This is a genomic window from Cupriavidus sp. SW-Y-13 (assembly GCF_009793345.1).
Lineage (GTDB): Bacteria > Pseudomonadota > Gammaproteobacteria > Burkholderiales > Burkholderiaceae > Cupriavidus.
The window spans coordinates 512644-627517 of the sequence record NZ_WHLX01000001.1 but is presented as its reverse complement, the minus strand read 5'-3'; the positions used below and the strand labels follow the sequence as shown (position 1 = coordinate 627517).

General features: G+C 64.8%; 104 protein-coding genes and 1 tRNA gene (2 of these 105 running past the window's edge). 58 read left to right on the top strand and 47 right to left on the bottom strand.

Annotation, left to right across the window (positions count from 1 at the left end):
- Window positions 1-588 carry the 3' portion of a 3-hydroxybutyrate dehydrogenase gene (locus GA566_RS02905; protein WP_137926835.1) on the top strand. 195 nt of this gene lie to the left of the window's left edge, so 588 of the gene's 783 nt are visible here — the last part of the coding sequence; its start codon lies beyond the left edge, outside the window; the stop codon is at window positions 586-588.
- A gap of 73 nt (window positions 589-661) precedes the next feature.
- Window positions 662-1861: a patatin-like phospholipase family protein gene (locus GA566_RS02900; RefSeq protein ID WP_160471568.1), complete on the top strand. Its 1200-nt coding sequence runs from the start codon at window positions 662-664 to the stop codon at window positions 1859-1861.
- 12 nt (window positions 1862-1873) lie between these two features.
- Here GA566_RS02900 and GA566_RS02895 read toward each other — a convergent pair whose 3' ends face one another.
- From GA566_RS02895 to GA566_RS02865, 7 genes are all read right to left on the bottom strand, one after another.
- Window positions 1874-2611 carry a response regulator gene (locus GA566_RS02895; RefSeq protein ID WP_346809968.1) on the bottom strand — a complete coding sequence of 246 codons (738 nt, stop codon included), beginning with the start codon at window positions 2609-2611 and terminating at the stop codon, window positions 1874-1876.
- Window positions 2612-2874: 263 nt separating this feature from the next.
- The gene (locus GA566_RS02890) at window positions 2875-4083 is read right to left on the bottom strand and encodes an NAD(P)/FAD-dependent oxidoreductase (RefSeq protein WP_160471566.1); all 1209 of its coding nucleotides are present in this window, start codon (window positions 4081-4083) and stop codon (window positions 2875-2877) included.
- 154 nt (window positions 4084-4237) lie between these two features.
- Window positions 4238-4645, bottom strand: a complete 408-nt coding sequence (locus tag GA566_RS02885; RefSeq protein WP_137926832.1) for a cupin domain-containing protein — start codon at window positions 4643-4645, stop codon at window positions 4238-4240.
- 4 nt (window positions 4646-4649) lie between these two features.
- The gene (locus GA566_RS02880) at window positions 4650-5129 is read right to left on the bottom strand and encodes a carboxymuconolactone decarboxylase family protein (RefSeq protein ID WP_137926831.1); all 480 of its coding nucleotides are present in this window, start codon (window positions 5127-5129) and stop codon (window positions 4650-4652) included.
- A gap of 157 nt (window positions 5130-5286) precedes the next feature.
- Complete coding sequence (locus tag GA566_RS02875) at window positions 5287-5790, bottom strand: Ohr family peroxiredoxin (RefSeq protein WP_137926830.1); 504 nt, start codon at window positions 5788-5790, stop codon at window positions 5287-5289.
- A 22-nt stretch (window positions 5791-5812) separates the two neighbouring features.
- A complete protein-coding gene (locus GA566_RS02870) occupies window positions 5813-6565 on the bottom strand; it encodes an SDR family oxidoreductase (protein WP_160471565.1) in 753 nt (250 codons plus the stop codon).
- Between the two features lie 154 nt (window positions 6566-6719).
- A complete protein-coding gene (locus GA566_RS02865; RefSeq protein ID WP_237380029.1) occupies window positions 6720-7691 on the bottom strand; it encodes a GlxA family transcriptional regulator in 972 nt (323 codons plus the stop codon).
- 521 nt (window positions 7692-8212) lie between these two features.
- On the opposite strand from GA566_RS02865, the gene GA566_RS02860 reads away from it, so the two are divergent.
- Window positions 8213-8980 (top strand): sensor histidine kinase, encoded by a 768-nt coding sequence (locus tag GA566_RS02860; protein WP_160471561.1) that lies wholly within the window; start codon window positions 8213-8215, stop codon window positions 8978-8980.
- Here the strand turns inward: GA566_RS02860 and GA566_RS02855 are convergent.
- A complete protein-coding gene (locus GA566_RS02855; protein ID WP_160471560.1) occupies window positions 8965-10689 on the bottom strand; it encodes a cyclic nucleotide-binding domain-containing thioredoxin-disulfide reductase in 1725 nt (574 codons plus the stop codon). The two genes, GA566_RS02860 and GA566_RS02855, sit on opposite strands and share 16 nt — an antisense overlap.
- A gap of 134 nt (window positions 10690-10823) precedes the next feature.
- On the opposite strand from GA566_RS02855, the gene GA566_RS02850 reads away from it, so the two are divergent.
- Window positions 10824-11891 carry a LysR family transcriptional regulator gene (locus tag GA566_RS02850; protein WP_160471558.1) on the top strand — a complete coding sequence of 356 codons (1068 nt, stop codon included), beginning with the start codon at window positions 10824-10826 and terminating at the stop codon, window positions 11889-11891.
- Window positions 11892-11978: 87 nt separating this feature from the next.
- Here the strand turns inward: GA566_RS02850 and sodB are convergent, their stop codons facing one another.
- Together sodB and xseA are read right to left on the bottom strand one after the other, a co-directional pair.
- A complete protein-coding gene (gene sodB / locus GA566_RS02845; RefSeq protein WP_137927714.1) occupies window positions 11979-12557 on the bottom strand; it encodes a superoxide dismutase [Fe] in 579 nt (192 codons plus the stop codon).
- Window positions 12558-12707: 150 nt separating this feature from the next.
- On the bottom strand, window positions 12708-14093 hold the full coding sequence (gene xseA / locus GA566_RS02840) for an exodeoxyribonuclease VII large subunit (protein WP_160471556.1): 1386 nt from the start codon (window positions 14091-14093) through the stop codon (window positions 12708-12710).
- Window positions 14094-15092: 999 nt separating this feature from the next.
- On the opposite strand from xseA, the gene GA566_RS02835 reads away from it, so the two are divergent.
- The 7 genes from GA566_RS02835 (at window position 15093) to GA566_RS02805 (ending at window position 20523) form a co-directional block, all read left to right on the top strand.
- Entirely contained in the window at window positions 15093-15713 is a 621-nt protein-coding gene (locus tag GA566_RS02835; RefSeq protein ID WP_137927712.1) for a MotA/TolQ/ExbB proton channel family protein, read from the top strand.
- A gap of 18 nt (window positions 15714-15731) precedes the next feature.
- Window positions 15732-16163, top strand: coding sequence for a biopolymer transporter ExbD (locus tag GA566_RS02830; protein ID WP_160471554.1), 432 nt, complete (start codon window positions 15732-15734; stop codon window positions 16161-16163).
- Between the two features lie 137 nt (window positions 16164-16300).
- Complete coding sequence (gene lpxK / locus GA566_RS02825; protein ID WP_160471552.1) at window positions 16301-17416, top strand: tetraacyldisaccharide 4'-kinase; 1116 nt, start codon at window positions 16301-16303, stop codon at window positions 17414-17416.
- Complete coding sequence (locus tag GA566_RS02820) at window positions 17397-17591, top strand: Trm112 family protein (protein WP_137927709.1); 195 nt, start codon at window positions 17397-17399, stop codon at window positions 17589-17591. Before lpxK ends, GA566_RS02820 begins: the two co-directional genes overlap by 20 nt.
- Window positions 17592-17608: 17 nt before the next feature.
- Window positions 17609-18418 (top strand): 3-deoxy-manno-octulosonate cytidylyltransferase, encoded by an 810-nt coding sequence (kdsB, locus tag GA566_RS02815; RefSeq protein ID WP_160471550.1) that lies wholly within the window; start codon window positions 17609-17611, stop codon window positions 18416-18418.
- Window positions 18419-18782: 364 nt separating this feature from the next.
- The gene (gene adk, locus GA566_RS02810; RefSeq protein ID WP_137927707.1) at window positions 18783-19448 is read left to right on the top strand and encodes an adenylate kinase; all 666 of its coding nucleotides are present in this window, start codon (window positions 18783-18785) and stop codon (window positions 19446-19448) included.
- Window positions 19449-19764: 316 nt separating this feature from the next.
- The gene (locus GA566_RS02805; protein ID WP_160471549.1) at window positions 19765-20523 is read left to right on the top strand and encodes a 3-hydroxyacyl-CoA dehydrogenase; all 759 of its coding nucleotides are present in this window, start codon (window positions 19765-19767) and stop codon (window positions 20521-20523) included.
- 10 nt (window positions 20524-20533) lie between these two features.
- Here GA566_RS02805 and GA566_RS02800 read toward each other — a convergent pair whose 3' ends face one another.
- Entirely contained in the window at window positions 20534-21349 is an 816-nt protein-coding gene (locus tag GA566_RS02800; RefSeq protein ID WP_160471547.1) for a helix-turn-helix transcriptional regulator, read from the bottom strand.
- A 127-nt stretch (window positions 21350-21476) separates the two neighbouring features.
- Here GA566_RS02800 and GA566_RS02795 point away from each other — a divergent pair, with 127 nt between their 5' ends.
- Entirely contained in the window at window positions 21477-22244 is a 768-nt protein-coding gene (locus GA566_RS02795; protein WP_160471545.1) for a class I SAM-dependent methyltransferase, read from the top strand.
- Between the two features lie 9 nt (window positions 22245-22253).
- Here the strand turns inward: GA566_RS02795 and GA566_RS02790 are convergent, their stop codons facing one another.
- The gene (locus GA566_RS02790) at window positions 22254-23159 is read right to left on the bottom strand and encodes a LysR family transcriptional regulator (protein WP_160471543.1); all 906 of its coding nucleotides are present in this window, start codon (window positions 23157-23159) and stop codon (window positions 22254-22256) included.
- Window positions 23160-23253: 94 nt separating this feature from the next.
- Here GA566_RS02790 and GA566_RS02785 point away from each other — a divergent pair, with 94 nt between their 5' ends.
- On the top strand, window positions 23254-24276 hold the full coding sequence (locus GA566_RS02785) for a bile acid:sodium symporter family protein (RefSeq protein WP_137927702.1): 1023 nt from the start codon (window positions 23254-23256) through the stop codon (window positions 24274-24276).
- A 225-nt stretch (window positions 24277-24501) separates the two neighbouring features.
- Here the strand turns inward: GA566_RS02785 and GA566_RS02780 are convergent, their stop codons facing one another.
- Both GA566_RS02780 and tsaE read right to left on the bottom strand, forming a co-directional pair.
- Window positions 24502-26001, bottom strand: coding sequence for an N-acetylmuramoyl-L-alanine amidase (locus GA566_RS02780; protein ID WP_160471541.1), 1500 nt, complete (start codon window positions 25999-26001; stop codon window positions 24502-24504).
- Window positions 25995-26549, bottom strand: a complete 555-nt coding sequence (tsaE, locus tag GA566_RS02775; protein WP_160471539.1) for a tRNA (adenosine(37)-N6)-threonylcarbamoyltransferase complex ATPase subunit type 1 TsaE — start codon at window positions 26547-26549, stop codon at window positions 25995-25997. The genes GA566_RS02780 and tsaE overlap by 7 nt, the downstream gene beginning before the upstream one ends.
- A gap of 16 nt (window positions 26550-26565) precedes the next feature.
- Between tsaE and queG the strand changes: the two genes are divergently transcribed.
- On the top strand, window positions 26566-27804 hold the full coding sequence (gene queG / locus GA566_RS02770) for a tRNA epoxyqueuosine(34) reductase QueG (RefSeq protein ID WP_160471537.1): 1239 nt from the start codon (window positions 26566-26568) through the stop codon (window positions 27802-27804).
- 115 nt (window positions 27805-27919) lie between these two features.
- On the opposite strand, the gene GA566_RS02765 is transcribed toward queG, so the two are convergent.
- Window positions 27920-28813: an AEC family transporter gene (locus tag GA566_RS02765; protein WP_137927698.1), complete on the bottom strand. Its 894-nt coding sequence runs from the start codon at window positions 28811-28813 to the stop codon at window positions 27920-27922.
- A 185-nt stretch (window positions 28814-28998) separates the two neighbouring features.
- Here GA566_RS02765 and GA566_RS02760 point away from each other — a divergent pair, with 185 nt between their 5' ends.
- From GA566_RS02760 to plsY, 6 genes are all read left to right on the top strand, one after another.
- On the top strand, window positions 28999-29616 hold the full coding sequence (locus GA566_RS02760; protein WP_137927718.1) for a chalcone isomerase family protein: 618 nt from the start codon (window positions 28999-29001) through the stop codon (window positions 29614-29616).
- A gap of 103 nt (window positions 29617-29719) precedes the next feature.
- The gene (locus GA566_RS02755; RefSeq protein ID WP_137927697.1) at window positions 29720-30700 is read left to right on the top strand and encodes a tripartite tricarboxylate transporter substrate binding protein BugE; all 981 of its coding nucleotides are present in this window, start codon (window positions 29720-29722) and stop codon (window positions 30698-30700) included.
- 314 nt (window positions 30701-31014) lie between these two features.
- A complete protein-coding gene (locus GA566_RS02750) occupies window positions 31015-31494 on the top strand; it encodes a methylated-DNA--[protein]-cysteine S-methyltransferase (RefSeq protein ID WP_137927696.1) in 480 nt (159 codons plus the stop codon).
- On the top strand, window positions 31491-32399 hold the full coding sequence (xerD, locus tag GA566_RS02745; protein ID WP_137927695.1) for a site-specific tyrosine recombinase XerD: 909 nt from the start codon (window positions 31491-31493) through the stop codon (window positions 32397-32399). The genes GA566_RS02750 and xerD overlap by 4 nt, the downstream gene beginning before the upstream one ends.
- A gap of 18 nt (window positions 32400-32417) precedes the next feature.
- Window positions 32418-32909 carry a Cys-tRNA(Pro) deacylase gene (gene ybaK, locus GA566_RS02740; protein WP_137927694.1) on the top strand — a complete coding sequence of 164 codons (492 nt, stop codon included), beginning with the start codon at window positions 32418-32420 and terminating at the stop codon, window positions 32907-32909.
- 73 nt (window positions 32910-32982) lie between these two features.
- Complete coding sequence (plsY, locus tag GA566_RS02735) at window positions 32983-33603, top strand: glycerol-3-phosphate 1-O-acyltransferase PlsY (RefSeq protein WP_137927693.1); 621 nt, start codon at window positions 32983-32985, stop codon at window positions 33601-33603.
- Window positions 33604-33782: 179 nt separating this feature from the next.
- On the opposite strand, the gene GA566_RS02730 is transcribed toward plsY, so the two are convergent.
- The gene (locus tag GA566_RS02730; protein ID WP_137927692.1) at window positions 33783-35066 is read right to left on the bottom strand and encodes an ATP-binding protein; all 1284 of its coding nucleotides are present in this window, start codon (window positions 35064-35066) and stop codon (window positions 33783-33785) included.
- Complete coding sequence (locus GA566_RS02725) at window positions 35063-35797, bottom strand: response regulator (RefSeq protein WP_137927691.1); 735 nt, start codon at window positions 35795-35797, stop codon at window positions 35063-35065. Before GA566_RS02725 ends, GA566_RS02730 begins: the two co-directional genes overlap by 4 nt.
- Before the next feature lie 317 nt (window positions 35798-36114).
- Between GA566_RS02725 and GA566_RS02720 the strand changes: the two genes are divergently transcribed.
- The 4 genes from GA566_RS02720 to GA566_RS02705 are packed head-to-tail and all read left to right on the top strand — an operon-like array spanning window position 36115 to window position 45580.
- The gene (locus GA566_RS02720; protein ID WP_160471535.1) at window positions 36115-37614 is read left to right on the top strand and encodes an MdtA/MuxA family multidrug efflux RND transporter periplasmic adaptor subunit; all 1500 of its coding nucleotides are present in this window, start codon (window positions 36115-36117) and stop codon (window positions 37612-37614) included.
- Window positions 37615-37641: 27 nt separating this feature from the next.
- On the top strand, window positions 37642-40800 hold the full coding sequence (locus GA566_RS02715; protein WP_160471533.1) for an MdtB/MuxB family multidrug efflux RND transporter permease subunit: 3159 nt from the start codon (window positions 37642-37644) through the stop codon (window positions 40798-40800).
- Window positions 40800-44105 (top strand): efflux RND transporter permease subunit, encoded by a 3306-nt coding sequence (locus tag GA566_RS02710; protein ID WP_137925012.1) that lies wholly within the window; start codon window positions 40800-40802, stop codon window positions 44103-44105. The genes GA566_RS02715 and GA566_RS02710 overlap by 1 nt, the downstream gene beginning before the upstream one ends.
- A complete protein-coding gene (locus GA566_RS02705; protein WP_160471532.1) occupies window positions 44105-45580 on the top strand; it encodes an efflux transporter outer membrane subunit in 1476 nt (491 codons plus the stop codon). The genes GA566_RS02710 and GA566_RS02705 overlap by 1 nt, the downstream gene beginning before the upstream one ends.
- Before the next feature lie 5 nt (window positions 45581-45585).
- On the opposite strand, the gene GA566_RS02700 is transcribed toward GA566_RS02705, so the two are convergent.
- The 4 genes from GA566_RS02700 to GA566_RS02685 all read right to left on the bottom strand — a co-directional run bounded on the left by GA566_RS02700 (window position 45586) and on the right by GA566_RS02685 (window position 48756).
- On the bottom strand, window positions 45586-46014 hold the full coding sequence (locus GA566_RS02700) for a hypothetical protein (protein WP_160471530.1): 429 nt from the start codon (window positions 46012-46014) through the stop codon (window positions 45586-45588).
- Between the two features lie 12 nt (window positions 46015-46026).
- Window positions 46027-46470: a hypothetical protein gene (locus tag GA566_RS02695; RefSeq protein ID WP_160471528.1), complete on the bottom strand. Its 444-nt coding sequence runs from the start codon at window positions 46468-46470 to the stop codon at window positions 46027-46029.
- Complete coding sequence (locus GA566_RS02690) at window positions 46464-47741, bottom strand: DUF6402 family protein (RefSeq protein WP_160471526.1); 1278 nt, start codon at window positions 47739-47741, stop codon at window positions 46464-46466. Before GA566_RS02690 ends, GA566_RS02695 begins: the two co-directional genes overlap by 7 nt.
- A 118-nt stretch (window positions 47742-47859) precedes the next feature.
- Window positions 47860-48756 (bottom strand): LysR family transcriptional regulator, encoded by an 897-nt coding sequence (locus GA566_RS02685; protein WP_137925010.1) that lies wholly within the window; start codon window positions 48754-48756, stop codon window positions 47860-47862.
- Window positions 48757-48895: 139 nt separating this feature from the next.
- On the opposite strand from GA566_RS02685, the gene GA566_RS02680 reads away from it, so the two are divergent.
- Together GA566_RS02680 and dacB are read left to right on the top strand one after the other, a co-directional pair.
- Window positions 48896-49357 (top strand): PACE efflux transporter, encoded by a 462-nt coding sequence (locus tag GA566_RS02680; protein WP_137925009.1) that lies wholly within the window; start codon window positions 48896-48898, stop codon window positions 49355-49357.
- 99 nt (window positions 49358-49456) lie between these two features.
- Window positions 49457-51085, top strand: coding sequence for a D-alanyl-D-alanine carboxypeptidase/D-alanyl-D-alanine-endopeptidase (dacB, locus tag GA566_RS02675; RefSeq protein WP_370459260.1), 1629 nt, complete (start codon window positions 49457-49459; stop codon window positions 51083-51085).
- A 161-nt stretch (window positions 51086-51246) separates the two neighbouring features.
- Here dacB and GA566_RS02670 read toward each other — a convergent pair whose 3' ends face one another.
- From GA566_RS02670 to GA566_RS02640, 7 genes are all read right to left on the bottom strand, one after another.
- Window positions 51247-52239 (bottom strand): L-threonylcarbamoyladenylate synthase, encoded by a 993-nt coding sequence (locus GA566_RS02670; RefSeq protein ID WP_160471522.1) that lies wholly within the window; start codon window positions 52237-52239, stop codon window positions 51247-51249.
- A gap of 10 nt (window positions 52240-52249) precedes the next feature.
- A complete protein-coding gene (locus GA566_RS02665; protein ID WP_160471521.1) occupies window positions 52250-53494 on the bottom strand; it encodes a 5-(carboxyamino)imidazole ribonucleotide synthase in 1245 nt (414 codons plus the stop codon).
- 61 nt (window positions 53495-53555) lie between these two features.
- Window positions 53556-54053 (bottom strand): 5-(carboxyamino)imidazole ribonucleotide mutase, encoded by a 498-nt coding sequence (gene purE / locus GA566_RS02660; protein ID WP_160471519.1) that lies wholly within the window; start codon window positions 54051-54053, stop codon window positions 53556-53558.
- Between the two features lie 21 nt (window positions 54054-54074).
- Window positions 54075-54983: a phosphoribosylaminoimidazolesuccinocarboxamide synthase gene (locus GA566_RS02655; RefSeq protein ID WP_160471517.1), complete on the bottom strand. Its 909-nt coding sequence runs from the start codon at window positions 54981-54983 to the stop codon at window positions 54075-54077.
- A gap of 125 nt (window positions 54984-55108) precedes the next feature.
- Entirely contained in the window at window positions 55109-56173 is a 1065-nt protein-coding gene (gene fba / locus GA566_RS02650; RefSeq protein ID WP_137925003.1) for a class II fructose-bisphosphate aldolase, read from the bottom strand.
- Window positions 56174-56285: 112 nt separating this feature from the next.
- Complete coding sequence (gene pyk / locus GA566_RS02645) at window positions 56286-57725, bottom strand: pyruvate kinase (RefSeq protein ID WP_137925002.1); 1440 nt, start codon at window positions 57723-57725, stop codon at window positions 56286-56288.
- A gap of 100 nt (window positions 57726-57825) precedes the next feature.
- Complete coding sequence (locus GA566_RS02640) at window positions 57826-59022, bottom strand: phosphoglycerate kinase (protein WP_137925001.1); 1197 nt, start codon at window positions 59020-59022, stop codon at window positions 57826-57828.
- A 365-nt stretch (window positions 59023-59387) separates the two neighbouring features.
- Between GA566_RS02640 and GA566_RS02635 the strand changes: the two genes are divergently transcribed.
- Together GA566_RS02635 and GA566_RS02630 are read left to right on the top strand one after the other, a co-directional pair.
- Window positions 59388-60494: a helix-turn-helix transcriptional regulator gene (locus tag GA566_RS02635; protein WP_160471515.1), complete on the top strand. Its 1107-nt coding sequence runs from the start codon at window positions 59388-59390 to the stop codon at window positions 60492-60494.
- Window positions 60495-60645: 151 nt separating this feature from the next.
- Entirely contained in the window at window positions 60646-61824 is a 1179-nt protein-coding gene (locus GA566_RS02630; RefSeq protein WP_237380025.1) for a helix-turn-helix transcriptional regulator, read from the top strand.
- Window positions 61825-61834: 10 nt separating this feature from the next.
- Here GA566_RS02630 and GA566_RS02625 read toward each other — a convergent pair whose 3' ends face one another.
- The 5 genes from GA566_RS02625 to GA566_RS02605 all read right to left on the bottom strand — a co-directional run bounded on the left by GA566_RS02625 (window position 61835) and on the right by GA566_RS02605 (window position 69227).
- Complete coding sequence (locus tag GA566_RS02625) at window positions 61835-62158, bottom strand: AzlD domain-containing protein (RefSeq protein ID WP_160471511.1); 324 nt, start codon at window positions 62156-62158, stop codon at window positions 61835-61837.
- Complete coding sequence (locus GA566_RS02620) at window positions 62155-62967, bottom strand: AzlC family ABC transporter permease (RefSeq protein WP_160471509.1); 813 nt, start codon at window positions 62965-62967, stop codon at window positions 62155-62157. The genes GA566_RS02625 and GA566_RS02620 overlap by 4 nt, the downstream gene beginning before the upstream one ends.
- Before the next feature lie 207 nt (window positions 62968-63174).
- Window positions 63175-64491 carry an MFS transporter gene (locus tag GA566_RS02615; protein WP_160471507.1) on the bottom strand — a complete coding sequence of 439 codons (1317 nt, stop codon included), beginning with the start codon at window positions 64489-64491 and terminating at the stop codon, window positions 63175-63177.
- Window positions 64492-64545: 54 nt separating this feature from the next.
- Window positions 64546-66042, bottom strand: a complete 1497-nt coding sequence (locus tag GA566_RS02610) for an amidase (protein ID WP_160471505.1) — start codon at window positions 66040-66042, stop codon at window positions 64546-64548.
- 236 nt (window positions 66043-66278) lie between these two features.
- Complete coding sequence (locus tag GA566_RS02605; RefSeq protein WP_160473202.1) at window positions 66279-69227, bottom strand: DEAD/DEAH box helicase; 2949 nt, start codon at window positions 69225-69227, stop codon at window positions 66279-66281.
- Window positions 69228-69352: 125 nt separating this feature from the next.
- Between GA566_RS02605 and GA566_RS02600 the strand changes: the two genes are divergently transcribed.
- The 6 genes from GA566_RS02600 (at window position 69353) to GA566_RS02575 (ending at window position 73761) form a co-directional block, all read left to right on the top strand.
- Window positions 69353-70273 carry a branched-chain amino acid transaminase gene (locus tag GA566_RS02600; protein ID WP_137924994.1) on the top strand — a complete coding sequence of 307 codons (921 nt, stop codon included), beginning with the start codon at window positions 69353-69355 and terminating at the stop codon, window positions 70271-70273.
- 63 nt (window positions 70274-70336) lie between these two features.
- On the top strand, window positions 70337-70531 hold the full coding sequence (locus GA566_RS02595) for a zinc-finger domain-containing protein (protein ID WP_061954896.1): 195 nt from the start codon (window positions 70337-70339) through the stop codon (window positions 70529-70531).
- A 115-nt stretch (window positions 70532-70646) separates the two neighbouring features.
- On the top strand, window positions 70647-71669 hold the full coding sequence (gene waaF / locus GA566_RS02590; protein ID WP_137924993.1) for a lipopolysaccharide heptosyltransferase II: 1023 nt from the start codon (window positions 70647-70649) through the stop codon (window positions 71667-71669).
- Between the two features lie 10 nt (window positions 71670-71679).
- A complete protein-coding gene (locus GA566_RS02585; protein ID WP_137924992.1) occupies window positions 71680-72120 on the top strand; it encodes a nuclear transport factor 2 family protein in 441 nt (146 codons plus the stop codon).
- Between the two features lie 11 nt (window positions 72121-72131).
- A complete protein-coding gene (locus GA566_RS02580) occupies window positions 72132-73148 on the top strand; it encodes a YheT family hydrolase (RefSeq protein ID WP_137924991.1) in 1017 nt (338 codons plus the stop codon).
- Between the two features lie 16 nt (window positions 73149-73164).
- Window positions 73165-73761, top strand: coding sequence for a DUF2946 family protein (locus GA566_RS02575; RefSeq protein WP_160471503.1), 597 nt, complete (start codon window positions 73165-73167; stop codon window positions 73759-73761).
- A 100-nt stretch (window positions 73762-73861) separates the two neighbouring features.
- Here GA566_RS02575 and GA566_RS02570 read toward each other — a convergent pair whose 3' ends face one another.
- Window positions 73862-75688, bottom strand: coding sequence for a M48 family metalloprotease (locus GA566_RS02570; protein ID WP_370459259.1), 1827 nt, complete (start codon window positions 75686-75688; stop codon window positions 73862-73864).
- 97 nt (window positions 75689-75785) lie between these two features.
- On the opposite strand from GA566_RS02570, the gene moaC reads away from it, so the two are divergent.
- From moaC to GA566_RS02555, 3 genes are all read left to right on the top strand, one after another.
- Window positions 75786-76271, top strand: coding sequence for a cyclic pyranopterin monophosphate synthase MoaC (moaC, locus tag GA566_RS02565; RefSeq protein WP_137924988.1), 486 nt, complete (start codon window positions 75786-75788; stop codon window positions 76269-76271).
- Between the two features lie 181 nt (window positions 76272-76452).
- Window positions 76453-76953, top strand: a complete 501-nt coding sequence (locus GA566_RS02560; protein ID WP_160471500.1) for a hypothetical protein — start codon at window positions 76453-76455, stop codon at window positions 76951-76953.
- Window positions 76950-77474: a hypothetical protein gene (locus GA566_RS02555; protein WP_160471498.1), complete on the top strand. Its 525-nt coding sequence runs from the start codon at window positions 76950-76952 to the stop codon at window positions 77472-77474. Before GA566_RS02560 ends, GA566_RS02555 begins: the two co-directional genes overlap by 4 nt.
- Window positions 77475-77495: 21 nt before the next feature.
- Here the strand turns inward: GA566_RS02555 and GA566_RS02550 are convergent, their stop codons facing one another.
- The 8 genes from GA566_RS02550 to recA all read right to left on the bottom strand — a co-directional run bounded on the left by GA566_RS02550 (window position 77496) and on the right by recA (window position 86441).
- Entirely contained in the window at window positions 77496-79298 is a 1803-nt protein-coding gene (locus tag GA566_RS02550; RefSeq protein ID WP_160471496.1) for a PglL family O-oligosaccharyltransferase, read from the bottom strand.
- Window positions 79299-79430: 132 nt separating this feature from the next.
- Window positions 79431-80042 (bottom strand): pilin, encoded by a 612-nt coding sequence (locus GA566_RS02545; RefSeq protein WP_304523577.1) that lies wholly within the window; start codon window positions 80040-80042, stop codon window positions 79431-79433.
- 461 nt (window positions 80043-80503) lie between these two features.
- Entirely contained in the window at window positions 80504-81199 is a 696-nt protein-coding gene (locus tag GA566_RS02540) for a TerC family protein (protein WP_137924983.1), read from the bottom strand.
- A 346-nt stretch (window positions 81200-81545) separates the two neighbouring features.
- Window positions 81546-82427, bottom strand: coding sequence for a succinate--CoA ligase subunit alpha (gene sucD, locus GA566_RS02535; protein ID WP_130391006.1), 882 nt, complete (start codon window positions 82425-82427; stop codon window positions 81546-81548).
- A 68-nt stretch (window positions 82428-82495) separates the two neighbouring features.
- A complete protein-coding gene (gene sucC / locus GA566_RS02530; RefSeq protein WP_130391007.1) occupies window positions 82496-83662 on the bottom strand; it encodes an ADP-forming succinate--CoA ligase subunit beta in 1167 nt (388 codons plus the stop codon).
- Between the two features lie 86 nt (window positions 83663-83748).
- Window positions 83749-84429: a DUF2889 domain-containing protein gene (locus GA566_RS02525; protein ID WP_137924982.1), complete on the bottom strand. Its 681-nt coding sequence runs from the start codon at window positions 84427-84429 to the stop codon at window positions 83749-83751.
- 365 nt (window positions 84430-84794) lie between these two features.
- On the bottom strand, window positions 84795-85274 hold the full coding sequence (gene recX / locus GA566_RS02520) for a recombination regulator RecX (protein ID WP_202126650.1): 480 nt from the start codon (window positions 85272-85274) through the stop codon (window positions 84795-84797).
- Window positions 85275-85382: 108 nt separating this feature from the next.
- Window positions 85383-86441: a recombinase RecA gene (recA, locus tag GA566_RS02515; protein ID WP_137924980.1), complete on the bottom strand. Its 1059-nt coding sequence runs from the start codon at window positions 86439-86441 to the stop codon at window positions 85383-85385.
- A 269-nt stretch (window positions 86442-86710) separates the two neighbouring features.
- On the opposite strand from recA, the gene GA566_RS02510 reads away from it, so the two are divergent.
- The 5 genes from GA566_RS02510 (at window position 86711) to GA566_RS02490 (ending at window position 91654) form a co-directional block, all read left to right on the top strand.
- Complete coding sequence (locus tag GA566_RS02510; protein ID WP_137924979.1) at window positions 86711-87400, top strand: response regulator transcription factor; 690 nt, start codon at window positions 86711-86713, stop codon at window positions 87398-87400.
- A gap of 39 nt (window positions 87401-87439) precedes the next feature.
- A complete protein-coding gene (locus GA566_RS02505; protein ID WP_137925015.1) occupies window positions 87440-89014 on the top strand; it encodes a sensor histidine kinase in 1575 nt (524 codons plus the stop codon).
- Complete coding sequence (locus GA566_RS02500) at window positions 89011-89376, top strand: DUF4212 domain-containing protein (RefSeq protein ID WP_137924978.1); 366 nt, start codon at window positions 89011-89013, stop codon at window positions 89374-89376. Before GA566_RS02505 ends, GA566_RS02500 begins: the two co-directional genes overlap by 4 nt.
- A gap of 300 nt (window positions 89377-89676) precedes the next feature.
- On the top strand, window positions 89677-91368 hold the full coding sequence (locus GA566_RS02495; RefSeq protein ID WP_137924977.1) for an MFS transporter: 1692 nt from the start codon (window positions 89677-89679) through the stop codon (window positions 91366-91368).
- A 209-nt stretch (window positions 91369-91577) separates the two neighbouring features.
- Window positions 91578-91654 (top strand) — tRNA-Met (locus GA566_RS02490).
- A 124-nt stretch (window positions 91655-91778) separates the two neighbouring features.
- On the opposite strand, the gene panP is transcribed toward GA566_RS02490, so the two are convergent.
- Window positions 91779-93455: a pyridoxal-dependent aspartate 1-decarboxylase PanP gene (gene panP, locus GA566_RS02485; protein WP_237380023.1), complete on the bottom strand. Its 1677-nt coding sequence runs from the start codon at window positions 93453-93455 to the stop codon at window positions 91779-91781.
- A 133-nt stretch (window positions 93456-93588) separates the two neighbouring features.
- Window positions 93589-94206: a response regulator transcription factor gene (locus GA566_RS02480; RefSeq protein ID WP_137924975.1), complete on the bottom strand. Its 618-nt coding sequence runs from the start codon at window positions 94204-94206 to the stop codon at window positions 93589-93591.
- 322 nt (window positions 94207-94528) lie between these two features.
- Here GA566_RS02480 and GA566_RS02475 point away from each other — a divergent pair, with 322 nt between their 5' ends.
- Window positions 94529-94969: a universal stress protein gene (locus GA566_RS02475; RefSeq protein ID WP_137924974.1), complete on the top strand. Its 441-nt coding sequence runs from the start codon at window positions 94529-94531 to the stop codon at window positions 94967-94969.
- 9 nt (window positions 94970-94978) lie between these two features.
- Here GA566_RS02475 and GA566_RS02470 read toward each other — a convergent pair whose 3' ends face one another.
- Together GA566_RS02470 and GA566_RS02465 are read right to left on the bottom strand one after the other, a co-directional pair.
- Complete coding sequence (locus tag GA566_RS02470) at window positions 94979-96031, bottom strand: serine/threonine protein kinase (RefSeq protein WP_160471492.1); 1053 nt, start codon at window positions 96029-96031, stop codon at window positions 94979-94981.
- A 9-nt stretch (window positions 96032-96040) separates the two neighbouring features.
- On the bottom strand, window positions 96041-97708 hold the full coding sequence (locus tag GA566_RS02465; protein WP_160471491.1) for a DEAD/DEAH box helicase: 1668 nt from the start codon (window positions 97706-97708) through the stop codon (window positions 96041-96043).
- A gap of 244 nt (window positions 97709-97952) precedes the next feature.
- On the opposite strand from GA566_RS02465, the gene GA566_RS02460 reads away from it, so the two are divergent.
- From GA566_RS02460 to GA566_RS02390, 15 genes are all read left to right on the top strand, one after another.
- Window positions 97953-99647, top strand: a complete 1695-nt coding sequence (locus GA566_RS02460) for a ClcB-like voltage-gated chloride channel protein (protein WP_160471489.1) — start codon at window positions 97953-97955, stop codon at window positions 99645-99647.
- Window positions 99648-99837: 190 nt separating this feature from the next.
- Window positions 99838-100278 (top strand): hypothetical protein, encoded by a 441-nt coding sequence (locus tag GA566_RS02455; RefSeq protein ID WP_160471487.1) that lies wholly within the window; start codon window positions 99838-99840, stop codon window positions 100276-100278.
- A 70-nt stretch (window positions 100279-100348) separates the two neighbouring features.
- Window positions 100349-101701, top strand: a complete 1353-nt coding sequence (gene miaB, locus GA566_RS02450) for a tRNA (N6-isopentenyl adenosine(37)-C2)-methylthiotransferase MiaB (RefSeq protein ID WP_137924969.1) — start codon at window positions 100349-100351, stop codon at window positions 101699-101701.
- Between the two features lie 29 nt (window positions 101702-101730).
- Entirely contained in the window at window positions 101731-102726 is a 996-nt protein-coding gene (locus GA566_RS02445; RefSeq protein WP_160471485.1) for a PhoH family protein, read from the top strand.
- A 2-nt stretch (window positions 102727-102728) separates the two neighbouring features.
- Window positions 102729-103490: an rRNA maturation RNase YbeY gene (ybeY, locus tag GA566_RS02440; RefSeq protein ID WP_137924967.1), complete on the top strand. Its 762-nt coding sequence runs from the start codon at window positions 102729-102731 to the stop codon at window positions 103488-103490.
- Window positions 103491-103746: 256 nt separating this feature from the next.
- Window positions 103747-104634, top strand: coding sequence for an HlyC/CorC family transporter (locus tag GA566_RS02435; protein WP_137924966.1), 888 nt, complete (start codon window positions 103747-103749; stop codon window positions 104632-104634).
- The gene (lnt, locus tag GA566_RS02430; RefSeq protein WP_160471483.1) at window positions 104631-106283 is read left to right on the top strand and encodes an apolipoprotein N-acyltransferase; all 1653 of its coding nucleotides are present in this window, start codon (window positions 104631-104633) and stop codon (window positions 106281-106283) included. The genes GA566_RS02435 and lnt overlap by 4 nt, the downstream gene beginning before the upstream one ends.
- Window positions 106284-106780: 497 nt before the next feature.
- Window positions 106781-107734 carry a glycine--tRNA ligase subunit alpha gene (glyQ, locus tag GA566_RS02425; protein WP_160471482.1) on the top strand — a complete coding sequence of 318 codons (954 nt, stop codon included), beginning with the start codon at window positions 106781-106783 and terminating at the stop codon, window positions 107732-107734.
- A complete protein-coding gene (locus GA566_RS02420; protein WP_160471480.1) occupies window positions 107731-108363 on the top strand; it encodes a hypothetical protein in 633 nt (210 codons plus the stop codon). The genes glyQ and GA566_RS02420 overlap by 4 nt, the downstream gene beginning before the upstream one ends.
- A gap of 34 nt (window positions 108364-108397) precedes the next feature.
- Window positions 108398-110521 (top strand): glycine--tRNA ligase subunit beta, encoded by a 2124-nt coding sequence (glyS, locus tag GA566_RS02415; RefSeq protein ID WP_160471479.1) that lies wholly within the window; start codon window positions 108398-108400, stop codon window positions 110519-110521.
- Between the two features lie 18 nt (window positions 110522-110539).
- Window positions 110540-111133: a D-glycero-beta-D-manno-heptose 1,7-bisphosphate 7-phosphatase gene (gmhB, locus tag GA566_RS02410; protein WP_137924961.1), complete on the top strand. Its 594-nt coding sequence runs from the start codon at window positions 110540-110542 to the stop codon at window positions 111131-111133.
- A 17-nt stretch (window positions 111134-111150) separates the two neighbouring features.
- Window positions 111151-111912, top strand: a complete 762-nt coding sequence (locus tag GA566_RS02405; RefSeq protein ID WP_137924960.1) for a 1-acyl-sn-glycerol-3-phosphate acyltransferase — start codon at window positions 111151-111153, stop codon at window positions 111910-111912.
- Window positions 111909-112790, top strand: coding sequence for a M48 family metallopeptidase (locus tag GA566_RS02400; protein ID WP_160471477.1), 882 nt, complete (start codon window positions 111909-111911; stop codon window positions 112788-112790). Before GA566_RS02405 ends, GA566_RS02400 begins: the two co-directional genes overlap by 4 nt.
- 78 nt (window positions 112791-112868) lie before the next feature.
- The gene (gloA, locus tag GA566_RS02395; RefSeq protein WP_137924958.1) at window positions 112869-113276 is read left to right on the top strand and encodes a lactoylglutathione lyase; all 408 of its coding nucleotides are present in this window, start codon (window positions 112869-112871) and stop codon (window positions 113274-113276) included.
- A 12-nt stretch (window positions 113277-113288) separates the two neighbouring features.
- A complete protein-coding gene (locus tag GA566_RS02390; protein ID WP_160471475.1) occupies window positions 113289-114194 on the top strand; it encodes a DMT family transporter in 906 nt (301 codons plus the stop codon).
- 157 nt (window positions 114195-114351) lie between these two features.
- Here the strand turns inward: GA566_RS02390 and trpS are convergent, their stop codons facing one another.
- Window positions 114352-114874, bottom strand: partial view of a tryptophan--tRNA ligase gene (gene trpS / locus GA566_RS02385; RefSeq protein WP_160471473.1) — the 3' portion only. It continues 506 nt past the right edge of the window; only the last 523 of its 1029 coding nucleotides appear in the window; its start codon lies beyond the right edge, outside the window — the gene reads right to left on this strand; the stop codon is at window positions 114352-114354.

Sequence of the window (114874 nt, the reverse complement as noted above, 5' to 3'; positions counted from 1 at the left end):
GAGGAAGCCGTCGACCGTGCCACCGACCTGGTGGCCGAACAATTCGGCGGTGTCGATATCCTCGTGTCCAATGCCGGCATCCAAATCGTCAACCCGGTGCACGAATACAACTTCGACGACTGGAAGCGCATGCTGTCCATCCATGTGGATGGCGCCTTCCTGACCACGCGCGCCGCGCTGCGCCACATGTACCGCGACAATCGTGGCGGCACGGTGATCTACATGGGTTCGGTCCACTCGCACGAAGCATCCCCGCTCAAGTGCGCCTACGTGACCGCCAAGCACGGCCTGCTGGGTCTGGCGCGCGTGGTGGCCAAGGAAGGCGGCGCGCACAACGTGCGCTCGCACGTGATCTGCCCCGGCTTCGTGCGCACGCCGCTTGTGGACAAGCAGATTCCCGAGCAGGCGCGCGAGCTTGGCATCAGCGAGGAAGAAGTGGTGCGCCGCGTGATGCTGGGCGGCACCGTCGATGGCGTCTTCACCACTGTCGATGACGTGGCGCAGACCGCCCTCTTCCTGTCAGCTTTCCCATCCAACGCGCTGACCGGCCAGTCCTTCGTGGTCAGCCACGGCTGGTACATGCAGTAAGCCGACTGCGCCCCGCTGTCATGAATCATGAAGCGAGAGCGGGGCAAATGACCCATGGCTCAAGGAATCGAACATGTTCCACGAAAAGCAGGACCTGCAGGGGTCTTCCGGCACAGCCACCGCGCGCCTGGAAATCGACCGGGGATATGCCGTCAAGGCGCTCGTGCTGCAAGGTGGCGGCGCGCTGGGCGCCTATCAGGCAGGCGTCTATGAGGGCCTGGCCGAAGCGGGCATCGAACCGAACTGGGTGGCGGGCATCTCGATTGGTGCGCTGAACGCAGCCATCATCGCGGGCAATGCACCGGGGCAGCGCGTGGCCCGGCTACGCGAATTCTGGGCGCATATCTGCCGGCAGCCGTGGCTGCCCAGCCTGTTTCCCTACGAGATGATGGCCGACAGCGCGCAGCACTGGCCCGATCCGCTGCGCATCTGGTTCGACGGCATCGAGGCGGCCCGGGCGCTCGTGGAAGGCCAGCGCGGCTTCTTCTCGCCGCGCGTCTGGCCCACCGGTTTCGCGCAACCTTCGGCGATCAACAGTGCGAGTTACTACGACACCACGCCGTTGAAAACCACACTGGAGCGCTTTGCCGATTTCGATCGCATCAATCGTCACGAAGAGATGCGCGTGTCGGTGGGTGCGGTCAATGTGCGCAACGGCAACTTTGTCTACTTCGACAATACGCAGATGCGCCTGCGCGCCGAACACTTCATGGCTTCCGGCGCGCTGCCGCCCGGCTTTCCGGCCGTGGAAATCGATGGCGAGCACTACTGGGATGGCGGACTCGTCTCCAACACCCCGCTCTCCGTGATCCTGAAATCGCAGCCGCGCCGCAACGCGCTGATCTTCCAGGTGGACCTGTGGAGCGCGCAAGGCGCCCTGCCGCATACGCTCGCGGATGTGGCCACGCGGCAGAAGGACATTCAGTATTCCAGCCGCACACGCTTCATCACCGACTACATGAGCGAGCAGCAGAATTTCCGTCGCCTGCTTGCCGATGTGCTGGCACTGGTACCGCCGCAACGCCGCGAAACCGACGCCTACCGTCAGGCGGCGGCAAGCGCGTGCGATGCGCGCCACAACGTGATTCAGTTGATCTATCGCGACAAGTCGTTCGAAGGCAGCGCGAAGGATTTTCAGTTCGGACCACTGACGATGGCCGAGCACTGGAAGAGCGGGCGCGAGGATATCCGCGGGACCCTGCTGCATCCGGAATGGCTGGCCATGCCGACGCACGACAATCCGTTCGTCTCGCACGACATCCACCGCCAATAGCCTCCGCCTGATTCAGTAGCCCGGCGCCCACTGCGGCGCCGTTCCCGATTCCGCTCCCATGTGGCGGCGCTGCGCCGTTGTTGCAGGCTCGCGCATCATGGGCAGTTCAAGCTCCAGTTCCAGCGCCATCTTCACCAGATCCGCGAATGTGCGGGCCGCCATCTTGCGCATGGCACGGCTGCGGTGGATCTTGATGGTCACCTCGCTGATGCCGATGGTGGCCGCGATCTGCTTGTTCATGAGTCCGGACGCGGCCAGCGTCATGACTTCGCGCTCCCGGTCACTGAGCGTGGCCAGCCGCGAGCGCAGATCGTCGCTGCATTGCAGGACGTGCCGCTTCTTGCGGTCAGCGGAAATGCCTTCCGCCACGGCGTCGAGCAAGTCCTGGTCCCGGAACGGCTTGGGCAGGAAATCCACCGCGCCAGCCTTCATCGCCCGCACCGACATCTCGATATCGCCATGGCCCGTGATGAACACCACGGGCAGGCACATGCCGCGCCGCTCCATCTCGCGCTGTACCTCCAGTCCATTGGTGCCGCGCAGCCGCACGTCCATGACCACACATCCTGGCGCCGTATCGATGGTGGTCGTCAGGAACGCCTCGGCCGAGAGAAACGCGCGCGTGCGCAGGCCCACGGACCGAAGCAGGTCCTGCAAGGCGTCATTCATGCCCACATCGTCATCGACGATGTAGACCACAGGTTCACAGGCCGCGCGGCCACCAGCAGGATTCGAGGGCGATGCTTTCACGATGCAACTCCGGATTTCGGAAGGGCTTGAGACTTATGTGCGCATCGGTCAGATGAAACCGGGAAGATATGTTGCATCCGCCATGCGCCTTATATAGGGCAAGTCTATGCAGCGCTGCAGGGCGTCACAAGCCACGCTGGGGGGAAGCGGCGTTTCCGATTGCGCACCAATCGTGCGGTGCGCGCAAACACGAAAAGATGGACGAAAAAAAACCGGCGCCCCCGGAGGTGGAAGGCGCCGGCCAACGGGATGAAGACGGTGCTTCAGGCGTAGCTGATCTCGGGGTCTCCAGCGGCCAGCGCCTGCTCGCGATCGGCGGCGGGTGGGTAGATCCACTGCGTGTTGATCATGATCTTGCGTTCCTTGCCCTCGGCGCGTACGAGCTTGACCTGTCGATCCCAGCCTTCGGTGTAGACCGCGCCCCAGCTACCAAGATCGAGACAGGTGGCGTAGAACGCCTGGCGATACGCCTTCGTCGGCAGGCCCAGCAGATCCGCTGCGACGTTGTAGCCGGCAAAGCGCCCCATGAACAGCGCGTGCTGGCACGACATCAGCGAGTAGTGGCCGTCGTCATCGGTCAGCGCACGCACCACGTCACCGGCGCCGAAGACATCCTTTGCACCGGTCACGCGGAGATCCTCGGTCACTTCCAGGCGACCCTGTCGATCGACGGTCGGCACCACCTGCGTGGTGAGCGCGCTGGCCACCATGCCGCCCGTCCAGATCACGGTGGCGGCATCGATGCGCTCGCCCGTGGCAGTCACCACGCCATTTGCATCGAACGACACCACGCCGCCGCCAATACGGGTCTCGATATTCAGTTGCTCCAGCGCCTCCACAATCTGCGGGCGCGGACCGGGGCCGAGATCGGGACCGATGGCATCGGCGCGTTCGACGATGACGATGCGCGGACGCATGGTGTCGCCAAAGATCTTGCGCAGCCGCTCCGGCAATTCCGTTGCCACTTCCAGACCGGTAAAGCCACCGCCCACGACGACGAACGTGTTGCGCGCCGCGGTGTCGGGCTTTGATGCAAGACCCTCCAGGTGCTCGCGCAGCTTCACGGCCTCGTCGAGCTGATCCACGGCGAACGCGTGTTCGGCCAGGCCCGGCAGCGGCGGACGGAACAGGCGGCTGCCGCTGGTCAGCACCATGCGGTCATAGGGGAACGCTAGCGTCTGGCCCGTGGCCGTCTGGATGTCGACGATGCGATCCGACGGATGGATACGCTCCACCGTGCCCTCGATGAACTTCACGTTGATGGCATTCAGGATCGGCAGGAACGGTACGGCCATCTGCTCGGGATGCGTCTCGTGCAGACGCGGCCGCACATGGAGTTCGGCACGCGGCGACACCAGCGTGATTTCCACGTCGTCAGCCTTGTCGCCTTGCTGGTCGACAACGCGCGCGGCACCGAGTGCCGTCCACAGTCCGGCAAAGCCGCCGCCAATGATCAGGATCTTTCGTGTCATGGTTGTCCTCTCGTATTCAGTACTCGGGTAATCGGGTGGAAATGCAAGGCAAACGTCTCCCCTTTCCGGGACGCCATCGCGCCGGTCAATGAGAAGACAGGAGGGGGAAAGCGACGGGCACGGCCAGACGCAGCCGTGCCTGTGGGACAGCGGGCTACTTTTCCAGTGTCAGGATCGGCGCGCCCTGCTTCTTGAGGAGGAAGACGACGAACTTCGCCTTCTTGGTCTTGCTGGCATTGCGGCCCACCGTGTGGACATCATCGGGGCCTTCGTAGAAGGTGTCGCCGGGTTTCAGCGTCACCTCCTTGCCGCCCTTCACACCCATCACGATGCTGCCTTCGAGCACGTAGATGAAACCGTGCGCGTCGTGGCGATGCACGGGATCGGCACCGCCTGGCCCGTATTCCACGACGATCATCTGCACTTCCTTGCCGGGGTAGTCAGCCAGCGGCTTCACGAGCAGGTCCTTCACCTGCACATCGTCCGTCGCGGCGTGTGCGGCCGGGGCCGCCATCAGCACCGACAGCGCCACCGCCGCCGTCATGGATAGAAGCGCTTTCATGGCATTACTCCAGGTTGGCCTTGTCAAGGCCGAACGCCTTGTCCGACGATCCCGGCACGATGCGGAATGCTACGTTCAGGCGGTTCCATGCGTTGATCGAACCGACCAGGAACGTCAGGTCCGACAATTCCTTCTCGCTGAACTGCGTCAGCACGCGCTCGTAGATGTCGTCAGGCACACCCTGGGCGCCCAGATGCGTCACGGCCTCGGCCCACGCCAACGCGGCACGCTCGCGCGGCGCGAACAGCGTGGACTCGCGCCAGATAGCCACGTGGTAGAGGCGCAGCTCGCGCTCACCGTGAATCTTGGCCATCTTGGTGTGCATGTCCACGCAGAATGCGCAACCGTTGAGCTGGGACGCGCGGATCTCCACCAGTTCGCGGATATGCGGCTCGATCGTGGTCTTCTGGAACAGTGCGCCGAGCTCCATGAGCTTGCGGGACAGTTCCGGCGATTGTTCGAAGAAGTTAATACGTTGCGTCATGATTCCTCCTGGTGGACTGATGGGAGCGATGACATCCTGCATCGCACGAGATGCATCGTAGGTGTTGGCGGCGCGACGCGGTAGTGCCGCCGAGGAGCCCACTCTGTTGCCGGCCGCGCACCAATCACAACGGCTGCGCACCTGTGCCGCGAGCCGCTCAGACCAGCACCGTGATCACGCTGTGCATGCCCTCGCGCGCCAGCTTTGCATAGGGGCACATGCGCTCGGTGTTGCGTACCAGTTCCTCGGCCACCGCCTTCTCCACGCCCGGCAGCCGAACGCAAATCTCGGCCGTCAGCGCATAGCCGCCATCGACCGGGTCGCGCCCGAACGCAACCTGCACGACCACCGTGATGCCTTGCACCTCGATACGTTCGCGTCGCGCAATCAGGCTGAGTGCCCCGTGAAAGCAGGCGGCAAAGCCCGCCGCAAAGAGTTGCTCGGGATTGGTGCCACCGCCCGGGCCACCCAGCGCCGCGGGCAGGCGCAGGTCGAGAACAAGGTTGCCATCGTCGGACCGGGCCACGCCCGATGCACGGCCATGCGCCGCTTCGCCGCCGGATACCGTCACCGTCGTCGAGTAAAGCGGCGTAAAACCTTCACCGTGGTATCGGTCGAGCAACGTCAGCGGTGGGGGTTGAAGGTGTGCTTCCTTTTCCATGAAGTCTCCTCCGGCGCCGGGTTTATTTTTTCTGGGACGTCCGCATCCATTCCTCGAAACCGATGCGGCCCAGGCGTGCCTGGCCTTCCGGTACGAGCGTGCCTTCCTGCAGGTCGGCGCCGAAGTAGCGCGCTGCAGGATCGGGGGCAACGGTGCGCTTGTCGCCGATGGCCGTGAGATAGCGCTGCACAAGGTCGCTCATCTTGAATCGCTCGGGGCCGGCGATCTCGACGATGCCGTTGACGGGTGCAGCCAGCGCGGCGTCGGCCACGGCTTCCGCCACATCGTCGGAAGAAATCGGCTGGATCAGCGCAGTGGTGATCGGAACGGCGTCTCCCTCACCCGCCGACTGCGCGATGGCGCCGAGGAATTCGAGGAATTGCGTCGCACGCACGATCGTGAACGGTATTCCCGCGCGGCGGATCAGTGCTTCCTGCGCATTCTTGGCGCGGAAGTAGCCGCTCTGTTCGAGCTTGTGGGTGCCCACCACCGAAAGCGCCACATGGTGCGCCACGCCAGCGGCCTTCTCCGCCTCAGCCAGGTTGCGGCCCGAGGTCTCGAAGAAGTTCAGCACGGCCGTGTCTTCAAAGGACGGCGAGTTGGCCACATCGACCACGACCTTTGCCCCGGCCAGCGCCTGTGCCAGCCCTTCGCCGGTCAGCGCGTTGACACCATTCTTCGGCGAGGCAGCCACCACCTCATGGCCCTGCGCCACCAGCCGCGCCACCACTTTCGTACCAATCAGTCCCGTACCGCCAATCACAACGATCTTCATGATGCTCCTCCGTCTGCGAAAAATGGAATGACTCCATGCTCATGCTAGGCATTGGTCCTGGCACGCACCAGACCGACGCATGGCGCACGGTGTTTCCCATTTCGCACCAATCAAGGATCGAGGATCGTGGTGCGGAAGCGGTTGCAAGAGGCGCCTAGCGATTCACCTTGAGCCGGTATTCGCTCGGCGACAACCCGAAGTGCCGCTGGAAGGCCACGCGCATGCGCTCCTCGCTGCCGAAGCCGCAATCGCGCGCGATCAGGTCGATGGGACGGGTCGGGTCCTGAAGCAGCCGGCGCGCCGCTTCCATGCGGAAATGCTCCACGCCCTTGGCCGGGGTGCGCCCCGTCTTTTCCTTGTAGACGCGCGCAAAGTTGCGCGGACTCATGCCCACATGCTCGGCCAGTTGCTCCACGCCGAGCGCTTCGCAAGACAGGTTCTGCACGATCCACAAATGCAGCGATTCGAAGACCGGCACCTGCCGGCTTTGCGAGATCAGGATCTCGCTCAACTGCGGCTGGCCGCCCGGCCGCTTCATGTACACGGCCAGTTCCTTGGCAGAGTTGAGCGCCACCTCGTGGCCGTAGTCGGCCTCCACCATCGCCAGCGCCAGGTCGATGCCGGTGGTCACGCCAGCCGAGGTCCACAGGTTCTGCTGTTGCACGAAGATCGCGTCGGGATCGAGGTCGACCGTGGGAAACAGTTCGCGAAAGCGGTCGAGCATGGCCCAGTGCGTGGTGGCGCGCTTGCCGTCGAGCAGCCCGGCATAGGCCAGCAGGAACGCCCCGCTGCACACCGACGCCACGCGCCGCACCGTGCCCGATGCCGAATGCAGCCAGGCGATCAGCGGCGCGGAGTTGCGCGCCACCTGGAGGATGTCCGGCGAGCCCGGCACGATCACCGTATCGATCACGCGCGGATCGTAGGTGCCGATCGCCTCGGTCTGCATCACCGTGCCTTCCACCGATGCCATCACCCCGCCGTCAAAGCTCGCGGTCAGGCAACGGTAGCCCGCCATGCCGCGCGCACGGGCGTAGTTGCTGGCAGCCCAGAACACGGTCTGAGGGCCGGCAAGGTCGAGAAGGCTCACATCGGGGTATGCCACAAACAGAATGTTGCGTGGCATGTCGTCAGCGGTCCCTGAAACGGGGGGCAGGTTGGAATCCATGGGGGGCGGGGCGGAGGGCAATCGAAGGTAGTGCAACCGGACGGTTTCCGGCTATGCGCATGATACGCAACTTGCGCACCTGTGCCACCGGCCGCCTCATGGGCACACGGAACATGTCTAACTCCATCCTCGAATCGGGAAATGCCAGGACACTGCGAGGCGGCGATTCTGAGGCCGCGGCCGGTCCGTCACAAGGCACGAGGACGGGAGCCACTGTTTCCAATTTTTCACCAATCGGGATTTCGGACTGCCAAGGGTGCACCGCGCGGCAGAATTACTGGCAGAAAAACAGGGAACGCTGTCATTTACGGCAAACGCACGCGAAATTACCATCTTTTTGCCGCTTCGCGGTCAGGGTGTGTACGGAGGAGGTTTTTCCGGCACCCGCTGAAACAGAGAGATTCCGAAATGAATGCAGTACGTGTGGCGGTGATGTTTTTTTGCAATGCGAGGCCGCGCTCGCTGCCTGACTCCGCCCCATGCCCGCCATGCAGCCTGAACACGTAAACCGCCTGGGCATCCTCGGCCGATCCGTGGCGATGATCGTCCACGAGGCCATGCAGCCGATGGCGTCGGTCGTCACGCGCGGGCAGGCAGCCCTTCGATGGATGCGGCAGGACACGCCGGACACCGCGGCAGCCATCGCCTCGCTGGAGCGCATGGTCAGCGATGCACAGCGCGCAGCGGCAGTGCTTGCCGAACTGCGCTCGCTGGCGTCTCCTCCCTCGGTCGCCGCGCGCCCACGCGAGCGGTTGCCGCTCAATGGGCTGCTGCGCGATACCGTGCGATGGTTCGACGAGGAGTTGCGCCGTCAGCAGGTGCGTCTGCAGGTGGACCTGCCGCCCGACGATGTGTGCGTGACCGCCGACCGCACCGCGTTGCGCCAGGTATTCCTGAACCTGCTGCTCAATGCACTGGAAGCGATGGCGGACTGCCCGGCGGACGCGCGGGCGGTGTCGGTGACGCTCGCCGTCATGGACGGATCCGCCGAGGTGGCGATCGTCGACGCGGGCTGCGGCATCGCGCCGGACGCCGCCGATACGCTATTCCGCGCCTTCTACACCACCAAGCGCGATGGCATGGGCATGGGCCTGGCGATCTGCCATCGCATCGTCACGACGCACGGCGGCAGCATCCACGCAGAGAGCCAGCCGGGAGGCGGCGCGCGCTTCGTGGTGCGCCTGCCGCTGGCCAGTACGCCCTCCGATCCGCATCACGATCCAGACGCGCCTCAGGCTGCTTCCTGAGCCGCGGCGAGATACCCGTGGATCTGCGAAACCACCGCGGCCCCTTCGCCCACGGCGGTGGCCACGCGCTTGGTCGATCCGGACCGCACGTCGCCGATGGCGAACACGCCGGGCACGCAGGTCTCGAGCGTATGCGTGGGCAGTCCGGCATGCGTGCCGGTCAGCACGAAACCCTTTTCATCCACCTTCACCCGGCAACCGCCGAGCCATCCCGTATTGGGCTCGGCGCCCGTGAACAGGAAGACATGTTGTACGGCCTTTGTTTCCCGCACGCCCGTATCGCGATGCCGCAGCACGGCACCCGTGAGCTTGCCCTCCCCGAGCAGATCCGCCACCTCGGTGCGCGTATGCACGGTGATATTGGGCTGCGCTGCAATGCGGTCGATCAGGTAGCGCGACATGCTCTGCTCCAGGCTGTCCGCCCGGATCACCACATGCACATGCGCGGTATGCGTGCCGAGAAACACCGCCGCCTGTCCGGCCGAGTTGCCGCCGCCCACCAGCACCACCTCCTGCTGCGCGCAGAGCCGCGCTTCCACGGGCGATGCCCAGTAATAGATGCCATGTCCTTCGAAATCCGCGCGATGCGGAATCGGCGGACGGCGATAGGCCGCGCCCGAGGCGATGATGACCGTGCGCGCCTGGATCACGTCTCCGGTCCTGGTCAGCAAGCGATGGATCGATCCGCATTCGAGCCGCTCCACTTCCACCGGACTGGCAATGTGGGCCCCGAACTTCTGGGCCTGGGCATGGGCATTGGTCGTCAGCGCCTGACCGGAAATGCCGGCCGGAAAGCCCAGGTAATTCTCGATGCGCGCGCTGGCACCGGCCTGGCCGCCCGGCGACAGCGCGTCGAGCACGATCACGCGCAGGCCCTCGGATGCCGCATAGACTGCAGACGCCAGCCCCGCCGGACCCGCGCCGATGATGGCGACGTCGTAGACCAGTGTGGCATCGATCTCCGGCAGCAGTCCCAGGCAGCCGAGCACCTGCTTGATGTCGGGGCGGCGCAGCACGCTGCCGTTGGGACAGATGACGAGTGGCAGATCGGACGGCGACGCTTCGAACTTGCCAAGCGTGGCGGCAGCGCCCGCATCCACATCGATATCGAGCAACGAGTACGGATAGTTCTGGCGACGCAGGAAGGCCTGCAGGTCGAGCAGCGCGGGATCGCTGCCGTGCCCGATCAGCGTCGGACCCCGGCCGCGCTGGATCAGCCCCGCGCGACGCAGCAGCAGTGCCTGCATGATCATCTCGCCGAGCATGGCTTCGGCCACCATCAATGCGCGCAGGCAGGCCGGGCGCACGACGATGGCACGCACATCCTCCACCGCAACGGCGTCCACCATTTCCGGCATGCCCGAGAGGTGGCCGATATCGGCCGAGAAATTGCCGGGACCATGTTCGGTGACCAGCGCGCTGTCGCCAATGCCATCGGGCTGCATGATGCGCACGCGCCCTTCGAGCACCAGCAGCATCCCGATGGCCGGATCGCCGGGACGCACCACGGTCTCACCAGCACGCCACGTGCGCTCGCTGCCATAGGGCGTGATACGCGCGATATCGGCATCCGACAAGTGCGGATGCATCTGCTGGCGATTATTGAGGGCGTGATTGATTGGGGCGTTGGCGGATTCCATGGCGGCACGCTCTGCGGTGAAGTTGTCCTTGCAAGCAGCGTAGCAGCGCGCGTCGTCCACCTCACTCATGCACTCGGACGCACCAGTAGTACTTACGTATGCGTGCCTGCCATGCACGGATTCTCCGCCTGCCTCCCAAGCCAGTCCCAGCCTGGGATTCCAGCGCCCACCCCATGCATTGTCCATTTTCGGAAACGCCAGTGATGCCAGACAAGAACCAATCCCCGCCGTCACCCGACGCGGCATCGGGCCCGACATCGGACACACTCGACCGCGCGTTCCGCATCAGCCTGCCCAACCGCGCCGATGCGCTATCCACCAGTTTCGCTGCCAGCTATGCCGGCATCATGGCGTTCATGGCGGTAGCCAGCGAAGGCAGCTTTGCACGCGCCGGCGAGCGGCTCGGCATTGGACGCTCGGCAGTCAGCCGCAACGTGCAGAAGCTGGAGACACAGCTCAGCACACGGCTGTTCCTGCGCACTACGCGCACGACGCAACTCACGCGCGAAGGCCAGCGCTTCTACGAGAACTGCAGCCAGGGCGTGACGCATATCGTCGAGGCGATGAACGACATGCTCGAACTGCGCGAAGGCCCGCCGCGCGGCCTGATCCGCATCAGTTCGACGGTTGGCTTCGGCCGCAAGATCGTGGCACCGCTGCTCGACAAGTTCATGACCGCGTACCCCGACATCGCCGTGGACCTGCTGCTCGACGACCGCCCCACGGACTTCGCCGCCGACCAGATCGACATCGCCTTCCGCAACGGCCGCATCGAAGACTCGAGCATCATCGCCCGGCAACTGATCCCGATGCAGATGGCGCTGTGCGCGGCGCCTTCCTATGTGCGCACGCACGGGCTGCCGCAGACGCTGGAAGATCTACGCCACCACCACTGCATCAATTTCCGCTTTGCCAGCGGGAGAATCTTCGAATGGGAGTTCAAAGTGGATGGCCGCGTGCGCAAGTACATGCCCACAGCGCGCCTCACCTTCAACGACGCAGACCTCGTGCTCGACAGCGTACTGCGCGGCTGGGGCATCGCGCAGGTCGCCGGCTACCAGATCTGCGACCACCTGGCCGCCGGCGAACTCGTGGTGGCGCTAGGCGCCCACATGCCCGACGATCGCGGCCACTACATCTGCTACCTGAGCCGCCAGCACCTGCCCACCCGCATCCGCGTGTTCATCGACTTCATGATCGAGCACATCCGCGCACTGCAGTTGAACTGCCTGACGCATTTCAATGCGGAGGACGGACCGATGGCGGCGTGAAGGACTGGCAGGTACGAATGAACTGCACTTAATAAAAAACCCCGGGAGACCCGGGGTTCTTCATGGACTGGCTGAGTAACTTGCCGATCAGGCGAAGTTCTTTGCAGCGAAGTCCCAGTTCACAACGTTCCAGAATGCCTCGACGTACTTCGGACGGGCGTTGCGGTAGTCGATGTAGTAGGCGTGTTCCCACACGTCGCAGGTCAGCAGTGCCTTGGCATCGGTGGTCAGCGGCGTGGCGGCGTTCGAGGTGGACACCAGGTCCAGCGAGCCGTCGGCCTTCTTGACCAGCCAGGCCCAGCCCGAACCGAAGGTGCCGACGGCAGTCTTCGTGAACTCTTCCTTGAACTTGTCGAACGAGCCCCACTTGGCGTTGATCGCGTCGGCCAGGGCGCCGGTCGGTTGACCACCGCCGTTCGGCTTCATCGATTCCCAGTAGAACGTGTGGTTCCACACCTGGGCTGCGTTGTTGAACACGCCACCCGACGACTTCTTGACGATCTCTTCGAGCGATGCGTTCTCGAAGTCCGTACCCTTGATCAGGTTGTTCAGGTTCGTGACGTACGTCTGGTGATGCTTGTCATGGTGGAACTCCAGCGTCTCCTTCGAGACGTGCGGAGCCAGGGCATCATGGGCGTAGGGAAGCGGGGGGAGCTTGTGTTCCATTGTTCTGTCTCTAGGTTTTGGTGGGGAGAATTGCCGATTGTAGGTGACTTGCCAGACCCGCGCAAACGACGCCGGAAAGCCCCCTGGGGTCATGTTAGTTTCGCCCGCATCGATTGAGAATCAGTCGCAGTGTGACTGCATCGGCCGCATTCAGAACGTGCCGAGCTTGGTTTGCACACCAGCGATTTCCAGGTCTGCAGTACCTTCGGCGAGATGGGCCTCGACGATACTTCCGGCACGCAACGCATGAGGCGAACGCAGCGCGTGACCACGGCTATCGAGCAGTACCGCGTAGCCACGCTCCAATGTGCGCTGAGGCGCGAGCAGTTCCAGCGCCCCGGATACGCGAGCCAGGCGTTGCGCCTCGCGTTCGTGGCGGCGCTCGGCTGCCGCGTCGAGCCGGTTGGCCAGCCGGTCCACGGTGGCCTGGGCCGCAACGGTGTCCGGCTTGCACGCACGCCAGCGCATGGCTAGCACATCATGGCGATGGCGCTGCGCGGACACCGTATCGCGCAAAGCCGCGCGCAGATGCCGCGAGAGGTTGTCCACGTGCGCGCGTCGCTCCTGCAGTTGCGCCTGCGGGCTGCGCAGCCTGCGGCCCAGCCACTCCAGGTGCTGGGCGCGGCGTTCCATCTGCCGGTCCATGCTCTGCGCCAGCGCGTCACGTGCGCGGCGTGCCGCCTGCAGCAGGTGCGCGCGATCCGGGCTGACCAGTTCGGCCGCACCAGTGGGCGTGGGTGCGCGCACGTCGGCAACGAAATCGGCAATCGTGAAATCGGTTTCGTGGCCGACGCCCGACACCACCGGCAACCGGCTGCGCGCCACGGCATGGGCCACCACTTCCTCGTTGAACGACCAGAGATCCTCGATGCTGCCGCCGCCCCGGCACAGGATCAGCACGTCGCACTCGTCACGCGCGTTGGCCGCGTCGAGCATGGCAGCGATCTTCTCGGCGGACCCCGCACCCTGCACCGGCGCGGGGTATACGATCACCGGCACATGCGGGGCACGTCGCTGCAGCGTGGTCAGCACATCGCGCATGGCTGCTGCCTGCAGGGAAGTCACCACACCAATCGCACGAGGGTGCGCAGGAATCGCGCGCTTGCGTTCGGCATCAAACAGACCGGCCTGCGCGAGTTTCTCCTTGAGCCGCAGAAAGGCTTCGTAGAGATTGCCCAGCCCCGCGCGGCGCATGGCTTCCACGCCGAGCTGCAGTTCGCCGCGCGCCTCGTACATCGACACCACGGCGCGCACTTCCACCGCCTCCCCCTCGCGCGGCGTGAAGTCCACGTGCTGGTTGCGGCCTCGAAACATCACGCAGCGGATTTGCGCCCGCGCATCCTTTAGCGAGAAATACCAGTGCCCGCTGGCGGCGCGTGTGAAGTTGGAGATCTCTCCCCTGACCCAGGACAACGGAAAGCTGCGCTCGAGCACGCCGGCAATCGCGTGATTCAGTTCACTGACGGGAATCACCTCGCGTGTCCGCATGGGCGGCTGAGACGGCGCAAAACGCGAAAGGTTCTCGTTCTCTGGCATGGTGAACAGCCGCTCAGGCGGCGTGCGATGGACATGTCCACAGCATAACGGGTATGTCAAGAGGCATGGGTCATGTCGCACGTGGTTCCGTGCAGCCCGCATGGCAAGGCACAAGCCATTGATTCTTATGAATTTTCCGGCGAAGCTAAAAAACAGGCAATGTAAGAGAAAACCTTACGCGTCAACCACTTACCCAAATCGCAGGCGGCTTGTTCACAAAGTTATCCACAGCAACTTTGGATAAATGATTTGTCAAGAGCCCCAGCTGTGGACAACGTATACGCCGGCATCAAATCCACTCCCTGGCAACACGCTTTGCGAAGCAGACGGAACGTGCTCGGAATCGACCCAGCTCCCGCAGGTTTGCGCAATTTTTAGGCAATCCGGCACGGCTCCATAGCAATCAAGGGTTTACGTCGCTTCTCCCGCGCTTATCCACAGCCCTTCCACAAACCTCCACGGCGCGAATGTGGAAATCGGCCTGGCCGAGGCCAACCCTGGCGCACTGCGCCGTGGAGGCCGTCTGCACAATATTTACGCAGCCGCGCAATTCTCTTTATCAATCAATGAGTTGCGACGGTTCTCCGAAAGCTTTCCACAGCCGGTCCACAGCACTATCCCTTCCGATTGTGGATAGCCGTCCCGAGAGATGGGCGAGCACACCCGAAACGCATTCGGAACAAGCAGAATACGGCATCTGCACAAAAAATAGGCAGGACCCATCACTTCCTTTGCATTCAATGGCTTAGGAAGCTTTTCCGTCGCCTGTCCACAGCCGGTCCACATAACTGTCCAGCTTTGGTGTGGAAAGCCGCAGACAGCACGCGCCGGAGTGGCTTGCCGCTGTCCCGTGCGCGGGGTAGAGTGGCGCCTGAAATTTTTTCGAGCATTGCCGCTGCGCAGCCTGAACTGGCGCGCATCAAAGGCTGCCGCGTAGTCCGGTTCATCCAGGCGTTTTATTTCGGGTCTGTCGTTCGTCCGTAGATTTCGGGGGTCCACGTGTTTTCCATCATTCAAGCGGCCGGCTGGCCGATCTGGCCATTGCTGCTCGCCTCGGTCATCGCACTGGCGCTGATCGTCGAACGTTTCATTTCCCTCAAGCGCGGCAAGATCCTGCCGCCGCGGATCTATGACGAGGCGCTGTCCGCTGCCCAGCAGCGCAAGGCCACGCCCGAGGTCGTCAACAACATCGAGAAGAATTCCCCGCTGGGCCGCGTGCTGGCCGCCGGCCTGCGCCACGTGGTACTGCAGCCGCAGACCTCGCGCGACGCCGCCAAGGACGTGGTCGAGGAAGCCGGCCGCGCCGTGGCCCATGACCTGGAGCGCTACCTGAACGCGCTCGGTACGATCGCTTCAGTGGCACCGCTGATGGGCCTGCTGGGCACCGTCATCGGCATGATCGAGATCTTCGGCAGCCAGGGCGGCACGGGGGCCAATCCCGAGCAACTGGCCCATGGCATTTCCGTGGCGCTGTACAACACCGCCTTCGGCCTGATCGTGGCGATTCCCGCCCTGGTCTTTTGGCGCTACTTCCGTCGCCTGGTCGATGACTACGTGGCCGAACTGGAATTCCGCGCCACCGCATTCCTCGACGCCATCCTGCCCCAGCGGCGGGCCTGACGCGCACCGGATACCGTCATGCGCTTCCGTTCCCGCCAGCGGCGCGAGGAGCCGGAGATCAACCTGATCCCGCTCATCGACGTGCTGCTCGTGATCCTGATCTTCCTGATGATCACGACCACGTACTCGCGCTACACCGAACTGCAGATCCAGTTGCCCACCGCCGATGCCGAGCAGGCGCAGCAGCGCCCGTCCGAGATCGTGGTATCGATTTCGGCACGCGGCGTCTACTCCATCAACAAGCACGTCATGGAGCAGAAGGACGTCACGAGCCTGGCCGATCAACTGCGCAACGCCGCAGGCCCGACCGGCAACGGCCCGCCGCCCGTGGTAATCGTCAACGCCGACGCCCAGGCCACGCACCAGGCCGTGATCAATGTGATGGAAGCCGCCCGCGTAGCCGGGTTGTCGCGGCTGACTTTCGCCACGCAGGCGTCGCAGTCGCGTTGACACGCTGACGCAGCAGGCCCCGCGCCGCGCGCCGATGGACGGCAAACTTGCCGCATGCGCTGCGCAGTGCCCATAATGTCTGCATTCGACTGATGCCACCCTCGCGGTGGCATCGTCCTTCTCCATCGATCCCCTTCATGCCCGCTCCCCGACACACCCTTGCCGAGTTCGTCACCGCCCAGTGGCAACGCCGCGGCTGGTTTGCCTGGCTGATGTGGCCGCTCTCGCTGCTGTTCGGGCTGATCGCGCGCATCCGGCGCCATGGCTACCGGCAGGGCTGGTTCAAGTCCACGCGCCTGCCGATGCCGGTCATCGTGGTGGGCAATGTCACCGTGGGCGGCACCGGCAAGACCCCGGCCGTGATTGCGCTGGCCCATGCGCTGGCCGATGCGGGACTGCGCCCCGGCGTGGTCTCGCGCGGCTACGGGGTGACGCTGAAGCATCCGCGCCGCGTCAAACCCACATCGCAGGCCAAGGACGTCGGCGACGAGCCGCTGCTGATCGCGCGCGCCACCGATGTGCCGGTCTGGGTCTTCCCGGACCGCGCGCTGTGCGCACAGACGATGCTGGTCTCGCACCCGGGCGTGAACGTGCTGCTGCTCGACGATGGCCTGCAACACTACCGCCTGCAGCGCGACTTCGAAATCGTCATGTTCGATGGCCGCATGGGTGGCAACGGCATGCTGCTGCCGGCCGGCCCACTGCGCGAGCCGCTCTCCCGGCCGCGCGATGCCACGCTGATCAACGACCCGAACTTCAAGGCCATGCCGGACAAGCCCGATGTCTACGGCATGCGCCTGGAACTGGGCGAGGCGTGGCAACTGGCGGATCCCACGATGGTCCGCCCGCTGTCGCAGTTCGCCGGCCGGCGCGTGCTGGCTGCGGCGGGCATTGGCAACCCGGAACGCTTCTTCGCCAGCCTGCGCGGCGCGGGGGTCTCGCTGGCCACCACGCTGCCGCTGCCGGACCACTATGACTTCGCCGATGACCCGTTCGTCGGCAACGATGATGCGCTTGCTGCAGAGGTGATCCTGATCACAGAGAAGGATGCCGTAAAATGCGAGCGCTTCGACGACCCGAGGATCTGGGTCGTACCCACCACGCCCGTGATTGATGCGGGCCTGATCGACAAAATCCGCCGCGCCGTGATGGCGCGCAACCCGGCCGTCGCCACACCCGTTACCACGGGGCAATCCACAGGCGCGGCCAACGGTATCGACAAGGAACACCAGGATGGACAACCGGCTGCTTGAAATCCTCGTCTGCCCGCTTTGCAAGGGCAAGCTGGAATACGACCGCGCCGCCCAGGAACTGATCTGCCACGCCGACAAGCTGGCCTATCCGATTCGCGACGGCATTCCGGTCATGCTGGCCGACGAGGCCCGCCAGTCGGTGCCCGGCCGCGTGGTGGAACCCTCGGGCAACTGACCGGCCCGTATCGCATCATGAGCCTTCCCGTTTTTACCGTCGTGATTCCGGCCCGGCTGGCCTCCACGCGGTTGCCGAACAAGCCGCTGGCCGATATCGGCGGACATCCGATGATCGTGCGCGTGGCCGAACGTGCGCATGCCTCATCGGCACAACGCACCGTGGTGGCCACGGATTCGCCCGAAGTGGCCGCTGCCTGCGCCGCCCATGGCGTGGAAGCCGTGATCACGCGTGCCGATCATCCGTCGGGCACCGACCGCCTGTCTGAAGTAGCCTCCCTGCTCGGCCTGCCCGACGACGCCATCGTCGTGAACGTGCAGGGCGACGAGCCGCTGATCGAGCCGACGCTGATCGACGAAGTGGCGCTCCACCTGGCTGCCCATCCCGATTGCGCGATTGCCACGGCAGCGCATGCGCTGTCCGATATCGCCGAAGTGTTCAATCCGAACGTGGTCAAGGTGGTGTGCGACCAGGCCGGTCGTGCGCTGTACTTCTCGCGTGCGCCGATTCCGTGGGCACGCGATGCGTGGTCCGGCGTGCCGGCCCAGCCAGCCGCCACCGCCGAGGTGCCGCTGCCGGACATGCCGGTGCTGCGCCATATCGGGATTTACGCCTACCGCGCCGGCTTCCTGCGCCGCTTTCCGACGCTCGCCATCTCGCCGATCGAGCAGGTCGAGGCCCTGGAACAGTTGCGCGCGATGTGGCACGGCGAGCGGATTGGCGTGATGGTAACGGCCGCTGCGCCCGCGCCGGGTGTGGATACGCCGGTTGACCTGGAACGTGTGCGTGCATTGTGGGCGCAGGGCATGGCCCAGGACGGACCCTGACCGGGCAGGCGCCCGTTGACCATGGTTGTCCGCCGAAGTTCATACTGCTGCAACCTGCATGCAGGCCGAATCACGGCGGCCCATGGCATAATGCCTGCCGATACAGAGCCTCTGGCCGCGCCCGCGTGGCCGCAAAGGCTCGGTGGGGAGATAGAGAGCGAGCCAGCCCGGTGCGCACCGCTGACCAACGTCCAGAGGACGAGGCAGCCGCTGCAGCGCTTCGGGCCCCGCACCTGAGCGGACGCCAGCATATGCCTCGGCCATCACGTCGAGGCACTGCCGCGCGTAAGTCCTGCGTCAAGTTGCGGCGTTACCCTCCGTCCATCCCCGCCAGACCGAATTCAAATACCTTGAGGACCCGTAAATGCGTTTGATCCTGTTGGGCGCGCCTGGCGCCGGCAAAGGCACGCAAGCCAAGTTCATCTGCGAGAAGTTCGGCATTCCGCAAATCTCCACGGGCGACATGCTGCGCGCCGCGGTGAAGGCCGGTACGCCGCTGGGCATCGAAGCCAAGAAGGTGATGGACGCAGGCGGACTGGTGTCGGATGACATCATTATCGGCCTGGTGAAGGACCGTCTTAAGCAGCCCGATTGCGAGAAGGGCTACCTGTTCGACGGTTTCCCGCGCACGATTCCCCAGGCCGAGGCCATGAAGGAAGCCGGCGTGGCCATCGACTACGTGCTGGAAATCGACGTGCCGTTCGACGCCATCATCGAACGCATGAGCGGCCGCCGCGTCCACGTGGCGTCGGGCCGTACCTATCACGTCCGCTTCAACCCGCCGAAGACCGCCAACGTTGACGACGAGACCGGCGAGCCGCTGATCCAGCGCGACGACGACAAGGAAGAAACGGTGCGCAAGCGCCTGGACGTCTACTCGCAGCAAACGCGTCCGCTGGTCGATTACTACTCGGACTGGGCCGCCAAGGGCGACGCCTCGGCCAAGGTCGCCCCGCCGAAGTACCGCAAGATCGCCGGTGTGGGCGACGTGGACAAGATCACGGCCAGCGTGTTCGAAGCGCTGAAGTAATCTGGTGCTTGGTTGGTGGTGGTGAAAAAAGCTCAGCTTCGGCTGGGCTTTTTTGTTTTTGGGCTTCTCTACCCGCCTGTTTTGCTCCCCTCTCCCGCTAGGCGGGAGAGGGGCTGGGGGAGAGGGCAGGCGTTTCGCCCGTGACAAGCGTGGTTAGGACTTGATGCGCTGGCCCTCTCCCCCGCCCCTCTCCCAAAGGGAGAGGGGAGCAAACCAAGCGCGGGAGAAACTGCTTAGTGGTCGTGCGGGTTTCCTGAGCCCACAATTTACGTTAACGTAAACGGCACTCAAACCTACACCACAAGGAGACAGGCGGATGGATATCCAGGGCAACGTTTTCATCGTTACGGGCGGCGCGTCGGGGTTGGGCGCGGGTACGGCGCGGATGCTGGCGGCGGCGGGCGGCAAGGTGGTAATCGCCGATCTCAACGAGGCCGCCGGTACGGCGCTGGCGCAGGAACTGGGCGGGCAGTTCGTCAAATGCGATGTCAGTTCGGAAGCCGATGGCCAGGCTGCTGTGGATGCTGCGCAGAAGCTTGGCAGGCTGGCAGGGCTGGTGAACTGCGCGGGCATCGCGGTGGCGTCCAAGACGGTGGGCAAGAACGGTCCGCATCCGCTCGATGCCTTCGAGAAGACCATCCGCGTGAACCTGATCGGCACCTTCAACATGACGCGCCTGGCTGCAGCGGCGATGGTGCAAAACACGCCGGACGCCGAAGGCGAGCGTGGCGTGATCATCAATACCGCCTCGGTGGCGGCGTTCGATGGCCAGATCGGGCAAGCTGCCTATGCGGCGTCGAAGGGTGGCGTGGTCGGCATGACGCTGGCCATTGCGCGTGATCTCGCGCGTGACGGCGTGCGCTGCATGACCATCGCCCCGGGCCTGTTCGAGACACCGATGCTGATGAGCATGCCGCAGGAAGTACAGGATGCACTCGGCAAGATGGTGCCGTTCCCACCGCGTCTGGGCCGCCCCACCGAGTACGCCAAGCTGGCGCAAGCCATCATCGGCAACACGATGATGAATGGCGAAGTGATCCGCCTTGATGGCGCGATCCGGATGCAGCCGAAGTAAGATCGAAGCGCTACTCCGCCGGCATCAGCATCGCCAGCATCATCCCCGGCGCGGCGGGCGGCACGAGCGTCAATTGCTCGAAGGTAATCAGGCCGCGCGCCGGGTGGTGAAACCCGCGCCGGCCGCCCTGCCGCTCCTCCACGTCCTGCGAACGCCATGCGTTGGCAAACGCCGGACTGTCCGCCATCAGTTGCTCGATCAGCGCACGCGTCGGCGGGTCTTCGGCGTGACGCAAACTATGCACACGGAACTCGGCCACAAGCCGCGCTGCGCGGTGCGGCCAGTCAGCCACCAGCGCCTGCAGCGCGGGCGACAGGAACATCGCGCGCAACAGATTCTTCTCGCCCGACGCCGCGTCCAGCCATCCCATGAACAGATCGGCCGCCGCCTGGTTCCAGGCCAGCGCCGTCCATTGGCGATCCAGCAGATAGGCCGGCACGCCAATCGTATGAACACTGGCCAGCAAGGCTGGCGGGACGCCGGGGTCGGCTTCGGATCGGGGCTCGGGTTTGCCGGCGAGCGCGAAGAGGTAGGCACGCTCCGCGCGGGACAGCCGCAGCGCCTGCGCCAGGCTGTGCAGCGCGCGCCCCGACATCGTCACAGGCCGGCCCTGCTCCAGCCAAGTCACCCATGTCGCACTCAGTCCCGCCAGTTGCGCCACTTCCTCGCGCCGCAGACCCGGCGTGCGGCGGCGCCGGCCATCCGGCAGGCCAACTTCGGCCGGCGACAGGCGCTCGCGGTGACTGCGCAGGAAGGCGCCGAGTTCGCTATCCCGCGAGACTGAGGAGACGGGCTGGGATGGGGAGTCGAGGGGTTCCACAGGCATGGTGGTGATTCTTATACCAGGATAAATCGGTGACTTGTACCGGGAAAAAGCGAGGTCTACAGTACGTGAACCCCGGGCCCAGGGCAATGAAATCCGAATCCCCCTCCACAAGAACGAGGCACCTCCCATGCAACAACAAGAACTCGTCGCCGCCCAGTTCGGCGCCACCGCCAGTGCGTACCTGACCAGCGCCGTCCACGCCCAGGGCGCGGACCTCGAACAACTCAGACAGGCATTGGCTCACCTGAAGCCCGTGGCTCACAGCCGCGTGCTGGACCTCGGTTGCGGCGCGGGCCACGCGAGCTTTGCTGCAGCCTCGATGGCAAACGAAGTGGTGGCTTACGATCTCTCCGCCGAAATGCTCGGCGTGGTGGCGGCAGCGGCCACGGATCGCGGTCTCGCCAACATCCGCACGCAACAGGGCGCCGCCGAAACCCTCCCATTTGACGACGCCAGCTTCTGCGCGGTGGTATCGCGCATGAGCGCGCATCACTGGCGCGACGTGCCCGCCGCCCTGCGTGAAATCCGTCGCGTGGTGAAGCCAGGCGGCAAGGTGGTATTGATCGATATCGTCGGCGCCGAGGACCCGCTGTGCGATACGTGGCTCCAGTCCGTCGAACTGCTGCGCGATCCGTCGCATATCCGCGACTACACGCCCACGGGCTGGACGCAACTGTTCAGGGATGCCGGCTTCGATGTCGAGGTCTCGCCGGTCTGGCGCATCGAGATCGAATTCGCCAGTTGGGTGGCCCGGATGCGCACGCCCGAGGTGGCGCAAGCCGCCATTCGCCACCTGTGGGACAAGGCACCCGCCGAAGTGCGTGAGCGCTATCGCGTGCAGGCCGATGGCAGCTTCGCGCTGGAAGCGGCGCTCTTCACCGCCTCGCCCCAGTAAGCCGGCAAGTCAGTCAGTCACCGCTTCGGCTGGAATCGGCATGGTCTGGACCATGTTCCAGACTGCGGCGGCGGCTGGCGATAGCGAGCGGTCCTCACGTCGGACCATGACGATGTTGCGGTCCTCGCGCGGCATCAATGGCCGCGCGACCAGCGGCGACGCCGCCGGCAACGGCAACGAGAACGACGGCAGCACCGAGGCGCCGATCCCCGCCTCTACCATCCCGAATACGCTGGCTGAATGCCCCAGCTCCTGCACCACGTGGGGCACCACGCCATGGCGAGCCAGGATGCGATCGATCAACGGCCGGCTGCCGGACGCAAAGTCGAGCAGCACCAGCCGCTCCCCATGCAGTGCACGCCAGGGCACCGATTCGGCCTGCGCCAGTGGATGATCGCGGCGGCAGACGAAGCAGAATGGATCGGTCGCCAGCGGCGATATCGTCAGGCCGTCGCGGGTCAGCGGATCGATCAGCACGCCGAAATCCACTGCCCCCGCACGGATCTGTTCCAGGCCGTCGGCCTGCACGTTGTCGCGGACATATAGCCGGATTTCCGGATACTCGGCCGCGCAGGCCGACACGTACATCGGCATCAGCCGCGCCGAGATCGTAGGCGCGCTGGCGATCACCACCCTCCCCCGATAACGCTCGCCAAGTTGGCGGGTCTCTTCCAGCGTGTCGTCGAGCTGGCCCAGAAGTCGCTCCAGAGCGGGAACAAGCGCGGTGCCGGCATCGGTCAGGACCACCTCGCGCGTAGTGCGGTCGAGCAAACGTATGCCAAGCGCCTCTTCAAGCTCCGCCACCCCGCGGCTGACGGCGGGCTGGGTGAGGCCGACGGCATCTGCCGCCCGGCTGAAGCTGCCGTGCGCCGCCACCGCGAGAAAAACCCGCAACTGCCGCAGTGTGTAATTCATGCAACTACGAAATATATGGATGCAATAAATGAATTTGCATTCTAGACAAGACAAGCGAACAATACCAAGCGGAAACCCTTAAGCACTATCCCCAATGTCAGCCATCCTCGCCCCTTTCAAAAAGATCTACGACCTTATCGACGGGTTCGTGCTGATCATGCTCTGCGCCATCGGCGTGGCGCTGCTCGCACCCGAAATCGGTGCCGGTGACGGCCCGCTGCAACTTGGCACCGTGACCAGTCTTGGGGTCGCGCTGGTGTTCTTCCTGCACGGCGCGGCGCTGTCGCGCGACAAGCTCGTGTCCGGTGCCAAGCACTGGCGCCTGCATGTGTTCGTGCAGTCGTTCACGTACATCGTGTTCCCGATCGTGGGTGTGCTGCTGATGTTGTCGCTGCGCAACCAGTTGCCGCCTGAGTTGTTGCTGGGCGTGTTCTACCTGTGCGCGCTGCCGTCCACCGTGTCGTCCTCCGTGGCCATGACGTCGATGGCGCGCGGCAACGTACCGGGCGCCATCTTCAACGCCACCATCTCCGGCCTGATCGGTATGGCGCTGACCCCGCTGCTGATGGGTCTGGTGATCAGCGCCAGCGGCGCCTCGATGCCGCTGGGTCGTGCACTGATGGGCGTGGCGCTGCAACTGCTGCTGCCGTTTGCGCTGGGCCAGGCGGCACGTCCGCTGATCGGCAAGTGGCTGGCCACCAAGAAGCAGATCACCACCAAGATCGACCGCGGCGTGATCGTGCTGATCGTGTATTCGTCGTTCTGCGATGCCACCGCTGCGGGCCTGTGGCACCAGTATTCGTGGCAGACCATTGGTGCCGTGATGGGTATCGCCGCCGTGATGTTGTTCGTGATTCTCGGCACGACCACCTTCGTCGCACGTCGCCTTGGTTTCTCGATCGAAGACGAGATCACTGCCGTGTTCTGCGGCTCGAAGAAGAGCCTGGCCAACGGTATCCCGATGGCCAAGATCCTGTTTGCCGGCCACCCGGCATTGGGCCTGCTGGTGCTGCCGCTGATGGTGTATCACCAGTTGCAACTGATCGTCTGCTCGGTCATCGCGTCGCGCTATGCGCAGCGGGACGATGTGGAGGAACGGGGGGCGGTGCGGGCTTGATTTGAGTTTGCTGCGGTAATGAAAAAACGGCGCTTTGGCGCCGTTTTTTTGTTGCTGCTTGCTCCTGCCTTGTTTGTACTCCCCTCTCCCGCATGGCGGGAGAGGGGTTGGGGGAGAGGGCTGGAGGGTCTGCTTGCCGACCACATCGCCATTTGAACTGCTGACCCTCTCCCCCGCCCCTCTCCCGCTCGCGGGAGAGGGGAGAAAACCGGGAGTAATTGAGCACTACACCGACGGATTTTTCGACAGCGGCGGGTTCTTCGCAAAGTACGCCTTGATGCCGCGCAGGATGGCGTTGGCCAGTTGTTCCTGGTGGGCGTCGTCGTTGAGCTTGCGTTCTTCCTCGGGATTGCTGATGAAGGCGGTCTCGATCAGGATCGATGGGATGTCCGGTGCCTTGAGCACGGCAAACCCGGCCTGTTCCACGCTGCCCTTGTGCAGCCGGTTGATGCCGCCGATCTCCTGCAGCACGGCCTTGCCGACCTGCATGCTGTCGTTGATCTGCGCCGTGGTGGAGAGATCGAGCAGCACGCGCGAGACCTGGGCATCCTTGTTGCCCATGTTTGTGCCGCCGATCAGGTCGGCGTTGTTTTCCTTGTTCGCCAGCCAGCGCGCAGCGGAACTCGATGCGCCGCGCTCGGACAATGCAAACACCGAGGCGCCGCTTGCCGTGGGCTGCACGAAGGCATCGGCGTGGATCGAGACAAACAGGTCCGCCTGCACGCGGCGGGCCTTCTGCACGCGCACGTTCAGCGGCACGAAGAAGTCCGAATCGCGCGTCATCATGGCGCGCATGTTCGGCTCGGAATCGATCTTCTTGCGCAGGCGGTGCGCGATCTGCAGCACCACGTCCTTCTCGCGCGAACCCGCTGCGCCGGTGGCGCCGGGGTCTTCACCACCATGGCCCGGATCGAGCGCCACGGTCAGCAGGCGGCGCATCTTGAACTGGCTTGGCGGCGGTACGTTGGTTTGTGCCACCGGCGGCGGCACCGCCACGGCGGCGGGCTTCTCGGGCGTGGGCTTCGGCTTCACGGTTGCCACCACGGGCGGCGGCGCGGTCGTGGCCGGCGGCAACTGGCCGCGATCCTCGAACTTGCGGACGATGGCGCCAATCGCGTCTTCCTCGGCACCGGCCGGGGCGCCTGCGATCTGCTGTTCGGCGCCGTGCGGCGGTGGCGTGGAGGCAAAGCGGCGCTGCTTGTCTTCGGTATCGCGCACCAGTTTCCAGAGCGGATCGGGCGGATTGACCGGATACAGGTCGAACACCAGCCGGTTGCGATAGTCGCCAATCGGCAGCAGCGTGAACACCTGCGGGGAAACGTCTTCCTTGAGATCGAACACCATCCGCACGACCTTCGGGCGGTTCTGGCCCACGCGCACGGACTGGATGTATGGGTCATTCGACGTGATCTTGGCGACCAGCTCGCGCAGCGTGGGCGAGAGGTCCAGCCCGTCGATATCGACCACCAGCCGATCCGGGTTGCGGATCATCTGGTGGACAGCGACGAGCTTTTCGTCGGATTCGATGGTGACGCGCGTGTAGTCCTCGGCGGGCCAGACGCGCACGGCGACGATGCCGGCGCCCGACGCAATCTGCGGGCCGGCCAGCGTCAGCACAACCGTCCCGGCGCTGACCTTCAGGGCCTGCGCCATCCATTTGCGGCGGGCCTGGAACAGTCCGTCGGGTCCATCGGGTCGGTCGGTGGCAAGTCGCTTGATCAGCATGCGTTCAGCAAGGTAAGTCCAAGGGGAGTATAGGCGCGCAGGGTGGCCATGCGACGATCGGCGCCCGCTTCGGCATCGTTATCGGCTGGATTGGCGCCATTTTCAACCGCGGATTGCACACGGTTGTCCGATTGGAGCAACACGTGCAGGTCGGGTTCCCCTAACAGTCGCCCCGCTTTCTCGGGCCACTCCACCAGGTTGAAGGCCGGTTCGGCGAAACAGTCCCGGAAGCCAGCGTCGATCCACTCCTCGGGATCGGCAAAGCGGTACAGGTCGAAGTGGTAGACGGTGAGCGGCGAGCCGTCGGCGCGCGCCACGGCGTAGGGCTCGCACAGCGTGTAGGTGGGGCTGCGCACCTTGCCGGCGTGGCCCAGCGCGCGCAGCACGGCGCGTGAGAGCGTGGTCTTGCCCGCGCCCAGGTCGCCGGAAAGCTGCACATGGACCGTGCGCGGCGGCATATTGCGGACGGCTCCGGCCAGCGCAGCGCCGAACCGTTCGGTGGCGGCTTCGTCAGGCAGCGGCAGGATGCGTTCTTCGAGCAGGGGCATTGCGTACAATTCAGGGATGATCGACCGTGCAGTGCCCGCCCCGTCCCCCGAATCTACAGAGACAGATCCCGCGCCGGCGCATGCCAGTCCAGCTTCCGAAGCCTCCGATGCTTCGCAGGCGGACCTGGCTGCGCTGGCGGCGTCCGTTCGCGCCTGGGGCGCCGAACTCGGTTTCGATGCGGTCCGCATCGCGGACGTGGACCTTCGGCATGCCGAAGCGGGCCTGCTGGCGTGGCTGCAGGCGGGCTACCACGGCGACATGGATTATATGGCGAACCACGGTACAAAGCGCGCCCGTCCCGGCGAACTCGTGCCCGGTACGGTACGTGCCATCGTGGCCCGCATGCCCTACCTCCCCGCGCAGGGTCCCGACGACTGGCGCGGCCACGAACAGGCCCGGCTCGACGACCCGGCCACGGCCGTGATCTCGCTCTACGCCCGGGGCCGCGACTATCACAAGGTGCTGCGCAACCGCCTGCAGCAACTGGCCGCGCGCATCGAGACCGCCATCGGCGCGTTCGGCTACCGCGTCTTTACCGATTCGGCACCCGTCATGGAAGTGGCGCTGGCCAGCCAGGGCGGACTCGGCTGGCGAGGCAAGCACACGCTGCTGCTGGATCGGGAGGGTGGCTCGATGTTCTTCCTCGGCGAGATCCTCGTCGATATCCCGCTGCCGGCCGATCCCGCCACGGAACCGCATTGCGGCCAGTGCCGCCGCTGCATCGACGTGTGTCCCACGCAGGCTATCCTGGCGCCCTACCGGCTCGATGCGCGCCGTTGTATTTCTTACCTGACGATCGAGCACAAGGGCGCCATCCCGGAAGCATTGCGCGCGCCGATGGGCAATCGCATCTACGGCTGCGACGACTGCCAGGTAGCGTGCCCCTGGAACAAGTTCGCGCACCGCGCCACGCTGCCCGATTTCGATGTGCGCAACGGCTTCGATGCGCCCGACATGGTGGAGTTGTTCGAATGGAGCGAGGCTGAGTTCAACCAGCGCCTGGAAGGCAGCCCGATTCGACGCATCGGGCATGAACGGTGGCTGCGCAATCTTGCCGTGGGGCTGGGGAATGGTCTGCGAAGTGCGGGGGTGAATGATCCGGTGCTGGCGGAGCGGATTCGTGCGGCGCTGATGGCGCGTCTGGATGAGGCGACACCGCTGGTGCGGGAGCATATCGAGTGGGCGTTGGGGCAGGAAACCTCGCCACTCCCAACTGTTTTGGTTCCCCTCTCCCGCGAGCGGGAGAGGGGTTAGGGGAGAGGGCCGGCGTTTCGCCCGTCACAAGCCTGGTCAGGACTTGATGCGCTGGCCCTCTCCCCCGCCCCTCTCCCGCACGCGGGAGAGGGGAGCAAAACACGGCAGGGAAAATTCATTCCACCAGCACCAACCAGAACGGCGTGGTCACCACCGCCGCAATCGTCATCGCGGAAATCGTCGCGGCCACCATCGGCCCATTGCCGCCCATCCGCACAGCCAGGATGTACGCGCTCGATGCGGTGGGCAGCGAGGCGTAGAGCACCACGATCTGATACTGCAGCGTCGTCAGCGGCAGATACTTTCCGACGATCCACGCGAAGCACGGCATGGCCAGCAGCTTCACGCCGGTCCACCAGGCCATCGGCCCCAGCGTGCCGGTGGCGCCGCTGATCTGCAATCCCGCGCCCACGGTCATCAGGCCCAGCGCCGTCGATGCGGAGCCGAGCCGGTTCAGCGTCATCGCCACCACATCGGGCGGATGCAGCCCCAGCAGGTTCGTGATGAGCCCCGTGGCCGTGGCCAGGATCAGCGGGTTGCGCGCCAGCTCGCGCAGCAGCTTGGCCTCGCCGTGGCGGGCCAGCGCCCAGACGGCCACCACGTTGCACGCGGGCACCGTGACGCCCACCACCAGCGCCATCAGCGCCAGCCCCTCGCCGCCGCCGAGCCGCGCGGCCAGCGCCAGGCCGATATACGAGTTGAAGCGGAACGCAGTCTGCAGGCCCGAGGCGAAATCCACCGGGTCTGGCCGCAACACGAACTTGACCAGATAGCCGGTGGCGATGCCGAAGGTCATCGTGGCCACGGCCAGGCCCAGCATGGCGGAGGTGGAGGAGAAATCGAACGTGGCGCTGTTGGTGGACTGCAACAGCAAAGCGGGGAACAGCACGAAGTAGACCAGGCGTTCCACGCCACCCCAGAAGGCCCGGTCGAACGGGGTGTAGCGCACCAGCAGCCACCCGATGAGGATCAGGCTGAAGTCCGGCACCAGCAGCAGCGCGGCAGACATGTCTCGAATGTTTCTCTAGTTATCGTGGGTTCTGACGACCCGCTTCGTCGAAAGTGAAGGCTAGGGCAGATACGGATGGGTATTTTTTCAGAATTCCTGCAGCATGGCACGCTGAATTTCGTCTTGCCCGCAGTCCTGCCCGCACTGGCAGCCGCGGTTGTTTGCCGTCTTACATCGTCGTAGCCATGAAGTCCGCGCAGTCCCGAATCCTCCGCACGCGGCACGTCCGCCGCCTTGCCGCCTCGCTGTGTACCGCGCTGGTGCTGGGTGCGCTGTTGCCCACGGCTTCGGCCATGGAGATCGGCGGCGTACGGTTCGACGATGCGGCGCGCCTGGGTGGCAAGGAACTGCCGCTCAACGGCACCGGGCTGCGGCAGGCCTTTATCGTCAAGGGCTATGCGGCGGGACTCTACCTGCCGGAACGCGCGCGCAATGCCACGCTGGCGCTGGTCACGCCTGGTCCGAAGCGGTTGCAGATCCGGCCGCTGCGCGAGGTGGAAACCACGGCATTCGTAAAAGCCCTCAACGAAGGGCTGCGCGAGAATCATTCGGAACTGCAGCTCAAGCTGTTGTCCGACCGGGTGTCGCAACTGGAGCGCACGATGGCCCAGATAGGCCCGGCGCATCGCGGCGACATCATCAATTTCGATTTCACGCCTGACGGCGGCACGGCCATCACGCTGAACGGCATCCCTCGCGGACAAGCGATTCATGGCGAGGATTTCTACCAGGCTGTGCTGCGCATTTTCCTGGGTGAGCACCCGGTGGACCGCAACCTCAAGCGCGGACTGCTGGGCGGCTGATCCGGTAAGCCGGCGTGCCATGGCAACCCGCCCATGGCGCTCCAGTTGATGCAACCTCGCCGGACGCGATCCGTCCGGCCTTATGACGGGAGACTCTCTTCTCATGCAAGCTCGCAAAACCATCCTGACCGTGGCCATCGCCGCCGTTGCCTCCGTGGCATCGGTCGCACACGCCCAGACCGCCTACCCCACCAAGCCGATCCGCCTGATCATTCCGTTTGCACCGGGCGGCACGACCGACATCGTCGGCCGTGGCGTGGCCGACCAGATGAGCCGCATCCTGGGCCAGCCCGTGGTGGTGGAGAACCGCGCCGGTGGCGGTGGCTCGATTGGTGCCGACGCCATCGCCAAGTCGGCCCCGGACGGCTACACGATCGGTATCTCCACGGTGTCGACCATGGCCGTGAACCCGGCCTGCAACCCGAAGCTGTCGTACGACCCGATCAAGGACTTCAAGCCCATCGCCAACGTGGCGAACGTGGCGAACGTGATCGCCGTCAACCCGAGCTTCCCGGCCAAGGACTACAAGGAGTTCCTGGCCGTGCTGAAGGCCAACCCGGGCAAGTACTCGTTCGCATCGTCGGGCACCTGCGGCTTCGGCCACATGCTGGGCGAGCAGTTCAAGGTCTCGACCAAGACGTTCATGGTCCACATCCCGTACCGTGGCGCGGGCCCGGCACTGAACGACGTGCTGGCCGGCCAGGTGCCGATCATGGTGGACAACCTGCCGTCGTCGATGCCCTACATCAAGGCCGGCAAGCTGCGCCCGATCGTGGTGGCCTGGAACAAGCGCGTGGAGGGCCTGCCCGACGTGCCGACCTTCGGCGAAATGGGCCTCAAGGAGCCGAACGACCCGGCCTGGTACGGCCTGGTGGCACCGGCCGGCACGCCTGACGACGTGATCGCCAAGCTGAACGCCGCCGTGGTCAAGGCCCTGCAGGACAAGGGCTTCGCGGAGCGCCTGCGCACCGCTGGCGCCGAGCCGTCGGGCAACACCCCGGCCCAGCACGCCGCCGAAATCAAGAAGGAATTCGACAAGATGAAGAACCTGGTGAAGGTTCAGAACATCAAGCTGGAGCAGTAAGGGCTCAAGCTGCTGCTGACTCGCTCCCCTCTCCCGCACAGCGGGAGAGGGGTTGGGGGAGAGGGCAGGCGGTTGAAATCCTGACGCATACAGGCAAGGACCACAGCGATGTGGTCCTTGTTTGTTTTTGTGGCGCGCGCTGCGGCTGGCCATATCGGCAATTTGAACGGCTGGCCCTCTCCCCCGCCCCTCTCCCGCCACGCGGGAGAGGGGAGCAAACCGAGGGGACCGCTCGCGGGAGAGGGGAGCAAACCGGGAGTAGTGGCAAGCCAAAATCAGCATAGAATTCCGTATTTCCGCCCTCTCTCACCGCCATGTCTCCCAAGTTCGATGCCATCCTGCCTGCGCCGTTCGGCAAGGTTGGCGTGCGCGTCATTGGCGATCAGGTGCATGAGATCGTCTACCTGCCTGACAGCTTCGACGAGATTGCTCCCGTCGGCACATTGCTACAGCGCGTGGCGACGCAGCTTGCCGCCTACTATGACAACCCCGACTTCGTTTTCGACCTGCCGCTGGCCGCGCGCGGCACCGACTTCCAGCGCAAGGTCTGGGGGGCGATTTCCGCCGTGCCGCGTGGCGGGCTGACGACCTACGGCACCATCGCCAAATCTCTGCAAAGCATGCCGCGCGCAGTGGGTCAGGCATGCGGACAGAACTGGTTTCCGATCGTGATTCCGTGTCATCGCGTGGTGGCCGCCAATGGGCTGGGTGGTTTTGCGCACCATGGCGAGGAAGGCTTCCACCTGGGCGTCAAGCGCTGGCTGCTGCGTCACGAAGGTGCGATGTTGCTATGACGGCGGGGCTCGACGATGACCTGTCACTGGTCGACCGCTTCTGCGACGCGCTGTGGCTCGAAGACGGACTCTCCCGCAACACCATCGACGCCTATCGCCGCGACCTCGCGCTGCTGACGCGCTGGCTGCACGAGAGCGAAACGTCCACGCTGCTGGCCGTGGACGACACCGCGCTCACCGCCTACTTTGCCGCGCGCCACAGCGAGACGCGGGCGTCTTCGGCCAATCGCCGCCTCACGGTGTTCCGGCGCTTCTACCAGTGGTCGCTGCGCGAGCACATGATCGAGGCCGATCCCTGCCTGCTGCTGCGTCCTGCCAAACAGCCACCGCGTTTTCCGAAGACGCTGTCCGAAGCCAATGTCGAGGCACTGCTGGAAGCCCCCGACACCGATACGCCGCTGGGCCTGCGTGACCGCACCATGCTCGAACTGATGTACGCGAGCGGCCTGCGCGTGTCCGAACTCACCAACATGAAGACGATCGAGATCGGACTCAACGAAGGGGTAGCGCGCGTGGTGGGCGGCAAGGGCAACAAGGAGCGGCTGGTGCCGTTCGGCGCGCAGGCCGGCGACTGGCTGCGCGACTACCTCGCCGAAGCCCGCCCCGCCCTGCTCGCGGGCCGCGCCTGCGACGAACTGTTCGTCACGCAGCGCGGCGAGGGCATGACGCGCCAGGCGTTCTGGCACCTCATCAAGAAACATGCGCGCGAGGCCGGCATTCACGCGCCGCTCTCCCCGCACACGCTGCGGCACGCCTTTGCCACGCACCTGCTGAATCACGGCGCGGACCTGCGCGTGGTGCAGATGCTGCTGGGCCATGCCGATATCTCGACCACGCAGATCTACACGCACGTGGCGCGCGAGCGCCTGCGCGAACTGCACCTGCAACACCATCCGCGCGGCTGACGTGCGGAAGTCCCGATCATGAGCAAAAGCAAGCACGTCTCCGAAACCCCCGCCACGCAAATGCTGCGCAAGCAGGGTGTCACGTTCGGCGAACATCCCTACGATTACGTGGATCACGGTGGCACCGGCGAATCGGCGCGCCAGCTCGGCGTGCCCGAGCACAACGTGATCAAGACACTGGTGATGGAAGACGAAGCCGCGCGGCCGTTGATCGTGCTGATGCACGGCGACTGCTCGGTCTCGACCAAGAACCTCGCGCGGCAGATTGGCTGCAAGAGCGTGCAGCCGTGCAAGCCCGAGGTGGCCCAGCGCCATAGCGGCTACATGGTCGGCGGCACGTCGCCGTTCGGCACGAAAAAGCGCATGCCGGTCTATGTGGAAGCCTCGGTGCTGGCGCTGGACACGATCTACATCAACGGCGGACGTCGCGGCTATCTGGTCAGCATCGCGCCATCGGCGCTGACTGATCTGCTCGAAGCCAAGCCCGTCGAGTGCGCCCTGCCCGACTGATCCGCCCGCTATCCCGGCGCCGCGCTACAATCGCGCCAGCCCAAAATCAGAGCCGTCCCACGCCACAAGACCCATGTCGCCCACCATCGCCAACCTGCTGTTTGCCGTCCTCGCCTACCTGATCGGATCGGTGTCCTTCGCCGTCGTGGTCAGCAAGGCCATGGGCCTGCCCGACCCCCATACTTACGGCTCGGGCAACCCCGGCGCCACCAACGTGCTGCGTAGCGGCAGCAAGAAGGCTGCCATCCTGACGCTGATCGGCGATGGCCTGAAGGGTTTTGTGGCCGTCATGCTGGCCAAGCACCTGGGCGCCAGCTACGGCCTGGACGACACCGGCCTCGCGCTGGCCTCGCTGGCCGTGTTCCTGGGTCACCTGTTCCCGGTCTTTCACCGCTTTGCGGGCGGCAAGGGCGTAGCCACCGCAGCCGGCATCCTGTTCGCCATCGAGCCGCTGCTGGGCGCCGGCACGCTGGCTACCTGGCTCATCATCGCGGTCTTCTTCCGCTATTCCTCGCTGGCCGCCCTGATGGCCGCGATCTTCGCGCCGTTCTTCTACGTGCTGATGTTCGGCGTGGATATCATCGCCGGCGCGGTCCTCGTGATCAGCGTGCTGCTGATCGCGCGCCATCGCAGCAATATCGCGAAGCTGCTGGCGGGCAAGGAAAGCCGCATTGGGGAGAAGAAGAAGGTTTGAGGTTGAAGCACCTCACTGCGTCTTTGCTCCCCTCTCCCGCATGGCGGGAGAGGGGTTGGGGGTGAGGGCCGGAAGGTCTGCTTGCCGACCACTTCGCAGATTGAACCGCTTGCCCTCACCCCCACCCCTCTCCCGCTTGCGGGAGAGGGGAGAAAACAATCGGTGAGAGAAAGGCGAACCTAAGCCGCCTGCGCCAGCGCTGCAAACGGAAACACCATCTCCACGCGCAACCCGCCTTCTTCGCGGTTGCTGATCGATAGTCGCCCTCCGCCCTGCCTGACCAGCCGATCCACGATCGCCAGGCCCAGCCCCGAATGCGCATTGCCGCCGCGTGCCGGATCGAGCCGGACGAAAGGCATCGTCACGCGCTCGATGGCGTCTTCGGGAATGCCGGGGCCCTGGTCCTCCACGGTCAGGCGCCAGCCTTCATGCGTGCGCGCCGTGGCCACATAGACGGGCGGCTCGCCGTAGGCATAGGCGTTGTCCACGAGGTTGCCGATGATGCGGTCAAGCTGCGTGGCGATCATGCGGAAGCCGTCGCCGGCCATGAGTTCGAGCACGACATGGCGCTCCTGCTCCAGAAACGACGCCGCCAGTTCGTGGATGCGTTTATCCACCGGCACAGGCCGTGCGGTCGGTTCGCTGCTCTGGGCAAACGTCAGGAACTGTTCGACGATGGCCGACATCGATTCCACATCGCGCGTCACGCCCGCAGCGGCCTTGGGATCGGACAGCATCTCGGCGCGCAGCCGCAGCCGGGCCAGCGGGGTCTTGAGGTCGTGGGCAATGCCCGCCAGCATCGTGTTGCGTTCCTGGTCGATGCGGAACAGGTCCGCCACCATCCGATTGAAACGCTCGATCAACTGGCGCAGCTCGTGCGGACCGCGCTCGCGCAGCGGCGGCACGGCCTGCTGGCGCGACAGCTTCTCCGCCGCTTCCGCCATGTCGCGCACCGGGCGCTGGATCTGCCACGCCACGAACAGCGCGAAGATAATCGCCACGCCCACCACCAGCACCACGCCCGGCATCAGGCGGTTATCGGGCGGCGGATTGTGGACGAACAGGATCGGCATGGCGATCCAGCGATTGCGGTTCGGCAGCTTGATCCACAGGCGCGGCGTGGACAATTCATCTTCCAGCCGCACTTCGGTGCCCTGCGGCAAGCGCCGCGTGAACTGCTCCACCAGCCGGCGCGGACGGCCAGGGTTAGGCTGACCGGCCTGCTGATCGACACCCGGCGTCTCGGACACCTCGATCAGACTCGGCAGCGCCACGGGCGGCTTGGCATCAAGCGCCCGTTCGATACTGTCGAGCTGGAACATCATCTGATCGACGGAATAGTCAATCTGCTGCTGGCGGCGATCCATGCGCAGGATTGCCAGCCACGAGAAATGGCTGATCACGAGCACGGCAGCAATCAGCAGCGCCATGCGGCCGAACAGGGTGTCGATGCGGAGCTTCATTGCAGGATGCTGTCCTCGGCCTCGTCGGGCACGAACGTGTAGCCACGCCCGCGCACGGTCTGGATATAGCGTGGACGCTGCGCATCCTCATCGAGCAGCCGGCGCAGGCGCCAGATCTGCACGTCAATGCCGCGATCGCTGATGCCGTTGGCCGTGCCGTACATCAGTTCGACAATGCGCTCACGCGACAGCACTTCCAGCGGATGCATCAGCAGCAGCTTGAGCAGCGCGAACTCGGTATCGCTGATCGACACGGCCTGCCCCGCACGCTCCAGCGACCGCTGACGGAAATTCACGCGGAACGGGCCGAAGGCGATGGATTCGCGGTCTTCCGGCGCGGCGGCGGGCCGGGCCAGCTTGCGGCGCAGCACGGCGTTGATGCGCGCCAGCAGCTCGCGCGGCGAGAAAGGCTTGCCGAGGTAATCGTCGGCGCCGATTTCCAGGCCGACGATGCGGTCGATCTCGTCGCTGCGCGCGGTCAGCAGGATCACCGGAATGTCGTCGTTCTTGGCCCGCAGGTTGCGCAGCGCGGTCAGGCCATCGACCTTGGGCATCATCAGGTCGAGCACGATCAGCGCGGGCCGCTCGCGTTCGAGGCGGGCCTGCAGGCCGTCGCCGTCGTGCAGCACCGAGACGGCAAAGCCCTGGGACGTCAGGTATTCGCGCAGGAGGTCGCGCAGTTCGGGATCGTCGTCGACGACGAGGATCTGGGTAGGCTGGTTCGTTCGCATAGCCGAATGATAGACAGGCCAGCCGCCACATATTGCAAATCGGCCCGGCCGTTTTGTTTCTGGAGGTTACACCCGCGTCGCTGGTAATCCGCTGTAATAAAACCGTCCAGCCCTGAAATAGGTGGGGTGACGGCCGCACATTATGCTTGCATCCCATGACGCGCCTCGACTGGCGCCATCCCACCATTCGGCGGGTCGCCCTGTCATCGCGATGCGGCATACTGCTGCCACTTCTCCGTCACAGGCGGCTGCCCCGCTGTGCGAATACCGTTTGGCACGCACCTCTTTTTTGTCGTGCCGCTCCCAGGATTCCGGTCATGTCTCACCCAGAACAAGGTCAACCCACCCCGCCCAACCCACCCCGCCACCGGGTGCCTCGCAGCCGGCGCACCTGGATTGCCGCTGCCATCGTCGTGGTGCTGGCCGGTGCCGGCTGGTACTGGCTCGCCCATCGCAACGCCGCCCAGCCCCCTGCGGCCGGGGCGCCGGGCGCGGGCATGGGTGCCCAGCGCGGCGGTCCGGGCGGACCGGGTGGACCCGGAGCAATGCCGCGTTCTCCCGTGGTGGTCAATACCGTGGCCCGCCGCGACATGGACGTGACGCTGAACGGGCTGGGCAATGTGACGCCTGTGGCCAATGTCACGGTGCGCGCGCAGGTGTCGGGGCCGCTGCTCAAGGTGCTGTTCAAGGAAGGCCAGATGGTCAAGGCCGGCGACGTGCTGGCCGAGATCGATCCGCGCCCGTTCCAGGCCACGCTCGACCAGGCCACGGGCCAGCTGGCGCGTGACCAAGCGCTGCTGCAGAACGCGCGGCTCGACCAGCAACGCTACAAGACGCTGCTCGGTCAGGATTCGATTTCCAAACAACAGGTGGATACGCAGGACGCGCTGGTGCGCCAGTACGAAGGCACGGTCAAGACCGATCAGGGCAATGTGGATACCGCGCGCATCCAGCTCGGCTACACGCGGATCGTGGCGCCTACCTCGGGCCGCATCGGTCTGCGTCAGGTGGACCCGGGCAATATCGTGGGCACCAGCGACGCCAATGGTATCGCGCTGATCACGCAGATCCAGCCGATCACCGTGCTCTATACGATCCCCGAAGACAACCTTCCCACCGTGCTGAAAAAGCTCAACGCGGGCGAGAAGCTGTCCGTGCAGGCATGGGATCGGCAGATGCGCAATCAGTTGGCCGACGGCACGCTGCTGACCACGGACAACCAGATCGACACCACCACCGGCACGGTCAAGCTCAAGGCCATTTTCGAGAACAAGGACGGGATGCTGTTCCCGAACCAGTTCGTCAATGTGCGCACGCGCGTGGACACCATGCAAGATGCCGTGGTGGTGCCCGTGGCGGCCATCCAGCGCGGCCAGCAAGGCACGTTCGTCTATGTGGTGGGCGATGACAACGCCGTGAAGGTACGTACCGTGACGCTCGGTCCGACCGACGGCGCGCGCACGGTCGTGCTCAAGGGCGTGGATGAAGGCGAGCGCGTGGTGGTGGATGGCGCGGACCGGCTCAAGGAAGGCATGGTCGTCGAGGCCGTGGACCCGGCCGCACGCGCTGCGGCGCTGACGCCAGCGAGTTCGGCGCGTGCGCGGGGCCGGCGCGGCAACTGGGGCGGCGCCAGCGGCGCGCACGGTGCGGGCGGTGCAAGTGGTGCGCACGGCCAGCACGGCGGTGCGAGCGATGCGGCCGGTATAGCCGGTGCATCGGGCGAGCGTCGCCGCCGCGATGCCGATGCGAACCCGAACCCCACCACGCCCACACCAGCGAATCCCGCCGGCAGCGTCGGCCAGCGGCCGCAGCAGTAACGGCTACGCCAGGAGTTCAGACGCGGCATGAATCCTTCACGCATATTTATCGAGCGGCCCGTTGCCACGGCCCTGCTGATGCTGGCCATCCTGTTGTCAGGGTTGCTGGCATTCCGGCTGCTGCCGCTCTCGGCCCTGCCTGAAGTCGATTACCCGACGATCCAGGTCACCACGCTCTACCCCGGTGCCAGTCCCGATGTAATGACGTCGGCCGTCACGGCACCGCTTGAACGCCAGTTCGGACAGATGCCGGGCCTCAAGCAGATGTCCTCGTCGTCCTCGGGCGGCGCATCGGTCATCACGCTGCAGTTCGAACTGACACTGTCGCTCGACGTGGCGGAGCAGGAAGTGCAGGCCGCCATCAACGCAGGCGGCAACCTGCTGCCCGCCGACCTGCCGATGCCGCCGGTCTACAGCAAGGTCAATCCCGCCGACGCGCCGATCATGACGATCGCGATGACCTCCGACACCCTGCCGCTGCCCAAGCTGCAGGACATGGTGGATACACGCGTGGCGGCCAAGATCTCGCAGATCCAGGGCGTGGGCCTGGTCACGATCAGCGGTGGCCAGCGCCCTGCCGTGCGCATCCAGGCCAACCCGACGGCGCTGGCATCGCTGGGCATGTCGATCGACGACTTGCGCACCGCCGTGGGCAGCGCCAACGTGAACGGCGCCAAGGGCAGTTTCGATGGGCCTTCGCGCGCCTCCACCATCGACGCCAACGATCAGCTCAAGTCCGCCGACGAGTACAGGCAGATCATCATCGGCTACCAGAACGGCGCGCCGATCCGCATCACGGACGTGGCCGAGATTGTCGACGGCCCGGAGAACAGCCGCCTTGCCGCCTGGGCCAATGCCAAGCCCGCCATCGTGGTGAACATCCAGCGCCAGCCCGGCGCCAATGTGATCGACGTGGTGGACCGCATCAAGACACTGCTGCCGCAGTTGCAGTCGGCGCTGCCCGCATCGGTGAACGTGCAGTTGCTGACGGACCGCACCACCACCATCCGTGCCTCGGTCAAGGACGTGGAGTTCGAACTGCTGCTCGCCATCGCTCTCGTGGTGATGGTGATCTTCATCTTCCTGCGCAATGTCTCCGCCACGATCATCCCGGGCGTGGCCGTACCGCTCTCGCTGGTGGGCACCTTTGGTGTGATGTATCTCGCCGGCTTCTCGATCAACAATCTCACGCTGATGGCGCTGACCATTGCCACGGGCTTCGTGGTGGATGACGCCATCGTGATGATCGAGAACATCATGCGCTACATCGAGGAAGGCGATCCTCCGATGACGGCGGCGTTGAAAGGCTCCAAGCAGATCGGCTTCACCATCATCTCGCTCACGTTCTCGCTGGTGGCCGTGCTGATTCCGCTGCTGTTCATGGGCGATGTGGTGGGCCGGCTGTTCCGCGAGTTCGCGGTCACGCTCGCGGTCTCCATCCTGATCTCGGCCGTGGTCTCGCTGACGCTGACGCCGATGATGTGCGCACGCCTGCTGCGCCATGTGCCTGAAGCCGAGATGAACCGCTTCCACCGCGCCACGGGTCACTTCTTCGATCGCGTGATCCACCACTACGGCCGCGCGCTGGAATGGGTGCTCGCGCGCCAGACCGCTACGCTCGTGGTCGCCATCGGCACACTGGTGCTGACCGGCCTGCTCTACCTTGTGGTGCCCAAGGGGTTCTTCCCGGTGCAGGACACCGGTGTGATCCAGGCCATCACCGAAGCCGCGCAGACCAGTTCGTTCCAGTCGATGGGCCGCAAGCAGGAAGCCGTGCAGAAGGTGATCCTGCAAGACCCGGCGGTGGCGAGCGTATCGTCTTTCATCGGCGTGGATGGCACCAACCAGACCATCAACGCAGGCCGCATGCTCATCAACCTGAAGCCCAAGGGCGAGCGCGACACGATGGCCGTGGTCACGCAGCGCCTGCAGGATTCGGTGCAGAAGCTGGGCGGCATCTCGCTTTACATGCAGCCCGTGCAGGACCTGACGATCGAGGATCGCGTGGCGCGCACGCAGTACCAGTTCACGGTGGAAGATCCCGATCCCACCGTACTCGCCGAATGGGTTCCCAAGCTCGTCGAACGATTGAAGCAGGAACCCGAACTGCGCGATGTGGCGAGCGATCTGCAGAACAACGGCCTGCGCGCCTTCGTGGAAATCGATCGCGATGCCGCAGCCCGCTTCGGCATCACCACTGCCGTGATCGACAGCGCGCTCTATAGCGCCTTCGGCCAGCGCCTGATCTCCACGATCTTCACGCAGGCCAGCCAGTACCGCGTGGTGCTGGAAACCATGCCCGAGTTCCGCACCAGCCCTGCTGCACTGGCCGAGTTGCGCCTGCCGTCGTCGTCGGGTGGCCAGGTGCCGCTGGGTTCCATCGCGCGGATTTCCGAGCGTACCGGCCCGCTGGTGATCAACCATCAGGGTCAGTTCCCGGCCTCGACGATCTCGTTCAACCTCGCGCCCGGTGCCTCGCTCGGTGCGGCCGTGGACAAGATCACACAGGTGGAAAAGGAAATTGGATTGCCGATCTCGATGGCCACCGAATTCCAGGGTGCTGCGCTGGCGTTCCGTGCCTCGCTGTCGAATACGCTGTGGCTGATCCTGGCCGCCGTGATCACGATGTATATCGTGCTGGGCGTGCTCTACGAGAGCACGATCCATCCGGTGACGATTCTCTCGACGCTGCCCTCCGCAGGCGTAGGTGCATTGCTGGCGCTGCTCGTATTCCGGCAGGACCTCGGCATCATCGCAATCATCGGCATCATCCTGTTGATCGGTATCGTGAAGAAGAACGCGATCATGATGATCGACTTCGCACTCGAAGCCGAACGCGAGCAGGGCATGAAGCCGTATGACGCGATCTTCCAGGCTTGCCTGCTGCGCTTCCGTCCCATTCTGATGACGACGATGGCCGCGCTGCTGGCCGCGCTGCCGATGATGCTCGGCTCGGGCATCGGCTCGGAGTTGCGCCGTCCGCTCGGTATCACGATGGTGGGCGGCCTGCTGGTCAGCCAGGTGCTGACGCTGTTCACCACGCCGGTGATCTACCTCGCCTTCGACCGTCTGGCGTTACGTCTCAAGAACTGGCGCGAGCGCCGCTTTGGCCGCGATGACGATGGCGACGAAGGTCCGCGCCAGCACGGCCCCATCGTGCCGCGTCCGCAGGAGCCGAACGCCTGATGAATCTTTCGGCCGCCTTTATCCATCGTCCGGTCGCCACCGCGCTGCTGACCATCGGCATCCTGCTGGCGGGCATCGCGGCCTTCCGGCTGTTGCCTGTCTCGCCGCTGCCGCAGGTGGACTTCCCCACGATCTCGGTCTCGGCATCGTTGCCCGGCGCCAGCCCCGAGACCATGGCCGCCACGGTAGCCACGCCGCTCGAACGCGCGCTCGGCACCATCGCCGGCGTCACGGAAATCACGTCGAGCAGTTCGCTGGGTTCCACACGCGTGACGCTGCAGTTCGATCTCTCGCGCGATATCGATGGTGCTGCACGCGATGTGCAGGCCGCGATCAATGCCTCGCGCGCCACGCTGCCGACGAGCCTGCCGAACAATCCGACCTACCGGAAAGTGAACCCGGCCGACGCGCCGATCATGATCATCGCGCTGACCTCGCCGACGATGACACGCGGCCAGCTCTACGATGCGGCGTCGACCATCCTTTCGCAGAAGCTGTCGCAGGTGGAAGGTGTGGGCCAGGTCACGATTGGCGGTGCGTCGCTGCCAGCGGTGCGCGTGTCGCTCAACCCCACGGCGCTGAACAACTACGGTATCTCGCTGGAAGACGTACGCAACACGATTGCCGCGACCAACGCCAATCGTCCGCTCGGCATCCTCGACAACCGCGACCGCGCGTGGCAGGTCTATGCCAACGACCAGGCGATGACGGCGAAGGAGTACATGCCGCTGATCATCCGCTACGCCACACCGGGCACGTACTCGTCCACCTCGGCCGGTGCGCTGATTGCGAGCACGGCCAACGCCACGGCAGGCGGCAACGTCAGCACGAAGACCGTCAACGGCGTGACCACCACCACGATCACGACGAGCAGTGGCACGCAGACCATCAGCTCTGGCGCCACGGGCGGCAACGTGACCAATCCGGGGCCCAACTCCTTTGCGGTGCCGGTGCGCCTGCAGGACGTGGCCAGCGTGACGGACTCCGTGCAGGACATCCGCAATGCCGGTTCGGCCAACGGCCAGCCTTCGGTGCTGCTGGTGCTGAACCGTTCGCCCGGCGCCAACATCATCGAGACCGTGGACCGCGTCAACGAGATGCTGCCTACGCTGCGCAAGATGATTCCCAGCGCAATCTCGATGGACGTGATGATGGACCGCACGCCCACCATCCGCGCGTCGCTGCGCGAAGTGGAGCACACGCTGATGATCTCGGTGGCACTGGTCATCATGGTCGTGTTCGTGTTCCTGCGTAACGTGCGTGCCACGCTGATTCCGAGCGTGGCGGTGCCGGTGTCGCTGGTCGGTACGTTCTCGATCATGTACCTGTGCGGCTTCTCGCTGAACAACCTCTCGTTGATGGCGCTGACGGTGGCCACCGGCTTTGTGGTGGACGATGCCATCGTGGTACTGGAGAACATCTCGCGCCATATCGAGGAAGGCATGAAACCGATGGCCGCCGCGCTGCGCGGTGCGCGCGAGGTGGGCTTCACGGTGCTGTCGATGAGCTTGTCCCTGATCGCCGTGTTCATTCCGCTCCTGCTGATGGGCGGCATCGTGGGCCGGCTGTTTCAGGAGTTCGCCATCACGCTGTCGGTCGCCATCCTCGTTTCGCTCGTGGTCTCGCTGACCACCACGCCGATGATGTGCGCGCGCCTGCTGCGCTCCCCACACGAAGAGCGTCCGGGCCGCTTCCACCGCTCGACGGAACGCGTGTTCATGTGGTTCCAGGATGGCTATGCGCGCACGCTTGGTGTGGCGCTGCGCCACGGACCCATCGTGTGGATCGTGCTGCTGCTGACCATCGCGCTGAACGTCTATCTCTACATCGTGGTGCCGAAGGGCTTCTTTCCGCAGCAGGACACTGGGCGCGTGATCGGCTTTATCCGCGCGGATCAGGCCACGTCGTTCCAGTTGATGCGCACCAAGCTCGACAACTTCATCAAGATCGTGCAATCCGATCCGGCTGTGGTGAACGTGACCGGCTTCACCGGTGGATCGCAGCGCAATACCGGGCAGATGTTCGTGACGCTGAAGCCGCTCTCAGAACGCAGCGAAACGGCGGACCAGATCATTGCGCGGCTGCGTGTGAAACTGGCGAAGGAGCCCGGTGCGAGCCTGTTCCTGACGCCGGTGCAGGACATCCGCGTCGGCGGTCGGCAGAGCAGTTCGGCGTACCAGTTCACGCTGCAATCCGATGACCTCGAAGTGCTGCGTGCATGGGAGCCCAAGGTGCGCGCGGCCATCTCGAATATCAAGGGACTGGAAGACGTCGATACCGACACCAACGACAAGGGCCTGCAGACATCGGTCATCATCGACCGCGACGCGGCATCGCGGCTCGGCGTGACCGCGCAGCAGGTGGATGCCATCCTCAACGATGCATTCGGCCAGCGGCTGGTCTCCACGATCTACCACCCGCTGAACCAGTACCGCGTGGTGATGGAACTGAGTCAGGAATACCTGCAAGGACCGAACGCGCTCAAGGATATCTACATCATCACGGGCGGCGGGAACCGCGTGCCACTGTCGGCATTCGCACAGGTCACGCCGTCGAGCACGCCGCTTGGTGTGAACCATCAGGGACAGTTCGCCGCATCGACGATCTCGTTCAACCTCGCCGAAGGCTTCTCGCTCTCCGAAGCCACCGACGCGATCAAGCTGGCGATGGCAAAGATCGGCGCGCCGGAGACCTTGCAGGCCAATTTTCAGGGCGGTGCCAAGGCGTTCCAGGATTCGCTCAAGAGCCAGCCGCTGCTGATCCTGGCCGCGATCATCACGATCTATATCGTGCTGGGCGTGCTGTACGAAAGCTATGTACATCCGCTGACGATTCTCTCGACGCTGCCATCGGCGGGTGTGGGCGCGCTGCTCGCGTTGCTGCTGTTCAAGACCGAGTTCAGCATCATCGCGCTGATCGGGGTGATCCTGCTGATCGGCATCGTCAAGAAGAACGCGATCATGATGATCGACTTCGCCATCGATGCCGAGCGACGCGAAGGCTTGTCGCCACGCGATGCCATCTATCGCGCATGCCTGCTGCGCTTCCGTCCGATCATGATGACCACGGCTGCTGCACTGCTCGGCGCGATTCCGCTGGCCATCGGTCGTGGCGACGGCGCAGAACTGCGCGCGCCGCTTGGTATCTCGATTGTGGGTGGGCTCGTGGTCAGCCAGTTGCTGACGCTCTACACCACACCCGTGGTCTACCTGACGCTGGATCGCTGGCGTCTGAAAGTCAACGCCTGGCGCGCCCGACGCCAGCGCGGCGATGGCGATAGCGCCACGCCGCACCTCGAACACTGATGAGGGCATTTGCCATGTATCGCCGCCATTTTTCGATTTCAGTTGTCGCCCTGGCCTGCGCCCTGCTGGCCGGCTGCGCAGTGGGCCCCGACTATCGTCGCCCCGATGCGCCCGTCCCCAAGGCATTCAAGGAAGCCACCGATGCCATGCCCGTCTGGACCGGCGACTGGAAGACTGCCGAACCGCAGGACATGATGTCGCGCCCCGACTGGTGGCGCGCGTTCGACGATCCCGTGCTCGACGGGCTGATGTCGCAAGTGCAGGTCTCCAACCAGAACATCAAGGCTGCCGAAGCGGTCTATCGACAGGCCACGGCGTCACTGGCCGCAGCACGCGCGGGATACTTCCCGACGGTGGGCGCCAGCGCTGGCCTCTCGCGCGGTGCATCGAGTTCTGGCGGCCGCATCACCAACGGCCAGAGCGCGACGCTCTCCGCATCGTGGGAAATCGACGTGTGGGGCCGCATCCGTCGCCAGGTGGAGAGCGCCGAAGCCGGCGCACAAGCCAGTGAAGCGGACCTTGCCTCGACGCTGCTATCGACACAGGCCACGCTCGCGCAAAGCTACTTCCTGCTCCGCGTGGCCGATGCACAGCGTGCGCTATTGCAGCGCACCGTGGCCGACTACCAGAAGTCCCTGCAACTGGTGCAGAACCAGTACAACGCCGGCACCGCGCAACGCTCTGACGTGCTGCAATCCGAAACCCAACTGAAATCCGCACAGGCGCAACTGATCGACATCCAGATCACGCGCGCGCAGTACGAGCACGCGGTGGCAGTACTCGTCGGCAAGCCGCCAGCGGATCTGGGCATAGCCGTCGCCGAAGCAGACGTCACGCTGCCGCGCGTGCCAGTGGCCGTACCCTCCACACTGCTGGAACGTCGCCCCGACATCGGCGCTGCAGAGCGCCGCATGGCATCGGCCAATGCCGATATCGGCGTCGCGCAAGCCGCGTACTACCCCACGCTGTCGCTGTCCGCGTCGGGCGGACTCACCGCCAGCACGCTCGCGCGCTGGCTCTCTCTGCCGGACCGCATCTGGTCAGTGGGCGCCGGACTCGCCGGCACCGTCTTCGACGGCGGCCTGCGCAGTGCCGCCAAGGCGCAAGCCGTGGCCGCATACGATCAGACCGTCGCCAATTATCGCCAGACCGTACTCACCGCTTTCCAGGAAGTTGAAGACAACCTCGCCGCCACGCGTCTGCTCGAAGAGGAAGCCACTGTCCAGAACGATGCACTGCGCTCGGCGCGCGAAGCCCTCTCGCTCGTCAACAACCGCTACAAGGCGGGCACGGCAGGACTGCTCGACGTACTGACCGCACAGACCGCCGCCTACACGGCCGAGCGCACGGCGCTATCGATCACCGGCCGCCAGTACACGGCAGCGGTGACGTTGATCAAGGCGTTGGGGGGTGGGTGGCATGGGGTGACAGCCGAGGTCGCAACAACTCCGCAGGAAGCCGCCACTGCCAGGTAGCGGCACTATCTGTCGAAGAAGAAACGTTCGAAGTTGGCAGCACCCCAGTCGGCGCATGCCAAAGGAAACGCCAGGGTAAGGACTTCGAACGTGCCATCGCTCGCGAGCGAGTCGGCGTCCGTGAAGAGAATCTCCTTGTCGCCGACAATGAATTGATTGAGGGGTGACCACGGCTCGAAGGCGTAGTACCGCTGGGCTAACAGCGCGCCTCGCATTGCATAGACGCGCAGCCGTGCGTCCTGCGTCCCACCTACCTTATCCCGATCCATGCCGCAGATCTCGATCTCGTATTGCGTGTCAGCAATCGTTCTTTGCCCTCGCTCGCATTCCCATGCGCGCGGCTCCAGCGTGATCGCATGGACGACGGTTGCAGCGATGGCGAAGAGGATTGTCAGAACCGTGGTGCGGAGCCGGATGAAGAGTTTCTCGGACATGGGTGGGCTCGATCAAGGTTCGTAAGCGATGCGAATCAGATTGGCGGTGAACCAATCCCAACGCGATGGGGGAAGGGCCAGGAATTTGACTTCGGGCTTCCCTAAGTCATTTATTTTCATCGAATCAGTATAAAGAATTCCGGCATCGATATACCAGATTGGTACCTGGTCATTGTCTAGCATCATAAATCTTCGTCGCGCCAGTAATTCATCCTTTTCATGGTGATAGACACGGAGAAGATAATAATCCTCGCGGGCATCTGGATCCTGCCATGTGTTGCACAGCTCAATCCGATATATATGACTTCCGAATACCACTGCAGGGCGCTCGCATTTAATCGGGACTGTTGTACCCGCCAAAAAAATAATCAATATAATTGGCAGGCTTATCACGAGGGCGAGGTAGCAGAAGATAGCGAGTGTCAGGCCGATAAAATCGTAGAGTATCTTTAACATATCACTCCAAGATCGATATGGAGTGGCTCTTTGAGTCGAATACTGCCTAAATCTGAGTAAATGAGAAAGTCCCCTCCGCGTCGATGCTTGGCCTGCCATGCACGGAAATCCCGATTACGAATCGGATAGTAGACGTTCTCGGGCTCAAGGCGATCCTTCACTGTCACGGGTAGAAGGGCCATATCATCTACCTCCATCCGTCCGAAGAATTCGCTCCTCCCGCCAAGGCTCTCCGCCATAAAGTGCGCAACAGCTGCAGCCGGCAGTAGAATCATGCCTCGCTTGTTCCAATGTCCCAGGTACTGCGAAGCAGGCCCCTTGTCGTGAAACGAGTAGCTGTCGCGCATGTAAAGCAGCACGTCGGTAATAATGGCTTTTCGTTGAAAGCACTCAACTTTGGAAGACGGATTCGGCAACGTCCTCGACAACACCACATTTGCTTTGCCGACAGTTGCGTAAAAATTGAATTTTCCGAGTGCAGCGGAGACGTCTGTCATGCCAATCGACAGCCATCGGTTTCTGCTCACAGGCGCACCCACCATCGCATCGGACATCCCTACGCCGATATACTGAAATTGGAAATCCGCGTGGAGTTTTTGCAAGTCTCCCTGGCAGTCGGCAAGCGTGTCGATCATTCCAGAGAACTTGGGTCGACTCTCGAGATACTTTCGTAATTTGGACTGAATGGCGGCCCTGGCTTTAATGTCGTAAATATCCCGCTGCAACCTATTGAACTTCGACTCCACACCACCAAACCCCAGCAGCCATCTCAGCTTGATTGTATGCGTATCGATCATGTCAGCGTCGTAGCGTCCCTCCACCATCTTGTTCGTTGTGTAGTCGAAGCGATGCGCATCGAACAGGCGCCCATTCAACCAACGCTCGGCAAAGCTTGCTGCGACAGGAAAATCCTCCGCACGCATCGCGGCAGGAAGGTCATAGAGATCGAAGGGAGCCAGCCGGCGCGCTTCGCTGGCTCTATAGCTATCGAGGAAGCAGGTTGGCCGGACGGGAGGCGGAACGGACTCGTCCTTGGACCCTGATCCCTTTGAAACCGCGTTGTCGCTGTCTTTCCTCGCGTGATACCGCCAGTCGAAGATGGGTGGTGGAGCCTTGTGCAGCGATATCCCGAAATCCCGGATATCCATTGGCGTGCACGCGTGCCGGCCATCGTAAAGTTTCCACCGCCGCTCGATCGCGAAGATCGGATCGAGCTTGTTCCGAATGTATGGCTGCGGCGGCTTGAATTCCTTTGGATCTTCGAAAGACATGTTGCCCCTGGTCCCACGTTGGAAGGGGGCGACATCGCAGACGCTAGCGCGAAGGCCGTTCGCTGTCTCTCGCAGATTTGCGATTTACGCCGCGATCGGCGGCAGAGAGCACGCTCGCCTACCGCTCCGGCACTGGCAACGCCTGCTGGCTGACCCGTTCCTTGAGCCAGGTCGCCGCCTTCCCCAACGGGCGCTGTTTGTGCCAGATCAGTTCGAGCGGTACGGGCCAGTCCTGATCCTGGAAGGCCAGCTTCGGCGAGACGAGTCCGGCGGCGGCTGGCGAGTTGGCCACGACGTGCCATGGCACGAACGCCCAGCCCAGGCCGCGCTTGACCAGTTCGACGATGACCCACTGGCTTTCCACCCACCAGACTTCGGCGGCCACGCGCAGGCGTTTCTTTTCCTCGCTGTCGCTGCGGGTGGCGACCATCAGTTGCCGATAGCGTTTCAGGTCTTCGAAATCGACGCGCGCCTGTCCGGCCAGAGGATGGTCGGGCGCGCAGACGATGGGGAGCGGCACCCATCCCAGTGCATGGAAGCCAAGTTCGGGGGGAAGGATTTCCTGGCGCCACATGATGCCGATGTCGGCGCACTGACTCAGCACGAGGCGGCTCACGTCCTCCATTAGCGGGAACAGCAGTTCCAGTTCGACGGACGGAAAGCGTCGAGAAAATTCCTCGAGCATTCCGCCCAGCGTTTCCTCGGGATACAACTCGTCCACAGCGAGCGTGAGGCGCGACTCCACACCTTCGCCCAAGCTCTTGGCCACGCCCCGGAAATGTTCGCAGCGCTCCAGGATCACGCGCGCCTCAACAAGCAGCCGCTCACCGGCGGGTGTCAGCACCGGGTAACGGCCGGTACGGTCGAACAGCGTGGTATCGAGGTCGATTTCGAGATTGGCCACGGCGGCACTGACCACCGACTGGGCCTTGCCTATGTGGCGCGCCGCGGCGGAAAACGAGCCGGTTTCGGCGGCGGCGGCGAATGCCTGGAGTTGATCGATCGAGAGGCTCATGGGGTGCGTCCTATGTGGCGATTCCGCCTATCCATCGGAAATTCAGATACTACCTAACTTGTGATTGCCGGTGTGGCCGATAGAATGCCACCCATCGCCGCGATTTTGCGGAAAGCTTTGCCCCAATTCAGGAGGTTTTATGCGCACCACAGCAGACCGTATCCGTCACACGATCGGTTTCGAGGTGATTGGCTTGATCACGTTCGCCCCGCTGGCGAGCCTGGTCTTCGGCTACGAGTTGCACCAGATGGGCATCGTCGGCGCGGTGGCCGCGTTGATCGCCGCCACCTGGAACTTCATCTACAACATCATGTTCGACCGCGCGATGCTGCGGTTCACTGGCCAGCTCAAGAAAAGCGCGGCCATTCGCGTATTGCACGCCATCCTGTTCGAGGGTGGCCTGCTGATCGTGTTCCTGCCGTCGGTGGCGTGGTACCTCGGTATCGGCCTGTGGGACGCCTTCATCATGGACATCGCCGTGGCCGGTTACTACATGGTCTACGCGTTCTTCTACAACTGGGCGTACGACGCGGTCTTCCCGATCCCGAACGCCACGCCGATCAAGTCATCGGCCACGCAGGATTGCCAGGCCGCCAACTGAGTTCGACCCGGCCACGCGGCGCGTGGTCGACCTCTCATCTGAAAAGCGGCCCGAAACGGCCGCTTCACGTCATCCGCGAGGCATGGGGCATGCGTTAACATGCTCGCCATGCCCAAGTCTTCCCCCCGTACCCCATCGTTCTCCAGCCGCCTGTCGTCCGTCATCGTCGTCGGCGTGCTGTCGGTCTTCGGCTTCTCCGCCGTCCAGGCTGCCCCTGCCGCCAAAGCCAAACCTGCAAAGACGTCGAAGGCTGCGAAAGCGTCGAAGGCCGCCAAGGTGGCCGGCGCCACCGGCGCTGCAGCCATTGCCACGCGCGCCGCTGCCGAAGCCCATGATCCGGCCGCTTCCCGGACCGGATTGCCGGCCACCGTGACAACGGCCCTGCGCCGCGCGCACGTGCCGCTATCGGCCACCAGCTTCTATGTGGTCAAGCTGGGTGCACCGCAGGCGCGCGTGAGCTGGAACGCCGAGACGCCGATGAACCCGGCCTCGACGATGAAGGTGGTCACCACGTTCGCGGGCCTGCAACTGCTGGGCCCCGACTACCGCTGGCAGACCTCGCTCTACGCGGACGGCCAGCCCGGCCCCGATGGCACGGTCAACGGCAACGTGTACCTGCGCGGCAGCGGCGATCCCAAGCTCGTGCCCGAAGAGATGGCCAAGCTCGTGGCCAAGGCGCGTTCCACAGGCGCCACGGCTATCAATGGCGACATCGTGCTGGACCGCAGCTACTTTGCCGATGGCCTGAACGGCGGCGACTACTCGATCGACGGCGAGACGCAGCGTGCCTACAACGTGAACCCGGACGCACTGCTCTACGCGTTCAAGACGCTCTCGTTCACGATCACGCCCGACGCAGCCAATCGCAGTGTCGGCGTGGCCGTCACGCCCGCCCTAGCGCAGTTGCGCGTGGATAACCGCCTGACGCTGGCCAACGGCCGCTGCGGCGACTGGAAGTCACGCGCCACGCCGAGCATCATGCCGCAGCCCGATGGCACCATCGTCGCGTCGTTCGATGGCACCTACTCGGCCGATTGCGGCGAGCACATCGTCAACCTGGCTACGCTGAGTCACAGCGATTTCATCTGGGGCGGCTTCGTGGCCGAATGGCAGGCTGCAGGCGGCAGATTCCAGCGTCCGCCTGGCCTGCGCAGCGGCGCGGTGCCGCGCGGCGCGTTCCTGCTGGCGCGGCACTATGGCCAGCCGCTCTCCGACATCGTGCGCGATATCAACAAGTTCTCGAACAACGTGATGGCGCGCCAACTGTTCCTGACCGTCGGCGCCGAGATCGATCGCAACGGCCCGGCCAGCACCGACAAGTCGGCACGCGTGATCAAGCGCTGGCTGACACGCCAGGGACTCGACATGCCGGGACTGGTACTGGAAAACGGCTCGGGATTGTCGCGCGAGGAACGCATCAGTGCGTATGACATGGCGCGCCTGCTGCAACAGGCGGTGGCCAGCAATGTCGGCCCTGCCCTGCTCGATTCGCTGCCGATCCTTGGCGTGGACGGCACGCTGCGCAATCGCCTGACGCGCGCGAATGCGGCTGGCAATGCGTATCTGAAGACGGGGACGCTTGCCGATGTCCGTGCGCTGGCTGGGTATGTGGATGCGCTCAACGGCGAGCGCTTTGTGGTGGTGGCGTATATCAACCACGCGAACGCATCGGCCGCGCAGGAAGCGCACGATGCGTTGATGCAGTGGGTGTACAAGGGAGCGCCTTGATCGGCTGAAGGTCTCGATGCTCCCCTCTCCCGCGCAGTGGGAGAGGGGCTGGGGGAGAGGGCCGGAGGGTCTGCTTGCCGAGCACGTCGCGATTTGCACCGCTGGCCCTCTCCCCTGCCCCTCTCCCGCATGCGGGAGAGGGGAAAAACCTACACAGTCAATCAGTTGCTCTCAAACGCCGCCGCCGCCCGGCCCAACCGGTCGCGCACGCCATCCCACTCATGGGACCCCGGCACCGGCTCGAACACCAGCCGTTGAAAACCTTCCTTGTCCAGGCGACGCAGCAGGCCGTAGAGCGCCTGCGCATAGGCGTCCGGCGTGGTCGGTGCCTGCACGAATACGCAGCGCGTATCGATGCTCGCCGGTGAGCGCGCAACGAACGCCAGGCGGCCATCGGCAGGCAGCGCATCCAGATAAGACGGCAATACCTCTGCGGTAGCCAGCGTCAGCGTGGTGCGCGGTGCGTAGTGCGCCTTCAACGTGCCCGAGGCGCGCGGCGCGGCGGCATCGGGAGGCAGCGGCGGTGTGCCGAGCACGTCCGCCATCATCTGTGCCGTGATCGCACCCGGTCGCAACAGCACCGGACCCATCGTATCGAGTCGCGACAGATCGACGATCGACGATTCGATGCCGATATCCACGTTGTCACCTTCCAGCACGTACACATCCCCGCCAAATTCATCGCGCACATGCTCGGCAGTGGTCGGGCTGACCTGGCCGAACTTGTTGGCCGAGGGCGCGGCGATACCGCCACGGCCGCGCTTGAAGCGCCCCAGCAGCGCCTGCGCGACGGGATGCGACGGGCAACGCAATCCGATGCTGTCCTGCCCCCCAGCCACGGCAGCGGGAATATGCGCGGCCCGCTTGAGGATGATCGTCAGCGGGCCGGGCCAGAAGGCGTCGATCAGTGCGCGGGCGGCGTCGGGGACGTCGTCAGTCCAATAGCCGATGTCCGCGCCATCCACCACATGCACGATCACAGGATGGTTCGATGGCCGGCCCTTGGCGGCGAAGATGCGCGCCACGGCCTCGGGACTCTCGGCGTCGGCACCGAGCCCGTAGACGGTCTCGGTCGGGAACGCCACGAGTTGGCCATCTTCGAGCAAGCGAACAGCTTCTTCAAGCTCGGCGGCGGTGGGCATGCGTGAAGACATCAGAAAAACCTTACAGCGGGATATGCAGCGCCTTGGCGGCCGTGTCGAATGCCTCGGCGGCTTCGTCGGCGTGCTCGCCCACGCAGTTCACGTGGCCCATCTTGCGCGATGGCCGCGCATCGTTCTTGCCGTACAGGTGCAGCTTGGCGCCAGGCGTGCCCATCACCTCGTCCCAGGCCGGCGTGCGTTCCAGGCCGAACTCGAACCAGCAATCGCCCAGCAGGTTAAGCATCTTGCCCGCCGAGTGCTGGCGCGTGCTGCCCAGCGGCAGGCGGGCCATGGCACGCACCTGCTGCTCGAACTGGCTCGTCTCGCATGCATCCATCGTGATGTGACCGGAGTTGTGCGGACGCGGCGCCATCTCGTTGGCCACGAGCGTGCCATCGGTCAGCACGAAGAATTCGATGCAGAGTACGCCGACGTAGCCCATCTCGGAGGTGATCGTCGCCGCAGCGGCACGGGCGCGCGTGGCGATGTCATCGGACACGCTGCTCGACGGCATCGTCGTGGAGAACAGAATGCCATCGCGATGCACGTTCTCGGCCAGCGGCCACGTGGCCGTGGTCCCGTCGGCGGCACGCGCGGCCAGCACGGAAACTTCGTACGCCAGCGGCAGCATCTGCTCCAGCACGCACGGCACGTGCTGCATGGCCTTCCATGCGGCGCGCACATCCTCGCGCGTCTTCACGCGAGCCTGGCCCTTGCCGTCGTAACCCATGCGCGCGGTCTTGAGGATGCCGGGCAGCACGATGTCGGGCACGTTATCCACATCGGCATCGTGCTGGATCACCCAGTGCGGGGCCGGCGGCACGCCAGTGCGCTCGGCGCATGAGGCAAAGAACTTCTTCTCGCCGATGCGGTTCTGCGCGATCGACACGCAGTAGCCACGCGGCGCCACGAACACACCGGCCTGCTCCAGGCGGTCCAGCGAGATCGACGGCACGTTCTCGAACTCGGTACTCACCGCCGCGCACAGCTTCGACATCTCGGCCAGCGCGGCCTCATCGGTATAGGTCGCGCAGATATGGCGATCCGCCACGTTGCCGGCCGGGCTGTCCTGATCGGGATCGAGCACGCAGACGCGATAGCCCATCGACTGCGCCGCATGCGTGAACATGCGACCGAGCTGGCCGCCGCCGAGCATGCCGAGCCAGGCGCCAGGCAGGATCGGCGAGTTCGGGGTATCGACGCCGAACTCGGCGCGCGATTCCTCGGTGTGCGCTTCGGACAGGTAGGGATGGATATCGGTCGGCATGGCTCAGGCTTCTCTGACTACGGAGGTATCGCGGACGGCCGGCAGTCGGCCGTCCCGGGGTTCAAACAGGCAGCTTCATCGCCCGCGCGGCTTCGGTCTGCTTGGCGCGGAAAGCTTCCAGCGCGCTGGCCAGCGCATCGTCGGTGGTGGCCAGCGTGGCAATCGCGTGCAGCGCGGCATTGGCAGCGCCCGCCTCGCCAATCGCGAACGTGGCAACCGGCACGCCCTTGGGCATCTGCACGATCGACAGCAACGAATCCTCGCCACGCAGGTACTTCGACGGCACGGGCACGCCGAACACCGGCACGATCGTCTTGGCGGCGATCATGCCGGGCAGGTGCGCGGCACCGCCGGCACCGGCGATGATCGCGCGGATGCCACGGCTGCGCGCCGCCTCGGCGTACGCGAACATGTCGTCGGCCATGCGGTGCGCGGACACCACCTGGGCTTCGAATGCCACGTTGAAATCCTTGAGCATGGCCACGGCGTGCTGCATGACGTCCCAATCGGAACTGCTGCCCATCACCACGCCCACCACGGGCTTTGCTGCTTCAGTCATTTCTCATCCAATCCGTGTGTCTTACAGCAGTTCCTCGCCGGTCAGGCGGGTCAGCGCTTCCTTGTACTTGTCGGCGGTCTTCTGCACCACGTCGTCGGGCAGCTTCGGCGCCGGCGCGGTCTTCGGCCACGGCTTGCCGTCGATGCGCACGGCTTCCAGCCAGTCACGTACGAACTGCTTGTCGAAGGACGGCGGGTTGGTGCCCACCTGGTACGAATCCGCCGGCCAGAAGCGCGACGAGTCGGCGGTCAGCACTTCGTCCATCAGTGTCAGCGTGCCGTCCTCATCCAGGCCGAACTCGAACTTGGTATCGGCAATGATGATGCCGCGCGTGGCGGCGTACTCGGCTGCTTCCTTGTACAGGCGGATCGAGATGTCGCGCATCTGTGCGGCCAGCTCCTTGCCAATGCGCTGCTCGGTTTCCTCGAACGAGATGTTCTCGTCGTGCTCGCCCAGATCCGCCTTGGCCGCTGGCGTGAAAATCGGCTCGGGCAGCTTCTGCGAGTTCTGCAGACCGGCCGGCAGCGCGATGCCGCACACCTTGCCCGTCGCCTGGTAATCCTTCCAGCCGCTACCGGCCAGATAGCCGCGCACCACCGCTTCCACCAGGATCGGCTTCAGGCGCTTGACCACCACGGCACGGCCCTTGACCTGCGCCACTTCGTCAGGCGACACCACGCTCTCGGCGGTCACGCCGGTCTCGTGATTCGGCACGATGTGCGCGAGCTTGCGGAACCAGAAGTTCGCCATCTGGTTCAGGACGCGGCCCTTGGCCGGGATCGGCTCGCCCATGATCACGTCGAACGCCGACAGGCGGTCGGTGGTCACGATCAGCAGCTTGTCGTCGCCCACGGCGTAGTTGTCGCGGACCTTACCCTTGCCGAGCAGCGGCAGGGACTGGATGGAGGATTCGTAGAGGGCGTCGGACATGATGTGAAAGCGGCTGCGGCTGAAAACAAGCGGGGCTTCCTGCATAACGCCACGTTACGCGAAGCCCCATGAAGAACAAACGCCCCGCGCGCAAACCTTGCGCAGACGGGGCGGAGAAACACGATTTACTGCACGACCTGGGCGAGCTTGCCGGCCTTGTACTGGCCAGCGATATCCACCAGCGACAGGCCCTTGATCTTGCTGGCCTGACCTTCGCAGCCAAATGCCACGTAGCGGGCCTTGCACACCTGCTTGGCTGCTTCGCGGGCCGGCTTCAGGTATTCGCGCGGGTCGAACTTGCTCGGGTTCTCGGCAAAGAAGCGACGGATCGCGCCGGTCATCGCCAGACGGATGTCGGTGTCGATGTTGATCTTGCGCACGCCGTACTTGATGGCTTCCTGGATTTCTTCCACGGGCACGCCATACGTTTCCTTCATGTCGCCACCGAACTTGCGGATTTCTTCCAGCAGTTCCTGCGGCACCGACGACGAACCGTGCATCACCAGGTGGGTGTTCGGAATGCGCGCGTGGATTTCCTTGATGCGGCTGATCGCCAGGATGTCGCCCGTGGGCTTGCGCGTGAACTTGTAGGCGCCGTGTGAGGTGCCGATGGCAATCGCCAGTGCATCCAGCTGGGTGGCCTTCACGAAGTCGGCAGCTTGTTCCGGATCGGTCAGCAGCATCGAGTGGTCCAGCACGCCTTCGGCGCCGATACCGTCTTCCTCGCCCGCTTCACCGGTTTCCAGCGAGCCCAGGCAGCCCAGTTCGCCTTCCACGGTCACGCCAACGGCGTGGGCCAGTTGCACCACCTTGCGGGTCACGTCGACGTTGTACTCGTACTCGGCCGGCGTCTTGCCGTCTTCGCGCAGCGAGCCGTCCATCATCACCGACGAGAAGCCCAGGTCGATCGCGCCCTGGCAGATCGCCGGCGACTGGCCGTGATCCTGGTGCATCACCACGGGGATGTGCGGATAGGCTTCCACTGCAGCTTCGATCAGGTGGCGCAGGAAATGCTCGCCAGCGTATTTGCGGGCGCCGGCCGAAGCCTGCATGATCACCGGGGCGTTCACCTCGTCGGCGGCCTGCATGATGGCCTGGACCTGTTCGAGGTTGTTCACGTTGAACGCCGGCAGCGCGTAGTTGTTCTCGGCGGCATGGTCCAGCAGCTGGCGCATGGAAACGAGTGGCATGTCTGACTCCTGAATGTAAAAGCTTGAGGTTCTGAATTCTTGTCGATGCGGCACCGGGCAGGTTCGCGCATCCTCGGCGCCGCGTCTGTCCGCGGCACCACACCGGACGTTGTTACTTGCTGCCCACCCGCACGATCTTGAGCGTGTTGGTGCCGCCGGCCTGGCCCATCGGCTCGCCGATCGTCAGCACGATGAAATCGCCGTGCTGCACCACGCCCTGCGCGAGCAGCAGTTCTTCTGCCTGCTCCAGCGCCTCGTCGCGGTCGGTGCTCGACTGCAGCGGCAGCGCCACCACGTTGCGGTACAGCTGCATCTTGCGCTGCGACGCCAGGTTCGGGGTCATCGCGTAGATCGGCACGTGGATGCGGTGGCGGCTCATCCACAGCGCCGTGGCGCCGGAATCGGTCAGCGCGGCAATCGCCTTCACTCCTAGATGATAGGCCGTGAACAACGCACCCATGGCGATCGACTGGTCGATGCGCGAGAACGTCTGGTTCAGGAAATCGGTGTCGAGCTGCACCACTTCCGACTTCTCTGCCTCCAGGCAGATCGCCGCCATCGCTTCGACCGTTTCCACCGGATAGCGCCCGGCAGCGGTTTCGGCGGAGGTCATCACGGCATCGGTGCCGTCGAGCACGGCGTTGGCCACGTCGGAGACCTCGGCGCGCGTCGGCACCGGGTTCACGATCATGCTTTCCATCATCTGCGTGGCCGTGATCGTGAGCTTGTTCGCTTCTCGCGCGAGGCGGATCATGCGCTTTTGCAGCGCCGGCACGGCAGCATTGCCCACTTCCACGGCCAGGTCGCCACGGGCGACCATGATGCCGTCCGACGCGTTAAGGATTTCCTCGAGCACGCCGGGCCGGATCGCCTCGGCACGCTCGATCTTGGCGATCATGCGTGCCTTGTGGTTGTGCTGCTGCCCGGCCACGTTGGCCAGCTGGCGCGCCATTTCCATGTCCGTGGCGTTCTTCGGAAAGCTCACGGCCAGATAGTCCGCGCCCAGCGCCATGGCGGTCTTGATGTCCTCCATGTCCTTGGCGGTCAACGCCGGCGCCGACAACCCGCCACCCTGGCGATTGATCCCCTTGTTGTTCGACAGCTCGCCGCCCACGCGCACCGTGGTGAAGATCTCGCTGCCGAGCACGCGGTCCACCACCAGCACGATCAGGCCGTCGTTGAGCAGCAGTACGTCGCCCGGGCCCACATCGCGCGGCAGATCCTTGTAGTCCAGCCCAGCGCGCTGCTCGTTGCCGACCTGGCAATTGGAATCGAGCACGAACGAATCACCCACCTTCAGCGTGACCTTGCCGTTCTCGAACTTGCCCACGCGGATCTTGGGGCCCTGCAGGTCGGCCATGATGGCCACCTCGCGCCCGCAGGCCGCAGCCGCTTCGCGCACCATGGCCGCACGGTCGATATGATCCTGCGCGGTGCCATGCGAGAAATTCAGGCGCACCACATCGACACCGGCCCCGATCATGCGGGTAAGCACTTCCAGCGTGCTGGAGACAGGACCAATGGTGGCGACGATCTTGGTGGAACGGGACATGCGGGCGGCTTCCTTCAATGGGGGCGTAAAGGGGCTTCGAACAGTCGGGTCATAGTGTTACTTGCCGGGGCCGGGATATGGCCGGCCCCGCTGCGCCGCATCAGCCTGCGGCGCGTTGTTCCAGCACTTCGAAGGCCGGCAGCTTGCGGCCTTCGAGGAATTCCAGGAAGGCACCGCCACCCGTGGAGATATAGTCCACGCGGTCGGCAATACCGTACTTGGCGATGGCGGCCAGCGTATCGCCACCGCCTGCAATCGAGAACGCCTTGGATGCGGCGATGGCCTCGGCCAGCACCTTGGTGCCGTTGCCGAACTGGTCGAACTCGAACACGCCAACCGGACCGTTCCAGACGATGGTGCCAGCGGACTTCAACTGGTCGGCCAGCATGGCGGCGGTCTTCGGACCGATATCCAGGATCATGTCGTCGTCGGCCACGTCCTTGACGTCCTTGACCGTGGCGGCGGCCGTGGCGCTGAATTCCTTGGCGCAGACCACATCGACCGGAATCGGCACCGAGGCGCCGCGGGCGGCCATGATGTCGATGATCGCGCGGGCGTCGCCCACGAGGTCGGCCTCGGCCAGAGACTTGCCGATCTTCAGGCCGGCGGCCAGCATGAACGTATTGGCGATACCGCCCCCGACCACGAGGTTGTCGACCTTGTCGGCCAGCGCCTTCAGGATGGTCAGCTTGGTCGAGACCTTGGAGCCGGCCACGATGGCTGCCAGCGGACGGGCCGGCTGACCCAGCGCGCGGCCCAGCGCATCGATCTCGGCGGCCAGCAGGGGGCCGGCGCAGGCGATGGGAGCGTACTTCGCGATACCGACAGTGGTGGCTTCGGCACGGTGGGCTGTCCCGAATGCGTCATTGACGTACACGTCGCACAGCTTGGCCATTTTCTGGGCCAGTTCGTCGCTGTTCTTCTTCTCACCCTTGTTGACGCGGCAGTTTTCCAGCAGCACGACTTGCCCCGGCGCCACGTCCACACCATCGACCCAGTTTTGCACCAGACGCACGGGCTTACCCAGCAGTTCGGACAGGCGCGTGGCGATAGGCGCAAGCGAATCCTCGGGCTTGAACTCCCCCTCGGTCGGGCGACCCAGATGCGAAGTCACCATCACCGCGGCGCCTGCTTCAAGACTGGCCTGGATGGCCGGCACCGAGGCGCGGATGCGCGTGTCTTCGGTAATGTTTCCTGCGTCGTCTTGGGGCACATTCAGATCGGCGCGGATGAACACACGCTTGCCGGAAAGCTTGCCTTGGGAAATGAGATCGGAAAGACGCAGAACAGAGGTCATGGCGAGGAGCGCAGAGGCATGAACGGCACGCGGCCGCACATAAATTTCGGGGAAACCGGCATTTTACCTGATCGTCGTTGCGGATTTGCGGGTTCGGCCCCTTGCGGCTCATACAACACTCGCATCGTAGTTGCCCCCCCACTTCATAGGGGTATTGGACTAGTTGCAGTCCCCGCCGCTTCCGGTAATGTATGGCCCAATGTATTAAACATATGCATTGTCAGACACCCCGGCCATTTTTGATGGTTTTAGTACATTATGTGGGGCAACCGACCTAGATCGGACGTTTGACGCACGACCATTCCCGCGGCCAGTCCGGTACAGCGGGAAGGACTGTTGTCGTTGGAATGCTAAGGGGTAGTCACATGGACCAAGCAGCTGTCCACGGTGCCATCCGTGGGTTGTACGAGGGCATTCTGGATCCAGGGGCGTGGCAGCAAAGCCTCCGTGCGGTGACCGATATGGCCGGTTCCGCGCATGCGTCGATGATGGTGTGGGATACCGTGACTGATCAGGTCACCGTCAATGAAGTCGTCAACCCCGTCACCGAACTGTTCACCGCCTACGAAGCCGAATTCCAGGTCATCGATCCGGCCAAGTCCTTTGCGCCCCGCCTGGTGCCGGGGGCCTGGTACATCGACGCGCGTGACCTGGGGCCGCAGGCCATGGCGCGCCACCCGTTCTATCGCGACTTCTTCAACCGCTTCGACCTGCGCTCCTATGTGGCATGCCTGGTCGAGCGGCAGCCGCACTACGAAGTCTATTTCTCGATGCAGCGAGCGATGTCGCAGGAGGCGTTTTCCGGCGAGGACACCCGCAAGCTCGATTGGGTCGTGCCCCACATGCGTACCGCCATCGCGATGCGCGAGCGCACGCTGGCGCTGTCCACGCTGGCGTCCCTTTCCTCGCGGCTGATCGAGCGGCTGGCGTTTGCCCTGATCGTCTACACGCCCGACCGCCGCCTGCTGCTGGCCAACACCGCCGGTGAGCGCTGGGCGCGCCGCCTGGACCCTGCTGGCAAAACGGCCGGCTGGCAACTCTCGCGCCATTTCCCGGATATGCTTCAGGCTGCCTGCGACCCCGCCACGCCGCTCGGCGCCCAGGCCGCCCGGGCGACGGACAGTCTCGGCAACCACGCCGAGGTGCTGGTGCTGCCGTTACCCCCCGCCCATGCGTTTGCCTCGCAGTGGCAGCAACCGGCAGCCATGGTGGTGGTGCACGAGGCCGGCGCCCCTTCGGTGCTGCTCGACACCGCGCTACGAAACCTCTACGCGCTGACGCCCGCCGAGACACGGCTTGCATCCCGCGTTGCCACCGGCGAAGCCTTGCCCGAGGCCAGCCGCCAACTGCGCATCCGGCACGAGACCGCGCGCACGCAACTCAAGTCGATCTTCCTGAAGACCGGCTGCACCAGCCAGCCCCAACTGACGCACCTGCTGACGAAACTGTCGGCGGCCCTTGACGGCGGCTGAACGCCACCGGCGCTTTTCGCGGTAACTCTCCTCCCCCCGCAGGCAGGCCAATCCCGGTCTTTGCGCGGCCCCTCGGGGGCACGTGCACCTATGCGGCGGCAACCATGAGAACAAGAAATGAGACAGGAAGAGCAGGATGAAGGAAGGTGACATGCACGAGACAATTCGCGGTCTTTACCAAGGAGTGTTCGACCCGCTCGCGTGGCAACGCAGCCTCTTTGCGCTTTGCCGTTTCAGCGACAGCACGCAGGCCTCATTGTTGATCGTGGATGCCGGCCGGCACACCGTGCTGGCCCGCCATACCGTCCATGGCGTGGCGGGAGATCCGTCGCAGTGGTCGCGTTCGCCGGGCCTGATCTCCGGCCTGCCCGCCGCGGGTAGCCTGCCGGTGGGCAGTTGGCATATCGACCGGCGCGAATTGCCGGTCCCGGTCTCGGCCCGGTATCCGCTGGACGGACGCGCGCTCGAAGAACCGCCGCCGGCTTCCGTCATGGCTTGCCTGGTAGACCGGCAACCCAGCCATGAGGTGTACCTGGCATTCCAGCGGCCTGCCAGTGAAGTCGTGTTCTCGGAGGACGATGCAAGAAAGCTCGACTGGGCCATCCCGCACCTGCGAGAAGCCATGGCGCTGCGCGAGCGCATGCATGGCGTGGCAGCCCAGGGGCATGTTTCGGCGGATCTGCTGAACCGGCTGCCGTTTGGCGTGATCGTCTTTGGAGAATCGGGCAAGCCGTTGATGCACAACCCGGCAGGCGAGCCATGGATACGCCGGCTGCAACCGGGCGGCGGCGAGCCTTCCAACGGCAATATCAATGGCAATGGCAGCGGCATGCCCAATGCCAATCACACCAGCAACGGCAACGGCCCGGCCTGGCGCCTGTCGCGGCCCTTCGGCGAAGTCTTCCGGGCGGTGGGAGATCCTGGCAGGCTACAGCCCACCCAGGCCGTCCAGGCCATTGGCGCCGATGGCCGTGCCGCGCAGATCGTAGCCCTGGCGATGAAGCCGGCCGCGTATCTGTCACCCGACTGGCAAGGCCATCCGGTGCTGGTCACCATCCACGAGAACCACGGCGTACCCCGCGCGGTGCCGTCCGTGCTGCGGGATCTATACGCGCTGACGCCTGCGGAGTGCCGGCTGGCGCTACTGCTGACCACGGGGATCGGGTTGCCCGACGCCTGCCTGCAGCTCGGCATCAAGCGCGAGACCAGCCGCTCGCAGCTCAAGTCGATCTTCACCAAGACGAACACGAGCACACAGGCCCAGCTCGCTCACCTGCTCACGCGGCTCGGCAGCGTGCTGAGCGAGCCGGTCATGCACGACGACCGCTAGCCACTCGCCGCTAACCCAGCAGCCGCAGCGCGGTATAGACGATCATCCCCACCGCGATCATCCCCACCATGCGGCGCGTCAGCACGTAGCAGACCGTGGCCGCAATGCCGGCCATCAGCTTGTCGTTGGTCGGCGAAATCGTGAAATGCCCCTCGAAGGTCAACAGGTCCGGCAAGATGATGGCCGCCAGCGCGGCAGCCGGCGCATAGCGCAGCGCACGCTGGATGCGGTCGGGCACGGTCACGCGCTCCCCAGCCATCAGGAACAGCGCCCGCGACAGCACGGTGACAACGGTCATGCCGAGGATAGCGATCCAGGTGTCGATGGCGCTCATGTGCGGTCTCCCGGTTGCGGGGCGCCTGCCTCGCGGCCTCCGCCGCCACGCTTGATGGCGCGCAGCGTGGCCCGGTTCGCCATCTCGTCGCTGGCCATGCCGGCGGCAATCGCGGCCAGCACCGCCAGTACCAGGGCCAGCCGGTACGGCAGGTCGAAGCAGAGCAGCGCCACCACGGCGGCCACCACCACCGCCATCAGCGTGGAACGCGAGTTGATCGTCGAGACCATCACCGGAATCAGCGCCAGCGTGCCGGCCAGCGCCAGGCCCCAGCTATCCGGGAACATGCTCGCCAACAGGATGCCGATCAGCGACGAGACCTGCCACGTGGCACAGTTGGTCAGCGCCATGCCCCAGAAATACCCTTCCTTGCCCGGCGCGTAGCCCGGCTCGGCATAGCGCTGCATGAAATAGACGAAATGCAGGTCGCCGTTGAAGAATCCCAGCAGCGTGCGGCGCCACATCGGCAGATAGCTGAAATGCGGCAGCAGCGCGGCGCTGAAGATCAGGAAGCGCAGGTTCACCACGGCAGCGGTCAGCCAAACCGTCCAGATCGGCAGGCCGGCGGCAAACAGCGGCAGCACGGCCAGTTGCGCGGACCCTGCGTAGACCAGCAGCGACATGCCGATGGCCTGCGGCACGGTCAGCGCCGACTTGCTCATGGCCACCCCGGTCACCAACCCCCACGAGAACACCGCGGGCAACGAAGGCGCAAAGAAACGCGCGCCGTCGAGAAAGGCGTTGCGCTCGACTTCGGCAAAGCGATGCCAGAGGCGAGTCCATGCCGGGGACAACTGTCGGGGTGTCATGGGCGGAGGCAAAAAGCAGGAGCGGGAGGGATGGCGGCCGTCTTGGGCGGCATCGTCATCGGAATGACCATCGGCCACGCAAGGCGCGGCCGATGGCGAAGGCCCCATTATAGGGCGGAGACTGCCGTTGGTAAGCGGTGACTTAAAAGTGATGTTTCGACTGTTGTTTCCTCGCCCGCCTGCTTTGGAAAATGCTGAAAAGCAGCATCAGGCTGGACGCGCCGCCACCGGTGCCTGCGCGGCAGCGGGATCTTCCTGATCGTCGCCGCCACCCGCCTGGTTCAGGTCGATCCCCGAGGTCTCCGGCAGCAGCGCGGCCGAAACGATCACCACCGCATAGCCCACGCCAGCCACCATCGCAATGGCCAGCGCCAGCGACGTGCGTCCGCTGTTGAGCCAGCCCACGGCCAGCGGGAAGAACGAACCGATCACACGACCCAGGTTGTACGACACGCCGTAGCCCGTGGCCCGCACCGCGCTTGGATACGACTCCGAGATTGTCGCGCCGATGCCCGAGAACACGCCCTGCATCAGCACGCCCAGCGGAAAGCCCAAAAACAGCATCGATGTATTCGAGACCGGGATCACCATGTAGATCATCGCCATCACGAACGCCCCGGCCGCAAATGCGATATAGGTCAGCCGGCGGCCCCAGCGGTCTGTGGCATAGGCGCCCGCCACATAGCCCACCAGCGAGCCGAGGATGGTCACGGCGAGGTAGGAACTGGTGCCGAACACCGAGAGCCCACGCTCGGTCTTCAGGAACGTGGGCAGCCACGTGGCGATGGCGTAGTACGCGCCCAGCATGCCACCCGAGAGCAGGCTGCACAGCAGCGTCTTGCGCAGCAACGGACGACGGAACACGCGCGACAGATCGGCCATCGCCGAAACCCGGCCCTCGGCTGCGCGCTCGGCACGGCTCTTGAGGAAGACTTCGGGCTCTTCGAGATTACGGCGCAGATACACCACCACCAGCGCGGGCAGGATGCCGAGGAAGAAGCAGACACGCCATGCCGTTTCCGGCTCGAACAGGCTGAACGTGATGGCGTATGCGATGGCTGCGCCGCCCCAGCCAAACGAATAGCTGCTGGCCGTGAAGCCCGAATACTTGCCGCGATGCGCGGGGTTCTTGATCAGCTCTGTCACCAGCACCATGCACAGCGACGACTCGCCGCCAAACCCCAGCCCCTGCATCATCCGGAACACCATCAGTTGCTCGGGCGAATTGGCAATGCCGCACAGGAAACACGACACCGCGAACACGATGATGGTCCAGCGCAGCACGCGCACGCGACCGAACCGATCGGCCAGCAACCCGGCACCCACGGCGCCCACCAGCGACGACACCAGCGTCCACGTGACGATGGCGCCCGCCATCGACTTGCTCATGCCCCACTGCGCCAGCAGCGTGGAGATCAGGAACGAGTAGATCATGAAGTCGAACACATCGACCGCATGCCCGAGGAACGCCCCGTAGAACCCCTTGCGCTCCGCGCGCGACAACTCCTTGAACCAGTCCAGCATGATCGCCCTCCCCTTGGCTTCTCTGTATGTCTGTGTGGTGATATGTCGATGTCTTTATGGCTGCGATAGGCACGGCGGCGCCCGGTAGCCGTAGCCCGCGTCTTCCAGCCGCTGTGCGAAACGCAGCGACGTGAGATCGCCGAAGCGGCGCGCCACGATCTGCACGCCCACGGGCAGGCCGTCGCGTGCAGGACCGATGGGCGCCACCGTCGACGGCAATCCGCACAGCCCCGAATGGCCGGCCCAGAACAATTGCGATGTCAGCGGCAGCGGCTTGCCATTGACCTGAATCGTGCGTTGCCACGGCTCGCCGACTTCGTCGATTGGAAACGCGGTGGTGGACGCTGCCGGGCACAGCAGCACGTCGTAGTCGCCGAAGAATCGGCTCCACGCCCGTGCAAAGCGTTCGCGTGCGTGCTGCATCAACAGCCATTGGCGATGCGTGAGCGTGGCGCCCGTGAACTGCATCGTCGCGTAATCCATGTCATCGACTTTGGCGGGATCGACACGCCGCATTGCCTCGGCAAACGCCGCGTCATCCATATGGAACGAGGTCGTGGCGCGCAGCAGCAGTACGTAGACGCGCCACAGTTCGGCAGCATCGAAATCGGGGCGGACGTTCCACGCCACCTGTGCGCCCTGTTCCGCCAGCCAGTGGCCGAGGTTTTCAATCGCGCCGCTGACCGTCGCATCGACCTCGGCGAGCGGGTGCGTTGACAGCACGGCCACACGAAAATCGGCCAGCCGGTCGAGATCGCACGGCGGCAGTTCCAGTTGCCATGCCGGCGCATCGGCGGCATCGGGGCCGGCAATGGCGCGCAGCACCAGTTCGAGATCGCGCGCACTGCGTGCGACGGGGCCGGCCACGTTGATGTCCTGCTCGACAAACCCCGCCTCAGCATTGCCATGGCCACGCAACGGCACGATGCCGTGGCTGCTCTTGTGTGAAAACACGCCGCAGTAGTGCGCAGGGTTGCGCAGCGAAGAACCAATGTCCGAGCCGATATCGAAGTAGCTCATGCCGGCGCAAACCGCCGCCGCACTGCCGCCCGACGATCCACCGGGCGTGCGCGTCAGGTCATGCGGATTGCGCGTGGTGCCGTAGATCGCGTTGTAGCTCTGCCAGTCGCGCAGGCCCAGCGGCACGTTGGTCTTGCCGAGCAGCACGGCGCCGTGCGCGCGCAGCCGCTCCACGACCACGGCATCGGCCACGGCGCGATGGCCGGTGCGGGCCGGCGCGCCACAGGTCGTGGGCCATCCCGCCACATCGAACGATTCCTTGATCGAGAACGGCACGCCATCGAGCGCCCCACGCGTACGACCAGCCTGTCGGCGTGCATCGCTCTGCGCAGCCGCTTCGCGCGCCGCCTCGAAGTCAGCAACGACGATGGCGTTGATCTGACCGTTCTGCGATTCCCATACCGTCCGGCACGCATCGACCAGCGCCACCGAAGTGGTCTCGCCGCGCGCCAATTGGGCGGCCACGACATGCACGGGCATCCGGCAGACAGCATTGGGAAGATCGGCCGGCGGCAGGTCGGGCAGGGTCACGGGGGCTCCAGATGTTGTACGTGGACGGGTGGGGACCACCAGTCTGCGCGTGTTTGTGTCGGTATACTATATTCAGAATTGCACAAATCACAAGGCAGTATTTGTGCCAAGGCTGGATGCACCGCAACAAGGCGAATCAAGGCCAATCAAGCATCGCAGGGCAGAATGACTCGAAATCGGAGCACCAAGGCAGGGGAAATTTGTATACCGTTTGGTGCAAACGGGGAATGAAACGACTACTGCCGCAGCAGCCCGACCAGATCGTCGATATCGGGCAGCACGGCATCGCGGCCGATGGCCTCGCCGTCGGAAGCCTCCAGCACGCCATCCGCCAGCGCGCGCTTGCCCTGGTGCAGGTCCACGATGCGCTCCTCGATCGTGCCCGCCGAAATCAGCCGGTAGACCGTGACCGGCCGTTGCTGGCCGATACGGTGGGCGCGGCCCATCGCCTGATCCTCGGCTGCAGGGTTCCACCACGGGTCTGCGATCACCACATAGTCTGCGGCGGTCAGGTTCAGGCCGAAGCCGCCCGCCTTCAGGCTGATCAGGAAGGCATCGCCCTTCCCCGACTGGAAGGCCGCTACACGGCGGGTGCGTTCGGGGGCCGGCGTGGCGCCGTCCAGATACTGGTAGCTCAGGCCCGCCTGATCCAGCGCATCGCGCAGGATCTGCAGGAAATCGACGAACTGACTGAAGACCAGCGTCTTGTGGCCGTTGGCTGCGAGCGTCGCCACGAGGTCGGCAAACGCGCGCACCTTGGCGCCGGGCTGCGCCACCTCGGGCGTGACAAGCCGCGGATCGCACGCGGCCCGCCGCATCCGCATCAACTGAGCCAGTACGTGGATGCGCGCCTCGGGTTCGGGCAGCGTGGCACGGGCCCGCTTGTCTTTCTTCGGTCGCAGCAACGCGCGCTCGGCCTCGGACAGTGCCTGCCGCCGCAGCGCCTCGTAGTGCGCCGCCTCGGCCGGCTCTGGCGTCACGCGGATCACCAGTTCGGTACGCGGTGGCAGTTCATCGAGCACCTGCGCCTTGGTCCGGCGCAGCACAAATGGCGCGATCATCCGGCGCAGCACCACGCGCGGCTCGCGCGCCCCGTTGCGTTCGATCGGATTGGCGAAATGCTCGTTGAACCGCACCAACGATCCCAGCAGCCCCGGATTGCAAAAGCGCATCACGGCCCAGAGTTCGGCGAGGCGGTTCTCCACCGGCGTACCGGACAGGGCGATGCGGCAATCCGCCTGCAACGCGAACATCGCCTGCGCGCGGCGCGAGGTCGGGTTCTTGAACGACTGGGCTTCGTCGGCCACCACTGTGTGCCACGCTCGCGCGCAGAACGCGCGGCGCGCCTGCTGCAGCAACGTGTACGAAACGATCACCACGTCATGCGCCGCAGCCTGCTCGACGATGGCATCGCGATCCCCCTCGGCATAGACCATGACGTTGAGCGACGGCGCAAAGCGGCGCGCTTCCGCCGCCCAGTTGCCGCACACCGAAGTGGGCGCCACTACAAGCGCCGCGCCACCCGACGCGCGCGCCAGCAGCACGGCCAGCGATTGCAGCGTCTTGCCCAGCCCCATGTCGTCGGCCAGACAAGCGCCCAGCCCTGCCTCGGCCAGCGACATCATCCAGCGGTAGCCCTCGCACTGATAGGGCCGTAGTTCGGCGGCCAGCGTAGCCGGCACGGGTGCATCGGCCTCGCGCGCGGCGCGCAAGCGCTTCACGCGGCTGCGGAAATGCGCATCGGGATCGAGACCCACACCGGCCAGCACATCGTCGAGCCAGGGTGTGGCGACGAGTGGCACGCGGATGCCGTCGCGCACGGTGTCGCCCACGCCAGCCAGATCGCGCAGTCGATCGCGCAATTGGCGGGTCAGCGCCACGTAGACGCCATGGTCCATCGGGATGAAACGTCCCGCGTGGCCGTGCGCCCATTTGACGAGCTTTTCGAGCGACAGCACCAGCCCTTCGGCCACCTGTAGTTCGCCCACCAGTTTGAACCACTCGCTGCCGGTCTCCACACTGACAGCCAGTTGCGGCAGGTCTGCGGCGATCACGCGCAGTTCGCGTCCGCGCGGCCATTCGAGATCGATCACGCCAGCCAGCCCCGGTAGCGTCTCCACGGCAGTCAGCGCATCCTCGGGATCGTCGAGCGTCCAGGCATGCTCGCCATTCGCGGGCGACTGCTGCACGAGGAACGGCAGCGCGTCGAATACCTCGGCCACGTGTGCGAGTTCGGCATCGAGATCGCGCTGCGTCACCAGGGTCTCGCCGCCGAGGGTGGCCATCAACTGCGCGCGGCCTTGGCCCGGCGCCAGACGCGGCCCGAGCGGTCCCAGCGGCGTGACCACGAGCCGCAGGCTGATGCCACGTCCCACGGGCGCCACTTCGGCGCGCAGCCGCGACTCCGGATCGCGCTCGCGCGCTTCGCCCGAACTATCGGCATGGATCTGGAAATGGCCGGCCAGCGCCCGCAGCGTACTGTCGAGCCGGGCCTGTGCGTTGGCGGGCACGGCCAGCCCGCCTGCAATCAGCTTGGCCGCGCCCTGCTGGGCCGCCGTGAAGCGAATCACGCGTAACCGGCGCGCGCCATCGCGCAGCACCGTGATCTGGCGCAGCGCCTCGGCCTCCTGTTTCGCGGCGGCCGGCAGGAAATCCTCCATCGAGCGTGCGGGCCGGGGCGGCGGCACGATGCGCAGCATGTAGCGATCCCCTTCCCGCACGGCCTCCAGCGCGGGAGACCCTTCCACCACTTCCATCGGCACGGTCGGCGCATGGGACAGCACCACGGCAGGATGCCCGACCAGCGCCATCACGGCGGCGGCGCGGTCCAGCACATGGCGACGGTTGCGCGACGTGTCGCGCCGGATGGCACGCGCCACTCGGGCATCCCACGGCGCCAGCGCATCGTCGCCAGCCACGCGCGCAAGGGGGATGGGACGCGGCTGGCCCCAACCGCGCGGACCCAGCGACTGGGCCATCGGCTCGATGGTGCCCACCTCGCCATCGCCGTCGATCGTCAATGCCCAGACCAGCCGGCGGTCGCGACCCGGGTCTTCCTCCGCCGGGGTGCCGCCCGCCAGCGCTTCGAGTGCGCCGAGCGCGTCCTGCCAGGCAGGCCCGGAGGCATCCACGGCATCGACATCGACAGGATCAAGCGGTTCGGGGGGCAGGTCGGTCTGGGCCACGCGTACAGGCTGGGAGGCAAAGGTGCGATTGTAGAACGGGCGTCCGCCGGGCCGCGTTGGCACGCAAGGCCCCGCGGCTTACAATGGCGCCTTTACGACTTTCGTTGGTGCAGAGGGAGACAACCATGTCGATGGCGGATCGCGACGGCAAGATCTGGATGGACGGCAAGCTGATTGAATGGCGCGATGCCAAGATTCACGTGCTGACGCACACCCTGCACTACGGCATGGGCGTATTCGAAGGCGTGCGCGCCTACAAGACGCCTGACGGTCCGGCGATTTTCCGCCTGAAAGAGCACACGCGCCGCCTGTTCAACTCGGCCAAGATCTTCCAGATGGCGATGCCGTTCGACGAGGCCACCCTGGAAGCCGCCCAGCGCGAAGTGGTGCGCGCCAACAACCTGGATTCCGGCTACATCCGCCCGCTGGTCTGGATCGGCTCCGAGAAGATGGGCGTGTCCGCCAAGGGCAACACGATTCACGTGGCCATCGCCGCGTGGCCGTGGGGCGCCTACCTGGGCGAGGACGGCATGGAGCGCGGCATCCGCGTGAAGACCTCGTCGTTCACGCGCCACCACGTCAATGTGTCGCTGGTGCGCGCCAAGGCCAGCGGCTACTACATCAACTCGATCCTGGCCAACCAGGAAGCCACCGGCCTGGGCTACGACGAAGCGCTGCTGCTCGATACCGACGGCTACGTCAGCGAAGGCTCGGGCGAGAACGTGTTCATCGTGCGCAACGGCGTGATCTACACCCCGGACCTGGCTTCGTGCCTGGACGGCATCACGCGCGACGCCACGCTGACCATTGCGCGCGACCTCGGCATCGAAGTCCGTGAAAAGCGCATCACGCGCGACGAGATGTACTGCGCCGACGAAGCCTTCTTCACCGGCACCGCCGCCGAAGTCACGCCGATCCGCGAACTGGACGACCGCGTCATTGGCGAAGGCAGCCGTGGCCCGGTCACCAAGCGCATCCAGGACACCTTCTTCGCGGCCGTGCACGGCACTGACGAGAAGTACAAGAAGTGGCTGACGCCGGTCTGACCGGCGGCAACCTGAAAACAGCAAGATCCCTGCGAACCCATCCCTGCAAGACTACGTAATACCATGACGCAAACCGCAACCGTCGTAGAAATCGGCGCGGAAGACATTCCGCTGCACTGCCCCACCGGCAACACCCCGGCGTGGAACTATCATCCGCGCGTCTTCCTGGACGTGGCGGACACCGGCGAGGTCAAGTGCCCGTACTGCGGCACCGTGTACAAGCTCAAGCCGGGCACCGTGCTCAAGGGCCACCACTGATCCGTACGACGCACGCTTCCTCCTGCCGTTTCGACCTGACGCCCCGGGCCGCCCAGCGCCCCGGGGCGTTGACATGCCCGGGCACCGAAGAAAAGGGCCAAGCCAGACCCACTCCATGAGAAAAGCCCTCGTTATTGCCCCCAACTGGATCGGCGACGCCCTGATGGCGCAGCCGCTCTTCTCGCTGCTCAAGGCGCGCCACCCGCGCCTTGTCATCGACGCCCTCGCGCCCAAGTGGGTCGCTCCAGTCCTCGCGCGCATGCCCGAGATTGGCAAGGTATTCCCGAGCGACCTGGCGCACGGCAAGCTGCAGCTCAGCGCGCGGCTGATGTTCGCCCAGCAGCTCAAGCACGAAGGCTACGACGTGGCCTATGTACTGCCGAATTCGCTGAAATCGTCGCTGATTCCGTTCCTGGCCGGCATTCCGCTTCGCGTCGGCTATCGCGGCGAAGCACGCTTCGGCATGATCAACATCCGCCACGCCAACCCGCCGCGCGACAACCGCCCGCCCATGGTGGAGCACTACGCCCGCCTGGCCCTCAAGCCCGGCGCGCGCCTGCCGGAATCGATCCCCGATCCGCAGCTCAAGGTAGACCCGGCGCGCATGGCGGCCACTGCTGGCCGCTTCGGCATCGCTCCGGGCACGCGGGTGATCGCGTTCTGCCCCGGCGCGGAGTTCGGCCCCGCCAAGCGCTGGCCCGCCGCGCATTTCGCGGCGCTGGCGCAGATGCTGCGGCGCTCGTATCCGTATGCCCAGATGATCACGCTGGGGTCCGCCAAGGACAGCGAGATCGCCGAGGAAATCGTCGCGGGCGCCCCGTTCGTGCGCAACCTGTGCGGACAAACCTCGCTGGACGATGCCGTGGACCTGCTGGCGCTGTCGGAGGCCGCAGTCTGCAACGATTCGGGCCTGATGCACGTGACCGCCGCGCTGAACCGGCCCCAGGTGGCCGTCTACGGCTCCAGCGATCCGCGCCATACGCCCCCGCTGTCACAGGCAGCGAGTATCATGTGGCTGCAACTCGAGTGCAGCCCTTGCTTCAAGCGCGAGTGCCCGCTCGGCCACCTGCGTTGCCTGAAGGAGATCGAACCCGAAATGGTGTTCGTCGAGTTGCGCAAACTCCTGCATCGCCCCTGACCACGCCAACATGCCTCGTTTCGCCCGCCTGTTCGATTCCGCCGAAGACATCGTCGATGCCTTCCGTGAAGCCATGAAGTTGCGCGACGCCGACGGCGCCCTGCGGCTCTGGCTGGACGAAGACTCGGTCACCTGCGTCATGCCCGATGGCCAGCGCCTGATCGGCCATGACAGCCTGCGCCAGGCTTTCGCCCATCTGCTCGAAGAGCAGCCCGTGCTGATCGATGCCATCGAGACCAGCAGCCATTCATCGCTCGGCGTGTCGATCTTCGACGTGACCGAAGCGCTGCGCTTTGGCGAAGGCCGCGTGGAAGCCGACCTCTTCGTGCATACCACCTATGTGCTGATGCAGAACCACGAGGGCTGGCGCCTGGCCCATATTCACTGCAGCCCGGCCAACGCGGTGCAGGTGGCCGCCGTGGCCGCCGCACCGGGACAGGCCCTGCACTGACAGGCGACGCCATGCTGTTCGGCGACGCCTTCCAGACACCGTGGTGGCTGCGCGGCGGCCACGCGCAGACCATCCTGCCCGCGCGCTTCACGCGACACCGCCGCATCACGTTCCGGCGCGAGCGCTGGAGCACGCCCGATGGCGACTTCATCGATCTCGACTGGACCACGCACCCCACCGCCGCCGATGCGCCGCTGGTGGTGATGTTCCACGGCCTGGAAGGCGACTCGCGCAGCCACTACGCGCAGACGCTGATGACCGCGCTGCGCGAGCGCGGCTGGCAAGGCGTGATTCCGCATTTCCGTGGCTGCTCGGGCGAACTGAACCAGGCGCCGCGTTTCTATCATTCGGGCGATTCCGCCGAGATCCGCTGGGTGCTGCACCGTCTGCGCGACACGGTACGCCAGAGCGACCCAGACCGGCCGATACTGGCCGTGGGCATCTCGCTCGGCGGCAATGCGCTGTTGCGCTTTCTTGGCGAGGATGGCCACGCGGCCGGCTTCCTGAGCGGGGCGGCGGCAATCTCTTCCCCGCTGGATCTGGCGGCAGGCGGGGCGGCGCTCTCCAGCGGCTTCAACATGCTCTACACGCGGATGTTCCTGCAGACGCTCAAGCGCAAGTCGCTGGCCAAGCTCGACCAGTTCCCCGGCCTGTTCGACCGCGACACGATGCTGGCGAGCCGCGACCTGTACGCGTTCGACAACATCGTCACGGCACCGCTGCACGGCTTTCGCGATACGGACGACTACTGGGCGCGCGCCTCCAGCAAGCCCATCCTCGGCGAGATCCGCATTCCTACGCTCGTGCTGAACGCGCGCAATGATCCCTTCCTGCCGGGCCGCCACCTGCCTGGCCCCGCAGAGGTGAGCGCCGACGTCACGCTGGAGCAACCCGAGCACGGCGGCCACGTCGGCTTCATGACGCCGCGCAACGGCCTGCTCGGCCATCTGCCGCTGTTGCCCGTGGCTGGCCATATCGAATGGCTGCCGGCACGCATCCTCGCGTTCTTCGACAGCATTCGCGCATAAACAAAGGAGACAGACCATGGACGAAGTTGTCAGGCAAGCCATGGCCCGCTGGCCGAACGTGCCGAACTGCTACGGCTGGCTGGCGCTGGACCGGCGCGGCCAATGGCGCATGCGCAACGAGTTCGCGCAACAGCACGGCCTGTCCGGCGACCCGATCCGGCATGAGGCGCTTATCGCCTTTATCGAACGCAACTACACGCGAGACGAACACGGCGGCTGGTACTTCCAGAACGGGCCGCAGCGCGTGTTTGTTTCGCTGATGTACACACCATGGATCGTGCGGCTGCACAACGGCGTGCTGTCCACCACGACGGGCCGCGCGTTTGTTCCGGCTTCATGCTTTGCCGATGAGCACGGCAATGTGTTGCTGTCGGGCACGGTCGATGGCGTGGATGGCGAGCAGGCGGCGTTGCTCCACGATCATGATCTGGATGCGTTCAGTACGACCAGCGATTGGCATGGCGAAGCCTGCGGGGCGACGCTGGGGGTCTTCCACTACGATGGCCGCGATATTGAAATCGAGCCGATCGTGGAGGCGGAGGTGGAGAAGCGGTTTGGGTTTATAAGCTCCCCTCTCCCGCCTGCGGGAGAGGGGTTGGGGGAGAGGGCCTGAGGTTCTGCTTGCCGAACAGTGGCAATTTGCACCGCCTGCCCTCTCCCCTGCCCCTCTCCCAAAGGGGGAGGGAAAAACCAGCGGTAGATTGAACCGAACGTCAGTTCGGCATCCCCTTGCTATCCTGCCGATCCTCCTTGTACTGCAGCTGCAACTGATGCAGCCGCGCATCGACCTCCGACAGCGTATAGAAATCGCCATCGGACGCCTTGCGTGCAATCTGCAACTGTTCGATGGCGGCCTGGTACGAACCGTCCATCGCATATTTCTCGGCCAGCGCCTGATGCTGCTGCAGCCGCTTGCCCTGCGCAGCGTAGGCGCGCGCCAGCAACTCCCACCATTCCGAACGCCCCGTTTCCTCGCGCGTGCGGGATCTCAGGAACGCCACGGCATCGTTGAGGCGGCCCGCGGCGACCAGCGTATCCGCATAGGCCAGCGCAGCGGCGTGGGAGAGCGGAAACGCCTTCAGCGTGGCCGCCGACTGGTTCAATGCATCCTGGATACGGCCTTCGTTACGCGCCAGTTCCACGGCCATCACGTCGAGCATCGGCGTGCCCGACGTCACGCCGGGAATGTTGCCGTAGAGCCGACGCGCCTCCATCAACGCCTTCTCCGCGTCCTGGAAACGGCCCAGCTTCTGGTTGGCGAACGCCATGCCGTAGTAGATCGCGGGCAGACGTATGGGCGAGGCAGTGGAAGTCTGGGCCTGGAACGAAGCCAGCAGGTTGCGCAGGTCACTGGGCGCGGGGGACTGCACCACGGCGGCCCGGGCGCGCGCGAACTCGTAGTCGGGCGTGTTGGCGACCTTGCGCGGAGCGATGTGGCGCGCACGGTCGGACATGTCCGCGATCCGCTCGGACGTAAGCGGGTGGGTGCGCACATAGGCCGGCACGGACGTGTCTGAAATCCCGGTCACGCGCTGAAGCCGTTGGAAGAAATCGGGCATGCCCTGCGGATCGAAGCCCGCCGAGGTCATGATCTGGAACCCGACTCGATCCGCCTCACGCTCCGCGCGGCGCGAGAACGACAACTGATTGGCCACGGCGGCGCCCTGCCCGCCCATGGCCAGCGCCGCCGCCGCGTCACCGCTCTTGGTGGCGGCCAGACCGGCCAGCACCATCGACGCCAGGGCGATCCACATCGACTGGTCCTGGCTCGTGATCCCGCGCGCGATATGCCGTTGCGTGACGTGGCCGATTTCGTGGCCGAGCACCGAGGCCAACTCGGACTCGGTCTCGGACTGCACGAGCAAACCCGTATGCACGCCGATATAACCGCCTGGCATGGCGAAGGCGTTGATCGAGCGATCCCGCACACCGAACAGTTCGAAGCCCGTGGCAAACGTGCCCGCACCGTTGGAACCCGCCAGGTTCTGCCTGCGCGCGGCCTGCACCAGCCGGTAACCCAGCGCATTCAGGTAATCGTTCAGCAAGGCATCGGACACGTAGTCCGGATCGCGCCGGATGCTGCGCATGATGCGGTCGCCAAGCCGCTTCTCCATGTCGGGCGACAGCGATGCCGTGGAAGGGTCGCCCAGGTCCGGCAACTGGATGCCCGACGACTCCACCACCGTATTGCCGCTGCGCAGCCCGAAGTCTGACTTCTGCCCGGCGCGCACGCTGCGGTTCAGGTTGTCGAAGACCTGATCGCTGACATCGCCGCTCAATGCCGGCCCCAGCGACGCCACCGGTGCAGTGGACAACCGCGCGTTGGCGGCTGCAGCGGGCGACGAGGCCGCCGAGACCTGGGGTGCCCGCGATGGGGTGCCTTGCGGCCACGCGGGGGCCGCGAGCGTCATCACGAGCGCAGCCGCCACCCCACGCGTCAAAAGTGACGCGCGGACGGCGGACGGAGCGGGCACGGCGGAATCGGCAGCGCGGGCACTCGACCGGACGGTTAGGCGGCGAGGCCATGGAGTCTTTGGCATGTTGCTATGATAGCGGCCTCTTGATGACGTTCCCATCGGGCAAGCCCTCCTGGCCAGTTCGTCCCCCGCACCCTCCACTTTCCAAGCGTTCGCACCCATGAGTCAGCTCACCCATTTCGACAATGCCGGCCAGGCCCATATGGTGGATGTTGGCAGCAAGGCCAGCACGCACCGCGTGGCCGTGGCGACTGGCACGATCACCATGCAGCCCGAGACGTTCGCGCTGGTGCGCGATGGCAACGCCAAGAAAGGCGATGTGCTGGGCATCGCCCGCGTGGCCGCCATCATGGCCACCAAGCGCACTTCCGACCTGATTCCGCTGTGCCACCCCATCGGGCTGACCCGCGTGGCCGTGGATTTCGCCCTCGACGAACCCAGCGCGACCGTCGCCTGCATCGTCCGCACCGAAACCCAGGGCCAGACCGGCGTGGAGATGGAAGCACTCACCGGCGTCCAGATCGCCCTGCTGACGATCTACGACATGTGCAAGGCCGTCGATCGCGGCATGGTCATCGGCAATGTGAAGCTGCTGGAGAAGCATGGCGGGAAGTCGGGCGACTGGGTGGCGGGTCCGCAGGGATAGCATCCGGCGCTTGTCCTGCCCGTAATAACGGTAACGCCGCATTTCGGAAAGCGCTCCCGTGCGCCTGCCTCAGGCAAATTGATATTGAATAGAACGTAACAATTCCGCAGCCGGCGCCGGTATCCCAGGCGGCGGGATCGGGCGTTATGCAGGTGTTCGGCAGGATTTCGAGGTAACGATCATGAACGGGCGCAAGCTCTGCCAGTTGGCGCTGGCACTGGCCGCAATCGGTGCGGTCGCTTTCACCACAACCGCCGAGGCCCGCACGCGCGTGGGCGTGGGTGTCTATGTCGGACCGGGCTGGGGCTACGGCCCAGGATGGGGCCCCGGCTGGGGGCCTGCGTGGGGACCGGGATGGGGACCATACGGCTCCTACTATGGGCCAGCATATGGTCCGGTCTATGGTCCGGGCTACTATCCCGCACCGGCAGTGGTGGCCGTGCCGGCGCCGAATCCGCCGCAGTACATCGAGCAGGGCAGCGATGGGAATCCGACGCTGACCGATGGCACCTCGCCCAATGCGTGGTGGTACTACTGCAATCAACCGCAGGGCTATTTTCCGTATGTAAAGGAATGCCCGGGTGGCTGGCAACGCGAACAACCGCGCGCGCCATCGTCCTCGGCACCTGTGCCGGGCACACCCGCCGCATCTTCGTCCGCCCTGCCGGGAGCCACGTCATGAGAACCCGTTCCGTCTGCCTGCTGCTCGTGGCTACCAGCGCGCTGGGCGCCTGTGCCGTGATGCCATCGGGGCCGAGCGTGATGGCGTTGCCGGGCACCAACAAGTCGTTCGATCAGTTCCGGGGCGACGACTATAACTGCCGCCAGTATGCGTTTGGACAGATTGGCGGCACCAGCCCACAGCAGAATGCCAACGCGGCGGCCGTCGGCAGCGCGGCAATCGGCACGGCGCTGGGCGCGGCTGCGGGTGCGGCGTTCGATGGCGGTGCTGGGGCTGCCGTGGGCGCGGGTGTCGGCCTGTTGACTGGCGCTGCGGTAGGGGCCGGAAATTCGTACAACGCGGGCTACGGCTCCCAGCAGCGCTACGACGCGGCCTACGTGCAGTGCATGTACGCGAGCGGCAATCGCGTGCCGGTGTACGGGCAGATGGTCAACTCGCCCCCACCGTCCCGCGCTGCGATGCCACCCGCCAACTACCAGCCCTACTACCCGCCGCCTCCGCCACCCGGATACATCCGCTAACGCAAGGCGCGAACGTCAGCATCAGTTGCCGTTGCGCGGCTGGTGCTCGCGGTGCGTTGCCCAGGTGCAGAATTCGCGCGGGCGCTGGCGTGACGGTATGGCATCGCAGTCATGCACGAGCGCGGCAAACTGCGCGGCCTCGTCGCCCTGATAGTAGAAGCGCAATCGCTCCATCCATAGCCGGGCACGCTCCTGCTCGCCGGTCAGTGCCAGCAGCCAGGCTGTGCGGCGAATCATCGTCGGCGTAGGTAGCAGGTGCAACGCCGCCATGTGCCCGGGCAACAGCGTCCGGGCGTTGGCGGCGGTGATCGCGGTCCGTTCGGACACATCGGACGCTGCATGCTGGCGGAACCACCAGCGCGGCATCGGCAAGTTATCTCGGTGCGCGTCGCTGGCATACTCGCGTGCCTCCACGCGCTTGTAGTCCTGCCACATCGTCGCCAACACGACTCCCGACACGACCACGAACACTGCGCTTATCAGCCATCCGGCCTGGCGTGGCATGCGTCCACCGAAGCCCGCTGGTTCGAGCCAGGCGAGCATGAAGCAGAACGGCAGGAAGAAGTAGAGATAGTGCAGCGGGTACTCGAGCATCGAATGCGCCGCGAGCATTGCCAGCCAGACCAACACAGGTGCTGCAGCGGCACGAGCCTCCGCCGACCCTTGCCAGATCCGCGCGCGCCAGACACGCCAGAGCCACGCCGCCAGCACCAGCGCCACGCCCGCCGTGCCCGCCGCGCCCGTCTTGGCCATCAGGTCAAGGACCGCGTTGTGGGCATGCAGCGACATCTCGGCCACCACGCGCACCTGCGCCGCCTCCTGGAACTGGACCCAGCCAAATTCACCATAGCCCACGCCAAACAAAGGATGATCGCGGAACATCGCCAGTGCCTGCGCCCACAATGCGCCACGCGCCGACATCTGGTTGCCGGCCTGGATCTGCGCGACGGTATCGAATAGCTGCCAGTCGAACGCACGTCCCGCTTCCTTGATGCCAGCCTGCATCGCGAGGCTTCCCACGACCAGGATCATGGCTGCGGCGATGAGTCCGGGCGCGCGATGCATCGGGCTGGAGCCGCGTGGCGTACCGCGTGCCATCGCCGCCGCAATCAGTGCATAGCCCGCGGCAAGTCCCACGTGAACCAGGCCCGTCCGCGATCCGGACAGCGCGATGCCGCTTTCAAGCAACAACGTCGCCACCAGCCAGCTCGGGAATTGGAGCCAGCCACGCGTAGCCAGCCAGATCGCCGCCACAAGCGCCAGGCCCTGAATCGTCGCCTGATGGTTCGGCTGGTTCAGGTTGCCCCACAGCCGGCGGTTCGCGGGATAAAAGTATTCGGAGACGAGTCCGAACATCTGGTCCTCCATGCGGAAGACCTGCACCCACTGCGCAAGCGTGCCAAGCAACCCCGCCACGAGCAGCGCGATAGCCAGTGCATCGACGATGCTGGCCCGACGCTCCGTGGACATCCCCCGACCGAACTGCCATGCAGCGATCATGAGCGCCGCGCCAAGCGCCAGCACCAGCTGCGTCGTCAGCCGGCTGCCTGTGATATCGGCCATGCCCATGGCAGCCTGCGCGATCGTCACCCCGATCAGCCATAGCGGCAGCCACACAATCCACGGCAAGGCCCCACGCACACGCGGCAAGCCATCGTCCACGCGCTTCATCGCCAGCACGATCACCAGCAATACGCCAAGCGCAGCTGCAGTCCATTCGCCGTAGAACGTGGACAGCGGCAGCGTGTGCTTCGAGACAAGCAGGGGAACAGTGAACGCGACGACAATCATCGCCGCCGGGATCGTGGCTTTCTGTGCCGGCATGCGGACCAGTGGGGGAAGAAAGAAGAGGCGCCATGATAGCGCGGGAGGGGGGAGGAAGGACAAACGCCCGGCTGGGCCGGGCGTTTCACGGCAGGGATAAGCTGAGGTTTTGCTTAACCGCTGCGCTTCTGCTTAAACCGCCCCTCCTCCGCCGGCCGCTCCTCCGCCGGCCGCTCCTCCGCCCGCCGCTGGCGCCACTGCGCACGCCGTCGGCAGAAGCTGCTGGGCAACGTTGGAATTGCAGGTCCAAGTCACCGAGCCACCGTCGGCATTGCCCAGCGTCAGCGTTACGGTGTTCCCGCGCAGCGGCCGCGCGGCAGTCTGTGCGAACCGAGCCACGATCGTGCAACCCCCTGCATTGTCAGCCACCCCTCCTGTCGTCACTCGATCGACGTAGGCCCCCGTGATTGTGGTCATTACCGGAATGCCGTTCACCGCAGCATTCGTGTTATTCGGGCATTCGCCGTTTGAAGAGAACGCCTCGGTCACCGCAGCCTTCTGGCCTGATGCCAGGCTGAGGCCTTCGGCGAACTGCGTGCGCGCGATGTAATTCTGATACTGCGGCACGGCGATGGCGGCCAGGATACCGATGATCGCCACCACGATCATCAGCTCGATCAGCGTGAAGCCGCGCTGCACGCGTTGTCGCAAGGACTGAGACCGGAGCGATGGCGAGTGGACAGGCTGGATAGTGTCGAACTTGCTTTCCATGAATGACCCTTTTCGTTTGTTGTGAAATGTCATGCACTGCCGCTTGGCTCAACTTCACGCGGCAAAGCACAAGGGGCATGATCGGCGCACGATTCGCGTCTGTAACTGACCCAAGACAATCCCAATTCGCTTACTGAAATAGTCTGGAAACTCGGAAAACCGTGATGGATAGGACTTGTCTTTTTTGGCAGGCACGTTGAGTCCATCTCCAGAGAGGCAGGACTTCTCAAGGTAAGCCGTATGCAGGATTCAGAAGATTCCTACGCTTGCACCCGTCGCGCGTTTTCATCAGGGCCACACGGGAAGGGCTCAGGCCCTTTCCCTGCTGTGGTCGAACAGACCCCATTGCCCGACCAGTCTGAGAATTCACGAAACTCCGAGGCGACGATGCCGTACGGCTTGCCTCGAATCCGCTGGCCAAAAAACAAAACGGGCGACCCGTTGCGGGTCGCCCGTTTCACAAGGCTTTTTGGCTCGCGATGTTTCGTGCGATATCAGGCAGGCTGCGCGTTGCGACGCTGCAACAGCTTGCCGACCAGCACCACCAGCACCGCGCCGGCAATACCGAAGACAAGGTGGGCGTGCGGCACATGGACTTCGAACCAGGCGGCATCCACCGGATCGCTGACCAGCATTTCGCCAGCCAGGTAGCCCAGCAGCGCGGCGCCCAGCACGATGATGATGGGGAAGCGCTCCATCACCTTCAGCAGCAGCGTGCTGCCGAAGACGATCAGCGGAATCGACAGGCCCAGGCCGATGATCAGCAGCATCAGCTGGCTGCCTTCCGGGCCCTTCTGCGCGGCGGCAGCCACTGCCACCACGTTGTCCAGCGACATGACCAGGTCGGCGATCAGGATCGTGCGGATCGCTGCCCAGATGTTGTCCTTGGCGTCATGGCCGTCTTCGCCATCGTCGCCGGTCAGCAGTTGCACGCCGATGTAGACCAGCAGCACGGCGCCGACGATCTTCAGGTATGGCAGGCTCAGCAGCTTGACTGCGGCCACGGTCAGTACCACCCGCATGATGATGGCGGCGGCGCTGCCCCAGAAAATAGCCTTCTTCTGCTGGGCAGGGGGCAGGTTGCGCGATGCGAGCGCGATCACCACGGCGTTATCGCCCGACAGGACGATGTTGGTCAGGATGATCGAACCCAGCGCAAGCCAGAACGTGCTGCTGGACAACAATTCCACGGCAAGACTCCTCGAATTTCAAAGTTATGTTCCGTGCCCACGGCGGACGGTCGATGATCGGACCAGCCTCGGCCACTGCGGACATTCGGATGTCTGAGATATCAGACATGAAGATTTATCGCACGAACCTTTCGATTCGGTTTCAATGACAACGCTGTAATGTTGGGATATACCCCTATGACACGCATCGCCAGAATGACGTTGCCCCCGCCAGCAACGGCGGGGGCAACGTTTGCAGCCGTCATGCCGCCCCGATCACACCGATCAAGGCAATATGTGGCAGCGAGAGATCACCACACCGCATGCATCGAATTCGACACATGCGGCACGGCGTCATCGGTATGGCTTACAGCATTGCCTTCAGCAGGCGCGCCATTTCCGACGGGTTCTTGGTCACGGTGATGCCGCAGGATTCCATGATTTCCAGCTTGGCCTGTGCCGTATCGGCGCCGCCCGAGATCAGCGCGCCGGCATGGCCCATGCGCTTGCCCGGAGGCGCGGTCACGCCAGCGATGAAGCCAACCACCGGCTTCTTCATGTTTTCCTTGATCCAGTAAGCCGCGTTGGCTTCGTCCGGACCACCGATTTCACCGATCATGACCACGGCGTCCGTATCCGGATCGTCGTTGAACATCTTCATCACGTCGATGTGCTTCAGACCGTTGATCGGGTCGCCGCCGATACCGACAGCCGACGACTGGCCCAGGCCCAGCGCGGTCAGCTGGCCCACGGCTTCGTACGTCAGCGTGCCCGAGCGCGACACCACGCCGATGCGGCCCTTGCGGTGGATGTGACCCGGCATGATGCCGATCTTGATTTCGTCCGGCGTGATCAGGCCCGGGCAGTTCGGTCCCAGCAGCAGGGTCTTCTTGTTCTGCTTACGCATCTTGTCCTTGACTTCCATCATGTCGCGGACGGGGATGCCTTCGGTAATGCAGACCACCAGATCCAGGTCGGCGTCGACGGCTTCCCAGATGGCGGCAGCAGCGCCTGCGGGCGGCACGTAGATGACCGACACCGTGGCACCCGTCTGCTCCTTGGCGTCTTTGACGCTGGCGTAGATGGGAATGCCTTCGAAGTCTTCGCCGGCCTTCTTCGGGTTCACGCCGGCAACGAACGCGTTCTTGCCGTTGGCATAGTCACGGCAGCCACGGGTGTGGAACTGTCCGGTCTTGCCGGTGATACCCTGGGTGATGACCTTCGTGTCCTTGTTGATCAGAATGCTCATTTGCTAGTCCTTTTAGTCGTCCCGCCCGGCCCGTCGTTCACGCTGGCCTGGCGGCAACGCAGTTGTCCTTACTTGCCAGCGGCAGCGGCCACGACCTTCTGGGCAGCTTCTTCCATGGTGTCAGCCGAAATGATCGGCAGACCGGATTCGGCCAGCATCTTCTTGCCCAGGTCTTCGTTCGTGCCCTTCATGCGGACGACCAGCGGCACGCCCAGCTGAACAGCCTTCGAGGCCGAGATCACGCCTTCGGCGATCACGTCGCAGCGCATGATGCCGCCGAAGATGTTCACCAGGATGGCTTCCACGTTCGGGTTCTTCAGCATCAGCTTGAAGGCTTCGGTCACCTTCTCGGTCGTGGCACCACCGCCCACGTCCAGGAAGTTGGCCGGCTCGCCGCCGAACAGCTTGATGGTGTCCATCGTGGCCATGGCCAGGCCGGCGCCGTTCACCAGGCAGCCGATGTTGCCGTCCAGCGAGATGTAGGCCAGGTCGAACTTCGAGGCTTCGATTTCGTTGGCGTCTTCTTCGTCCAGGTCACGGTACGCCACGATTTCCGGGTGACGGAACAGTGCGTTCGAGTCGAAGTTGAACTTGGCGTCCAGAGCGATGACCTTGCCGTCGCCGGTCAGGATCAGCGGGTTGATTTCGGCCAGCGAAGCGTCGGTGTCCCAGAACGCCTTGTACAGACCTTGCAGTGCCTGGCGGGCCTGCGGCACGCTTGCGTCGGGCACGCCGATCTTGCGGGCGATGTCGTCTGCGTCCGAATCCTTCAGGCCTTCAGCCGGATCCACCAGCAGCGTGTGGATCTTTTCCGGGCTGTGGGCAGCCACTTCCTCGATGTCCATGCCGCCTTCGCTCGATGCCATCAGGGCCACCTTCTGCGACACGCGGTCCACGACCAGCGAAACGTACAGTTCCTTCTTGATGTCCGCGCCTTCTTCGATCAGCAGGCGATTGACCTTCTTGCCTTCCGGACCGGTCTGGTGCGTCACCAGGGTCATACCCAGGATGTTCGTGGCGTAGGTCTTGACGTCCTCGATGCTCTTGGCCACCTTCACGCCGCCGCCCTTGCCGCGGCCGCCTGCGTGGATCTGTGCCTTGACGACCCACACCGGGCCGCCGAGCTGTTCAGCCGCCTTCAGGGCCTCTTCGACCGAGAAAGCCGGGATGCCGCGCGGAACCGGCACATTGTATTTGCGCAGGATTTCCTTGCCTTGGTACTCATGGATATTCATGCGTGTTTCCTTTCGGGTAGGCGTAAAGGGATGGGAAAAATGTGGAATCGAAGGGCTTTCGCCTGTTCCTGAGCCGACCGTGACGGTCAGCCCGACGTACCGTTGGGCCGGTGGACCTGGGTCTCCCCCCCACCTGATGCCGAGGCATCGGCGCGTGACGCGCTCTGGGGGGACGACGCCACGGCGCCGGCTCTCGGTTTCGGCTGGTGACCATACCAGCGCGGGTAAAACTTGCGAACCACCTCGCCCTCGAAATGCAAGGCGTGACAGCCATGAAGCTGCATCGGCGGTTCGGGATTGGGATCGGTGCCGTCACCCTCGCCGTCGCGAATCTTGAAGACGTCGCCGGCGAAAGCCTGAATAGCGGTGGTCGGCAGCACACCGGCCAGTTCCGTCAGGTGGCTGCAACCCGCCACGCTGCCAAGCCGCTCGCGCACCGCCTTGCGGAAACCCTTCATGAGGTTCAGGCCGATCAACTGACGATAGGCGGGACCAATGGTGTCGCAGTGCGTCGGATAAGGCACCCAATCGGAACATGCCTCGGCATCGACGATATTCAGGCGCAGATCCACGGTGACGCGTAGCCACAGGTCGTGCAGCGGCTGGCCTTCGGGACGGATGCGGTTGCCGGCCAGCTCGATGTCGCGCGGCTTGGTGTCGGTCAGGCGTGCTTCGATGTCCCACAGGCCGTCTTCCCGCAAATACGCCTCGGCCGTGATGGCACGGCGGTGACGCATGGCTCGATTGACGGGCGGGGAAAGCGGCATGACACCAGGGGCTGACGCGGCAGGCTGTTGTGGCAGAAATGGGGGGCGAAATTCGCGGTGGACTCCGTGGCCCGGAATTGCCTGGCACACGCTCTGGCCACTCCTTGAATCTTCAACGAATCGGCCGGACGGCCGCCTTGGGCCGGAGAACTCGTGGAGTTTAACATGCCGAACCGCTTTGACCCGGAACATCCTGCGCGACGGACTGTCCGGCGCCGATTGTTGCATCGACAAAACCGGCAAACCCGCTTCACACAAGGGAATCCGCCGCACGGCGCGTTTCGGCGCTGCGTTGCACCAGTGGTACGACAACTGCCTTGACGTCCGCACAAATACCCCTTATGCGTACGCAGGTATGCAGGTGGCTACTCCTCGGAGTTCACATCCCGTTCAGGGAAGTCGTCCTCGGCCCCGCGCAGGATCTTTCCGATCACCGTCCGCGAGAATCCGCGTGCCATCATGAAGCGGATCTGCTTGGCCCGCGCTTCCGCGGAATCGGGTGGCGTGCCGAAGCGTTTGCGCCAAACCTCGGTCGCCCGCTCCAGTTCCGTATCACGCAATCGATCCTGCAGGTCGCGTAGCTGGTCGCCGCCCAGTTGGTGGGTCTTCGCTTCCTGCATCACGCGCGCGCTGCCGTATCGGACGGCTCGCCGATGCACGAGGCTGTCGACGAACCGATCATTGGAGAGCCAGTTCTCGCGCTCCAGCGCATCCAGCAAAGCCTCTACCTGTTCGGCCGACTCGGCGTGCGGCGCCAGCTTGCGAGCCAGCTCAACCCGGCTGTGCTCACGACGCGACAGGTAGCCCACGGCACGGGCCTTGAGGGATAGCGGGGGACGGGGCATCAATACGGCTTGGCTTGGGTAAAACAGTCATCAGGACACATCAGAAACAAAAAAGCCGCCGCACAACCATGCGACGGCTTTCCTGCTGTCTTGCTGCAATCGGCCGGCTTAGCCTTCGATTTCGGCCGGCGCCGTGGCGCCGTTGGTCAGTGCCACGCCCAGCGCCGCACGGACCTTGTTCTCGATCTCGTTGGCGATATCGGGGTTCTCGCGCAGGTATTCGCGAGCGTTGTCCTTGCCCTGACCGATCTTCTCGCCGTTGTAGCTGTACCAGGCACCCGACTTCTCGACGATCTTCGCGTCCACGCCGAGGTCGATGATTTCGCCCTGGCGCGAGATGCCCTGGCCGTACAGGATGTCGAAGAATGCCTCGCGGAACGGTGGCGAAACCTTGTTCTTGACCACCTTGACCTTGGTTTCGTTGCCGATGACCTCGTCGCCCTTCTTGATCGAGCCGATACGGCGGATGTCCAGCCGCACCGAGGCGTAAAACTTCAGCGCGTTGCCGCCAGTGGTGGTTTCAGGCGAACCAAACATCACACCGATCTTCATGCGGATCTGGTTGATGAAGATCACCAGGCAGTTCGTACGCTTGATGGTGCCGGTCAGCTTGCGCAACGCCTGGCTCATCAGGCGGGCCTGCAGGCCGGGCAGCGAATCGCCCATTTCGCCTTCGATTTCGGCCTTCGGCACCAATGCGGCCACCGAGTCGATCACGATCAGGTCGATCGAGCCCGAGCGCACCAGCGCATCGGTGATTTCCAGGGCTTGCTCGCCGGTATCCGGCTGCGAAATCAGCAGGTTGCCGACGTCGACGCCGAGTTTGCCCGCGTACTGCACGTCCAGCGCGTGTTCCGCGTCGATAAACGCGCAGGTGCCGCCCAGCTTCTGCATCTCGGCCACAACCTGCAGCGTCAGCGTGGTCTTGCCCGACGATTCCGGGCCATAGATTTCCACCACACGGCCGCGCGGCAGGCCACCGACGCCCAGCGCGATGTCCAGGCCCAGCGAGCCGGTGGACACCACCTGGATATCCTGCTCCACGTCGCCGTCGCCCAGGCGCATGATCGAGCCTTTGCCGAACTGCTTCTCGATCTGGGAGAGCGCGGCGGCAAGCGCCTTCTGCTTCTCAGCGCTCACGCCGGCGCCGGCCTTCTTGTCGTCCATGGTCGTCCTTCAGTTCAATAGGTAGCAATTGGTGTATAAATAGGCCGCATGCGGCGCGGCGCCTGATTTTCAAGACTTTTCCGATTGATATCGGAGGAGTTTGAACCCTTTGGCGCCCTGCTCGGCCCCGCGCCCGTCCCTTTCGGAGACCGGACGCGGAATGTCGAGTACTGTATAAAAAAACAGTATGCTTGGCAAGCCCCTCCGGTACCGCAGCCGGTGGCCGGCGATGCCAGGCCATAAAAAGCTGGACAAGGGTGGAGACAACCATGCGGATTCTGATCGCCGAAGACGACGATGTACTGGCCGACGGCCTCACTCGCTCCCTGCGCCAGTCGGGCTATGCAGTGGATCATGTCGCCAATGGCGTGGAAGCCGATTCGGCGCTGTCCACGCAGACTTTCGACCTGCTGATCCTGGACCTGGGCCTGCCCCGCATGCCCGGCCTGGAGGTGCTCAAGCGGCTGCGCACGCGCGGCGCCATGCTGCCGGTGCTGATTCTGACGGCTGCCGATGGCGTGGACGAGCGCGTGAAGGGACTGGACCTCGGCGCCGACGACTACATGGCCAAGCCGTTCGCGCTGTCCGAACTGGAGGCGCGCGTGCGGGCGCTGGTGCGGCGCGGTGCCGGCGGCGGCGCCACGCTGATGCGTCATGGGCCGCTGGCTTTCGACCAGGTGGGCCGCATCGCCTATCTCAACGAGCAGATGCTGGACCTCTCCGCGCGCGAGATCGGCCTGCTGGAGATCCTGCTCACGCGTAGCGGGCGGCTGGTCTCGAAGGAGCAGCTCGTCGACCATCTCTGTGAATGGGGCGAGGAAGTCAGCAACAATGCCATCGAAGTCTACGTACACCGCCTGCGCAAGAAGATCGAGGTGGGTGGCATCCGCATCGCCACAGTACGCGGGCTGGGCTACTGCCTCGAAAAATTCCAGCCGGCGCTGGCCGCTCATGATTGACCTGGCTGACGCAGCGCGTATGAGGCATGCATGAGCCGTTTGAGTCTGCTGCGATTGCCGTGGCGACGCCAGGCCGCCGACGGCGCCACCCGCAAGCCCGAACCGGCCCACCCGACACTGGCGGATGCCGCCGCCGATGACGCGGCGCTGGCCGACGCTTTGCCTCACCTCGAGGAAACCTCCGCGCATCCCGCGCCGCGCTCGCTGTTCGGTGAGATCCTCGACTGGATGCTGGCACCGCTGCTGCTGCTCTGGCCGATGAGCATCGCGGTCACGTACCTTGTAGCCAAGTCCATCGCCAACGGGCCGTTCGACCGCGCGCTCGAAGCCAGTGCCATCGTGCTCTCGCAGCAGGTGCGCGAAGTGAATGGCCGCGTGACGCTGCAACTGCCGCTCTCGGCGCGCGAGATCCTGCGCGCAGACGAGACCGACAACATCTATTACCAGGTGGTGGGCCGGCGCGGTGAATACGTGGCCGGCGATCACGACCTGCCGCTGCCGCCCGAAGACGAACAGGGCCACGCTGGCCTGGTGTCGATGCGCGACGATCGCGTGGCAGGCAACGACGTGCGTGTGGCCTATACCTACGTCGATCTCAAGAACGTTGGCGGTCCGCAGCACGTGCTGATACAGGTGGCCGAAACGCTCGACAAGCGCGCACGGCTGGCCAATGAAATCATCAAGGGTGTGATCCTGCCGCAGTTCGTGATCCTGCCGCTTGCCGTGGTGCTGGTGTGGTTCGGCCTCTCGCGCGGACTCGCGCCGCTCACGGCGATCCAGCAGCGCATCCGCGCGCGCAATCCCGGTGACACAAGCCCCATCGATGAACGCGCCGCGCCTCAGGAAATCACACCACTGGTGGCATCGTTCAACGGACTGCTCGCGCAACTCGACCAGTCCGTGCAGACGCAGAAGCGTTTCATTGCCGATGCCGCGCACCAGATGAAGACGCCGCTCGCGGGGCTGCGCATGCAGGCCGAACTGGCGCAGCGCGAGCAGTCGCCCGAAGAGTTGCGGCGCTCGCTCGCGCAGATCGCCGGCAGTTCGGAACGCACGGCGCACCTCGTCACGCAGTTGCTGTCTCTCGCACGAATGGAGAACCTCGCTGGCGCCGGTGGCATGGTGCCGCTGGACCTGGCCGCACTCGCGCGCGACGTGGTGAAGGATTGGCTGCCGCAGGCATGGGCGCGCCGCATCGACCTAGGCCTGGAAGCCGACGAGCACGCGGTGCTCATCACCGGCAACCGGCTCATGCTGACCGAGATGCTGAACAACCTGCTCGACAACGCCATCCGCTACACGCCTGCCGGTGGCCACGCCACGGTACGCGTGACCACCGATGCGTTCGAGCCCTTCGCGTATCTCGATGTGGAAGACACCGGCCCTGGCATCGCGCCGGCCGAACGCGAACGCGTGATGGAGCGTTTCTACCGCGTGCTGGGCACCAATACCGAAGGCAGTGGCCTCGGACTGGCCATCGTGCGCGAGATCGTGCAGCAGCATGGCGGCGAGGTAACGATCGACGACCACGTGTATCAAACATCGCCACGGCTGGCCGGCACGCGGCTGCGCATCACGCTGCGCCGTACGCCGTCAGAGGAAGCGCTCGCATGAAAAAGCCACCGCGTGACAGGATGACGCCGCTCGAACGCAGGTCGTGGCGCCACAACGTGCGCTGGATCGTCGGGTTGCTGGCCGTATGGTTTGTCATGACGTTCGGCGTGAGCTGGTTCGCGCGCGAACTGCGCTTCGACTTCATGGGCTGGCCATTCTCGTACTGGATGGGCGCGCAGGGGGCACTGATCCTCTACGTGTTGATGGCCGCGCTCTACGCCTGGCGCATGAATCGGGCCGATGACGCATTGCATGAGCGTGAGCGCATCGAGGCAGAGGTCCGCGCGGCGTCAGTTGCATCGCCCTCGCCAGCGCCCGCCGTTCCTGACAAACCCCGCTCGGCGGATCTGCCCTCCGTGTAAGGGTTTTCGCGAACCGCCGCACGCCATGCTGCAGAGCAAGAGCGCGTTTGCGCGCAGTGCCATGCGGCACGCGCGGGAATCGCCCCGCATCGCAGCAAATTCGCCCGTTGCCGGTGGCTCGCGCCGAGTAGCGTATACCCCGACGCATTCCGCGGCGTTTGCAGAACTTCTGTCAGAACGCAGTAAGTTTCGCCTCCCACAATCGTTCCAGCTTTGGTGTATGGGCCGGCACGCGCATCTGGCATGGCCCGGCACCAGGGACCATTTCGACGGAACGACGTCAAACGGAGGAGACAATAAATGGCAAACGCGCAAAACGTGGGGACGGTATCGTCCGCCAGCAATGCGCCGATGACGAAGGAAGAGAAAAAGGTCATTATGGCCTCTTCCCTCGGCACGGTTTTCGAGTGGTACGACTTTTACCTGTACGGTTCGCTGGCGGCCATCATCGCCAAGCAGTTCTTCGCGGGCCTGGACCCGACCTCGGCATTCATCTTCGCGCTGCTGGCATTCGCTGCGGGCTTCATCGTGCGACCGTTCGGCGCGCTGGTGTTCGGCCGCCTGGGTGACATGATCGGCCGCAAGTACACGTTCCTCGTCACGATCCTGATCATGGGCGTGTCGACGTTCGTCGTCGGCCTGCTGCCCGGCTATGCCACCATCGGCTGGGCGGCCCCGATCATCCTGATCCTGCTGCGCATGCTGCAGGGCCTGGCACTCGGCGGCGAGTACGGCGGCGCGGCTACCTACGTGGCCGAGCACGCTCCGCACGGCAAGCGCGGCGCCTACACCGCGTGGATCCAGACCACTGCGACGATGGGCCTGTTCCTGTCGCTGATCGTGATCCTGCTGTGCCGCGAACTGACGGGTCCGGCATTCGAAGTCTGGGGCTGGCGCATTCCGTTCCTGCTCTCGATCCTGCTGCTGGCCGTGTCGGTGTACATCCGCCTGTCCATGAGCGAATCGCCGGCCTTCCAGAAGATGAAGGCCGAGGGCAAGACCTCGAAGGCACCGCTGACCGAAGCCTTCGGTCAATGGCGTAACCTGAAGATCGTGATCCTGGCGCTGGTGGGCCTGACCGCCGGCCAGGCCGTGGTCTGGTACACGGGCCAGTTCTACGCGCTGTTCTTCCTGACGCAGGTGCTCAAGGTAGATGCCAAGACGGCCAACCTGCTGATCGCCGGCGCCCTGGTGATCGGCACGCCGTTCTTCATCTTCTTCGGCTCCCTGTCGGACAAGATCGGCCGCAAGTGGATCATCATGCTCGGTTGCGCACTGGCCGTGTGCACGTACTTCCCGCTGTTCAAGGCGCTGACGCACTACGCCAACCCGGCACTGGAACGCGCCCAGCAGTCGGCACAGATCGTGGTGACGGCAGACCCGAAGACCTGCTCGTTCCAGGGTAGCCCGATTGCCCGCGAGATCGACTTCCGCAGCTCGTGCGACATCGTCAAGCGTACGCTTGCCCAGGCATCGGCCAGCTACGAGGTGGTGGAAGCACCGGCCGGCACGGTGGCCTCGGTCAAGATCGGCGACAAGGAAATCAAGTCCTTCGACGCCAACGTGGCCGGTGGCGCGTTCGACGACGCCAGCAAGAAGCAGATCGCGGAGTTCAAGAAGGCGGTTGGCAGCGAGATGACCTCGCACGGCTACCCGACCAAGGCGGACCCCGCGCAGATGAACACGATCATGGTGCTGGTGATCCTGGTCATCCTGGTGATCTACGTGACCATGGTCTACGGACCTATCGCGGCCATGCTGGTGGAAATGTTCCCCACCCGCATCCGCTACTCGTCGATGTCCCTGCCGTACCACATCGGTAACGGCTGGTTCGGCGGCCTGCTCCCCACCATCTCCTTCGCGCTGGTGGCGCAGAACGGCAACATCTACTACGGCCTCTGGTACCCGATCGTCATCGCGGCCATCACCTTCGTGGTCGGCGCGCTGTTCGTCCGCGAGACCAAGGACGTGGATATCTACGCCAACGACTGACGGCTGGTAGTAGACGCAGAAGATTTATCGGAGGGACCGGTAACCCTCGCTCAGGATGGCTGGCCAACCAGGCCAGCCGCTCCTTCCAGGCAGACCTTCGGGTCTGCCATTTTTTTGGGCAGCTTTCCGGCCACCTGCCGAAGCTTGCAGAAAGTTGTCATGAAGGTGTTGACAGGTGCCAATCCAACGGTATAATTGCGGTCTTCGTTGGCGAATTAGCTCAGCCGGTTAGAGCGACGGAATCATAATCCGCAGGTCCGGGGTTCGAATCCCTGATTCGCCACCATCTATTAGAAAAGCCGCAGTCCTTCACGGGATTGCGGCTTTTTGCTTTGGGGGTGCGGGCTTTGGGATGCCGGCGAACGACCCGCCAGCCGTTGCGCCACCCCTTTGCCTCACGTCGTTGAGCGCTAGGCCACCAGACCCATCAGCGCTCCCAGCTTCAAACTCTTCCCCGCCAGTTCACGCTGCTCCGCCAGCACGCCTTGCAAAATCTCCCGCGTGGTATCCGGATTCGCCAGCACTACGCGGAACACGGCGATGGCGCGACCGCCCCATTGAGACGAGGTCAGTTGTGTGCGGGACACGAAGGAGTGCCCGGCCTCGCGCTGCATTTCCTGGATGTCGATGGTCAGCGCATCCAGCGCCTGCTGGATCTGCTCGCGCTTATCCGCCGGTGTCGTGGCCGAGGCCAGCGCGGCGCGCGCGGCTTCCGGCACGTAGCGGTAGGTCAGCAGGCAAAGCTGGGGCCGACTGTCGAGTTCGAAGTCGGGTTGCTGTTCGATCAGCGAGGCAAAGTATTTCGCGTTGTCGATGCCCGTTTCGATCAGCTTTGCCAGACCCTTGCGGCCCAGCAGGTGCAGGTTGGCATAGAGCATCACCGCTGCGGCACCCCGGGACCCCTCCAGCGTATGGCGGCCCAGGTCGACCGATCCCTTCCGGACGATGTAGTTGGCGTGCTGGATGATGTCTTGCGTCCATGCGGGATCGCGGAACAGCACCATGCCGACACCCATCGGTACATAGAACTGCTTGTGGGCGTCGATGACGACGGAGTCCGCGCGCTCGATGCCGGCGAAGCGGCCCCGCTCGCGCGTGGAAAGCAGCGTGGCGCCACCCCATGCAGCATCCACATGAAAGTGGCAGCCGAACTCCTGCGCGACATCGGCCATGGCGTCGAGCGGATCGACGGCACCGGTTTCGGTCGAGCCGGCGATGCCGACGATCGCCATCGCACGGATATTGCGCTGACCAAGATCCCGCAGCGTCTCGCGAAGCAGGTCGATGCGCATGCGGCCATCGGCATCGACGCCAACGGGGATGAGGTTGTCGCGCCCGATGCCGAGAACGTCGGCCGCTTTCCGCAGCGAGTAGTGACCGCGCTCCGAAACCACGATCGCCAGCCCATCATAGCCATAGTGGCGCAGTGCCGCGGCCAGCCCTGCGCTGTGCACACCTGCAAACCCGTCGCGGGCGCGCAGCGTGTTGTTGCGGCTGGCCCAGAGCGCGGCGAGGTTCGCGGTGGTGCCGCCCGCGCAGAAAGCGCCCAGCGAGTGCTCGGCATCGTGCAGCCACCGCGCGTAGAAGTCGTCGCCCCTCCCGAAGACAAGGTTGTGCAGCATGCCAACAACCTGTCGCTCCAGCCCGGTCAGCGCGCCCGAGGTTTCGAGTTTCACCACGTTCTGGTTCAGCGCCGCCACGATCTTTGCCAGCGATGGCATAAATGACGGCAGGGAGGACGTCATATGGCCGATAAACGTCGGCGACGCCACAGGCATCACGTGCCGGAACACGTCGTGGAGCAGATGGTCTGCGTGTACTTGCGGCGCGGTAGGTTCCTCGGGCAACGCCACCGAAGCAAACTGCGCCTCGCGCGTAGTGCAGGCATCCACCGGATCGAAATCTTCGCCAGCGAAGAAATCCGCAGGATGCTCGGCAATCCGGCGTTCCAGATCTTCGAACGCGCCACGGTCCGCATCGAACCAGTGCAGCGGGCAATCGTCATCCGCGCCAATCACCTTGTCCGCGCGTGCCTCGTGCTCTGCCGTTCCACGAACGTCGTGGGAAGTCTCCGCCTTCATTTGCATCACCCAGTCATTCCATGCCGCTACGAGGGCGGCACTGATTTGACTGGGGATTATGCCGGATTGGTCAACCGGCGGGCCATCCTGCGGCAGCAATGGCCCGTCATGGTCCCGATGTCGTCCCGGACGGCCCCGCTCAGAACGCCAACTGATGCCGTCGCGAGAACTCCGCCAGATCGATCAGCGAATTGAACCCGAGCTTGGTCATGATGCTTGTCTTGTGCGAGCTGACCGTCTTGTTGCTGATGCCGAGCGCGTCCGAGATGGCCTTGTTGGAATGTCCGACCGCGAGGAATCGCAGTACCGTCAGTTCGCGGCGGCTCAGCAGCGCGCGCGGGTCGGCGGGGTTGATGGCGGCGCGGCGGATCGTCGGTAGCGACGACAGCGGGAACGACGCGTAGCCACTCATCACGGCGCGCACGGTGTCACCAAGGTTCTCCAGTCCGCCACCCTTGTCGACATAACCGTGCGCGCCGCTCAGCAATGCGCGTTCCGCAGCCTGCTGTAGTGCGGAGAGCACCAGCACGCGCGTGAGCGGATAGTTGGCCACAACTTCCTCCAGCACGGCGTCGCCGGGCAGGTCCGCCATCTGGAGATCCAGCATGACGAAATCCGCCGCACGGGCGCGAAGCGTGTCCAGCGCCTCGATGCCACCGCTGGCAAAGCGAACCTCGTCGAAGCCTTCACCTTGCAGTACCGCCTGAGCGTTGCGGCGGATGGCGGGATGGGTGTCGATAACTAGAGCATTGGGCATTGCAGTTCTCCGTGAACGAACAAGCCACAGCATAGTTTTTCCGAGGGCGCGCCGGATAAGGAAACGTCTCGAATTCGTGTGGGAAAGGTCCGAGTATTTCTGCGGAAATTTCCGTCTTTGCGGAATTGTGTCGTCGAGTTCCGCATCGCCGAATTTGGGCAGGGCGCGGAGCAACCACATCGCCATCACCATGACAATCGTGAAATCCTTAAAAATTCCGATAGGATTTGATCTAAGTTACGGTGTAAGCACCCTGTACGTGCCATGCTGGTTCCTGCGGCGCCCCCAGCGCCAGTCTTTTCCCAACCAAGGAGATTGCGCCATGTCCCAGATCGTACTTGCCACCGACGGCTCCCCGTTCAGCGATGCCGCCGCGAGATTCATTGTCGACGGCAAGCTGCTGCAGCCTGGCTTTACCGTCCACGTTGTTCACGTGACGCCGGATGTCACGGGGGGAGTCCGTGCATTCGTCAACAAGGAGACGATCGATGCATGGCACAACGAGGAGAGTGGCAAGGCCATGGCCTCGGTCTGCGCGATTTTCGAAAGTGCCGGTGTACCGTTCGAGCGCCATGCGCTGCATGGCTTCGCACCCGAGAAGATCATGGGCCTCGCCAAATCCGTTGGCGCCGACGCCATTGTGATGGGCACGCATGGACGCGGATCGTTCTTCGACGCCGTACTGGGGTCGGTGGCGGGTCGCGTGCTGGCGCTGGCGCCATGCCCGGTGATCATGGTGAAGGCGGAGAAGTCCGCCCGCTGAAGAAGTGGCTTACGCCGTCGCCCAGAGCGGCGGCTCGTCCATCAGCGCGATCTGTTCGCGCAATTCCAGGATGCGATCCTGCCAGTAGCGCGCGGTGCCGAACCACGGAAACGCCGCCGGGAACGCGGGATCGCGCCAGCGGCTGGCCAGCCACGCACTGTAGTGCAGCAGCCGCAGCGTGCGCAGGGCCTCGACGAGCCATAGTTCGCGCGTATCGAATTCCGCGAAGTCCTCGTAGCCAGCCACGATATCGGCCAACTGGTCCTGCATGGCGGCACGGTCGCCCTCCAGAAGCATCCAGAGATCCTGCACTGCGGGGCCCATCCGGCTGTCGTCGAAATCCACGAAATGCGGACCCGGCGTACCGCGGCCGCGCGCATCCTCTTCATCGATCCAGAGCACGTTGCCGCGATGGCAGTCGCCATGCAGACGCAGCAGGCGTACATCGCCGGCCCGGTCGTAGCAACGGCGCACGGCATCCAGCGCGAGGTCGACGGCTGCGCGCCAGGGCGCGAGCAGTTCGGCAGGAATACAGTCGTGGGAGAGCAGGTAGTCGCGCGGCGCGATGCCGAACGATTCGATGTCGAGCGTGGGACGCGCCTGATACGGCGTGGCCGCGCCCATGGCATGGATGCGGCCAATGAAGCGGCCCAGCCATTCGCGCGTCTCGCGACGCTCAAGCGCTGGCTCGCGGCCGCCGCAGCGTGGAAACACCGCGAAGCGGAAACCCTCGTGCGTCAGCAGCGTGGTGGGCAATCCGGCGCCCTGGCTGGCGCGCAGCGCCGGCACGGCGGGAATCTCCGTATCGGCCAGTTGCTGCACGAACGCGTGTTCTTCGACAATCGCCGCGTCGCTCCATCGGCCGGGCCGATAGAACTTGGCGATGATCGGCGAGGCATCCTCGATACCGACCTGCCAGACGCGGTTCTCGTAACTGTTCAGCGCAAGCAGGCGGCCATCCGGAAAGTACCCCGCCGATTCCAGCGCATCGAGGATGCACGCCGGCGTGAGTCCCGCATACGGGACATCGTCATCGGACTGGGGCGCTTCCGGTGTCTGCATGGCGGCAGATCAGGGGGCCGGCTTGCGATTGCCGCCGAGCAGCGCAGCTTGCGGTGCCGGACGACGGTTACGGACCGGTGCCGCGCCCGCCGCATCCTGCGCGGGGCGCGGCGGCTGCGGACGGGCTTGTTGCGGACGCGGTGCGGCGGGCTTGCCGGTTGCGGCACCGCGGGCGGCGCCGTTGCCATTGCCATTGCCATTGCCATTGCCATTGCCATTGCCATTGCCATTGCGGGCGCCGGTCTGATTGCCACCCTGATTGCCGCCTTGATTCCCACCACGCGGCGCATTGCCGTTGCGACCTTCGCCACGAGCGGGCTGGGCCGCCTGACCAGCGGCGCCGCCCTGCGCGGGACGCGCCTGACGCGGGGCGTCCTGGCGCTGACCCTGCGGACGCGGGCGACGTTCGCCGCCACCGTTGCCGCCGCCATTGGCCGAGGCGCCACGCGGTGCGCCGCGCCCTTGTCCACCACCGCCGCCACCACGTTGCTGGCGACCCTTCTGGATCGGCTCGGCAGCGATGCTCGGGTCCACTTCGAAGCCCGGCAGTACCACTTGCTCGATCTGGCGCTTGATCAGCCGCTCGATATCGCGCAGCAGCCCGTGCTCATCCACACAGACCAGCGAAATCGCCTCGCCTTCTGCACCCGCGCGGCCCGTACGGCCGATACGGTGCACGTAGTCTTCCGGCACGTTCGGCAGGTCGAAGTTGACCACGTGAGGCAGTTGATCGATATCGATGCCGCGTGCCGCGATGTCGGTCGCCACCAGCAGGCGCAGTGTGCCGGCCTTGAACTCGGTCAGCGCACGCGTGCGCGCGGACTGGCTTTTGTTGCCGTGGATGGCCAGCGCGGACAGTCCGTCCTTCGTCAGTTGTTCCGCCAGGCGGTTGGCGCCGTGCTTGGTACGCGTGAAGACCAGTACCTGGTGCCAGTCGTGCCGGCTCACCAGATGCGCCAGCAGCTCGCGCTTGCGATCGCGATCCACCGGGAAGACGCGCTGCGCCACGGTCTCCGCCGTGGTGTTGCGGCGTGCCACCTCGATCGAGGCAGGGTTGTTCAGCAGGCGGTCGGCCAGTGCGCGGATATCGTCGGAGAACGTGGCCGAGAACAGCAGGTTCTGCCGCTTCGGCGGCAGCACGTTCAGCACCTTGCGGATGTCGTGGATGAAGCCCATGTCGAGCATGCGGTCGGCTTCGTCCAGCACCAGCAGTTCCACATGGCTCAGGTCGATGGTCTTTTGCGAGACGTGGTCCAGCAGGCGACCCGGCGTGGCCACGACGATATCGACGCCGCGCTTGAGCGCTTCGATCTGCGGATTGATGCCGACGCCGCCGAACATCACCATGGAGCGCAGCTTCACGTACTTGCCGTAGTTGCGCACGCTTTCTTCCACCTGCGCGGCCAGTTCACGCGTGGGGGTCAGCACCAGGGCACGCACCACGGGCCGGCCAGTGCGCGGTGCCGGGTTTTTGGCTGCGGATTCGGACAGCAGTTGCAGCATCGGCAGCGTGAAGCCCGCGGTCTTGCCGGTGCCGGTCTGGGCGCCGGCGAGGAGATCGCCTCCTTTGAGAATCGCGGGAATGGCTTGCGCCTGAATAGGGGTCGGCGTGGTGTAGCCCTGTTCGGCCACGGCACGCACCAGCTTGTCGGACAAGCCGAGTTCGGAAAAAGACATGAAAGGACGCTTCGGCCACCCGTCGCGCATGAGAAGTGCGCCAATCGTGGGGTGGCTCGGGTAGAAAACCGTACCTGAGGGTCAGGGCCGGCGGGATGGGTCGATTGCCCCCGGTTCCCGGGCTAGGAAAGGCCCGTAGTGTACCAGTGTGTGGAAACGGCTGCGCCGAAGTCTGGACGCCAGAAGGGCTGCGTTATCATTGCGGCCACCCGGCCCCCGCGGGCCGAAGCCCCCTCTTTCTGCCATGCGGTTCCGATTTCTCGAAGACCAGGAAGTCACGCTGTTCGCGGCCATCCCGGTAGGTCTGCTGGCCGGCGTGGTCACCACGCTGTTCAAGGACGCCCTCGAAGCCAGCGGACTCGTCATGTTCGGCCACGACGCCGATATCGTGTTGATCTTCGCCGGGCTGGCGCTGGCCTGGCGCGTGGTGATTCCCACGCTGGGCGGTGCCGTGGCGGGCGCCCTGCTCGTCCTGGCACAACGCGCCGCCCGCACCGAACCCCTGCCGAGCGAGTACATGGAAGCCGTGGCGCGCGGCACCGGGCGGCTGCCCATCAAGATCACGCTGCTGCGCGCGTTGTCATCGTTCTGCTCGATTGTCTCCGGCAGTTCGGTCGGCAAGGAGGGGGCGATGATTCAGTTGGCCGCGCTGACCGGCTCGGGCTTTCCGTCGGCACGCGCCGATCAAGCCACCGGCGACAGCAATATGCGCCGCATGCTGACCGCCTGCGGCGCCGCTGCCGGGCTGGCCACCGCGTACCACACGCCACTTTCCGCCGCAGTCTTCGTGGCCGAGGTGGTGTTCGGGGCACTGGCGGTGCAGCGACTGATGCCGCTGTTCCTCGCTTCGGTAGCCGGCACCATGGTCAGCCAGTGGCGCGGCGGGCTGGAGCCGCTCTATACCGGACTGCATTTCGCACCCGACATCCTGCAACCGCACCTGCTGCTGGCCGCAGCCGGCATCGGTCTCGTCGCCGGGGTGTCCGGCGCGGTCTTCATGCGCGCCAACACACTCGCCCGCAATACGTTCCGGCATGTGCCGGGCGGCCCCATCGCAAGGCTGGCGCTCGGCGGCCTGCTGGTCGGGCTGCTCGCCATGGTGGTGCCCGAAGTTGTCGGCAACGGCTACTACACGATCCGCACCATCCTGCACAACGAGCCGCTCTCGGTGGCCGTCTGGGCGGTGCTGCTGGCCAAGCTGCTGGCCACGGTCATCAGCATGGGCTCCGGCGCCGTGGGCGGTGTGTTCACTCCGTCGATGTTCGTGGGCGCTGCGCTGGGCCAGATGCTCGCGATGCTGATTCCGGGCGGCACGGCCACGCCGGTGCTGCCGCTGGTCGGCATGACGGCCTTCCTGGCGGCAACAAGCCAGGCGCCGCTGATGTCGATCCTGATGGTATTCGAGATGACGCTGGCGCCCACACTGCTGCTGCCGCTGATGATCGGCGCAGTGGCGGCTTACTACACGGCGTCGCGCTGCCAGAGCCTGTCGCTCTACAGCGTGGTGGTGGAACGCGCCCAGGCAACGGCCGCCGTGGAGCGCGCTCGCGGGCTGCGGCTCGACGGGCTCTGCGACCCCACCGATACCGTGATCGACCCCGGCGCCACGCTGGCGCAGGCCGCCGACAAGTTCGCCGAAACCGGCACCCGCTATCTCTATCTGGTGGATGCCCTCGGCGCGCTGCGCGGCGCGATCTCGATCCACGCCGTGCAGCGCGCGCAACGCGACGGCGTGGCGGAAGACAGCGCCTCGCTACTGGCACTGGGCGAACCCGATTTTCCGAGCCTGACTCCTGACTCCCGCCTGCGCGATGCCTTGGCGATCTTCTCCGACCACGGCATCAATCGGATTCCGCTGATACGTGATGCGGTCAGCCGCGAACTGCTGGGCACGGTGTCGAAGCAGCGCGTGCTGCAGGAAGCGTCCTGCCTGTTCTGACCACCCCGATTGCCACCCCATCCGATGTACGGAATCCGCCACACCCGCGTGGCAGCCGCGCCTCGCTCCGGCGCACGCAAGCGGGTAGAATCGCGGGTTACCCAGCCTGCGCGATGGCCTGAAGCGTGAGGGCGTCCGACGCCGGCGGTATTCCTATAACGATTGCCGTAGTTTTTTGTCGGGAGTTTTCATGAACAAGCTGTTTGCACGACTGTCGGGTCCTGCGTGCGCCATGGCGCTGCTGCTGTCTCTGAGCCCCGCTGGCGCGCAGGAAACCGTGTCGACGACCACCGCGCCGGTGACCACCAACTCGGTGTCCGATCTGGCCGCCGCCGGCCTCAACACCATGCCCGGCACGCCAATACGCGTGATTCCTCCGGAGGCCGGCATGGCGCGCATGGAACTGTCGCCGCCGTCGGCCACGGAGCCGCGCCGGGCCAAGCTCGACGGCAAGGTCGTGAATGTCGCTCCTGGGGTACGGATCTTCAGCACGGAAACACTGCTGGTGAATCCCGCGGCGCTCGCTGGCAAGAAGCTCAGCGTGCGCTACAAGCTCGACCTCTACGGCCAGTTGCTCACGGCCTGGGTCATGACCGATGCGGAAGTGAAGGCCTGGAAGGCCGCTCACTGACCGTTTTTTTGAATTTGCTTCAACCTGTTGCGCCCCGATGCCCCCAGGTATAACACTGAGACCGGCACCCATGAAGAAGGTATTTGTCAAAACGTACGGCTGCCAGATGAACGAGTACGACTCGGACAAGATGGTGGACGTACTGAACGCCACGCAGGGCATGGAGCCCACGAACAACGTCGAAGACGCCGACGTGATCCTGTTCAATACCTGCTCCATCCGTGAAAAGGCCCAGGAGAAAGTCTTCTCCGAACTGGGCCGCATGAAGGCGCTGAAAGCCGCCAAGCCCGGCCTGGTGATCGGCGTTGGTGGCTGCGTGGCCAGCCAGGAAGGCGCGGCCATTGTTTCGCGCGCACCGTATGTCGATGTGGTCTTCGGCCCGCAGACACTGCACCGGCTGCCCGACCTGATCAACCGTCGTCAGCAGACCGGCCTGTCGCAGGTCGATATCTCCTTCCCCGAGATCGAGAAGTTCGATTTCCTGCCGCCCGCGCGCGTCGAAGGCCCGAGCGCGTTCGTCTCGATCATGGAAGGCTGTTCGAAATATTGCAGCTACTGCGTGGTGCCTTACACGCGCGGCGAGGAAGTGTCGCGCCCGTTCGAGGACGTGCTGGCCGAAGTGGCTGGCCTGGCCGACCAGGGCGTGCGCGAAGTGACGCTGCTGGGCCAGAACGTCAACGCCTATCGCGGCGTGATGGGTGGCACGACTGAAATCGCAGATTTCGCGCTGCTGATCGAATACGTGGCCGAGATCCCCGGCATCGAGCGCATCCGCTTCACCACCAGCCATCCGAAGGAATTCACGTCGCGCCTCGTGGAACTCTACGAGCGTTGCGACAAGCTGGTGAACCATCTGCACCTACCCGTGCAGCATGCTTCGGACCGCGTGCTGATGGCGATGAAGCGCGGCTACAGCGTGCTGGAGTACAAGAGCATCATCCGCCGTCTGCGCACGATCCGGCCGCAGATGTCGATGTCGTCGGACTTCATCGTCGGCTTTCCCGGCGAGACCGATGCCGACTTCGAGAAGCTGATGGCAATGGTCGAGGAGATCGGCTACGACACCTCGTTCTCGTTCATCTTCAGCGCGCGTCCCGGCACGCCGGCCGCCAACTTGCAGGACGACACGCCACACGAGGTGAAGCTGCGCCGCCTGCAACGCCTGCAGGCCACCATCGAGGAAAACGTGGTGCGCATCAGCCATGGCATGCTTGGCAGCGTCCAGCGCATTCTGGTGGAAGGTCCGTCGCGCAAGGACCCCACCGAACTGCACGGCCGCACGGAAAACAATCGCGTGGTCAACTTCGCGCTGCCCGGTGTGCCGCAGGCCCAGCGCGACCGCATGATCGGCCAGATGGTCGACGTGAACATCACGCAGGCATTCCCGCACTCGCTTCGCGGCGAAGTGGTCGTGCGCCAGTAAGCAAGCCCACCGCGCCCATTCAGGATTCCATGAAAGTTCCGACCGCTGAATTCGTCGCCCCCAGGGACGACAACACGCGCCTGCAGAACCTGTGCGGACCGCTCGACGAGAACCTGCGCCAGATCGAGCAGGCCCTCGACGTGACCATCCAGCGCCGCGGCCACCGCATGACCGTGCGCGGCGAACGCGCGCAGGATGCGGCGCTGGCACTGGAGCGCTTCTACAACAATACAAAGGTGGAGCTGTCGGTGGACGACATCCAGCTCGGCCTCGTGGAAGCCCGCCAGATCGCGGCGCACGGTGCCTACCTGCCGGGCAACGGCGACGGGTCCTCGGCCAGTGCCGATGACGAATCGCCGGTGCTGCAGACGCGACGCACCGGTCTGCAGGGCCGCACGGCGATGCAGCGCGAATACCTTCGCAGCATCCTGTCGCACGACCTGTCGCTCGGCATCGGGCCGGCGGGCACGGGCAAGACCTACCTGGCCGTGGCCTGCGCCGTCGATGCGCTGGAACGCGACGCGGTCAAGCGCATCGTACTGACGCGCCCGGCCGTGGAAGCGGGCGAACGTCTGGGCTTCCTGCCCGGCGACCTGGCACAGAAGGTGGACCCGTACCTGCGCCCGCTCTACGACGCGCTGTACGACCTGCTGGGTTTCGATCGCACGCAAAAGATGTTCGAGCGCCAGATGATCGAGATTGCGCCGCTTGCCTATATGCGCGGCCGCACGCTGAACCATGCGTTCATCATCCTCGACGAAGCCCAGAACACCACGCCGGAACAGATGAAGATGTTCCTGACGCGGATCGGCTTTGGTTCCAAAGCCGTGATCACCGGCGACACCACGCAGATCGACCTCCCGCGCGGCCAGAAGAGCGGCCTCGTGGAAGCGCAGCATGTGCTGCGCGATGTGCGCGGGGTGTCATGCACCCGCTTTACCAGCATCGACGTGGTGCGCCATCCCCTGGTGGCGCGCATCGTCGAGGCTTATGACGAATATCACGCCCAGCACAAGGACGCCTGATCTTGACCAAGAAGTCCCCCAACACCCAGACATCGAACAAGAAATCCGCCAGCCTGGTGCTGTTCGACGCCGAGGGCCGCGCGCGCAAGGCATCCGCCCATGCGCTGCGCGTCCAGCTGGCCGATGGCCGCAGCCTGACGCTGGATCTGTCGCAAGCCGAGGACGGCGTGGTGGCACTGCTCGCCGAACACACCGACCCGCATCAACAGGCTGGCCTGCTGGTTCGCCCGGACAACAGCGACGCGCTGTCGGTGGCCGTCACCGCCACGCCGATCGTGACCACCACGGGCACGCCGGCCACGCCGCCGGAAGTCGATCTCGACGTACAGCACGGACAGGCCACGGCCAAGCGCGCGGGAATGCCGAGCCGCCGCCAGATCGAAAAGTGGGTGAAATCCGCCCTGTATGAAGACGCCACGCTGACCGTGCGCTTCGTCGACGAGGAAGAAGGCCGCACGCTGAACCGCACCTATCGCGGCAAGGATTACGCCACCAACGTCCTGACCTTCGCCTATGCGGAGACCGCCGACGATCCGGTGAGCGGCGATATCGTGCTGTGCTGCCCCGTGGTGGAAGCCGAGGCCCGCGAACAGAACAAGCCGCTGGAAGCCCACTACGCACACCTGATCGTCCACGGCGTGCTGCACGCCCAGGGCTACGAGCACGACGACGACACCGACGCCGAAGAGATGGAAGCGATTGAAACAGAGACGCTGCAGGCGCTGGGATACAGCGATCCTTATCAGCCGGTGCGGGAGATCTAAGGCGCTGACCTGCTCAGTGTTTGCTCCCCTCTCCCGCCGGGCGGGAGAGGGGCAGGGGGAGAGGGCCAGCGGTTCAAATTGCTGCAGGTCGGCAAGCAGAGCCTCCTACCCTCTCCCCCAACCCCTCTCCCACTTTGTGGGAGAGGGGAGCGTTCTACCCGGAAGAGCCTCATACATCACCGTCATCCCCCCGTCACGGGGCTGCAAGCCTTTTAGTGTATGCTTCAAGCGATCTCCACCACGCGCTAGCCGCGACATGAACGACCCCTATCCCAGTTCGAAATCTGCCAACTTCAAGCAGACGGATCGCCCTAGATCCCTTCTCGAACGCCTCTCCGATTTCATTTCCCCCGAGCCAGACACCCGCGCCGAATTGCTCGAAGTGTTGCAGGATGCCCACGAGCGCAACCTGATCGACGCCGATTCGCTTTCGATGATCGAAGGGGTGTTCCAGGTCTCCGAATTGACCGCACGCGACATCATGGTGCCCCGCTCCCAGATGGATGCGGTCAACGTCGCCGATGCCCCAGAAGCGTTCATTCCCTACATGCAGCAGACGGCGCACTCGCGCTTTCCGGTGTACGAAGGGAATCGCGACAACGTCATCGGCATCCTGCTGGCCAAGGATCTGCTGCGCTACTACACGGATGACACGTTCGACCTGCGCGAGGCGCTGCGCCCCGCCGTGTTCATTCCCGAGTCGAAGCGGCTGAACATCCTGCTGCGCGAGTTCCGCATCAACCGCAATCACATCGCGATCGTGGTCGACGAGTACGGCGGCGTGGCGGGCCTAGTCACCATCGAGGACGTGCTGGAACAGATCGTGGGCGATATCGAGGATGAGTTCGACCTCGACGAGGACCTGGACAAGATCCTGCCAACCGCCGACGGCGCCTGGCGCGTGCACGGCCTCACCGAGATCGAACAGTTCAATGAAGCGTTTGGCACGGCTTTCCCGGACGACGACGTCGATACCGTGGGCGGACTGCTGACGAACCACGTCGGCCATGTGCCGCATCGCGGCGAAGTCATCACATTGCCACCCATCCGCTTCGAGGTCCTGCGGGCCGATGCCCGTCAGGTCCACCTGCTCCAGGTACGGCGCGAGACGCCTGCCGAAGTCGACGGCATGGCTGAGGCATGAAGCGGTTCGGCACGCCCGATGCCGTGGGTACCCGTCGCACCGAGCCAGCCAGCGGCGGCGCCAGCGCGTCGCCCTCCCACTCCCCGCACACCCCGGAAGCCTTGCAAGCCACCTCCCGCAGCAGTCAGTGGTTTCGTCTCCTGATCGCCGCCGTCCTGGGCGTGGCGCATACGCAAGCCTTCGCCCCGCATGACTGGTGGTGGCTGCAACTGCTGGCGCTATCCGGCCTGTTTGCCCTGATCGCAGGCGCACCGCGTCCGCGCGCAGCGGCGGCTACGGCCTACGCGTTCGGCCTGGGCTGGTTCCTGTCCGGTATCTGGTGGCTCTATATCAGCATGCACGTCTACGGCGAGATGCCGGCCTGGATGGCCGCATTTGCCGTGGTGCTGTTCGCTGGTTATTTGTCGATCTGGCCGGCGCTGGCGGCCGGGGTCTGGCACTGGCTCACGCAACGCAATCGTCACGGCATGCTAGCTGCGCTGGCATTTGGCGCCGCCTGGGCGCTGTCCGAATGGTTGCGCGGCGTGGTGTTCACAGGATTCCCGTGGCTCGGCAGCGGCTATCCGCATACGAATGGTCCGCTAGCAGGCTTCGCCCCGCTGTTTGGCGTCTACGGCATCACATTCCTTGCCGCGAGCCTCGCGGCCCTGCTCGCTACAGGTGTTCGGGCCTGGCTGAGGCGCAGCGAAGCTGGTGGGGTGAAGACCGTCGGTTGGTCGGCTGGTGTGATCGTGGCAACACTGGGGGGCGGCATCGGCCTGGCGGGCATCGCCTACACCACGCCGATCGGCAAGCCACTCTCGGTACGGCTGCTGCAGGGCAACGTGGCGCAGGACATCAAGTTCGAACCCGCCGGCATCCAGCGCTCGCTGGAACTCTATCGCGACCTGATCACGGCAGCGCCGGCAGACCTTGTGGTGACGCCCGAGACCGCGTTCCCGATCATCCTCCAGGAACTGCCGATGGACATCGCCCAGGCGGTGCGCGGCTATATGGAAAAGACGGGCACCACGGTCGTGTTCGGTGCGGCCGGCGCAGATTCGCCCGTAGATTTTACAAACAGCGTATTTGCCATCGGGCCGGAACAGGAACAGCTCTATCGCTACAACAAGCACCATCTGGTGCCCTTCGGCGAGTTCATCCCGTTTGGCTTCCACTGGTTCGTGGACATGATGAAGATGCCGCTCGGAGATTTCCGACGCGGCACGCTCGACCAACCGGCTGTACCGGTGCGCGGCATCCACGTGGCGCCGAACATCTGCTACGAGGATCTGTTCGGCGAGGAAATCGCCGAGACGCTCAGGAACCAGCCCACGCCCGCCAACCTGCTGGCCAACGTGACTAACCTGGCCTGGTTCGGCGACACCATCGCGCTGGACCAGCATCTGCAGATCTCGCGCATGCGTGCGCTGGAAATGCGCCGCCCGATGCTGCGCGCCACCAATACGGGAATGACGGCCGTAGTCCGGCCGGACGGCAGCGTCCAGGCGGCCCTGCCGACTTTCGAGGTCGGTACGCTGGCGGCGGAAGTCCAGGGCATGCAGGGGCTGACGCCCTATATCCGCTGGGGCAACGTACCAGTGCTGGCCGGTTGCGTACTCGTGCTGGGCCTGGCCTTCCGCGCACGGCGTGCGCGGCGGCCGGCCTGAGGCATCCTCCGCGGACCCTCGGCTGTTTTGCTGCTTAGCTGGCCAGCGACGTTGCCATCGAGACCGCTGCGGCGGCCACCATCACGACGATGGCGACAACATAAGGCTTGCGAGAAAGAAGCGACATGACCAATCCCCAAAAATAGTTCTTCGTTCATCCCGAACCGTTTTCTTGCACCGGACATTGCCGGCCAGAATCACCCCAAATGGCGGTTCGGCTTGCAGCCGTTTGATTTGCATGCGTCGGCTGCGTAATTCCACTGTATACAAAAACGGTATCGGCACCTATGGGACGATTCTGAATCCCGGATCGGGATTTACCCGAGCCGTTGCGCAATGCCGACAATGCTCTCCATGCACGATCCGTGCCCTGCCTCACGGTTTTCCTCTCTGTTCGGGACGGGACCGGGTCAAAAACCCGATAGAATTCGGGGTTTGGCAAACCCGTCCCGAGCCGTATCCGGAACTTGCCCGCCAGCTTCTTTTTTTGTCTCCCTATGCTGACCTTCCAACAAATGATTTTGACCCTGCAGGCCTATTGGGACCGGCAGGGTTGCGCATTGCTGCAACCGATCGATCTGGAGGTTGGCGCCGGCACGTCGCACGTGCACACCTTCCTGCGCGCCATTGGCCCGGAACCGTGGCGCGCGGCCTATGTGCAGCCGTCGCGCCGTCCCAAGGACGGCCGCTACGGTGAGAATCCGAACCGGCTACAGCACTATTACCAGTATCAGGTAGTGCTCAAGCCTGCACCCGAGAACATCCTCGACCTGTACCTCGGCTCGCTGGAAGCCCTGGGGCTGGACCTCAAGCAGAACGACATCCGCTTTGTCGAGGACGACTGGGAGAATCCGACGCTCGGCGCCTGGGGCCTGGGCTGGGAAGTCTGGCTCAACGGCATGGAAGTGACCCAGTTCACGTACTTCCAGCAAGTGGGTGGCATCGACTGCAAGCCAATCACCGGCGAGATCACCTACGGTATCGAGCGTCTGGCCATGTACCTGCAGAAGGTCGAGAACGTCTACGACCTGGTCTGGACCGAGTGGGAAGAAAACGGCGAGACGCGCCGCCTGACCTACGGCGACGTGTACCACCAGAACGAGGTGGAGCAGTCCACCTACAACTTCGAGCACAGCAATACCGAAATCCTGTTCCGCCACTTCGCCGAGCACGAGGGCGAAGCCAAACGCCTGATGGGCGATACGGGCGAGAAGAACGAGGACGGCACGCCGAAGACCACCGACACGCGCCTGGCCCTGCCGGCCTACGAACAGGTACTCAAGGCCGCGCACACGTTCAACCTGCTGGATGCACGCGGCGCGATCTCTGTGACGGAGCGCGCAGCCTATATCGGCCGGATCCGCAACCTGTCGCGCTCGGTGGCGCAGGCTTACTACGATTCGCGCGAGGCCCTGGGCTTCCCGATGTGCGGCAACGGGGTTCGCGCATGAAGGCCCGCATGCGCGGCATGATCGCTGTCGCCGCGTTTGCCCTGCCCGTCTCCCTGCCGGCCGTCGTGCCGCTGGGTGGCAGCGCACTGGCGTCCGCTCGCACCACGGCGGCGCCGTCGCCTCAGGCGCTGTACCTGCCGGCGGACCTCGCCGCCATCTGCGAGGCCGACACGCAGACGCTGCAGCAGGCCATCGCGCGGCACTGGCGCCCGGCGCTGTCGTCGATCGACCAGTGGACGCAGCTCGTGCGCTCGTTCTCGTGCGACCTGTCGGGCTCGAAAGACCTGGGCTGGCACCGCGTGCCGCTGCGCGCCTATGAAAGCGCGATCCGTTATCCGCTGCAGTGGGTGTCGTGGGAAGAGAGCAATGGCCGCTCGCGCCGCACTGTGCGCACCTACTACTCGGCGGCGCAGTTGCCGCAGAAGATTGATTTCTGGGTGGGCGGGCGCATCGACGAGATCCGCTACGACCGTCGCGCGAACCGCATCGACGCACGCTTTCCGGCCGCCGGCACCCGCGGCGCCTCCGGCGTGGCCGCGCAGTGCGCCTACACCACGCTGCAATTCCGCCAGCAGAACGGCCTGTGGCTGCTGTCTGGCGTAGAACCGAACAACGCGCCGCGCTGCTGAGCGCGCGTCGCCCATACTTGCTGGAAACGCATTCATGTCGCAACCCATGACCGATTCGCTGCTGATCGAACTGTTCACCGAGGAACTGCCACCCAAGGCCCTGTCGCGCCTGGGCGAGACCTTCGCACAGGGACTGGCCGATGGCCTCCGCGCACGCGACCTGCTCGACGAAGGCGCCGCCGTGACGACTTTCGCCACGCCGCGCCGCCTGGCCGCACTGGTGACCGGCGTGCGACGCACCGCACCGGACCGCGAACAGCGCGAGAAGGTATTGCCGCTGACCGTGGCGCTCGACGCAAACGGTGCGCCGACCGCCCCGCTCGCCAAGAAGCTGGCTGCACTCGCCAAGTCCATCGGCGTGGCCGAGATCGACTGGCAGACGCTGGAGCGCGCCTCCGATGGCAAGGCCGATGCGTTCTTCCATCGCTACACCGCAAAGGGTGTGTCGCTGGCCGAGGGCCTGCAAGCTGCGCTCGACGATGCGTTGGGCAAGCTGCCAATCCCCAAGCTGATGAGCTACCAGCGGCCGGACGGCACCACGGTGCATTTCGTGCGTCCGGCACACAGCCTGATCGCACTGCACGGTGCGGAGATCGTGCCCGTGTCCGTGCTCGGCCTGCAGGCCAGCAACATCACCCAGGGCCATCGCTTCCTGTCGCAAGGCACGATCGAGATTCCGCACGCCGCCGAGTACGCGGGCCTGCTGGAATCGCGTGGCCGCGTAGTGGCAAGCTATGCGGACCGCCGCGAACGCATCCGCACGGCGCTGCTCAAGGAAGCCGGCGCGGATCAGGTGGTCATGCCCGATGCGCTGCTCGACGAGGTGAATTCGCTGGTCGAATGGCCGGTAGTCTACGCCTGCCACTTCGAGGAAGCTTTCCTGGCCGTGCCGCAGGAGTGCCTGATCCTGACGATGCAAACCAACCAGAAGTACTTTGCGCTGACCGATGCTGCCGGCCACTTGCGCAATCGCTTCCTGATCGTCTCGAACCTGGCGACCGACACCCCGCAATCGATCATCACCGGCAACGAGCGCGTGGTCCGTCCCCGGCTGGCCGATGCCAAGTTTTTCTTCGATCAGGATCGCAAGAAGACGCTGGCCTCGCGCGTGCCCCTGCTCGGCAACGTGGTCTATCACAACAAGATCGGCACCCAGTTGGACCGCGTGCAGCGTCTGCAACAGATCGCCGGTCACGTCGCCGATGCGATGAACGCCGCTGGCGCCCCGACCGACAAGGCTTCCGCCATGCGCGGTGCCGAGCTGGCCAAGGCCGACCTGCTGACGGACATGGTTGGCGAGTTCCCCGAACTGCAGGGCACCATGGGCACGTACTACGCGCGCCATGACGACGAAGCCGACGACGTGGCGCTGGCCTGCTCCGAACATTACCGTCCGCGCTTTGCCGGCGACGCACTGCCCCAAGGCAACGTCAGCACGGCCGTGGCGCTGGCCGACAAGCTCGAAACGCTGGTGGGCATCTGGGGCATCGGCCTGCAGCCGACGGGCGAGAAGGACCCGTTCGCGCTGCGCCGCCACGCGCTGGGCATCCTGCGCATGCTGATCGAGAAACCGCTGGCGGTGTCGATCGACGCGCTGCTGTCGCTGACCGCCCAGTCGTTTGCCGGCATCCCGGCCGTGAAGCCGTCGGGCGACGCCATTGCGGACTTCCTCTACGACCGCGTGCGTGGCTACCTGAAGGACAAGGGCTACACCACGAACGAGGTGGAAGCCGTGGTCAGCCTGCGGCCGCAGACGCTGCACGACGTGCTGGCCCGCATGGAAGCCGTGCGCACCTTTGCCGCACTGCCTGAAGCCGAAGCGCTGGCCGCCGCCAACAAGCGCATCACGAACATCCTGAAGAAGACCGACGAGGCCATCGGCAGCGTCGATACGGCCCTGTTCCAGGAAGCCGCCGAAGGTGCGCTGCATGACGCCATCGAGCGCGTGCGTCCGGGCGTGGAAGCCGCCTTCGCGGGCGGCGATTTCACCGCTGCGTTGCGCGACCTGGCCCAACTGCGCGATGCCGTGGACCGCTTCTTCAACGATGTGATGGTAATGGCCGAGGATCCGAAGCTGCGCGCCAACCGCCTGGCGCTGCTGGCCACGCTGCATGGCCTGGCCAACCGCGTGGCGGACATTTCGAAGCTCGCGGCGTAAGCGGGCGAGGAGCGCGACATGCCACAGTCCCATCCGAAGTTCGTGATCCTCGACCGCGACGGCGTGGTCAATCTCGACAGCGACCAGTTCATCAAGACGCCCGATGAATGGGTGCCGATCGAGGGCAGCCTCGAGGCGATTGCCGCGCTGAACCAGGCGGGCTATCGCGTGGTGATCGCGAGCAACCAGTCGGGCATCGGCCGCGGCCTGTTCGAGATGAGCGCGCTCAATGCCATGCACGAAAAGATGTACAAGGCACTGGCCAGCCTCGGTGGCCGTGTCGAGGCCATTTTCTTCTGCCCGCACACCGCCGCCGACAACTGCGATTGCCGCAAGCCCAAATCCGGGCTGTACGAGCAGATCGGCGAGCGGTTCGGTATCGAACTGCGCAATGTGCCGACCGTCGGCGATTCGCTGCGCGACCTCGAAGCCGGCGTCTCGGTAGGCTGCGTGCCGCACCTGGTGCGCACCGGCAAGGGCCTGCGCACGCTGGAGAAGGGCGGCCTGCCCGCCGCCACCCGCGTGCATGACGACCTGGCCGCGTTCGCGCGCTGGCTCGTCACGGAAGGCTCCCACAAGGTTGCCGCGCCTGCGCCGCAGCCTGCCCCCTGAATTTCCGGTTCCCATCGATGCTCTTCATCCGTTCCCTGATTTTCGCGCTGTACCTGCTGATCATCACGCCGCCGTATGCGTGCGCCTGCTTCATCGTCTTCCCGTTCGTCAACGCCGAGAAACGCTTCCGCTTCGTGCGCGGCTGGCCGGTGCTTGTCATCAGTGCCGCGCGCCTGATCTGTGGCATCAATTACCGCATCGAAGGCAAGGAAAAGATGCTGGCGATGCTCGACAAGCCCGTGGTGCTGCTCTCCAAGCACCAGTCCGCCTGGGAAACCATCGCCTACATGGCGCTGATGCCCAAGCCGCTGTGCTTCGTGTTCAAGCGCGAATTGCTGTTCGTGCCCTTCTTTGGCTGGGCGCTGGGCATGCTCAAGATGGTGCACATCAACCGCAAGGACGGCACGCGTGCATTTGCATCGGCAGCACGTCAGGGTCGCGAGCGCCTCAACGAAGGGGCCTGGATCATCATGTTCCCGGAAGGCACTCGCACGCCTTCGGGCATGCAGAAGCCCCGCTACAAGAGCGGCGGTGCACGCCTGGCCGTGGAAACCGGCGCATGGGTGTTTCCGATGGCGGTCAATTCGGGCCGCTGCTGGCCGCGCAACACGTTCCTGAAGTATCCGGGCACCATCACCATCTCCGTGGGCGATGCCATTCCTTCGGCCAACAAGACGGCCGACGTACTGAACCAGGAAGCCGAGGTGTGGATCGAAGCGGAGATGCGCCGTATCGACGCCGACAGTTATCGCCGGACCGCCGGCCAGGCCACCGCATGAAGCTGCTGCGGCCCTCTCCCGAGAATCCCCAGCTGGAACTGCCGCTGGCCGACGCGCCTGGGGCGGTCGCCACGCAGGAGCCGTCGCTGCCGGAGGTGCATGGCCTTGCGCAGCCCACCCTGCAGCCCGACCACGCCACGTGGCCGCCCGCGCAGCCGAACGCGCGGATGCTGCGGGTGGGCGAGCGCATCGTTCACTACGCACTCAAGCGGTCTGCCCGCCGCACGATCGGCTTTACCGTGGACGATCGCGGGTTGTCGATCACCGCGCCACGCTGGGTCACCCTGGGCGATGTGGAATCGGCCATCCTGGAGAAGCAGCGCTGGATCTTTGCCAAACTGGGCGAATGGCGCCACCGCGAGACCCGCCGCGTGCTGCCCACCGTGCAATGGCGCGACGGTGCGTCGCTGCCCTTCCTGGGCACGCCGATCACGCTGCGGCTGGATTCGCCTGCCTCCGTGCTGATGTTCGACGCGGAGACCCGCGTGCTGCATCTGGCGCTGCCGGCCCATGCCGACGATCAGCAGATCAAGGACCGCGTGCAGGGCTGGCTCCAGGCGCAGGCGCGCCGCCTGCTGGCAGAGCGGCTCGACATCTACGCCGACAAGCTCGGCGTGCGCCACACCGGTTTTGCGCTGACCTCGGCCGCCACGCGCTGGGGTAGCTGCACGGCGGACGGCAAGATTCGCCTCAACTGGCGGCTCATGCATTTCCCGCTGTCGATGATCGACTACGTGGCCGCGCACGAACTGGCACACCTCAAGGAAATGAACCACGGCCCCCGCTTCTGGGAAACCGTTGAATCCATCTTCCCCGAGTTCCGCGACGCCCGCGCCGAGCTGCGCGCCCATCCGCCGGAACTGCTGCCAACGTTCTGAGGCGTCCGGGCGCAATCTGTCGGGGGGGACTAAAATGGCGGTCTCCGCTTTGACAACGACCTCACAGAGAAGGCCCCCATGCGACTCCTCCACACCATGCTGCGCGTTGGCGACTACCAGCGCTCGATCGATTTCTACACGCGCATCCTCGGCATGCAACTGCTGCGCGAGAGCGACAACCCCGAGTACAAGTACCGCCTGGCCTTTGTCGGCTACGGCCCGGAGAGCGAAACCGCGGTGCTGGAACTGACCTACAACTACGGCGTGGACAAGTACGACCTGGGTTCCGCCTACGGCCATATCGCGCTGGAAACGCCGAACGCAGCCGATGCCTGCGAGCGCATCCGCGCCGCTGGCGGCAAGGTCACGCGCGAAGCTGGCCCCGTCAAGGGCGGCACCACTGTCATCGCCTTCGTGGAAGACCCGGACGGCTACAAGATCGAACTGATCGAACGCAATTCCACGCGCGACGCTGCCCGTCCGTAAGCGCCCGGATCCATGGGCACGCAAACAATAACAAGGCGCCCGCTGGACAGCATGGCCATCGGATTGATGGTCCTGCTGTGCGCCGCATGGGGACTCCAGCAAGTTGTGATCAAGGTCACGGCGCCCTTGATGGGCGCCGTACTCCAGGCCGGCGTCCGCTCCGCCATCGCTGCGCTGCTCGTCTTCGCGTTTGCGGCATGGCGCCGTACCCCGCTTTGGGAACATGACGGCACCCTGCGGGCCGGCATCGTCGCCGGTCTGCTGTTCGGTGCGGAGTTCTTCTGCATCTTCGTCGGGCTGGGCCACACCACCGCCTCGCGCATGGCCGTGTTCCTCTACACCGCACCGATCTTCACCGCGCTGGGGCTGCACCTCTTTGTTCCGGGCGAGCATTTGCAGCGCGGCCAGTGGCTGGGCGTGGTCATGGCGTTCTGCGGCATGGTCCTGGCCTTCGCCGATGGCATCGTCTCGTCGTCAGCGCAATCGTCCACACTGCTCGGCGATGCGCTGGGCGTAGTGGCTGGGGCGCTATGGGCGGCTACAACGATCGTGGTACGCGGCAGCAAACTGTCGCACGCACCGGCCAGCAAGACGCTGCTCTATCAGTTGACGGTCTCGGCCGTGCTGCTGCTCGTGATGGCCCTGGCGGCGGGGCAAGTGCATCGCGTGGAGGTCAACGGCTTTGTGGTGGCGAGCCTGTTCTACCAGTCGGTGCTCGTGGCGTTCGCCAGCTACCTGATCTGGTTCTGGCTGCTGCGCCAGTACCTGGCCTCGCGCCTCTCGGTCTTCTCGTTCCTGACCCCGCTGTTCGGCGTGGCATTTGGTGTGCTGCTGATGCACGATCAGGTGGGCGTGAGATTCGCCGTGGCGGCGGTGCTGGTATTGGGGGGGATTGTGCTGGTGAATCGGAAGGGATAGTTGTTGGCTCCCCTCTCCCATGAAGTGGGAGAGGGGTTGAGGGTGAGCGCTGGAGGTTCTGCTTGCCGACGTGTGGCAATTTGAACGGCTTGCCCTCTCCCCCGCCCCTCTCCCGCCTTGCGGGAGAGGGGCGAACACCGAAGGGAACATCCAAGTTTTACTTCGGAAACGAAAACATCCCCAGTGCGCTGCGAACTTCGTCCAGCGTCTGCTGGGTCAGTTCGCGGGCTTCTTCGGTGCCCTTCTTGAGGATGTCGAAGACGTAGCCCGGGTCCTGCGCCAGCTGCTCGCGGCGCTCGCGCATCGGACGCAGCATTTCCTGCAGGATGCCTTCCACTCGGCGCTTGAGCACCATGTCGCCCAGGCCGCCGCGTCGGTAGTGGTCCTTGAGCGCCTGCACTTCCTCGACGTTCGGATCGAACGCGTCGAGGTAGGTGAACACGACATTGCCCTCGACCTGCCCCGGGTCGGACACCTTGAGGTGGTTCGGGTCGGTGTACATCTTCTGCACGGCCTCGCGGATCTGGTCCGGCGAGGCGCCGAGCGGAATCGAGTTACCCATCGACTTGCTCATCTTGGCCTTGCCATCCACGCCCGGCAGACGGCCATGCTTCGGGATCAGCGCGGTGGCTTCGGGCAGCACGTCGCGGCCAACCTGATGGTTGATGCGGCGCACGATC

Bases quoted from the DNA above. Each gene is read 5' to 3' on its own strand.
- gmhB (WP_137924961.1), top strand. From the start codon at position 110,540: ATGCCACAGTCCCATCCGAAGTTCGTGATCCTCGACCGCGACGGCGTG.
- GA566_RS02500 (WP_137924978.1), top strand. From the start codon at position 89,011: ATGAAAAAGCCACCGCGTGACAGGATGACGCCGCTCGAACGCAGGTCG.
- lnt (WP_160471483.1), top strand. From the start codon at position 104,631: ATGAAGCGGTTCGGCACGCCCGATGCCGTGGGTACCCGTCGCACCGAG.
- sucD (WP_130391006.1), bottom strand. From the start codon at position 82,427: ATGAGCATTCTGATCAACAAGGACACGAAGGTCATCACCCAGGGTATC.
- GA566_RS02390 (WP_160471475.1), top strand. From the start codon at position 113,289: ATGGGCACGCAAACAATAACAAGGCGCCCGCTGGACAGCATGGCCATC.
- GA566_RS02460 (WP_160471489.1), top strand. From the start codon at position 97,953: ATGCGGTTCCGATTTCTCGAAGACCAGGAAGTCACGCTGTTCGCGGCC.
- panP (WP_237380023.1), bottom strand. From the start codon at position 93,455: ATGCAAATGAAGGCGGAGACTTCCCACGACGTTCGTGGAACGGCAGAG.
- GA566_RS02620 (WP_160471509.1), bottom strand. From the start codon at position 62,967: ATGACACCCCGACAGTTGTCCCCGGCATGGACTCGCCTCTGGCATCGC.
- GA566_RS02445 (WP_160471485.1), top strand. From the start codon at position 101,731: ATGAAAGTTCCGACCGCTGAATTCGTCGCCCCCAGGGACGACAACACG.
- GA566_RS02890 (WP_160471566.1), bottom strand. From the start codon at position 4,083: ATGACACGAAAGATCCTGATCATTGGCGGCGGCTTTGCCGGACTGTGG.
- GA566_RS02635 (WP_160471515.1), top strand. From the start codon at position 59,388: ATGGACCAAGCAGCTGTCCACGGTGCCATCCGTGGGTTGTACGAGGGC.
- GA566_RS02720 (WP_160471535.1), top strand. From the start codon at position 36,115: ATGTCTCACCCAGAACAAGGTCAACCCACCCCGCCCAACCCACCCCGC.
- GA566_RS02405 (WP_137924960.1), top strand. From the start codon at position 111,151: ATGCTCTTCATCCGTTCCCTGATTTTCGCGCTGTACCTGCTGATCATC.
- GA566_RS02480 (WP_137924975.1), bottom strand. From the start codon at position 94,206: ATGCCCAATGCTCTAGTTATCGACACCCATCCCGCCATCCGCCGCAAC.
- GA566_RS02870 (WP_160471565.1), bottom strand. From the start codon at position 6,565: ATGAAGATCGTTGTGATTGGCGGTACGGGACTGATTGGTACGAAAGTG.
- GA566_RS02400 (WP_160471477.1), top strand. From the start codon at position 111,909: ATGAAGCTGCTGCGGCCCTCTCCCGAGAATCCCCAGCTGGAACTGCCG.
- GA566_RS02710 (WP_137925012.1), top strand. From the start codon at position 40,800: ATGAATCTTTCGGCCGCCTTTATCCATCGTCCGGTCGCCACCGCGCTG.
- GA566_RS02470 (WP_160471492.1), bottom strand. From the start codon at position 96,031: ATGCAGACACCGGAAGCGCCCCAGTCCGATGACGATGTCCCGTATGCG.
- GA566_RS02455 (WP_160471487.1), top strand. From the start codon at position 99,838: ATGAACAAGCTGTTTGCACGACTGTCGGGTCCTGCGTGCGCCATGGCG.
- GA566_RS02600 (WP_137924994.1), top strand. From the start codon at position 69,353: ATGTCGATGGCGGATCGCGACGGCAAGATCTGGATGGACGGCAAGCTG.
- GA566_RS02885 (WP_137926832.1), bottom strand. From the start codon at position 4,645: ATGAAAGCGCTTCTATCCATGACGGCGGCGGTGGCGCTGTCGGTGCTG.
- GA566_RS02860 (WP_160471561.1), top strand. From the start codon at position 8,213: ATGCCCGCCATGCAGCCTGAACACGTAAACCGCCTGGGCATCCTCGGC.
- moaC (WP_137924988.1), top strand. From the start codon at position 75,786: ATGAGTCAGCTCACCCATTTCGACAATGCCGGCCAGGCCCATATGGTG.
- GA566_RS02560 (WP_160471500.1), top strand. From the start codon at position 76,453: ATGAACGGGCGCAAGCTCTGCCAGTTGGCGCTGGCACTGGCCGCAATC.
- purE (WP_160471519.1), bottom strand. From the start codon at position 54,053: ATGACTGAAGCAGCAAAGCCCGTGGTGGGCGTGGTGATGGGCAGCAGT.
- GA566_RS02670 (WP_160471522.1), bottom strand. From the start codon at position 52,239: ATGTCTTCACGCATGCCCACCGCCGCCGAGCTTGAAGAAGCTGTTCGC.
- GA566_RS02435 (WP_137924966.1), top strand. From the start codon at position 103,747: ATGAACGACCCCTATCCCAGTTCGAAATCTGCCAACTTCAAGCAGACG.
- GA566_RS02755 (WP_137927697.1), top strand. From the start codon at position 29,720: ATGCAAGCTCGCAAAACCATCCTGACCGTGGCCATCGCCGCCGTTGCC.
- pyk (WP_137925002.1), bottom strand. From the start codon at position 57,725: ATGTCCCGTTCCACCAAGATCGTCGCCACCATTGGTCCTGTCTCCAGC.
- GA566_RS02750 (WP_137927696.1), top strand. From the start codon at position 31,015: ATGTCTCCCAAGTTCGATGCCATCCTGCCTGCGCCGTTCGGCAAGGTT.
- GA566_RS02820 (WP_137927709.1), top strand. From the start codon at position 17,397: ATGGACAACCGGCTGCTTGAAATCCTCGTCTGCCCGCTTTGCAAGGGC.
- GA566_RS02465 (WP_160471491.1), bottom strand. From the start codon at position 97,708: ATGTCTTTTTCCGAACTCGGCTTGTCCGACAAGCTGGTGCGTGCCGTG.
- GA566_RS02760 (WP_137927718.1), top strand. From the start codon at position 28,999: ATGAAGTCCGCGCAGTCCCGAATCCTCCGCACGCGGCACGTCCGCCGC.
- miaB (WP_137924969.1), top strand. From the start codon at position 100,349: ATGAAGAAGGTATTTGTCAAAACGTACGGCTGCCAGATGAACGAGTAC.
- GA566_RS02875 (WP_137926830.1), bottom strand. From the start codon at position 5,790: ATGGAAAAGGAAGCACACCTTCAACCCCCACCGCTGACGTTGCTCGAC.
- GA566_RS02585 (WP_137924992.1), top strand. From the start codon at position 71,680: ATGCCTCGTTTCGCCCGCCTGTTCGATTCCGCCGAAGACATCGTCGAT.
- GA566_RS02575 (WP_160471503.1), top strand. From the start codon at position 73,165: ATGGACGAAGTTGTCAGGCAAGCCATGGCCCGCTGGCCGAACGTGCCG.
- GA566_RS02495 (WP_137924977.1), top strand. From the start codon at position 89,677: ATGGCAAACGCGCAAAACGTGGGGACGGTATCGTCCGCCAGCAATGCG.
- glyS (WP_160471479.1), top strand. From the start codon at position 108,398: ATGTCGCAACCCATGACCGATTCGCTGCTGATCGAACTGTTCACCGAG.
- queG (WP_160471537.1), top strand. From the start codon at position 26,566: ATGATCGACCGTGCAGTGCCCGCCCCGTCCCCCGAATCTACAGAGACA.
- tsaE (WP_160471539.1), bottom strand. From the start codon at position 26,549: ATGCCCCTGCTCGAAGAACGCATCCTGCCGCTGCCTGACGAAGCCGCC.
- adk (WP_137927707.1), top strand. From the start codon at position 18,783: ATGCGTTTGATCCTGTTGGGCGCGCCTGGCGCCGGCAAAGGCACGCAA.
- dacB (WP_370459260.1), top strand. From the start codon at position 49,457: ATGCTCGCCATGCCCAAGTCTTCCCCCCGTACCCCATCGTTCTCCAGC.
- GA566_RS02550 (WP_160471496.1), bottom strand. From the start codon at position 79,298: ATGCCGGCACAGAAAGCCACGATCCCGGCGGCGATGATTGTCGTCGCG.
- GA566_RS02625 (WP_160471511.1), bottom strand. From the start codon at position 62,158: ATGAGCGCCATCGACACCTGGATCGCTATCCTCGGCATGACCGTTGTC.
- plsY (WP_137927693.1), top strand. From the start codon at position 32,983: ATGTCGCCCACCATCGCCAACCTGCTGTTTGCCGTCCTCGCCTACCTG.
- GA566_RS02790 (WP_160471543.1), bottom strand. From the start codon at position 23,159: ATGAATTACACACTGCGGCAGTTGCGGGTTTTTCTCGCGGTGGCGGCG.
- GA566_RS02580 (WP_137924991.1), top strand. From the start codon at position 72,132: ATGCTGTTCGGCGACGCCTTCCAGACACCGTGGTGGCTGCGCGGCGGC.
- GA566_RS02785 (WP_137927702.1), top strand. From the start codon at position 23,254: ATGTCAGCCATCCTCGCCCCTTTCAAAAAGATCTACGACCTTATCGAC.
- lpxK (WP_160471552.1), top strand. From the start codon at position 16,301: ATGCCCGCTCCCCGACACACCCTTGCCGAGTTCGTCACCGCCCAGTGG.
- gloA (WP_137924958.1), top strand. From the start codon at position 112,869: ATGCGACTCCTCCACACCATGCTGCGCGTTGGCGACTACCAGCGCTCG.
- recA (WP_137924980.1), bottom strand. From the start codon at position 86,441: ATGGACGACAAGAAGGCCGGCGCCGGCGTGAGCGCTGAGAAGCAGAAG.
- glyQ (WP_160471482.1), top strand. From the start codon at position 106,781: ATGCTGACCTTCCAACAAATGATTTTGACCCTGCAGGCCTATTGGGAC.
- recX (WP_202126650.1), bottom strand. From the start codon at position 85,274: ATGCCCCGTCCCCCGCTATCCCTCAAGGCCCGTGCCGTGGGCTACCTG.
- GA566_RS02795 (WP_160471545.1), top strand. From the start codon at position 21,477: ATGCAACAACAAGAACTCGTCGCCGCCCAGTTCGGCGCCACCGCCAGT.
- GA566_RS02570 (WP_370459259.1), bottom strand. From the start codon at position 75,688: ATGCCAAAGACTCCATGGCCTCGCCGCCTAACCGTCCGGTCGAGTGCC.
- sodB (WP_137927714.1), bottom strand. From the start codon at position 12,557: ATGGAACACAAGCTCCCCCCGCTTCCCTACGCCCATGATGCCCTGGCT.
- GA566_RS02680 (WP_137925009.1), top strand. From the start codon at position 48,896: ATGCGCACCACAGCAGACCGTATCCGTCACACGATCGGTTTCGAGGTG.
- GA566_RS02690 (WP_160471526.1), bottom strand. From the start codon at position 47,741: ATGTCTTTCGAAGATCCAAAGGAATTCAAGCCGCCGCAGCCATACATT.
- GA566_RS02640 (WP_137925001.1), bottom strand. From the start codon at position 59,022: ATGACCTCTGTTCTGCGTCTTTCCGATCTCATTTCCCAAGGCAAGCTT.
- GA566_RS02695 (WP_160471528.1), bottom strand. From the start codon at position 46,470: ATGTTAAAGATACTCTACGATTTTATCGGCCTGACACTCGCTATCTTC.
- GA566_RS02730 (WP_137927692.1), bottom strand. From the start codon at position 35,066: ATGAAGCTCCGCATCGACACCCTGTTCGGCCGCATGGCGCTGCTGATT.
- GA566_RS02900 (WP_160471568.1), top strand. From the start codon at position 662: ATGTTCCACGAAAAGCAGGACCTGCAGGGGTCTTCCGGCACAGCCACC.
- GA566_RS02830 (WP_160471554.1), top strand. From the start codon at position 15,732: ATGCGCTTCCGTTCCCGCCAGCGGCGCGAGGAGCCGGAGATCAACCTG.
- GA566_RS02685 (WP_137925010.1), bottom strand. From the start codon at position 48,756: ATGAGCCTCTCGATCGATCAACTCCAGGCATTCGCCGCCGCCGCCGAA.
- GA566_RS02665 (WP_160471521.1), bottom strand. From the start codon at position 53,494: ATGCCGACCGATATCCATCCCTACCTGTCCGAAGCGCACACCGAGGAA.
- GA566_RS02765 (WP_137927698.1), bottom strand. From the start codon at position 28,813: ATGTCTGCCGCGCTGCTGCTGGTGCCGGACTTCAGCCTGATCCTCATC.
- GA566_RS02880 (WP_137926831.1), bottom strand. From the start codon at position 5,129: ATGACGCAACGTATTAACTTCTTCGAACAATCGCCGGAACTGTCCCGC.
- GA566_RS02850 (WP_160471558.1), top strand. From the start codon at position 10,824: ATGCCAGACAAGAACCAATCCCCGCCGTCACCCGACGCGGCATCGGGC.
- GA566_RS02780 (WP_160471541.1), bottom strand. From the start codon at position 26,001: ATGCTGATCAAGCGACTTGCCACCGACCGACCCGATGGACCCGACGGA.
- GA566_RS02615 (WP_160471507.1), bottom strand. From the start codon at position 64,491: ATGCTGGACTGGTTCAAGGAGTTGTCGCGCGCGGAGCGCAAGGGGTTC.
- GA566_RS02805 (WP_160471549.1), top strand. From the start codon at position 19,765: ATGGATATCCAGGGCAACGTTTTCATCGTTACGGGCGGCGCGTCGGGG.
- GA566_RS02800 (WP_160471547.1), bottom strand. From the start codon at position 21,349: ATGCCTGTGGAACCCCTCGACTCCCCATCCCAGCCCGTCTCCTCAGTC.
- kdsB (WP_160471550.1), top strand. From the start codon at position 17,609: ATGAGCCTTCCCGTTTTTACCGTCGTGATTCCGGCCCGGCTGGCCTCC.
- GA566_RS02555 (WP_160471498.1), top strand. From the start codon at position 76,950: ATGAGAACCCGTTCCGTCTGCCTGCTGCTCGTGGCTACCAGCGCGCTG.
- GA566_RS02715 (WP_160471533.1), top strand. From the start codon at position 37,642: ATGAATCCTTCACGCATATTTATCGAGCGGCCCGTTGCCACGGCCCTG.
- ybaK (WP_137927694.1), top strand. From the start codon at position 32,418: ATGAGCAAAAGCAAGCACGTCTCCGAAACCCCCGCCACGCAAATGCTG.
- GA566_RS02510 (WP_137924979.1), top strand. From the start codon at position 86,711: ATGCGGATTCTGATCGCCGAAGACGACGATGTACTGGCCGACGGCCTC.
- waaF (WP_137924993.1), top strand. From the start codon at position 70,647: ATGAGAAAAGCCCTCGTTATTGCCCCCAACTGGATCGGCGACGCCCTG.
- fba (WP_137925003.1), bottom strand. From the start codon at position 56,173: ATGCCACTCGTTTCCATGCGCCAGCTGCTGGACCATGCCGCCGAGAAC.
- GA566_RS02525 (WP_137924982.1), bottom strand. From the start codon at position 84,429: ATGCCGCTTTCCCCGCCCGTCAATCGAGCCATGCGTCACCGCCGTGCC.
- GA566_RS02865 (WP_237380029.1), bottom strand. From the start codon at position 7,691: ATGCCACGCAACATTCTGTTTGTGGCATACCCCGATGTGAGCCTTCTC.
- GA566_RS02420 (WP_160471480.1), top strand. From the start codon at position 107,731: ATGAAGGCCCGCATGCGCGGCATGATCGCTGTCGCCGCGTTTGCCCTG.
- GA566_RS02630 (WP_237380025.1), top strand. From the start codon at position 60,646: ATGCACGAGACAATTCGCGGTCTTTACCAAGGAGTGTTCGACCCGCTC.
- GA566_RS02725 (WP_137927691.1), bottom strand. From the start codon at position 35,797: ATGCGAACGAACCAGCCTACCCAGATCCTCGTCGTCGACGACGATCCC.
- GA566_RS02855 (WP_160471560.1), bottom strand. From the start codon at position 10,689: ATGAGTGAGGTGGACGACGCGCGCTGCTACGCTGCTTGCAAGGACAAC.
- sucC (WP_130391007.1), bottom strand. From the start codon at position 83,662: ATGAATATCCATGAGTACCAAGGCAAGGAAATCCTGCGCAAATACAAT.
- GA566_RS02655 (WP_160471517.1), bottom strand. From the start codon at position 54,983: ATGTCCGACGCCCTCTACGAATCCTCCATCCAGTCCCTGCCGCTGCTC.
- GA566_RS02705 (WP_160471532.1), top strand. From the start codon at position 44,105: ATGAGGGCATTTGCCATGTATCGCCGCCATTTTTCGATTTCAGTTGTC.
- GA566_RS02475 (WP_137924974.1), top strand. From the start codon at position 94,529: ATGTCCCAGATCGTACTTGCCACCGACGGCTCCCCGTTCAGCGATGCC.
- GA566_RS02595 (WP_061954896.1), top strand. From the start codon at position 70,337: ATGACGCAAACCGCAACCGTCGTAGAAATCGGCGCGGAAGACATTCCG.
- xseA (WP_160471556.1), bottom strand. From the start codon at position 14,093: ATGCCAGAGAACGAGAACCTTTCGCGTTTTGCGCCGTCTCAGCCGCCC.
- GA566_RS02700 (WP_160471530.1), bottom strand. From the start codon at position 46,014: ATGTCCGAGAAACTCTTCATCCGGCTCCGCACCACGGTTCTGACAATC.
- GA566_RS02545 (WP_304523577.1), bottom strand. From the start codon at position 80,042: ATGACATTTCACAACAAACGAAAAGGGTCATTCATGGAAAGCAAGTTC.
- xerD (WP_137927695.1), top strand. From the start codon at position 31,491: ATGACGGCGGGGCTCGACGATGACCTGTCACTGGTCGACCGCTTCTGC.